This is a genomic window from Variovorax sp. YR266, assembly GCF_900107295.1.
Lineage (GTDB): Bacteria > Pseudomonadota > Gammaproteobacteria > Burkholderiales > Burkholderiaceae_C > Variovorax.
Window position 1 is genome coordinate 1 of sequence record NZ_FNPM01000008.1, and the last position, 112,246, is coordinate 112,246.

Sequence of the window (112,246 nt, forward strand, 5' to 3'; positions counted from 1 at the left end):
CGATGATAGTGCGGGTTCCCGTGTGAAAGTAGGTCATCGTCAGGCTCTTACAGCCCAGAAACCCCCAGTCAGAAATGACTGGGGGTTTTTGCTTTGGAGGACGCAATCAGGAAGCGAACTAGGTATTGCGAATACCTGAAGTGCTCATCTCAGCTGCGCCTGCGGCAACCAATTCCGCCAAGATCTCCTTAGTCAATTGATCTAAATCGACAGCGCCGAAAAAGCGTGATCGAATGGCTTCGAGATAAGCGGTACTCCGCAACCAGGTATTCCAATCCGCGGCAGAGATCGATTGCACCTCCAGCAGCTTGAACTTCATCAACACCTTGATGGCGTGCCGTGCGTGTTTCACGGGATCGCGCTGCAAGCCATCGAGCCTCCGACGCGCGATGGACAAAGCCTTATCGACGTCATCGAAAACAGCGCCATGCCCCGGAATCACCTGCTTCGGTGCGAGTTCCCCGATCAGATCCAGCGTAGCGCCCACATCTGCGAACGACGGTTCGCCGGCCAGCTCGGGAAACGCAATGCCAAATCCGTTCTCCCACAAGGCATCCGCTGAAATCAGCGTCCGTGATTCCGCGTCGAACAGAATGACCGAATGAGGATCGTGGCCCGGTGCGGCATGCACCTGCCACGGCCTGTCCCCGAGCACGCATTCCGTCCCAGGCTGCAGCAACCCCGTAAAGCCAAATCGTGGACACGTCTGCCCCGTAGCCAGGAAACTCAACCCGCGTTGATCCCAACGCTTCACCAGTGCAGCCTCGCCTGGCGGAATGTCCGTGCGAGCCAACGGATAGCGTGCCTGCAGCGCCGCGTTCCCCCCGCAATGGTCGCTATGGAGATGCGTATTCAGGATGCGATCAAGCGGCCGCTCCTTCAGTACTGATTCGACCAAGGCCAAGGTCTGATCGGCATGCGTCGCATACCCCGTATCGACCACAGCCGTCTCTTCATCGCCCACGAACAGAACATTGTTCGAAGACAACCATCCTCGCTCGAACACAATGACATTCGCTGGCAGCCCGGCGCTCGCCGACGAATGACTCATTCAGGCGACTGCAGCGGTGCGAAGCTCACGGCGCAGGATCTTCCCCACGTTGGTTTTCGGCAGCGATTCCCGGAACTCGATGTGCTTCGGCCGCTTGTAGCCCGTGAGCTGCGAGTGACAGTACTGGAGCACGGCATCTTCGGTCAGCGTCGGATCCCTGCGGACCACGAAGACCTTGATGGCCTCGCCCTGCTTCTCATCAGGCACACCCACCGCCGCGCACTCCACAACGCCAGGGCACAACGAAATCACGTTCTCGAGCTCGTTCGGGAACACGTTGAAACCGCTCACCAGAATCATGTCTTTCTTGCGGTCGACGATGCGGCTGTAGCCGTCTTCCTGCATCACGGCGATATCTCCGGTGCGCATGAAGCCGTCTGCAGTGAAGGCCGCAGCGGTCTCGGCGGGCTGGTTGTAGTAGCCCGTCATCACGTTCGGCCCCTTGATGCAGAGCTCGCCAGACTGGCCAATCGGCAGCGAATTTCCGTCATCGTCCTTGATCGCGATCTCAATGCTGGGCAACGGTAGCCCAATCGTCCCGGTGAACTTGGTGTTCGATACCGGATTGTTCGTCCCGATCGCGCAGGTCTCACTCATGCCCCAGCCTTCGATCATCGGACAGCCGGTGGCCTCGAACCACTTGCGCGCCGTACCTTCCGAGGCCGCCATGCCGCCCGCCTGCGAAACGAACAGCGTCGAGAAATCGATTGACTTGAACTCGGGATGCATCAGCAGCGCATTGAACAGCGTGTTCACCGCTGGCAGCATGTGGAACGGCCGCTTCTTCAGCACGGCGATGAACTTGTTGAAGTCCCGCGGGTTCGGGATCAGCGTCATGTGCGAGCCCTGGCGGATCACCAGCAGGCACAGCGTCAGCGCGAAGATGTGATACAGCGGCAGCGCTGCGATGCTGTTGACCTTCGCTAGATCGCCGGCGCGCGACAGCGCCGGCGTGAACCAGGCCTCGGCCTGCAGCGTTGCGGCGACGATGTTGCGATGGGTCAGCACCGCGCCCTTCGACAAGCCGGTCGTGCCGCCCGTGTACTGCAGGAATGCGATCGAATCGAGCGTGCTCTGATCGGGCCCCAGCGTGCGGCCGCGTCCTTCGGAAATGGCCTGGGTGAAGGGCGTCACCGTGCGCCCATCGCTCAACGGCAACTTGTAAGCCGGCACGAGCTTCGCCAGATGGCGCACCGCCACAGTGATCCACGCGCCGTACAACCCACCCAGCAGGTCGCCCATCGACGTCATGACCACGTGCTTCACGGGCGTACGCTCGATCACCTTTTCAAGCGTTGCCGCGAAGTTCTCGAGGATGACGATGGCCGTTGCCCCGGAGTCCTTCAGCTGGTGCTCCAGCTCCCGCGCCGTGTACAGCGGATTGACGTTGACGCAGGTGTAGCCCGCACGAAGCACTCCGCACATGGTGACCGCGAACTGCGGAATGTTGGGCAGCATGATCGCCACGCGCGCCCCAGGCTCGAGCCCGCGCGACTGAAGCCAGGCGCCCATTGCCTTCGACAGCGTGTCGAGCTCCCCGTAGGACATCCAGCGCTCCATGCAGACCGAGAACGGTCGATCGGCATAACGACCGAAGGCCTCGTCGAACATGTGAGGCAACGACCGGTACTGCTCGGGATGAATCTCGTGCGGTACGCCGGCCGGATAGTTTTGTTGCGCGGATGTTGTCTGCATGCAAGCTCCTTTGGCGCGGATTGTGGGAGGCAGTGCGCCTCCGCCGCCAGCGGGCTTGTCCTAGGGGGCGGGTGTGTGCTGTCGCGCGCGCGATAGCTGCGCGGCGCGACTCACAACCCTTCAGGAATTCAGGCCTTGCCCGATTCGCCCGGTAGCAGCACCCCGGCTTCGATATCGGATGCGACCTTCAGTGACTCGTACAACGGCGTGAAGTCGGGTGCCGTGAAGTCGAACAGCTGCGCAAAGCTGTCGATCACGAAGTAGTTGGCCTGGTAGGTGTCGATCTTGTAGCGCGTGCGCATGGTGCGCAGCAGATCCAGCGGCAGCCGGCGCGGCTCGTCGCTGAGCACCGCGTGCTTCAGTTCGCCCACCGAGCTCAGGATGCCGGCGCCGTAAGCGCGCAGGCCGTCTGGCTGGCGGATCAGCCCGAACTCCACCGTGTACCAGTAGAGCCGCGCGAGCTTCTCGCCAGCGCCCAGTTCGTGCGCCTTGATGCCGCCTGCGCCGTAGCGCTGCACGTAGTCGGCGAAGGTCGGGTCGAACAGCATCGGCACGTGGCCGAACAGGTCATGGAACACGTCGGGCTCGACGATGTAGTCGAACTCTTCGGGCTTGCGGATCCAGTCGGTCACCGGAAACTTGCGGTTCGCGAGCAGCGTGAAGAACGGCAGCTCCGGAATCAGCCCCGGCACCGCCACGATCTCCCAGCCCGTTGCGCGGTGCAGCCGTTCGTTGAGTTCCTCGAAGCGCGGGATGCGGTCCTTCACGCCGAGCGAAGGCAGTGCCTTGATGAAGGCGTCGCAGGCCAGCCCCGGCAACTGCGCTGCCTGGCGCTCATAGAGCCGGCGGTACGTGTCGTGATCGGCTTCCGTATAGCTGGCCCAGTCCTGCGGGCAGGTGTAGTCGGCCAGCACCGCGCCGCCGCGCGAGTAGTCGCCGCGGGGCGGGCGGTCCGAGGCGCCGTAGACGGCAGGGGTGACAACAGCGGCAGGGGTTTCCATGAGATCGGTCTTGAGTTACTTGAGCCAGCGGTCCATCGTGCGCTGGAAGTCGCCGCCGGCTTGCTGTAGGTGCAGCCATTGGTCGACATACGACTTGAAGGCCACGTCGTCTCGCGGCAGCATCCAGGCCATTTCGCCGTACTGCAGCGGCTTGTCGGGGTTGATCGCGCACAGGCCCGGCTTGAGCTTTTGCTGCGTGATGGCCTCGGCCGCTTCGGTCACGAAGACGTCCGCACGGTTGGCGAGGATCTCGTCGAAGATCGTCACGTTTTCGCCGTGCAGCGTGAGCTTGGCCTGCTTGAAATTGGTCCGGGCGAAGCGTTCGTTGCTGCCGCCCGGGTTGAAGATGACGCGCACCGACGGCTTGTCGATGGCGGCCACGCTCTGGTACTTGGACACGTCGGCGCAGCGCGCAATGGGCGTCTTGCCGTTGACCATGTAGGGGGCGCTGAAGAAGGCGCGCTTCTGCCTGTCGGTGGTGACCGACACGCCGCCCACGGCGATGTCGCACTTGCCGGCGCTCAGGTCGGGCAGCAGGTTGGCCCAGGTGGTCTTGACCCACTCGGGCTTCGCGCCGAGGCTGGCGCTGAAGCCAGTCATCAGGTCGACGTCGATGCCCTCGAAGGCGCCGTCCGTCTTCTGGAAGCTGAAGGGCTTGTAATCGCCCGGCGTGCAGATGCGCAGCACCGCGGCCTTCTGCACCGCATCGAGGTGCGAGCCGGCCACCGGCGCGGCCGCCGGTGCCATGGCACAACCCGAAAGAACGGCGGCAGCTGCCGCGATGAAGGTCAAACCGATTGAAGACGTAAAGCTGCGCATGCGGGCTCCAGAAGCAATAAGGGAAGGGGCCCTTATTTTGCGGCGCTCAGCACGCCGCGGCGCATCTGGTCGAGCTCGATGCTTTCGAACAGCGCCTTGAAGTTGCCGTTGCCGAAGCCGTCGTCGCCCTTGCGCTGGATGAACTCGAAGAAGATCGGGCCCAGTTGGTTCTCGCTGAAGATCTGCAGCAGCAGCGCGTCCTTCTTGCCGTCGATCAGAATCTTGCGCTTTTGCAGCTCTTCCACGCTCTCGCCGTGGCCGGGGATGCGCTTGTCGACCAGCTCGTAGTACGTGTCGATGGTGTCGAGCAGCGTCACGCCGTTGGTGCGCAGCGCGTCGACCGTGCCGTAGAGGTCATCCGAGCCCATCGCGATGTGTTGGATGCCTTCGCCTCGGTACATGTCCAGATACTCCTGGATCTGGCCAGCCTGTTCCTTGCCCTCTTCGTTGATCGGGATGCGGATCTTGCCGCAGGGGCTGGTCATGGCCTTGCTCTTCACGCCCGTCACCTGGCCTTCGATGTCGAAGTATTTGATCTCGCGGAAGTTGAAGAGCTTCTCGTAGAAGCCGGCCCAGACGTTCATGCGGCCGCGATACACGTTGTGCGTCAGGTGGTCGATGTAGGTCAGGCCGTTGCCGAATGGCGAAAGCGCCTGTTCCGGCGCAACGCCTGGCAACGCCTCGAAGTCGACGTCGTAGAAGCCGATGTTGCCGATGTCGCCGGGCTTCGCGCCGTTCTTGCCGGGCCAGCGGTCCACCAGGTAGATCAGGCTGTCGCCGATGCCCTTGATGGCGGGAATGTTCAGTTCGCCGGGACCGGCCTTGTCGGCAAAACCCCATGCGCCGAGTGCCGTGGCGCGTTCGTAGGCTTGCTTGGCATCCTGCACGCGGAAGGCGATGGCGCACACGCTCGGGCCGTGCTCGCGAGCGAACTTCTGCGCGAAGGAATCGGGCTCCGCGTTCAGGATGAAGTTGATCGTGCCCTGGCGGTACAGCAGCACGTTCTTGTGGCGGTGCTTGGCCACGGCCTTGAAGCCCATGCGTTCGAACACCTTGCCCATGGCGACCGGATCGGGTGCCGCGTACTCGATGAATTCGAAGCCGTCGGTGCCCATGGGGTTCTCCCAGGGCGTGAAGGCGGGTGCGTCGGCTTGGCTCATGTGCGGTCTCCGGTGGGGTGGAAATTGAATGAATAAGGCGCTAAATCGGCCGGTCATGCAATGTAGGGTGGATGCCTCTCAGGTTTTCTGCGTTTCCGGGCGCTCATGGTGGCTCTTGCGCAGTAAAACTGCAAAAATGCTGAAATGGAAGCTCTGGACAAGATTGATAGGATGATTTTGCGCACGCTGCAAGCAGACGGGCGCGCAACCTACGACCAGATCGCGGAGCAGGTGAGCCTGTCGCCCAGCGCCGTGCTGCGGCGGGTCAAGCGCCTGGAAGAACACCGCGTGATCGACCGCTACGTGGCCCTGGTCCAGCCCGAAGCCATCGGCCTGGGGCTGACCGCCTACCTCAACGTGCGGCTCGAAAAGCACACCGAGACTCACAAGCGCAACCCGATGGACCTGTTCCGCGCCAGCGTGCAGACCTGGCCGGAGGTGGTTGAGTGCGCCGCGCTCACCGGCGACATGGACTACCTGCTGCGCGTCGTGGTGGCCGACATGGCCCACTACAGCCGCTTCATCATGGACACCCTGCTCAAGCACCCCAGCGTGGAAGATTGCAAGACCAGCTTCGTGCTGGACCGTGTCAAAGCCACAACAGCTGTTCCGGTTTAGCTACATCTGGTTGCGTGAGCGCCACGTCCCTCGGTACTGGTTCACGAATGTGTCCCGCGATTGACCCTGTAGACTTGTTGTTTAAGGGAAAACCCTTACATTTGAGCCATGCTTACCGCCAAGACCCTTCTCAAAGCGTCTCTCGGCCTCGGCTCTTTCCTGAAAGCGCCGATGGTTGAAGCGCAACCACGCGCCGTCAGCGCGCCTCAACCCGTCATGGTGCCGATCCGCTCGATCGGCCCGCGCGAACGGGAGCGCATCGCCCGCCACCTGCTCGAACTCACCCCGCATGACCGCTACCTGCGTTTCGGCTACGCCGCGGCCGACGAACAGGTCCAGCGCTACGTCGACAGCCTCGATTTCGAGCGCGACGAGCTCTTCGGCATCTACAACCGCCGCCTCGACCTGATCGCGATGGCGCACCTGGCCTTCGCGCCCGGCGATGAGCACAGCGACTGCGCCGAATTCGGCGTGTCGGTTTCGGCGCACGCTCGCGGCCGGGGCTACGGCGCCCGCCTGTTCGAGCGCGCCGTGGTCGTGGCCCGCAACGAAGGCGTGGGCATGCTCTTCATCCATGCGCTGAGCGAAAACGCCGCCATGCTGAAGATCGCCCGCAACGCCGGCGCCACCGTGGTGCGCAGCGGCTCCGAAGCCGAAGCTCACCTGGAGCTGCCCAGCGCCACCTTCGACAGCCGCATGAGCGAAATCGCCCTGGAGCATTACGCCGCGGTCGACTTCGCGCTCAAGAGCCGCGCCAAGCAGTTCTGGGCCTTCCTGGCCAGCCTGCAGGAAGTGCGCAGCGGCATGCGCGACGCCCGAAAAAAATCGGCTCCCTGAGGGAACGCGGCGCCTCCAACCGGCTTATGCCGGCCGTGGGGTAGAGCGTGTCACACGCAATCCGGTATCCTTGTCCCTCCTCAACTAAGCCCTCCCGCAGTGGCCGACCCTCACCCTGAACGCGCTCCCGTTGAACGGGAAGACAAGCGCGGCTTTCTCCAGAAGCTCGCCGAATTCATCCACCCCGGTCCCGACTCGCGCGACGAGCTGATCGAAACCCTGGCGGACGCCGAGGACAACGAGGTGATCGGCGCAGAGTCGCGCGTGATGCTCGAAGGCGTGCTGCGCATGGCCGACATGACCGCCGGCGACGTCATGGTCGCCGCGCCGCGCATGGACCTGGTGAACATCGACGCGCCGTTCGATGCACTGCTGCACCTCATCATCGACACCGCGCACTCGCGCTTCCCGGTGTACGAGGGCGAAAAAGAAAACATCATCGGCATCCTGCTGGCGAAAGACCTGCTCAAGCTGCAGCGCGCGCCGGGCCTGAACATCCGCGCGCTGCTGCGCCCGGCCACCTTCGTGCCCGAGAGCAAGGGCCTGAACGACCTGCTGCGCGAGTTCCGCGGCAACCGCAACCACTTGGCCATCGTCATCGACGAGTTCGGCCGCGTGGCCGGGCTCATCACCATCGAGGACGTGCTCGAGCAGATCGTCGGCGAGATCGAAGACGAGTTCGACATTGCGGAAGACGAGGGCGACATCTTCGGCCTTGCCGACCACACCTACCGTGTTTCGGGCGACACGCCCATCGAGCGCGTGGCCGAGGCCTTCGGCATCGTCTTCGACGAAGAACAGCTCAGCGAAGACTTCGACACCATCGGCGGCCTGATCGCGCACGAGATGGGCCACGTGCCCAAGCGCGGCGAGCACCATGCGATCGGCGGCTTCGACTTCGTGGTGCTGCACACCAAGGGCGGCGCGGTGCGCTGGTTCAAGGTGTCCCCGGCCCGCGGCGGCGACGCGGCCGACTGATGCGCGGCGCGCCGGCTTCCTCTTCCGCCAACCTGTTCCGCCTGCTCGGCTTCGGTGTCGCCGGGCTCGCGCAGGCGCTTTCGATGGCTTCGCCTGTGGGCGGCAAGCCGCTGTGGTGGCTGCAGCTGCTGTCGCTCGGTGCGTTCGTGTGGCTGCTTGACGGCCTGCGGGCGCAGGGCGCGGGCTGGCGTCGGGCCGGCCTGCATGGCTGGCTGTTCTCCACCGCCTGGCTCACCGGCAGCTTCTGGTGGCTCTTCATTTCGATGCACACCTACGGCGGGCTGCCGGCGCCGCTCGCGGCCATCGCCGTGCTGGCGCTGGCCGCAGCGCTCGGGCTGTACTACGCCGTGGCTGCTGCCTGGTTCGTGGTGTGCGGTCCGAAGGGGCGGGTAACGGGCGCGCTCGTCTTCGCTGCGCTGTGGACGTTGGCCGAGCTTGTGCGCGGCAGCTGGTTCACGGGCTTTCCGTGGGGCGCTGGCGGCTATGCGCATGTCGAAGGTCCGCTGGCCGCGCTCGCGCCGTGGGTCGGTGTCTACGGCATTGGTGCCGCGGCTGCGCTGGTCGTTACGCTGGTCGCGCTGCATCGACCCGTTCGCGGCCTGGAGCTTGCGCAGGGGCTGGTGCTGATCGCGCTGGTGTTCGCGGTGCCGCACTTAGTGCCACCATTGAATGGCGACGTGCAAGGCGCCAAGGGTTCGACCGGCAAGCTCCAGGTCGCGCTCCTGCAGGGCAACATCCCGCAAGACGAGAAATTCATCCCCGGCGGCGGCATCGAAACTGCGCTGCGCTGGTACGGCGAACAGTTGCGCGATGCCAAGGCCTCGCTCGTCGTGACGCCCGAAACCGCCTTGCCGCTGCTGCCGCAGCAGTTGCCGGCCGGCTACCTCGATGCGATCCAGGCGCGCTACAGCCAGGGCACGCAAGCCGCCATCGTCGGCCTGCCGATGGGCGGGCAAGGCAGCTACAGCAACTCGGTGCTCGGCTTCCAGCCCGGCGCGGCGCAGCCCTACACGTACAGCAAGCACCACCTTGTGCCTTTCGGCGAGTTCATTCCGCTGGGCTTTCGCTGGTTCATCCAGATGATGAACATCCCGCTCGGCGACTTCGAACTCGGCGGGCTCGCGCAGGCGCCTTTCGTCTGGCAGGGCCAGCGCATCGCGCCGAACATCTGCTACGAAGACTTGTTCGGCGACGAGATCGGCGCGAACTTCCGCGACGAGGTCACTGCGCCCACCATCCTGCTCAACGTGAGCAACATCGCGTGGTTCGGCGATTCGGTCGCCATCGACGAGCACCTGTCGATCTCGCGCATGCGCGCCCTCGAGTTCGCGCGGCCGATGGTGCGCTCCACCAATACCGGTGCGACCGTTGTGATCGATGCCGAAGGTCGCGTGACACACGAGCTGCCGCGCCTCACGCGCGGCGTGCTCGAAGCGAGCGTCGAAGGCCGGCGCGGGCTCACGCCCTATGCGCGCTGGGTGGCGCCATTCGGCCTCTGGCCGCTGTGGATATTGGCGATGGCCATCGTGGCAGCAGCCTTCGTGCAAGGCCGCCGCCGGCGCTGAATCTCAGGCGGCGGGCGCAGCCTTCACCGGCCAGTCGCGCAGCTTGCCCGGGTTCAGCAGGCCCATCGGGTCGAAGCGCTTCTTCACCGCGATGACTTCGGGCGGCAACGGCCCGCCGGCCTTGCCGTCTTCCACGATGTTCACGTGCGGGTTGTTGATGTGCACCTGATGCGCGCGGTGGATATCGATGATCTCGTTCAACCGCTCTTCAGTGCTGAAGCGCACCAGCTGCAGCCCGCTGCAGGTCATGAGCCCCGCCACGTTGCGCAGGAACTCGATGTGCATCATCACCTCGCCGCCTAGCAGCTTCTCCATCTCGATGACCTGTTCGACGTGCCTGCCGGGAATGAACCCGCTCTGCAGGTAGGTCAGCGTCGGGTCGACCTTCAGCGCGTGCAGCGTCGTGTGGTTCCAGGTGAACTCCATCAGCGTGCGGTTGCTCTTCTGCACCTCGTCCGCCGTCTTGCGGTAGCTCACGGTGCCGCCGTGCGCCTCCACCAGCAGCATCATTGCCGGCTCGCTCGACTCGGCCACCAGCGACAGCACCGTGTGGCAGCCCTTCGGCAGGTGCGCGGCCAGCTGCGCGAGGTGGTCGGAGATCGGCGCTGCGAAGAAGGAGATGCCGCGCTTGATGATGCCCGGCGCGTGCGCGAGCTTGTCCGCGAAGTTCAGCGCGTTCTCGAAGTCGTCGAAAGTCACCAGCGTTTCGAGCCATGGATGCGCGGGCGCCAGTGCGATCTCCAGCTCCAGCACGAGGCCGTTGGTGCCCCACAGGTGGTGCATGCGCATCGCCTCGGCGCCGCGCAGCTCGACCACCTGCGGCTCGGCCTCGATGGTCATCGCGCGAATGCCGAGCACATTGCCAGGCGCACCCAGCGGCCCATAGTTGATCGAGCCCACGCCGCCGAAGCCGCCGCCGAACAGGCCGCCCAGCGTCGCACTGCGGTAAGTCGAGGGCACGCAGCGCATCTCCTGCCCCGTGGGCTTCGTCTGCTTCTCCAGCTCGCCCAGGCGGATGCCGGCCTGCGCCCGCGCCACGCCGGGCCGCACCCACAGGCAGGTGTTGTAGCCCGTCATGTCGAGCACCACGCCGCCGGCCAGCGGCGTGGTCTGGCCGTAGTTGCCGGTGCCGCTTCCGCGGATGGTGATCGGCACGCAGCGGCGCGCACAGGCACCGACCACCGCGCGAATCTCTTCCTCGGTGCGCGGGCGCACGACCACGTCGGCGCGTTTGTCTTTCAGCTGGCGCGTGAGGACGGGGCTGAACCAGGAGAAGTCTTGCGAGAGCCGCGTGACGCGGCTTTCATCGGTGATCCAGTCGAGATCGGGCAGTTCGAGCAGCAACTGCTCGATGGCGCTGTCGAGCGTGAGGGTAGGAGCATTCATGGTCAAGGTTCAATCCTGGGAAAGTTCGCTCGCATGCCACGAGCCCAGCGCCAGCTTGGTCAGCCAGGCCATCAGCACGAAGAGCGCGACACCGGTCAGAGAAATGAGCAGCAGGGCCGCGAACATGCGCGGAATGTTCAGCTGGAAGCCCGCCTGCAAGATCTGGTACGCGAGCCCCGCGCCCGAGCCACCTGTGCCGGCCACGAACTCCGCTACCACCGCGCCGATCAGCGCAAGGCCGCTTGAAATGCGCAGCCCGCCGAAGAAGTACGGCAGTGCGCTCGGAATGCGCAGCCGCACCAGCTGCTGCCAGCGCGTCGCGCGGTTCAGCTTGAAGTAGCTCTGCAGATCGGGGTCGATGCTGCGCAGGCCGAGCGTGGTGTTGCTGATGATCGGGAACAGCGCCACCAGCGCCGCGCACACCGTCATGGCGGCCACCGGGTTCTTCACCCAGATGATGATCAGCGGCGCCACCGCCACGATGGGCGTCACCTGCAGCAGCACCGCGTACGGAAAGAGCGCGGTCTCGATGCGCTTGCTCTGCACGAACAGGAACGAGATCAGCACCCCCGCCACGGTGGCCAGCAGGAACGACAGCACCGTGATCTTCAGTGTGACCAGCAGCGCATTGCCCAGCGGCGCCCAGTCGGTCACCAGCGTCTGCATCATCAGGTAGGGCGAGGGCACGAGGTAAGGCGGCAGCTCCATCGCCACCACCATCCATTGCCACAGCGCGACCAGCACCACGCCGATCAGCACTGGGTAAAGCACGCGCTGCACGCGCGGCTGGTTCAGCAGGGGCGTGGCTTTCACTTTCGTCATCGCGAGATCTCCTCGTCGGTGCTGCTGGCGCGCAGCAGGCTGTCCTGCAGCCGCTTGGCGTAGCGCGCGAACTCGGGCGTCACCATGAAGTCGGCGCTGCGCGGATAGGGTTCGTCGATGCGGAACTCTTCCACCACGCGGCCCGGCCGCGCGGCCATCATCACCACGCGGCTCGACAAAAACACCGCCTCGTGAATCGAGTGCGTCACGAAGATCACCGTGAGCTTCTTCTTGCGCCACAGCTCCAGCAGATCGGCATCGAGCTTGTGGCGCGTGATTTCGTCGAGTGCACCGAAGGGCTCGTCCATCAACAGCAGGTCGGGCTGCGTGACGAGGCCGCGCGCAATCGACACGCGCATCTGCATGCCGCCCGAGAGCGCACGCGGCAGCGCATCGGCAAACTTCTCGAGCCCCACCAGCGCAAGCGATTCCATCACCCGCGCATCGGCCTCCTTGCGCGGCACGCCGGCCAGGTCAAGCGGCAGGCGCACGTTGGTCCGCACGCTGGCCCACGGCATCAGCGTGGGCGACTGGAACACGAACGAAAGCTTGTGCGGGCAATCGTGAAGCTGCGCCACGGGCCTGCGCCACACCAGCAGCCGGCCGTCGCTGGGTTCGAGCATGCCCGCCACCATCTTCAGCAGCGTGCTCTTGCCGCAGCCCGAGGGGCCCAGCAGCGTGACGAATTCGCCCTCGGCGATCGACAGGTCCACCGGCAGCAGCGCCTGCGTGCCGTTGGGATACGTCTTCTCGGCCGAGAGCACTTCCACCGCGGGCATGGCAGGCGCCGTTGGCGGCGCGAGGGTGTGAGGTTCGATGCGATTCATGAAAGGCTGAGGCTCGTCAGGGCAGGACCTTGGCGTCTTTCACGAACTCGGTCGTGTAGGTCTTCGCCAGTTCGACCTTGGCCGGGTCGAGCAGCTTCGCGGTCACGAGGAAGTCGTAGCTCGCCTTGGAGCGCGCATCCGTCATCACGCCGATGCCGAGCTTGGCCGCGTCTCCGCCGGTGACCATGCCCATCTCCTTGAGCTTGGCCACGCTGTAGGCCAGCTGATCGTCGGTCATGTTGGGGTTGTCTTTCTTGATGAGCGCGTTGGCGGGCGCCGGGTCGGCGAGGTAGCTCTTCCAGCCCTCGGCCGAGGCCTTCACGAACGCGGCGACCTGCTTGCTGCGCTCCTTCACCGTTTTATCCATGCACGACACGGTGGTCGCGTACGCGGGGAAGCCGTGGTCGCTGAACATCAGCACCGTGCTCTTCACGCCTGCCTTCTGGATGGCGTAGGGCTCGGAGGTCAGGTAGCCCTGCTGCGCGGTGTTCTTGTCCGCCACGAAGGGCTGGATGTTGAAGGTGTAGGGCCGCGTCTGTTCGTCGGTGAAGCCGAACTTGGCCTTCAGCCACGGCCAGTAGCCGCGCTGGGCCTGCGCGCCGATCAGCAGCGTCTTGCCCTTCAGGTCTTCGAATTTCTTCACGTCGTCGTGGGCGATCAGCACCTGCGGATCTTTCTGGAAGAAGGCCGCCACGTTGACCACCGGCACGCCGCCTTCGCGCACCTGCATCATCTGGATGTCGCTCGAACCCATGATGCAGTCGGCCTGGCCGGCGGCCATCATCTGCGTGATGTTGACCTGCGGGCCGCCCATCTTGATGGTCACGTCGAGGCCGTACTTCTTGTAGATGCCCTGCGCCACTGCCTGGTAGAAGCCGCCGTGCTCGGCCTGCGCGTACCAGTTGGTCATGTAGGTGAATTTGTCCTCGGCCTGCGCGGGCGCGGCGGCGAGGAAGGCGATGGCGGCGGCGCCGGCCAGGGACAGTGCGAAGGAGCGCATGGTGGAAACCTCTAGAGGGCAGGGAGTTGAAGGAAGAAGAAGCGAGAAAGCGAAGGGGTCGTTGCAAGAAGCGGGCTCAGGCCCACCTCAGGCCGGTTGGAAGCTCTGCTGGATGAAGCCCTGCTGATGGCCGCGCTCCCAGGTGGCCTCTTCGCGCACGACCCAGCGCAGCGCGTACAGCTCGGTCAGCGCCTGCACCCAGCTGTCGGAGAGCGTGTCGAGAATGGCTTCGCCCTGTTCGCGCGTGGCGGTGGTCGGGTCGCCGATCACGCCGCTGGGGCCGAAGTCGCGCGCGGTCCATGCGCAGGCCGGGCGGCCGTCGGCCGACAGCAGCTTGATCGGGAAGGGCGGCGGAAAGTTGGCGACCGCGCGCTCCATGTGCACCGTGTCGGGCGCGAGCGCGAGCATCAGCGCGGTTTCGGAATGGCCGGCGTGCATCGCGAGCTTTTTCTCCTGCTCGCTCACCTGTTTGCTCGCCGCACTTGGCAGGCGCGACACGCCATGCGGCACGATCACGAAGTCGCCGTGGCGCAGGCGCAGTTCGCGCGCCGCCATTTCCAGCACCTGCGGCTGCCCGCCGTGGCCGTTGGCGAACAGCAGCTTGCGAAAGCCCGAGCGGTACACCGATTCGCCGATCTCGATCACCGTCGACAGCAGCGTGGTGCCTGTGAGCGTCATGGTGCCGGGGAAGTGCAGGTGCTCTTCCGACTTGCCATACGTGATGGTCGGCAGCGCGAAGGCGCGCACCTCGGCGGGCAGCTTCTCCAGTGCCTTGCCCATCACGCCCGAGCAGATCACGCTGTCGACCGAGCACGGCAGGTGCGGCCCGTGCTGCTCGATGGCACCGCAGGGCAGCACGATGACGGTGTTCTCGCGGTCGGGCAGCGCGGCGATTTCAGTCCAGCTCAGATAGGGCAGGAAGCGGTGGGGCGGGATGTAGCCGTGGAGCATGGGGAATCCTTGTGCGTTCGTTCGTTACCGGGGAAGGAAGGGCGTTGCGTCGCCGTGCGTCACGCGGCCATCGCGCAGCACCACGCGGGTGGCGGTGCGCGAAGGCCAGCCATGGCGGTCGGCCTGCGTGAACAGCACCAGGTCGGCGGCGCGGCCCACCAGCGCGGGCGTGGCGGGCGCGGGGGCGCGCTGCAGCCAGTCGCTGCGGCACAGCGCCTGCGACCAGGTGTCGAAGGGCTCGTCGAGCTGTGCCACCAGCGCGGCCGTGCCCAGCGCTTCGACAGGGTCGAAGCTGCCGAGCCGGCAGAAGGGGTCTTGCACGTTGTCGCTGGCAAACAGCAGCGGAATGCCGCGCTCGCGGGCTTCCTTCACCAGCGTGATGCCGCGCTGGCGCGGCGTGCGGCCGGTAACGGCGTCCTGCAGCAGCAGATTGGTGGCGGGCAGCGAGACGACCGTGATCGGCGCACGCGCCACCGCGTCGAGCGTGGCGAAGGCCTGCGCCTCGGGCTGGGCAGCGAGAGCGCAGATGTGTCCGCAGACCACGCGGCCTTCGTAGCCGATCTCGCGCAGGATGCGCGCCGTGGTCTGCAGGCCGACCGCCGAGGCGTTGAGTTCTTCGTCGACATGCAGATCGATGTCGAGATCGCAGGCCTGCGCCGACACCAGCAGGTTGCGCAGCGCGTTCTCGCTCCAGTTGGTGGAGTGAACGAAGCCGCCGAGCAACGCATGCGGCCCTGTGGCCTTCACCTGCTTTGCGAGGCGCATCGCCTGCGCCGCGTCTTCGAACAGCGGCAGCTTGATGAGGCTCACCTGTTCGAGCCGCACCCTGCCGGCCCATTCCTGCGCCAGTTCGGCCATCACGGGCCAGGCCATCGGCACCGAGTCGGGCTCCCACCAGTCGACGTGCGTGCGCACGTGCGTGGTGCCGCACTCCCATGCCCACTGCAGCCCGCGCGCGGCGCGCTCGCGCACGTCGTCGGGCGTCCAGTGCACGCGGTCGCTCAGCATCGCGTCGATGGCGCCGAGCAGGCCGGGCTGCACCTGTTTCATGCGCGGCAGGGTGAAAGCCTTGTCGAGATGGGTGTGGGCGTCGACGAAGCCGGGCAGGGCCAGCGTGCCGGCAAGGTTCCAGGCTGACGGTGACGACGGCGCTGCGGACGTGGCGGGCTGCACCGATTGCACGCGGCCGGCTTCGATCGCAATGCGCGCCAGCATGGGAACGCCGTCGCGCTGCGGCCAGCCCGTGGGCAGCAGCCAGCGCGGCAGCCGCACGTTGTCGAGGAGCGAGGGCGCGTTCATGCGAAACGCGCCATGGCTTGCCCCACGCGCGCCATGAAGCGCTTGAGCTGGGGCTCGGTCGCGATGTTCATGTGGTAGTGGGCGTGGTAGTCCACCTTCGCGCGCTGCCCGGTCAGCCGCTTCATGTATCGCGTGACGATCTTGCGCGGCGGATCGCCCATGTAGATCGCCATCCAGCGCGGCCGGCCGTAGGTAACGACGGCGCTGATGCGCTTGATGTGCGTGAGCATCGGCTTCACGTTCGCCGGGTCGCTGATGTCGAAGGCCACGCCCGGCATGAAGAGCCGGTCGAAGTAGCCCTTGAGCATCGCCGGCAGGCCGAAGCACCAGGTCGGAAAGCAGAAAACGATGCCCTCGGCCCACTGCAGCCGCTCCACATAGGGCTTCAGCGGCAGCTGGTTGGCCGGCACGTCGTGGTAGCCCAGCCGCTCCTCTCGCGACAGCACCGGGTTGAAGCCCTCGGCGTAAAGGTCGCAGTCGTCCACCTCGTGCCCGGCGGCGCGCAGGTTCTTCAGCACCTCCTGGTGCAGGGCGGCGTGGAAGCTGGTTTCGACCGGATGGCAGTAGACGACGAGCACGCGCATGGTGTGTTTGACCGCTTAATCAGAGCAAGTGGTCAGGTTATGCAAGCGACGTGCCAGTGCGGGTGCACCGGTTTGGGGAGGCGTGGTTACGGAGCGACGCGGCGGTTAGAAGGCTCGCCCTGGCTCGACCGAATTTCGTAACAAAAGTCACGGAAGTCCGCAAAAACGCAACGAGCTACGAGCGACCTCTACGCTTTACGTAACACTCTCACACCCTTTCCTCTAATTGTTAACTAAAATTCACACTTCCGAAGTTGTGAACTTTGGACCTCATTTATCCTCTTCATCAACCCAATCGATTCACCGAGAGCTCATCTTGAAAAAACTACTCCTGGTTGCAGCCATCGCGGGCGCCATTCCTTTCGCTGCGCAAGCAGAGTCCAATTTCACGAGCGCGGCTTCGGGCGCGCTCAGTGCCACGGCGCGCCTCAACTTCACGGTGACGATTCCTCGCGTGATGTATCTGCAGGTCGGTACCGGTACCAACTTCAGCACCGTCAGCACGGTCGACGGTCTGACCTTCACGGTGCCGGGCGCATCGGTCGGCGCGGGTGGCGCCATCGCCGGCGCGGGCGGTGACCTGACCGGGGGCGCAGTCACGGTCCGCGTGCTGGGCAACGCCGGCAACCTGTCGCTCAACTCCGGCGTGACCGGCCAACTGAGCAACGGCACCAACACCATTCCCTGGAGCGCCATCACCGTGACGGCGGCTCCGCTCACCGCAGGCACGACCGCGGGCTTCACCAACGCCGCCATCACCCACCCGGCCTTCAGCGCCACAACCGGCGCGGGCCCGACCGCCACGGCCTTCACCGCCGTGAACACGGTGGTGCGCCAGGAAAGCAAGTGGACCTTCGCGTACGACAACACCGGCGTGTACGCGCCCGGTACGTACGGTGCCACGGTGGCCAACAACGGTGTCGTGACCTACACGCTCACCTCGCCCTGACCCTTCGTCATCGCAACGGGAAGAAGGCGGCCTGGCGCCGCCTTTTTTTCCGCCGCGGGAGAAACCACTTGAGATCGCGTCGCCCCTCCTTCGAACAGCTCCGCCTCGTGGCGTGCCTTGCGGCCGCCCTCGGCGTGCAGGTGCCCGCGCACGCCTACACGGTGGGTATCGCTTCCGCATCGCGCTCGCTGTACCTGCAGGTCGGTGTCGGCAACATGGCTCAGGCCAATCCCAATTCCGCAGGCAACAACACGACGCGAAACAACGTGACCGTGACCGTGCCCGCGGCGGCGCTGTTCACCGGTGCCGCGCAGACGATGCAGACCGACAGCACCGTCACCGTCAGCCCGATCGACGGCGCGGCCTATTGCACTCCAGTGGGGAAGGTCTACATCGGCAGCTTCTTCCGCACCACCGGCTCTTCCAACAACAGCGCCACGCTCACCGTGAGCACACCGGCGACCCTGTCCAGCGGCAGCGCCACCATTCCATTCAGCAGCATTGCGTGGACCGGCACCGGCACCGGCCAGTTCGACTCGGAGATCCCGAGTGGCTCGTTCAGCAGCACCCTGCTCACGCTGGTCTCCGTCGCCAAGAACACCTGGTCGGAAAGCTGCCTGCTGTTCACCTACACCAATCCGGGCATCATGCCGGCCGGCACCTTCACCGGCACGGCCACCTACACGCTGACGGCGCCATGAAAAACGCCTGCCGCGCGCTCGCCGCCGCCCTGCTGGCCCTGCTCGCCGTGCAGGCGAACGCCGCCACCTACCGTGTGGACGACACCGGCACCGTGGTCGGCCAGGCGGTCACGCCGATGCGCTGGCGCCAGCCCGTGCCAGGCCGCGTCGCGGACAACACCATCGAGGGACAGGTCTCCGTGGCGCTGCGCCTGAACCTGTCGCAGTGGGTGATGCGCCAGGCCCGCATCTACATGCTGCTGGCCCCGACCGAGAACGAACGTCTGGTCGCCACCTGGCGCACCCAGGGCCGGCTGCTTCCCGGCTCCATGCGCGGCGGCGACCGCGTGCTGGTCTTCGAGGGCGTGGTGCGCGAACCCTTCCTGCAGGAAACCATCCTGCTGAACCTCACAGCCGACGGCCGCGCGCTCGAGCGCGCCCAGTCGCTGCAATTCAACTTCGAGATCGAGATGACGCCATGACGCGCGCGATCAGACTTTCTTCCCGCCTTCTGCGCGCACTGGCGCTGGTGGCAATCCCCGCATGGGCGGCCCTCGCGGGCACCGGCGCACAGGCCCAGTTCGCGCTGGCCGTCTCGCCCCCGCGCATGGAACTGACCGGCAAGCCCGGCGAGCGCGTGCGCGACGTGATCGAACTCACCCACTCGGACGCACGCCAGGGCGAATACACATTCAAGACCGCCGACTGGACGCTCAAGCCCGACGGCTCGGTCGATTTCAGCGACGAGCTGGTGCCGGGCAGCTGCCGGCCCTGGGTGGCCATCGAGCGCCGCGAACTCAGCATCGCCGCCGGCAAGCCCTACCGCTACCGCTTCGAGGTGACGCCGCCACCCGACACGCCACCAATGGAATGCCGCTTCGCCGTGCTGATCGAGGGCAAGGAGCGCACCACCGCGCCAGGCACCCCGGTGGCAATGGCCGCACGCATCGGCGTCATCGCCTACGTGGCGATCGGCGACGTCCAGCCCGTGCTCGACATCGCCGGCGCCACCGTGAAGACGGTGAACGGCCAGAACCTGCCGGTGCTGCGCATCCGCAATACCGGTACGGCGCACGGCCGGCTCGCGGGCTTCCTGAATGGCACCGACGCCAGCGGCGCGCGGCTCGAGTTCCAGCCCGCCACCACCCCGATCATGCCGGGCGAGACGCGCGACATCGCGCTTACGGCGACCAAGCCCGGCGACACGGATGCGACTGTTGCGGTGCGCTTTCCGGTCACCGTGACCGGCTCGCTCGAGTGGGGCAAGAGCGGCTCCACCAAAGTCAACGAACGCTTCGCTCAATGAAGAAGCGGGCCCTGCGAACCGCGCTCGGACTCTGCAGCGCAGGCACGGCCTTGGCCGGTGCCGGCGCGTGGGCCCAGGAGCCGGCATCAGCAGGCGCCCCGCCGGCCGCCGCCGCGTATGTGGACCGCGTGCTCGAAGAGGGCGCTGTGGTGCCCGAGGCCCCGCAGATTGAAGAGGTCAGCACCGGTTGGCCGCGCGGCTGGAGCGCCGAGCTGCAGTCCAGTCGGCAGAGCAGCAGCGCCATCAAGACGCAGAGCCAGACGCTGAACTTCTCCGGTTTTCTCGACACGCCCAACTACGGCGCCTTCTCCGCCAACCTCAACCTGAACCGCAACCCTGCCCCGGTGTACGGCTACGGCGTGTTCGGCAGCAGCGGCTCGCCCTACAGCGTCGTGCCCTTCACCGCGAGCAACAACAGCACCTGGCGCATCGACCAGCGCGCGATGCCCTTCAACGGTGGCTGGTTCGGCAACAGCGCCATCGGCAACATCAACATGGCCAGCACGCCGCTCGCGCGGGGCGTCGGCCGGGTGTTCCTGCCCAGCCTGCCGATCGAAGGCGTGTCGGTGAGCGTCGAGCAGCCGGGCCGCACGCAGCTCAATGCCTCGGCCGGGCGGCTCGGCTACTTCGACGGACTGGCCTTCGAGGGCTTCTCGGCCGGCCGCGGCACGGCCGCCAGCGTGGGCGCGCAGACGCAGATCGCCGGCGGCGACGGCCCGCTGGCGCTGGGCCGCACCGACGCCGCGGTGCAGTTCGTCGAGGCGCGCAACGTCAATACCAACGGCCTGACCGGCTACGCGCGCGACACCCGCACGCTGTGGGGCGCCGTCTCGTGGCAGGGCCTCGCGCCCTGGGCCGATGCGCTCGGCAGCGGCACTGGCAGCATCGGCGACCGCGTCGGTGGCATGCGCGTGCAGGCCAACCTCGTGCACAGCGCGGGGCAGCCATCGGACGCGACCTCGCAAGCGCCCTCCGACTCGGCCACCGGCGGTTGGCTCGACGCGGCGTGGCGCACCGACTGGCTGCAGCAGAACGCTTCAGTGTTCTATTTCCAGCCTTCGCTGCGCTGGGGCTCGGACACGCTGCCCAACAACCTGCGCGGCGCCTCGTGGCGCGGCGACATTTCCACCCGCCAGTGGCAGCTGGGCGGCAACGTCGAGCTGAGCGACAGCGTGAGCGGCCCGCAACGCCGCTCGCTCTATGCCAACGTGTTCGGCCGCTACCGCTTCGATTCGCGCGACGCGGTCTCGGGCAACGTGGCCGTGCGCAGCGGCAGCTATGCCGCGCAATCGGCCCAGGTGACGTGGGAGCACCAGTCCGACTGGGGCTACACCCAATGGCGCACAGACGCGGCCCACGGCGTCGACCTGCGCGTGCTGCGCACCGGCCTCGACCACGCCTGGCGCGTAGGCGAGGCACAGACGCTCTCGACCTCGCTGGCCATCGAGCAATCGGACCGCTCGGGCAGCAGCCAGCGCACCGTGTACTGGGGCGTGCTCGGCACGACACCGCTCGTGGCTGGAGCCCGACTCGACCTGAGCCTGCGCGGCAGCAACGGCATCGGCGGCAACAGCTCGCGCTTTCTCAGCGCCAATGCGCGGCTGGCTTGGCCGCTGGGCAGCGGCTGGTCGTTCATCACACAACTCACAGCTTCGCGTGGGCAGGAGGCGCTCGACCCCACCGTGGTGTCGGCCCTCACGACCGCCACGCTGCAGCCGACGCTGATCGTGCCTTCCACCCGCTCGTTCATGCTGGTGCTGCGCTACGAAGGCCGTGCTGGCTCGGCCAGCGCGCCCATTGGCGGCGCGCCGGGCATGGGCGACGGCCGGCTCGAAGGCCATGTGTTCTTCGACCAGAACAACAACGGCCGGCGCGAAGCCAGCGAGGGCGGGGTCGGCGGCGTCACCGTGCGCATCGACCGCCGCTACGTGACCCAGACCGACGCGCAGGGCTTCTACAGCTTCCCGTCGGTGGCTGGCGGCAGCCACGAGGTTGAGGTGGTCCAGGACACCCTGCCACTGCCCTGGAGCAGCAGCCCGGGCTCGTCCACCCAGCGCGTCGACATCCGTGTGCGCGGCACCGCCGTGTCCGACTTCGGGGTCCAGAAGGACCGCTAAACAAAAAAGCGCCAGCAGCCTAAACTTCCCGCCGTTGTCGCCGATATCCGGAAGTCGGGTGCCGCCCATGCAGCGCCCGAACCTCATGTTCTTACGACGGATCGGGCCTTATGACGGGAAGTTGGCTTCAATCGGGGCGCGGCGCGCTGGTCGTGTTGCTGCTCACGCCGATGCTGTGCGTGGCGGAGAACGGCTTCGGCAGCAACGCCGCCACGGCGCGGCTGCGCATCACCGTGATCGTCCCGCCCGTGTTCCGCGTGCTTCAGGTCACGCCGACCGCGGAGGGGTACGACTACCGCATCTGGACCAACATGAAGTCGATCATGCTCGGCGGGCGCGAATACCGCTTCACGCGCCTGGGCGAAAACACGCTGACCCTGCGCATCCCGCCGGAAGGCGTATGGATCGTTCACGGGCTGTAGGCCGCTTGCGCCATGAAAGAGGCCCGCGCGTGGCGGGCCCGCAGCTTAGTTCTGGTTGCTGGTCTCGGTCCGGTCCGGCGACAGGCACAGCGGGCCCGTGCAGGCCGACGATCTGAAGAAAATCGGCGAGTCGGGTTCGCCGAAGTAGCGCAGCCCGTTGGCCGTCTGCGCATTCGCCTGCGCTGCATTGGCCTCCTGCAGGCCGAATACGGGGTCCGGGTTGTCCAGGAACTCGTACTCGAAGCTGCTCGACTGCGTCGTGTCCTTGACGTAGTAGATGTAGTCCTTGGACTCACCGTTCTCGTCCTTCAGGAAGCGGTCCTTCAGCAGGCGATAGCCTTGCGCGCCCTGTTCGCGGATCTGCGCCTTGACGTCCTTCACCTCGCCGCCGACGACGCTCAGCGGGCTGATCACCGCCTTGAAGCTGTAGCGTGCCGGGCTGCTCAAGTCTTTCAGGAAGAACTGGTAGCCGCCCTGGTTGACCAGGAAGGGCGTGGCCCACGGCCGGTAGCCGTTCGCGCCCTGCGCGTTCGCGCGATTCACGTAGTCGGCGACGTTCTCTGCATACAGCTCGGCCGTCACGTCATAGGTGGCAGACGAGCCTAGATCCTTGCGGTAGAGCACGGCGAACTCGGGGTCGAGGTTGCTGTTGAGGTCGATGGGCGCCAGGATCTTGAGCAGCACCATGCCCCTGGCTCCCTGTTCCTTCGCCTGCTGCAGCAGCGCCTGCAGCGCGGTGGTCTGCAGGATGTCGTAGGTCAGGCGCTTGTACTCGTAGCTGTAGGTGGTCTCGGTGTCCTTGACCATCATGAAGGTGTCCTGCAGCCGCACGATGGAGCCCCCGGCCTCGCCCTCGAGGTAGCGGTAGCCGGCGGCGCCTTCCCGGTTCAGCAGGGCAATGTAGTCGGTGAAGCGTTTTTCGGCCGTTTCGGTATCCGGGTCGCGGTCCTGCTCGAATTTCAGGAACTTGTAGCTGGCCGCGATCGGCGTGGGGGCCGGGTTGGTTCCGGGGCCGGGTTCGGGCGGCGGCTCGGGGCTGGGGCCGCCCGGTCCGGGCGCCGGAGGCACCCAGCCGACCGGGAGACTCCCGAAGTTGCCGCCACCACCACCACCGCCGCCGCAAGCGACCAGTGCCGCCGTGGCCAGCGCGACGAAAAGCAATCTTGTCCTCATGATCCTCAACCTCCTGTTTTCGGTATTCGCCATGCCGGAAGAGCCCGGCAGCGAAGGGTGCGAAGGTAGAGGCGTGGCGCCGGCGTCACCAGTGCCAAAAGTCACATGGCGAAACAGGTGCGCGCACTGAGTGCGGGCAAGCAGGACGGAAAACTAGGCCTTGATGCCGCAGCCGTTGAGCACGAAGGCTACGAGCTCGCGCGCGATCGGTTCGCGATCGATGGGCGCGTCAGGCGGCAGGCCGAGCATCACGCGCGTCTGGATCGCGTAGTCGGCATAGCTCTGGGTCATGGCCCAGATGTGCATCAGCAGGATGCGCGCGTCGAGCGGGCGCATCAGCCCGCGCGCGATCCAGCCGTTGATGATGTCCACCTTCTTCTGCGTCCAGGCCCGTGCGTTGGGCCAATAGCGGTCGAGGTTGCGGCCGCCGTCGAGGATCTCGCGCGTGAAGATGCGCGACATCTCGGGGCTGTCGATGGCGTGGTCGAGCTTCTTGCGGATGTAGTCGCCGAGCACCGTTGCAGGGTCGTTCGCGTCCTCGAACGAGAACACCACCTTCCACGCATGCAGCACCTGCATCAGCAACTCTTCGTAGAGCTCTTCCTTGCCGGCGATGTAGTAATGAAGCTGGGGCTTGGTGAGGCCCGCGCGCGCCGCGATGGCCTGGGTCGAGGTGCCCTTCAGGCCGTGCAGGCTGAACTCGGCGACCGCCGCGGTGCGGATCGCCGCCATGATGCGTTCGCGCCCGGGCCGCGCGCGCGACAGCGGGCCGTCGGGGGCGGGCATTTCCTGGGCGGTCGAGACGGGGAGGGCGGCGGGATCGGCGTTCATGATGGCGGTGGGCGGCAGGGCGCGCGGTCGATGGTAATACCTCGCCCTTGTCCGGGCCGTCCTTGGCCCTCGTGCATGACCGCATGCCATGCCGGCATGGGCAGGCAGGGCATGCGGGCACGGTTCATGTATCTTCCTCGCCGCCCCGAAAAATTCCACCTCAACACAGGAGTTCTCCATGTACCTCTCTCCCCGTTTCCGTGCCTTCGCGGCCGGCGCCGCTTTGCTGGCTGCCAGCGCGCTCGCGCAGGCGCAGCAGGCACTGCCCAACGTGGTGATCCTCGCCACTGGCGGCACCATCGCCGGGGCCGGTGCCTCGGCCGTCAACAGCGCCACGTACGCGGCCGCCAAGGTCGGCGTCGAGAAGCTGATCGCAGGCCTGCCGGAGCTCTCCAAGGTGGCCAACGTGCGCGGCGAACAGGTGTTCCAGGTCGCATCGGAAAGCCTGACCAACGACAACCTGCTGACGCTGGCCAAGCGCGTATCGGCACTGTCGAAGCAAGCGGACGTGGACGGCATCGTCATCACCCACGGCACCGACACGCTTGAAGAAACCGCCTACTTCCTGACCCTGACCGTGCACACCAACAAGCCGATCGTCGTGGTCGGCTCGATGCGTCCGGGCACTGCGCTGTCGGCCGACGGCGCGCTCAACCTGTACGACGCCGTGAACGTGGCGGGCAGCAAGGACGCGATGGGCAAGGGCGTGCTGGTGACGATGAACGACAACATCGACAGCGGCCGCGACGTGAGCAAGAACGTCAACATCAAGACCAATGCGTTCTCCAGCCAGTGGGGCCCGCTGGGCATGATCGTCGAGGGCAAGAACTACTGGTTCCGCGCACCGGTCAAGCGCCACACCATGAACTCGGAATTCGACATCGACAGCATCACCGCGCTGCCGCCGGTCGAGATCGCGATGGGCTACGAGGGCGTGTCGTCGGTGGCCATCGACGCCATCGCCAAGAGCGGTGCCAAGGCGCTGATCCACGGCGGCACGGGCAATGGCTCGGTGGCCGACCGCATCGTTCCGAACCTGCAGAAGGCGCGCTCCGACGGCGTGATCGTGATTCGCAGCGCGCGCGTGCCCGACGGCTTCGTCATTCGCAACGCCGAGCAGCCCGACGACAAGTACGACTGGGTGGTTGCGCACGACCTGCGCCCGCAGAAGGCGCGCATCCTGGCCATGGTTGCCCTGACCAAGACCAACAACACCAAGGAACTGCAGCGCATCTTCTGGGAGTACTGATCTCCCCTCGGGTGCATTCGGCACCCTTCCCGGATCGGGCCGCAGCGGTGCAAGCCGCTGCGGCCTTTTTCATGTGCGTGTGCCGCGATGGTGCCGTGCGTACTCGATGCTCGCGATGCAGATCGCCAGCCAGGCACCGCCCGAGCACAGTCCCGCGAGCACGTCGCTAGGAAAGTGCGCCCGCACGAAGATGCGGCTGCAGGCCACGGTGACGACCACCGCCGTTGCTGCCATCACCGACGGCACCCGCCAGCGCGGCGGCAGCATGCGCAGCCCCAAGTAGCCCAGCATGCCGTAGAGCACCATCGAGCCCGAGCTGTGGCCGCTCGGAAAGGAATAGCCCGACACCTGCGCGAAGCCGAAGTCGTGCACCGGCCGGGCGCGCTCGAAGATGAGCTTGAGCACGTGGTTCAGCACCCCGTTGCCGGCGATGGCTGCGACCCAGCCAGCCGCGAAACCGCGGTGCCCGCGAAGCCACAGCGCCACCGCCACGCCAGCGCACACCAGCACAGCGGCGATCGGGTCGGCCATGTGGGTGAGCCATGAGAACGCCTCCCTCACGACCGGCGGCGTGTGCGCGCCCACGGCACGGCTGATCGTCTCGTCCAGCAGGCCCATGGGCCGACCGTCGCCGAGGCCTTCCGCCACTTCGGCGAACAGCCAGGCCAGCGCGACCACCGACGCAGCACCGATGGCCAGTCCGCCGAACAGCAGTCCGGCGCCCGGCTCGGGCTGCGCCGCATGCCGGCGCCGCAGGTGCTCGAAGCCCCAGGCTGCGAGGCCGGCGGCGGCGGTCAGCGCGACGAGAAGAATCAGGAATCCGGGCCAGGCCTGGGCGCCGAGGCGCTCTCCCAGGGCGATCAATGCGGCATCTTCAACGGGCATGGGCGAGGCGGGCGGACGGCAGGGGCAGGCGAATCACGGCGTGTCGGCAGGAGTTCCAAAAGGGGAGGCCGAGCATAGCGGCCCGTTCCTGACCGCCCGCTGCCTCGTAAAATAGCCGGTTCGTTGCGCCGCGGGTTCTTCTCCCACCGGGCGGCCGCCTTCACGCAGAGCCATGCTGACCTTCCAACAAATCATTCTCAAACTGCAGTCGTACTGGGCCGACAAGGGCTGCGCGCTGCTGCAACCGTACGACATGGAAGTGGGCGCGGGCACCTCGCACACCGCCACCTTCCTGCGCGCGCTCGGCCCCGAACCCTGGAAAGCCGCCTACGTGCAGCCCAGCCGCCGGCCCAAGGACGGCCGCTATGGCGAGAACCCCAATCGTGGCCAGCACTACTACCAGTACCAGGTGGTGCTGAAGCCGGCGCCCTCGAACATCCTTGAGCTCTACCTCGGCAGCCTCGAAGCCCTGGGCTTCGACCTGAAGAAGAACGACATCCGCTTCGTGGAAGATGACTGGGAGAACCCCACGCTCGGCGCCTGGGGCCTGGGCTGGGAGGTCTGGCTCAATGGCATGGAAGTGACCCAGTTCACCTACTTCCAGCAGGTCGGCGGCCTCGATTGCAAGCCGATCACCGGCGAAATCACCTACGGTCTCGAGCGGCTGGCCATGTACCTGCAGGGCGTGGAAAACATGTACGACCTGGTGTGGACCGAAGGCCACGGTGGCAACAAGCTCACCTACGGTGACGTGTTCAAGCAGAACGAAGTCGAACAGTCGGCCTACAACTTCGAGCACAGCGACGCCGAGTTCCTGTTTACCGCCTTCAACGCGCACGAAAAGCAGGCCAAGCACCTCATGACCGAGCAGCTCGCGCTGCCGGCCTACGAGCAGGTGCTGAAGGCCGCGCACAGCTTCAACCTGCTGGACGCGCGCGGCGCAATCAGCGTGACCGAGCGCGCGGCCTACATCGGCCGCATCCGCAATCTCGCGCGCAGCGTGGCGCAGAGCTACTACGACAGCCGCGAGCGCCTGGGCTTCCCGATGGCGCCGCGCGAATGGGTCGCGCAGATCCCCCCGAAGAAGGCCGCCTGAGCGATGACGACCCCCATGAACAAGAACTCCCTGCTGGTCGAACTGTTTATCGAAGAACTGCCGCCGAAGGCACTGAAGAAGCTCGGCGATGCTTTCGCGGGCGTGCTGCGCGAACAACTGGTGGCGCAAGGCCTGGCCGAAGCCGGCTCCGTGCTCACCGCCTATGCCTCGCCGCGCCGCCTGGCCGCGCACCTCACGCACGTGGCCGAGCGCGCCGCCGACAAGGCCGTGTCGCAAAAGCTCATGCCCGTGGCCGTGGGCATCGACGCCTCGGGCCAGCCCACGCCCGCGCTGCTCAAGCGCCTGGGTGCGCTCGGCGCTGACGCCTCGGCCGTGCCTGGCCTGAAGCGCGCGATGGACGGCAAGGCCGAAGCCCTGTTCTACGAAAGCACCGCCAAGGGCGCCACGCTGGCCGAAGGCCTGCAGAAGGCGCTGGCCGAGGCGATTGCCAAGCTGCCCATTCCCAAGGTCATGAGCTACCAGCTCGAAAGCGGCTGCGAAATGCCGGGCTGGAGCAGCGTGAGCTTCGTGCGCCCCGCGCACGGCCTCGTGGCGCTGTATGGCGACGCCGTGGTGCCCATCGAAGCGCTGGGCCTGAAGGCCGGCCGCGAAACGCACGGCCATCGCTTCGAGGCGGCGGTCGATCCGGTCGTGCTGCGCGACGCCAACAGCTATGCGCTGCAGATGCAGGAAGACGGCGCCGTCATCGCGAGCTTCGAAGCCCGCCGCGCCGAAATCGCGCGCCAGCTTGCAGCGGCTGCGGTGAAGGTCGGCGGCGGCTCGGTGCCCATCCACGACGACGCGCTGCTCGACGAAGTGACCGCGCTGGTCGAGCGCCCCAACGTGCTGGTCTGCAGCTTCGAGCGCGAGTTCCTCGAAGTGCCGCAAGAGTGCCTGATCCTCACGATGAAGGCCAACCAGAAGTACTTTCCGCTGCTCGACGCATCGAGCAGGCTCACCAACAGGTTCCTGGTCGTCAGCAACATCAGCCCCGACGATGCGAGCGCGGTCATCGGAGGCAACGAGCGCGTGGTGCGTCCGCGCCTGGCGGATGCCAAGTTCTTCTTCGACCAGGACCGCAAGAAGTCGCTGGCCTCGCGCGTCGAGTCGCTGGGCAAGGTGGTCTATCACAACAAGCTGGGCACGCAGGGCGAGCGCGTGGAGCGCGTGATGCGCATCGCGCGCGGCATTGCAGAGAAGATCGGCGACACCGCGCTGGCCGCGCAAGCCACGCAGGCCGCCCAACTCGCCAAGGCCGACCTCGTGACCGACATGGTCGGCGAGTTCCCCGAGCTGCAGGGCACCATGGGCCGCTACTACGCGCTGCACGACGGGCTCGACGCATCGGTGGCCGACGCCATCGAAGACCACTACAAGCCGCGTTTTGCCGGCGACGAGCTGCCGCGCAACAGCGTGGGCCTCGTGGTCGCGCTGGCCGACAAGCTCGAAACGCTGGTCGGCATGTTCGGCATCGGCAACCTGCCCACCGGCGACCGCGACCCGTTCGCGCTGCGTCGCCACGCGCTGGGCGTGATCCGCATGCTGATCGAGAAAGACCTGCCGCTGGGCCTCGACGCCTTGCTGCAGGACACGGCCGCGCAATTCAGCGGTATCGCCGGTTTCGAAAGCAGCCGCGCCACGGGCGAGCTGCAGGACTTCATCCTCGATCGCCTCGCCGGCAGCCTGCGCGAGCAGGGCGCCAGCGCGCAGGAAGTCGATGCCGTGCTGGCTCCGCGCCCGCAGCGCCTGGGCGAAGTGCCCAAGCTGCTGGCCGCGGTGCGTGCCTTTGCCGCCTTGCCCGCCGCCGCCGCACTGGCAGCTGCGAACAAGCGCATCGGCAACATCCTCAAGAAGGCTCCCGAAGCCGACGCGCACGTCAGCGAGCTGCTGCTGCAGGAGCCGGCCGAAAAGGCGCTGCACGCGGCCATGGCGCAGGTCGTGCCCGCTGCCAACGCACAGTTCGAAGCTGGCGACTACACCGCCTCGCTGCAGACGCTGGCCGCGCTGCGCGAGCCGGTCGACGCCTTCTTCGACGGCGTCATGGTCAATGCCGAACAGGCCGACCTGCGGCTCAACCGCCTGGGCTTGCTGATGTCGCTGCACACCGCGATGAACCGCGTGGCGCAGCTCGAACGGCTGGCTGTCTGAGCTCATTCACGACGCCTCCCCCAGGAGTGGCACCACCATGAAACTCGTCATCCTCGACCGCAACGGCACGATCAACGTGCACCGCGAAGACTTCGTGAAGAGCGACATCGAGTGGACGCCGCTGCCCGGTGCGCTCGAGGCCGTGGCGCGGCTCAACCATGCGGGCTGGCACGTGGTGATTGCATCCAACCAGTCGGGGCTGGGCCGGGGGCTGTTCGACATGGCTTCGCTCAACGCGATGCACGCCAAGATGCACAAGATGCTCGCGGCCGTGGGCGGCAAGGTCGATGCGGTGTTCTATTGCCCGCACAGCCCCGACGAGGGCTGCGAGTGCCGCAAGCCCAGGCCCGGCCTGTTCCTGCAGATTGGCGACCGCTACGGCATCGACCTCAAGGGCACCCCGACCTGCGGCGACAGCCTGCGCGACCTGCAGGCGGGTGCGGCTGCCGGCTGCGAGCCGCACCTGCTGCTCACGGGCATGGGCGCGGCCTGCCGCGGCGTCGATCCGCTGCCTTCCGAATACCCGGCGAACACGTTGGTCCACGACGATCTCGCCGCCTTTGTCGACTTTCTGCTCGCGCGCGAAGCGCGGGCCGCACTGCAGGTGGCTGTCTGATGGCGTTTTTCCGTTCCGTTCTCCACGCGCTGTGGATGCTCGTCACCGTGATCCCCTGGGGCATCATCATGTGCGTCAGCTCGCTCTGGAAGCGCGGCATTCCGCTCTACTGGATGGCCGAGCAATGGCTCAGCTGGGCGATCGGAGGCGCGCGCGTGCTGCTGGGCATCAAGGCCCGCGTGAGCGGCATGGAGAACCTGCCGACCGACAAGCTCGCCGGCGCGGTCCTGCTGGTGAAGCACCAGTCCACGCTCGAGACCTTCCTGATGCCCACGCTGATGCCGCACCCGCTGGCCTACGTGTTCAAGAAGGAGCTGATCTACATCCCCTTCTTCGGCTGGGCGATGGCGCGGCTGGACATGATCCACATCGACCGCAGCCAGCGTGCGCAGGCCTTCAACAAGGTGGTGAACCAGGGCCGCAAGCTGCTCGCGCAGGGCATCTGGATCATCATGTTCCCCGAGGGCACGCGCATTCCGCGCGGGCAGAAGGGCACCTACAAGAGCGGCGGCACGAGGCTCGCCTGCGAGACCGGCGTGCCGGTGATCCCCATTGCCGTGACTTCGGCCAAGGTGTGGCCGCGCAAGGCCTTCATCAAGCGCCCGGGCGTGGTCGACGTGTCCATCGGCCCGGCGATTCCGAGCGTGGGCCGCAAGCCTGATGAGTTGATGCGTGAGGTCGAGGCCTGGATCGAGGCCGAGATGCGCCGCCTCGACCCCGAGGCGTATGTCGACAGCCCTCTGCAGCCCACGCAAGAAGCGGTGAGCTGAAGAGGAAAAGAGAGCCCGTCATGGGATTGCTTCGGTTCACGATGGATCTTTTCGAGGGGCTGGGCAGCGAGTTTGCGCCCCCAGCGCCCGCACCGGCGCGGCCGCGCCGGGTGAAGAAGCCGAAGCTGGTGGCACCGCCGGCCGTGCCTTTGGCTCCGCCCGCACCCCTGGACCCGCATGCGCCACCCGCGGTGCCGCTGGCCGACACGTTGGCGCTTGCGAACTTCGCGCATCCGCAGGCCACGCGCGAAGTGGTGCTCGGCTCCGCGCGCGTGGCCTATGAATTCAAGCGCGGCAAGCGCAAGACGATCGGCTTTCTCGTCGGGGCCGAAGGGCTGTCGGTGCGCGCGCCGCGCTGGGTAGCGCTGCGCGATGTCGATGCGGCCATTCATGAGAAGTCGGACTGGATCCTGCGCAAGCTGACGGAAACGCAGCAGCGCCATGCGCGCGTCGAGGCCACTCGCATCGAGTGGAAGGATGGGGCCGGGTTTCCGTTCCTGGGCGAGCCGGTTGTGATGCGGCTTGATCCGAAGCATGGCTTTGCGAGTGTTGGCGGCACGCTTGACGACGCTGTTGAAGAAGGTGGGCCGCGGGTGCTGCGGCTGGCTGTGGCGCAGAACGCCGAGCCTTCGCAGATTCGTGATGCGGCGCAGGCCTGGCTGATGCGGCAGGCGCGCAAGTTGTTCATCGAGCGGCTGGATCACTTTGCGCCGCTGCTTGGGGTGCAGTGGCAGAAGCTGTCGCTGTCGAATGCTTCGACGCGCTGGGGTAGTGCCAGTGCGGATGGGTCGATTCGGCTGAACTGGCGGTTGATTCACTTTCGGCTGCCGGTGATCGACTATGTCGTGGCGCATGAGCTGGCGCATCTGCGGGTTATGGATCACTCGCATCGGTTTTGGGAAACCGTTGAGAGTGTTGTGCCTGACTACGACTTGCTGCGGCGGCAACTGAAGGATGAAGCGGTTCCTCGCTGGGGCTGAATTTGTCGTTGGTATGGGTTTGCTTCCCGGGGCCGGGACTCGCCCCGGCGGGCGACCTACTTTTCTTTGCTTCGCCAAAGAAAAGTAGGCAAAAGAAAGGAGACCCCACTGTCTGCGACCCCTTCGCTTTGCGAAGGGGCAACCTGCGGTGCTCGCGTTTCGCGGGGTCTCGCCCAAACTCGCTTCGCTCAGACAAGGGCGAGCCCTGATCCGCGAAACGCTGCGCTCCTCGGCGCAGCCAGAGGGGAGGGGAGACGGAACGGGCCTTTGCTTCGCTCGGCCCCGGTGCCACTGCAGGCGCGCAGCGCCTGCAGTGGTTGGTATTGGATATTCGGCCGAGCGAAGCGAAGGCCTGTTGGGTTCCCCATCCCTTCTGGCTGCGCCGAGGAGCGCAGACGTAGACGGGATCAGGGCCGCAGCTGTTTGAGCGAAGCGAGTTCTGCGGACCCCCGTCTACGTCGAGCACCGCAGGTTGCCCGTAGCGAAGCGGAGGGACGCAGACAGCAGGGTCGCCTTTTCTTTGCTTACTTTCTTTTGGCGAAGCAAAAGAAAGTGAGTCGGCCGCCGGGCCGAGACCCGGCCCCGGAAAGAAAAAACTCAACGAGCGTGAGTAACCCCCCCATCCACAACCAACGTAGACCCCATCACATAGTCCCCTGCACGCGAGGCCAAGTAGATAGCCGCCCCAGCCATATCTTCAGGCACCCCGATGCGCCCAGCCGGAATCCGCCCCTTCACCTCATCCCCATGGTCCCGCGCCAACTTGTTCATGTCAGAAGCAAATGCACCAGGCGCAATAGCACTAACCACGATCCGATCCTGCGCCAACCGAAGCGCCATCCGCCGAGTCAACTGAATGAGCCCAGCCTTGCTCGCCGCATACGAATAAGTCTCCTGCGGATTGACCGAAATCCCGTCGATAGAAGCGATGTTGATCACCTTCGCCAGGTGGTCCGTCGCAGCCTTCTTCAGCATCGGCGTCAACGCCTTGGTCAGAAAGAATGGCGTCTTCAGGTTCAGGTCCACCACCTTGTCCCATCCACTCTCGGGAAACTCTTCATAAGGCGCGCCCCAGGCCGCACCGGCGTTGTTCACGAGGATGTCCAGCGAGCCTTCGTGCTTCGAATAGGCATCGACCAGCGCCTGCGCACCTTCGAGCGTCGACACGTCCGCAGGCAGCGACACGCAATGCCCAAAGGCCGACAGCTCCTTCGCGGTTTCGTCGCAGGCTGCGGCCTTGCGAGCCGAGATGTACACGCGCGCGCCTTGGGCCAGGAAGCCCTCGGCGATCATGCGGCCGATGCCGCGCGAGCCGCCGGTGATCAGCGCCGTGCGGCCCTTCAGCGAGAAGAGTTGGGTGGTGTCCATGGTGCGGGTGTCTCCTGAATGAAAGATCGGCAATGCAAGTTCAGGAAACGAGCTTAGTGCGCGCCGCGCCGCGCGCGCGTCACCTCGGTGTCAGCGACAGGCTCCGGGGGCTCGTGAAGCTGCGTAGGTCGCCAGTCACCGGATCGAGGAAGGCCAGCGACCGGGCCAGCAGCTGCAAGGGCTTGCCGAAGTCGTCCGCGCCCTCGGGCAGCAGCACGGGGTAGATCGGGTCGTTCACGATCGGCATGCCCAGTGCCATGCAGTGCACGCGCAGCTGGTGCTTGCGGCCCGTCACCGGCGAGAGCTTCAGCAGCGCATGGCCGTCGCGCACCTCCTGTACCTCGATGCGGGTTTCGGAGTTGGGCTCACCGGGCTCTTCCCGCACGCGCATGAAATGTTCGTCGTCGACCAGACGGCTGCGATAGACCTCGGGCACAGACGACACGCCCTCGCGCCACGGCACGACGGCCTCGTAGTGCTTGGCGATGCGGCGCTCGGGAAACATCGCCTGGTAGGCGCCGCGCGTGGCGTGCCGCACCGAGAACAGCACCAGCCCCGAGGTGCTGCGATCGATGCGGTGCATCGGCACGAGGTCGTCGAGCTTCAGCTTGCGCTTGAGGCGCACCAGCAGGCTTTCCTGCAGGTACTTGCCGGTGGGCGTGACGGGCACGAAGGGGGGCTTGTCCACGACCAGCAGATCGTCGTCCTGGAACACGATCTGCTCTTCGAATGGGATGGGCACCTCGTCGTCGAGCGTGCGGTAGTAGTACACGCGCAGCGGCGACTGGTAGCGGCGCATGGCGGTCACGGGCATGCCATGCTCGTCGATGACGTCGTTCGCTTCGATGCGCTCGAGCCAGGCCTGGCGCGTGATCGCGGGAAAACGCTCGATCAGGAATTCGGCAATGGTCGGCCAGGGGCCGGAAGACAGGCCGACGCAGCTCGGGCCAACGCCGTCGCGCGTGGGTAGCGGCAGCTGCGGCGGTCGGCGCCGGGTCATGGCGATGAAGATGCCTGCTGCAGCAACGACAGCGCTTGGGCGAAGGTCGGGCGCGCGGCGGCGTCGGGCTGCAGGCAGCGGTCTTTCAGCGTGGTCACCGATGCGGGCACCGCGTCGGTGCAGCGTTCGAGCAGTTCTTCCAGCAGGCAGCCGAAGGCGCGCATTTCCAGCGCCTGGAACGCGCGCGTCTGTGCCGCGTCGAGCGCGCCGGTCATCCAGGCCGCGCCGAAGTCGCCGAGCCGGCCGCCGCGCTGTGCGTGCCACAGGATGTTGTGCGCGTAGAGGTCGCCGTGAAGAATCCCTCGCGCATGCAGGTGCTGCATGGCCGAGGCGATGTCGCGTGCGATGCGCAGCGCCACGCCGGACGTCCAACGCGCTTCCTCGGCATAGACGTCGCGCGTGCATGAAGCAAGGCTCGGTGGCCCCGCGAGGGTGACGAATGACGGATCGACCAGCCCCATCACCAGGCCTTCCGTGCCTTCGGGGTGCCCGTCGATGCGGCTCTGCGCAGCGATCAGCGTGGGGTGCACGCCGGCCGCAATGCAGGCGGCCATTTCACTGTGCGGCCAGCCGTCGCTGGTGACTGCGCCCTTGAAGAGCTTGACCGCCACCTGCTGTGCTTTGCCGAGCGTGGCTTGATGGATCACACCCGACGCGCCTTCGCCGAGCTTCCTGCCCAGCGCCAGTTCGCGCCAGTCGATGTGCGGCACCGACTGCGCGGTGATCGCCGCGTCCTCGGCCTGCGTGTCGAAGGGGTTGCCCGCGCAGGCGAGCCATGACAGGCGCGGCAGCGAGGGCAGCCATGCGGGCAGTGTCTCGAAGCGGTTGGCCGAGATGCGCAGCAGTTCGAGCTGCTCGAGCGCGGTCATCGACTGCGGCAGTGCGCGCAGGCGGTTGCCCGCCAGCATCAGCTTCTGCATCCGCGTGCATTCGCCGAGGGAGTCGGGCAGTTCTTCGATCTGGTTGTCGGTGAGGATCAGCCAGCGCAACGAGGCCGGCAACGCCGCGGCCGGCACCGTGCGGATCTGGTTGGCCTTGAAGCCGACGATGTCGAGGTCGTGGCACCGGCCGATCGACTCGGGCAGCGTGGTGAAGCGGTTGTCCGAGCAGAACAGCACGCGCAGCCTGTGCAGGCGGTTCAGGTCGTCGGGCAGCGTGTCGAGTGCATTGCCCGACAGGTTCAGCACCTCGAGCGAATCCGCGAGGTCGAAAAGCTCGCGCGGAAACTCGGTGAGTCCGCACGAGAGATCGATTCTTTTTGCGCCTGCCAGCCGGCCCGCGCGCAGCTGAGCCAGCATGTCGTCCATCCGGGGGAGTTTAGGCGGCCTTCGCGCCGAAGCGGTAGATGCCGTCCTTGCCCAGTTCGCGCTTCACCTGGCCGGAGAACCACAGTAGGTGCAGGTGGGCCACCGTTTCGCCCATGGCGAAGGTCATCTGGTGCAGGTCGAGCTCGCGCTTGAACAGAATCGGCAGGCCTTCGGCCGCCGTCAGCGCGCGTGCCGTGCAGGCTTCGAGCAGCTCTGCCAGCCGGTCGCGGTGGTGCTCCTGCAACTGGTCGACGCGTCGGTGGATGCCCCGGAAGGGCTTGCCGTGCGAGGGCAGGCCCAGCGTGTCGGCCGGCAGCGCCTTGAACTTGTCGATGCTGTCGAGAAAAAGGCGCAGCGAGTTCGCCTCGGGTTCGCCCGCATGCACGCTCACGTTGGTGGAAATGCGCGGCAGCATCATGTCGCCACCCAGCAGCAGCTTCAGGTCGTCGCAATACAGCGCGATGTGCTCGGGTGCGTGGCCGTAGCCGCTGATGCAGCGCCAGTCGTGGCCGCCGATGGTGACGATGTCGCCATCGAGCATGCGCACGTAGCTCTCGGGCACCGAGGGCACCATGTTCGCGTAGTAGTTGGTGCGCGCGCGGATCTTGGCGATGGATTCGGGGTCGGTCAGGCCGTGCGAGGCAAAGAAGCGCGCCGCCGGTTCGCCGCCCGCCAGGGTGTCGCCGGCAGTGCTGAGCACGCGGGCCACGTGGTAGTCGGTCGAGCTGATCCACAGCGGTGCGTTCCAGCGCGTGCAGAGCCAGTCGGCCAGGCCGATGTGGTCGGGATGCATGTGCGTGACGATGACGCGCAGGATCGGCATGCCCTGCAGCTGCGTCTCGAACACCTGCTCCCACTGCGCGCGCGCCTCGTCGCGGGCGATGCAGCAGTCGACCACCGTCCAGCCCTCGACGCCGTCGAGGGTGTCGCGCAGCAGCCAGAGGTTGATGTGGTCGAGCGCAAAGGGCAGCCGCATTCGAATCCAGCGCACGCCGGGCGCCACTTCCAGGGTTTCACCGGGCTCGGGGAGCGTGTCGCCGAGGGGGTAGTGGAGTTCGCGTTCGAGGAGGTTCATGTAAGATTGACGTTTACGTAAACGTCATGGACGTAGTGGCGCCATTGTAGGGATCGCGGCACAAACCTGCTGTCGCGCCCGTAACGCCCCTTCTCCAGACCCCCGCCATGCCTGCGCAAACCTTCACCATCAGCCAGCTCGCGAAGGAATTCGACCTCACGACGCGGGCCATCCGCTTCTACGAGGACATGGGCCTGCTCACGCCCGAGCGGGCCGGCCTGCAGCGCATCTACAGCGCGCGCGACCGCGCCCGGCTCACGCTCACGCTGCGCGCCAAGCGCCTCGGCCTGAGCCTGACGGAGGCAAAAGACATCCTCGACATGTACGACAGCCCGCGCGACACCGTGCCGCAGCTGGAAAAATTCCTCGGCGTGCTGGGTGCCCACCGGGCCCAGCTCGAGGCGCAGTTGGCCGAGCTGCAAGCCAATCTCGCGGAGGTGCGGGAGCACGAAAAGAAGGGGCGGGCCACCCTTGCCAAGGCGCAAAAAGCGAAAGAGACGAACAAGACGCGCAAGCCCGCCGAAGCCAGAGCCTGAAAAACACGACTCATCGACAATAGCCGCCTATGCCCGACAACACCGATAACCTCGACGACCTCTTTGCCCACAACCGCGCCTGGTCTGCCCAGATGGAGCGCGACCGGCCCGGTTTCTTCACCAGCCTGGTGAAGCAGCAGACGCCGCGCTACATGTGGATCGGCTGTTCCGACAGCCGCGTGCCCGCCAACCAGATCACCGGCCTGGAGCCGGGCGAAGTGTTCGTGCACCGCAACGTCGCCAACATCGTGGTGCACTCCGACCTCAATGCGCTCTCGGCGATCCAGTTCGCGGTGGAGCACCTGAAGGTCGAGCACATCATGGTGGTCGGCCACTACGGCTGCGCCGGCGTCAAGGCCGCGCTCAGCGGCAAGCGCATCGGCCTGGCAGACAACTGGATCCGCCACATCCAGGACGTGCGCGACCGCCACAGCGTGATGCTCGAAAGCCTGCCCGAAGAAGCGCGCGTCGATGCGCTGTGCGAACTCAACGTGGCCGAGCAGGTGGTCAACGTGGCCGTCAGCACCGTCATGGTCGACGCCTGGGCGCGCGGCCAGAAGGTGCGCATCCACGGCTGGACCTTCGGCGTGCACGACGGCCTGCTGCAGGACCTGGGCCTGAGCGTCGACGGCGCCAAGCCGCTCGACGCGGTGTACAAGGCTGCGGTGCAGCGCATCCGCTACAAGTGGAGCAAGCCCGGCGAGGTGATCCAGTCGCTGACGCTGCAGGGCACGCAGGTGAACCAGTCGGTGCAGGAGGCGCAGGCCATGACGCCGCAGCCCGAGGCCGACGGCACGACAGACGCCGCCGCTGCCTGAGCGGCCCGGGCGCCTCCAACTGCCTGCCCGCCCATGTTCCCGCAGCGCCTCGATTCGCCGCTGGCCTACGACATCGCGAAGGCGATGATGGACGGCTTCAACCGGCACTACCGGTTGTTCCGCGCCGAATCGGCGCGCGCCAAGCACCGTTTCGAAACCGCTGACTGGCACGGCCAGCAGCGGGCGCAGCGCGAGCGCATCGAGTTCTACGACCTGCGCGTGAGCGAGGCCGTGGCCCGGCTCGAAAAAGAGTTCAAGGCCGGCGACCAGCCCATGGACGTGTGGCACCAGATCAAGCTGCACTACATAGGCCTGCTGGTGGACCACCACCAGCCCGAGCTGGCCGAGAGCTTCTTCAACTCGGTGACCACGAAGATCCTGCACCGCGCGTACTTCCAGAACGACTTCATCTTCGTGCGCCCGGCCATCAGCACCGAGTACATCGAGCCGCGCGGCGCGCCCACCTACCGGCCGTACTACCCGGAGCCCGACACGCTGGCCGACACCCTCGAGCAGATGCTCGACGACTTCGCTCTGCTCGGCAGCTTTGCCAACAAGCGGCGCGATGCGGAGCGCGTGGCGCACGTCATCTTGAACCGCTTCCACCAGGTCAAGCTGCGCGCCAACTTCCAGCTGCAGGTGCTGTCGGGCCTGTTCTTTCGCAACAAGGGCGCGTACGTGGTCGGCAAGATCATGAACGGCTTCACCGAGATTCCGTTCTCGCTGCCGATCCTGCACGACAGCCACGGCAAGTTCTACATCGACGCGGCGCTGTTCGGCGAAGACGACCTGCAGATGCTGTTCAGCTTTGCGCGCGCGTACTTCATGGTCGACATGGAGGTGCCCTCGGCCTGGGTGCAGTTTTTACGCTCGCTCATGCCGCGCAAGCCGCGCGCCGAGATCTACAACGCGCTCGGCCTTGCCAAGCAGGGCAAGACGCTGTTCTACCGGGACTTCCTCTCGCACCTGAACTATTCGAGCGACCGCTTTCGCATCGCGCCTGGCATCAAGGGCATGGTGATGCTGGTGTTCGACCTGCCGTCGTTCCCCTTCGTGTTCAAGGTCATCAAGGACTTCTATCCGCCGCAGAAAGACACCACGCGCGAGCAGATCAAGGGCAAGTACATGCTCGTGAAGCAGCACGACCGCGTGGGCCGCATGGCCGACACGCTGGAGTACAGCGACGTGGGTTTTCCGCTCGATCGCTTCGAGCCCGAGCTGATCGAGGAAATCCGCAAGTTCGCGCCCAGCCAGCTCGAGATCGGCGACCGCGACGGCAACGGGGAAATGGAAGTCGTGGTCAAGCACGTCTACATCGAGCGGCGGATGATCCCGCTCAACATCTACCTGCAGGAAGCCTTCGACACGCTGGCCCACCCCGAGAGCCCGGCGCATGCCAGGCGCGCGAAAGACCAGCTGGAGCACGCGGTGATCGAGTACGGCAATGCCATCAAGGACATGGTCGCAGCCAACATCTTCCCTGGCGACATGCTGTGGAAGAACTTCGGCGTCACGCGCGGCGGCAAGGTCGTGTTCTACGACTACGACGAAATCGAATACGTCACCGACTGCAAGTTCCGCAAGGTGCCCACGCCGCGCAACGAAGAAGACGAGATGAGCGGCGAGGTCTGGTACTCGGTGGGTCCGAAGGACGTGTTCCCCGAAACCTTCGAGCCCTTTTTGCTAGGCAACAAGGACGTGCGCGAAGCCTTCATGGCGCACCACGCCGACCTGCTCGACGCCGCCTTCTGGCAGCACCACAAGGAACGCATCCAGGCCGGGCAGATGCTCGATGTGTTCCCGTACGAAGAATCGCAGCGCTTCCAGCACGAAGGGCACGCGACGCATTTCTGACCGATCGCTTCTTGATTCCGCTTTCACACTTCTGAAGGAGACCTCCATGTCCGAATCCATCGTCATCGTCGGCGCCGCCCGCACCCCCATGGGTGGCTTCCAGGGCGACTTCTCGTCCCTCTCCGCGCACGACCTCGGCGGCGCAGCCATCAAGGCCGCCGTCGAGCGCGCCGGCATCGCGCCCGAGAGCGTGGGCGAAGTGCTGTTCGGCAACTGCCTGATGGCAGGCCAGGGCCAGGCCCCGGCGCGCCAGGCGGCCTACAAGGGCGGCCTGCCCGACAGCGCCGGCGCGGTCACGCTCAGCAAGATGTGCGGCTCGGCCATGAAGGCCGCGATGCTCGCGCACGACCTGCTGCTGGCCGGCACGCACGACGTGATGGTCGCTGGCGGCATGGAAAGCATGACCAACGCGCCCTACCTCATGCTCAAGGGCCGCGGCGGCTACCGCATGGGCCACGACCGCATCTTCGACCACATGATGCTCGACGGCCTCGAAGACGCTTACCAGCCGGGCCGCTCGATGGGTACCTTCGGCGAAGACTGCGCGGCCAAGTACAAGTTCACGCGCGAGCAACAGGATGCGTTTGCCATCGCCAGTGTCGAGCGCGCCAAGAAGGCCACCGACACCGGCCTCTTCAAGGATGAGATCGTGCCCGTCACGGTCAAGGGCCGCGGCGGCGACACCGTCATTTCGATCGACGAAGGCCCGGGCAAGGTCAAGCTCGACAAGATTCCCACGCTGAAGCCCGCGTTCAAGAAAGAAAACGGCACCATCACCGCCGCATCGAGCTCGTCGATCAACGACGGTGCGGCCGCGCTGATCATGATGACCGAGTCGCACGCGAAGAAGATCGGCGCCAGGCCCATCGCCCGCATCGTCGGCCACGCCACGCACGCGCAGCAGCCCGAGTGGTTCTCGACCGCGCCCGTCGGTGCCGTCGCCAAGCTGTTCCAGAAGACCGGCTGGAAGGTGAAAGACATCGATCTGTGGGAAGTGAACGAAGCCTTCGCCGTGGTGCCGATGGCACTGATGCACGAGCTCGACGTGTCGCACGAGATCGTCAACGTGCACGGCGGCGCCTGCGCGCTGGGCCACCCGATCGGCGCCAGCGGCGCTCGAATCATGGTCACGCTGATCCATGCGCTGAAGGCGCGCGGCAAGAAGCGCGGCGTGGCGACGCTTTGCATCGGTGGGGGCGAAGGCACCGCGGTGGCACTCGAATTGATCTAATCAGCATTTATTGTCATTTTTTGACATTTACTGGCATTTAAATTTATTAACAATAATTGCCAAATTCGAAAGTGTGTGAATTTATTTCTTTGCCTCTGATTCTCTGATACCATCCGCGCGCCGATGATCGTCAAGGCGTCGCGAAAGTCGTGCGCGGGATGGAATTTCAGGGAAGAGAATGAATAAGCAGCGAGGGGTGGAGTGCACATTGGTCGTAGATCAATGGATAGCCTTTGGGGAGTTTTTACGGCAATTGATCATTGCCTTGAAATTCCCGGCGCTCGCATTGCTTGCGGTAGCAGCGCTGGCATATTTTTCGGCCTCGAAATCCCCTGCTGGCCTTGCAATCGCCGAAACCGATGAGTTGCTTTTAAAGCTGACGACATTGGGTCGCAAAGGCGCCGCCGTTTTATGCAACCCTGAAAGTATCGAAGAACATCTCTCCGTTCGGATTGAAAAGGGTCATTTAAATAAGGCAGGCGGCAGCAATTTCCCGGTTGCCGTGAATACGCCGGGCCAATCCGTTTTCGGGAGCTATTCGAAACTTCAATCGGGCACGGGCACTATCTGCAGGCTTCAGTTGCAAGTCGTTGGCCACCGATTCTGTGACACGGATTCCGCGCGTGCGCAGCGTTTGATTGGTCGTCGTGTTCAAACTCGATTGGCCGTGCCGGGTGAAGCCGGCTTCTACGATCACGGGTATGAACTGATGCGCGATGCCAGGGAAAGATCGGTCATCGGATGGCGGGAACCTGGCCGGTCGTGTCCGGCCGACGTCGAAATCGTCGCTGCAATCCGTTGAATGGCGAAGGGGGGCCGTCACTCGCTGCCGTGGCCTTCGCTGTTTGCAGGAGCCGTCTTTTTCGCCGCATGCGCCATGCTGTTGTACGAGTCGGCGCGCGAATACTTCCCCCGCAGCGACTTGTCCGCTTTCGACACGCAACGTGCCGGGCTGTTAAGTGCCGAACTGCGTGCCGCTTACGAGCAGGAACTGTTCAGCGAGTTGTCTCAATGGAATCGCCCCAGCCGTCGCTATCCGACGGAGGCTGGTGTCGGTCAACGCGAAGAGCGATGGAGGCAACTGGCCGGTGAAGGGCTCGAGCTGGCGCATATCGCCGTGCAGGTACTTCAGCCCGATGGCGGCTTCGTCTACCCGCTCGAGAAGCCGATGGATCGGTTGCAAGCGCTCGCAGAGCAGGGTGACTCCGGTGCGATGTGCCTGATGACCGGGCTCGTCGGTCAAGTCAAGAGGTCGCGCTTGTCCATCGAGCATTCCGAGATTGCAAGGAAATGGCTGCTTCGGGGTCTAGAGCGCGGTCATGCAGAGTGCCAACTGCAGCTGGGACGTCGCCTGATCCTTGGCATCGATGGGGTGGCCAAGGATGCGAAGCGCGGACTGGCCTTGGAAATTTCCGCTCGTCGTGCCGGATACGCTCACGACGTGGATGGACTGACGGCATATTTTCAGCAGCGATGGTCAACCGAATCTGCTGATCTCACCAGGCTGTATTGCTGGCTGTCCATCGATGCCCAATCGCGCTTGACGGATGGGCCGCAGAACATGCTGAGACTCTTGCGTGCCGAGGCGCGACGTATCGATTCCGAAGGGCTGATGGGGCTCGCAAGCCGGCTCGAGAACTCGCGTTTCTCCTTGCAGGCATGTGTCGACTTGGGCACAGGCTGAACTCGTCCTTGGCAACGCGGACGATGCCTAGAATGGTAGTTTCGCCCCCATCTGGAGACCTTGTTCATGTATTCGGCCATTCCCCGCAACACCGTCGCCGCGCTGGTTGCTTTGGTTTTTTTGGCGCCTGTCACCTGGGCCCAGAAGCGCGACAACGTGCTGTTCCAGGCTGCCACCGACGAGCAGCCCGCGGTGATCAAGACGCTGGAAAAGCTGGTCAACATCGAGACCGGTACCGGTGACGCCGAAGGCATCGCCGCCGCCGGCAGCTACCTCGAGGGCGAACTCAAGAACCTGGGCTTCACCGTCACGCGCAGCAAGTCGGCCGGCATCGTGGTGGGCGACAACATCGTGGGCAAGATCAAGGGCCGCGGCGGCAAGAACCTGCTGCTGCTCTCGCACATGGACACCGTGTACCTGAAGGGCATCCTCGCGAAGGCGCCGTTCAAGATCGAAGGCGACAAGGCCTACGGCCCCGGCATCGCCGACGACAAGGGCGGCAACGCCGTCATCCTGCACACGCTCAAGCTGCTGAAGGACTACGGCGTGCGCGACTACGGCACCATCACCGTGCTGTTCAACACTGATGAAGAAAAAGGCTCCTTCGGCTCGCGCGACCTGATCCAGGAAGAAGCCAAGCTGGCCGACTACGTGCTCTCCTTCGAGCCCACCAGCGCCGGCGACGAGAAGCTCTCGCTCGGTACCTCGGGCATCGCCTATGTGCAGGTCAACATCACCGGCAAGGCCTCGCATGCGGGCGCGGCGCCCGAGCTGGGCGTGAACGCGCTGGTCGAGGCCTCCGACCTCGTGCTGCGCACCATGAGCATCGACGACAAGTCGAAGAACCTGCGCTTCAACTGGACCATTGCCAAGGCCGGCAACGTGTCGAACATCATCCCCGCCAGCGCCACGCTGAATGCCGACGTGCGCTATGCGCGCAACGAAGACTTCGATGCCGCGATGAAGACGCTGGAAGAACGCGCGCAGCAGAAGAAACTGCCCGAGGCCGACGTCAAGGTGATCGTCACGCGCGGCCGCCCGGCCTTCAATGCCGGCGAAGGCGGCAAGAAGCTGGTCGACAAGGCCGTGGGCTACTACAAGGAAGCCGGCGGCACGCTGGGCGTGGAAGAGCGCACCGGCGGCGGCACCGACGCAGCCTATGCGGCGCTCTCGGGCAAGCCCGTGATCGAGAGCCTGGGCCTGCCGGGCTTCGGCTACCACAGCGACAAGGCCGAGTACGTGGACATCAGCGCCATTCCGCGCCGCCTGTACATGGCCGCTCGCCTGATCATGGATCTGGGCGCCGGCAAGTAAGCACGAACAGAAGAAAAGACAGGAGACAACGCCATGCTGCTCAGCACCGACCAGGAAGCCATCCGCGACGCGGTGCGCGATTTCTCGCAAGCCGAACTCTGGCCCAACGCGCCCAAGTGGGACCGCGAGCACAGCTTTCCGAAAGAAGCCCACCAGGGCCTCGCGGCGCTGGGCGCCTACGGCATCTGCGTGCCCGAAGAGAATGGCGGCGCCGGCCTCGACTACCTTACGCTCGCGCTGGTGCTGGAAGAAATCGCGGCCGGCGACGGCGGCACCAGCACCGCCATCAGCGTGACCAACTGCCCGGTCAACGCCATCCTCATGCGCTACGGCAACGCGCAGCAGAAGAAGCAGTGGCTCGAACCGCTGGCGCAGGGCCAGATGCTCGGCGCCTTCTGTCTCACCGAGCCGCAGGCAGGCAGCGATGCCTCGAGCCTGCGCACCACGGCGCGCAAGGACGGCGACGCCTACGTGATCGACGGCGTGAAGCAGTTCATCACCAGCGGCAAGAACGGCCAGGTGGCCATCGTCATCGCGGTAACGGACAAGGGCGCAGGCAAGCGCGGCATGAGCGCGTTCATCGTGCCGACCGATGCGCCGGGCTACAACGTGGCGCGCCTCGAAGACAAGCTGGGCCAGCACAGCAGCGACACAGCGCAGATCAACTTCGACGGCTGCCGCATCCCGCGCGAGAACCTGATCGGCGCGGAAGGCGAGGGCTACAAGATCGCGCTCGGCGCGCTCGAAGGCGGCCGCATCGGCATTGCCGCGCAGAGCGTGGGCATGGCACGCAGCGCCTTCGACGTGGCGCTGGCCTATGCCAAGGAACGCCAGGCTTTCGGCGGCTCGATCTTCGACCAGCAGGCCGTGGGCTTTCGCCTGGCCGAATGCGCGACGCAGCTCGAAGCCGCGCGCCAGCTGATCTGGCATGCCGCGAGCCTGCGCGACGCCGGCTTGCCCTGCCTGAAGGAAGCCGCCATGGCCAAGCTGTTCGCCAGCGAGATGGCCGAGCGCGTGTGCAGCGCGGCCATCCAGACGCTGGGCGGCTACGGCTACGTGAACGACTTTCCGCTGGAGCGCATCTACCGCGACGTGCGCGTGTGCCAGATCTATGAAGGCACTTCGGACATCCAGAAGCTGTTGATCCAACGCGCGCTGGCGTGAGCGACATGCGGCCGGGGCGGGTGATGTTCCGGTAGCGCCGCAACCCCCACCCGTCTGTCATCGGTTTGGATGACAGACAGATACGCGCAGCAGGCGCAGCATGGTGGCCTCTTTGTCGGAGGTCTTTGTCATGTCCATCTTCAGAACCGCTTCCCCCGCATTGGCACTCCTGTGCATCGGTGCCGTGGCCCTGCCGGCGCGCGCGCAGCTCGCAGCCCCTGGTATTTCCACGCTGACCGCGACCGAAGCCGTGCAGCAGCTGTGCGCCGGCACCGTCACCAGCGAGCAGTTGGTAACGGCCTACCTCGCCCAAGCCAGGGCCAAGGCGAATCTCAACGCCTTCATCACGCTCGACGAAGCCGGCGCACTGAAGGCCGCGCGCGCCGCCGATGCACTGCGCAAGCGCGGTGGCGCCTGCAAGCCGCTGGCCGGCCTGCCGGTGGCCATCAAGGACAACATCCAGGTGCAGGGCCTGCCCGCGACGGCCGGCACACCCGCGCTCAAGGGCTTCGTGCCCTCCGCCGACGCCCCGGTGGTGGCCAGGCTGCGCGCGGCCGGCGCGGTGGTGCTCGGCAAGACGAACATGCACGAACTGGCCTTCGGCGTCACCGGCTACAACCCCGCGTTCCAGACCGGCCCCGAGGTGGGCGTGCGCAATGCCTACGACGCGACTCGCATCGCGGGCGGCTCGTCGTCGGGCAACGGCACCGCGCTGGGTGCGCGCATGGCGCCGGCCGCGCTGGGCACCGACACGGGCGGGTCGGTGCGCATTCCGTGTGCGTTCAACGGCTGTGCATCGCTGCGTCCCACTGTGGGGCGCTATCCGCAGCAGGGCATTGCGCCGATCTCGCACACGCGCGACACGGCGGGGCCGATGGCGCAATCGATGGCCGACGTGGCGCTGCTCGACAGCGTCATCGCGGGCGGCAAGCCGCTCAAGCCCGCCGACCTGAAGCGCGTGCGGCTCGGCGTGGTGCCGGCCATGCAGGCCAATCTCGACGCCGACACGCGCGCCGCCACCGATGCCGCGTTTGCGAAACTGCGCGCTGCCGGCGTCACGCTGGTCGATGTGGAGATGCCGAAGCTGATGGAGCTCAACGGCGCGGTCGGCTTTCCGCTGGCGCTCTACGAGGCGCACGACGACATGGTGACCTACCTCGCGAAGTACCGAACGGGCATCGACATTGCGCAGCTCACGGCCGGCATTGCCAGCCCCGACGTCAAGGGCACCTTCGAGACCTTCGTCATCCCGCGCAAGCTGCCTGCGGCCAGCGGCGTGGTCGATGCGAAGCCGGTCTACGAGAACGCGATGCGCGTCGCGCGCCCGGCGCTGCAGAAGCTCTACCGCGACACCTTCGCGAAGAACAGGCTCGATGCGCTGGTGTTCCCGACGGTGCCGCGCGTGGCACTGGCCGCGGGGGCCGAAGCCAGCAGCCCCGAGAACTTCGGCTCGTTGATCCAGAACACCGACCCGGGCAGCAACGCCGGCATACCGGGCGTGCAGTTGCCATCGGGCCTCGGCGCAACCAGCGGCCTGCCCGTGGGCCTGGAGCTGGACGGCCCTGCCGGCAGCGACCGCAAGCTGCTGGCCGTGGGCATGGCGGTGGAGCAGGTGCTCGGCCGGCTGCCGGCGCCTAAGTGAGCGCGAGCGGCATGGCCCAGCCTGCGAGCGCCGAGCGGCGCTCGATGCCCAGCTTGTCGAAGATGCGACGCAGGTAGGTGCGCACGGTGGGCACGCCCACCGCGAGGCGTCGCGCGATCTCCTTGTCGGTGAGCCCTTCGCGCACGCAGCGGGCCACTTCCTGCTCGCGCACGCTCAGCAAGGCCCACGCGGCTTCGCGCGCCCCGGACGCCGGAGCAGTCGCGCGCTGCGCCCGTTGCAGGGCGCCCGCGAACGCCGGCTCGATCAGGTCGAGCAACGCCTTCTCGTGATCGCCGAAATCGCTGCGCCCCTTGCGGCGCCAGATGCGCAGGTCTCCCAGCGCGCGTTCGCCCTCGAAGGCATGCAGGTTCATGCCCCAGTGCAGCCCGTCGCGCGCGAGAAAGTCGTTGAAGAACGCGGTGCGCATCAACTCGCGCTGCGGCATCACTTCGGTCACGCGCGTGGCGCGGCGGCGCGACTGCAGCACGAAGGTGATCGGGTCGTGGTGCTGGTGCCACTGCGCATAGCTGTCGAGATTCGCGGGGTCCATGTGTAGCGCCACGCGCGCGCCGAAGCTGCTGCTCGCGGCGTCCCACACGAAGGAGGCGAACTGGTCCGCATGCAGCAGGTCGAGCAGCGCCCAGCCCAGGCGCTCGCGGATCTCCTGCTCGCCGCGGTCTTCCGCCAGCAGCGTGAAAACGCCGCGCAGTGCGTGCTGTTCAGAGCCTGTGAGGTACATACATCGCCGACTTTCTCGAGGGAGCCGTTGTAACGCTAACGTTTAGCAAGCGCCGCGCCAAGGGTGGATGCCCGCGAATGCATGCGCCGCGCGGTCATGCATATCGCGCAGAATCGACGGCAGCCCGGCCATGCCATCGACAACTCCCATCACCGAACACGCATCCAGGCCGCTGCTGAAGCGGTTCCGTGACTATTGGATCGAGGCGCCCAACGCCAATCCGCTGGTGGACCAGAGCCTGGCGCGCGCCTATGTGATCGACACGCGGGACACGCCGCTGTCAGCCGCCGTCACGGCCGCGGTGTTCTGGATGCTGTTCCTCGTTCTCACCGGCAATCGCGGCACGCTCGTGTGGGCCGTGCTGGTGCACGCGATGCAATGGAACATGCACCGCCATCTGCACCGGCTGGATCCGGCCGCCATCGATGCAGCCACTGCCGCGCGCACGCGCCGGCGGCTGGAGTTGCGCATGCTGTTCCCGGGGCTGGTGTGGGCGTTGGCGCCGTGGCTGTTCTTCCCGCATGGCGACCTTGCCCACATCCTGCTCATGTACTTCTTCGTGAGCGGCACGACCAGCGTGATCATTGCCGCGCTTGCCCAGTGGTGGCTGGCCGCCCTGTGCTTCGGCGTCCCGGTGTTCCTGAGCCTGGCGCTGCGGCTGGTGCTGGAGCCGGGCAGCGTGACGGTCATCATGGGGTGCCTTGCGGTGTCGCAGCTCGTGGCGGCTCTGCACTATGCGCGCAAGCAAAACCGGTTGATCGTCGGCTCCATCGAGAACGGCTTCGAGAACGCGCGCCTGGCCGAAGCGCTGTCGCGCCAGCTCGACCACGTGGCACAGCTTGCCGCGCAGCGCGCCCGCATCTTTGCGGCCGCCAACCACGACCTGCGCCAGCCCATGCATGCGCTGGCAATCTTCGTCGACGCGCTGGACACGCGCAATCCGCCCACGGCCGAGAACCTGCGCTTCATGCGCGACAGCGTAGATGCCCTGCGCGGCTCCATCGATGCGCTGCTGGACATCGCGCAGCTCGACGGCGGCGTGGCGCCCGTTCGCCCCGAGCCGATGCGCCTGCAGCCGCTGTTCGATGCGCTGCACGGGCGCTTTGCGGCGCTGGCCGCGGCCAAGGGGCTGCACCTGCGCGTGCGCCCCACGCGCGCCGCGGTGCAGGCGGACGCGCGCATGCTCGCGCGGCTGCTCGGCAACCTGGTGGACAACGCGATCAAGTACACCCCCTCGGGCACCGTGCTGGTCTGCGCCAGGCATGTGACGCCGGGCGCCTGGCGCATCGAGGTGCGCGATTCCGGCGTGGGCATCGACGCGCGGCACCAGGCGCAGGTGTTCGAGGAGTTTTTCCAGATCGACAACCCCGGACGCGACCGCAGCCGCGGGCTCGGGCTGGGCCTGTCGCTGGTGGCGAGCATGGCGCAGGTGATGGGTTCGCGCATCCAGGTGCGCACCGCACCGGGCCGCGGCAGCACCTTCTCGCTGGTGCTCGATAAGACGGCCGCGCCACCGGCAGATGACGACCTGGCCGTGCCGGCCGGGCCAACGGAAGAAGCGGCCGCCCTTCGCATCCTGGTGCTCGACGACGAGCAACCCGTGCGCGAGGCCATGCGTTCGCTTCTGTCCGCCTGGGGCCACGAGGTGGTGCTGGCGGCCAACCCGCGCGAAGCCTTGCAGCACGGCGGCGTGTTCGACCTGATGCTGAGCGACCTGCGCCTGGGCAGCGGCCTCTCGGGCCTGGCCGCCGCGCAGGCCTTGCAGGCGGTCGGCAAGGCGCGCAACGTCGTCATCCTCACCGGCGAAACCGCGCATGCGACGCGGGCCGAGGTCGAGCGCGCGGGCTATGCGCTGATCTACAAGCCGGCGGGTGCGCAGGCCCTGCAGGAAGCCATTGCCGCAAGCCGGCCTGCCTAGCCTCGGGGCTTGCCCTGTCCGCGCCCGGCCCGCAAGGTGTTCCAATAGCGGTCTTCATGAGCGCCAACGATCCCACCACCGGACCTTGCCCCTGCGGCCGTACAGACCGCCGCGACAAGCCCATCGGCTACGCCCTGTGCTGTGGCCGCTATCTCGACGATTTCGGGAACACGCCCGCGCCCGACGCCGAATCGCTGATGCGTTCGCGCTATTCGGCCTTCGTGCTGGAGCGCGGCGAATACCTGCTCGCCACCTGGCATGCGTCGAAGCGGCCGGCCTCGATCGAGTTCGAGCCGGGCGTCAAGTGGCTGGGGCTGGACATCCGCTCGCGCTCGGTGCTCGACGCGGACCATGCCGAGATCGAGTTCGTCGCGCGCCAGCGCAGCGCGGCCACGGGTGCCGCCACGCGCCTGCACGAGCGCAGCCGCTTCGTGCGCGAAGGCGACCGCTGGTACTACCTGGACGGCGACCTGCAAGTACCCCTGGGTTGACGCACCGGGCCGAGGCCCGCACAATCGGCCCCGCTCCGGGGTGCACGCATGTGGCGTGCTGAGATGGCAAAGCAGCCGACCCGCGAACTTGATCCGGGTCATACCGGCGTAAGAAGAGCTGCACTCCCTGACTTCGGTCCGTCACTCCCCCTTCCGTGACGGGCTTCCCGAAGCCCACCGAGCGATTGCGGAGCACCCTTTCCTCAACAAGGAGTGCCTCCGATGAATGCCCCCGACAAGTTCACCACGCTGCTTTCGCTGACGCGCGAGCCTTTTCCCGCGTCGCACAAGTGCGTCATTCCGGGCAGCCGGCCCGACCTGTTCGTGCCCGTGCGCGACGTTGCGCTGACCAACGGCGAGACCGTGTCGCTCTACGACACCTCCGGCCCGTACACAGACCCGAAGGTCGAGATCGACGTGCGCCGCGGCCTGCCCGACGTGCGCGGCGCCTGGGTGCTGGAGCGCAACGACACCGAAAGTTACGAAGGCCGCTCGCATCACGCGCTGGACGACGGCGCCAAGAACGAAGACCGCGACGCGCAACGCCTGGCCGAACTGCGCGCCGGCGCCTCGGCACTGCAGCGCACGCCGCGCCGCGCGAAGTCGGGCGCCAACGTCACGCAGATGCACTACGCGCGCCGCGGCATCGTCACGCCCGAAATGGAGTACGTGGCCTTGCGCGAGAACGGCAAGCGCGAGTGGATGGCCGAATACCTTGCCAACGAAGAGCGCGCCAGGCGCGTGATGGGCAACCCGATGGGCGCGACCATTCCGCGCATCATCACGCCCGAGTTCGTGCGCGACGAAGTGGCCCGCGGCCGCGCCATCATTCCCGCGAACATCAACCACCCCGAAGTCGAGCCGATGGCCATCGGCCGCAACTTCAAGGTGAAGATCAACGCCAACATCGGCAACTCGGCTGTCACGTCGAGCATCGAGGAAGAGGTCGAGAAGCTGGTGTGGGCCATTCGCTGGGGCGCCGACAACGTGATGGACCTGTCCACCGGCAAGAACATCCACACCACGCGCGACTGGATCGTGCGCAACTCGCCGGTGCCCATCGGCACGGTGCCCATCTACCAGGCGCTCGAGAAGGTGGGCGGCGTGGCCGAAGACCTGACCTGGGAGATCTACCGCGACACGCTGATCGAGCAGGCCGAGCAGGGCGTCGACTACTTCACCATCCACGCCGGCCTGCGCCTGCCGTTCATCCACCTCACGGCCGACCGCATGACGGGCATCGTGTCGCGCGGCGGATCGATCATGGCCAAGTGGTGCATCGCGCACCACAAGGAGAGCTTTCTCTACACGCACTTCGAAGACATCTGCGACATCATGAAGGCCTACGACGTGAGCTTCTCGCTCGGCGACGGCCTGCGTCCCGGCTCGGGCGCCGATGCCAACGACGAAGCGCAGTTCGCCGAGCTGCGCACGCTGGGCGAGCTCACGCAGATCGCATGGAAGCACGACGTGCAGACCATGATCGAAGGGCCGGGCCATGTGCCGATGCACATGATCCAGTCGAACATGGACGAGCAGCTCAAGCACTGCCACGAGGCGCCGTTCTACACGCTCGGGCCGCTGACGATCGACATCGCGCCGGGCTACGACCACATTGCCAGCGCCATCGGCGCGGCCATGATCGGCTGGGCCGGCACCGCGATGCTTTGCTACGTGACTCCGAAGGAACACCTGGGGCTGCCGGACCGCGACGACGTGAAGCAGGGGATCATTGCCTACAAGATCGCCGCGCATGCGGCGGATGTGGCAAAGGGGCACCCTGGGGCTCGCTCGCGCGACGATGCGCTGAGCAAGGCGCGCTTCGAATTCCGCTGGCAAGACCAGTTCAACCTGGGCCTCGACCCCGACACCGCGCGCGAATTCCATGACGAGACGCTGCCGAAGGATTCGAGCAAGGTGGCGCATTTCTGTTCGATGTGCGGGCCCAAGTTCTGCTCGATGAAGATCACGCAGGAAGTGCGCGAATACGCAGCGAAGAAGGGCGTGGCCGAGGCAGCCGCCATGGCCGAGGGCATGGAAGAGAAGTCGAAGGAATTCATGGCCGGTGGCGGCGAGATGTACATCCCGATCCGTCCGATAGCCTGAGCTTCCTCCTGCGAAAAGGGGGCGTTGCTACCATGGGGCCAATCACCGAACTCCGGCACCGCAATGACCCCCTTTCCTTTTTCCGCCGTTCTCTTCGACTGCGACGGCGTGCTCGTCGATTCCGAACCCATCACCAACCGCGTGCTCGCCGAAATGCTCGGCGAGCTTGGCTGGCACATCACGACCGAGGAATCGATGAACACCTTCACCGGCAAGGCGGTGAAGGACGAGGCCGCGCTCATCGAGACGAAGACCGGCGTCAGGATCACCGACGACTGGCTCAAGACCTTCCGCGCCCGCCGCAATGAGGCGCTGGAGCGCGACCTCGTCGCCATTCCCCACGCGCCCGCCGCCATCCGCGAAATCCATTCAAGGCTCAAGGGCCGTATCGCCTGCGCTTCCGGTGCCGACCGCCACAAGGTCGAACTGCAGCTTGCGAAGGTCGGCATGCTCGACTATTTCCAGGGCCGCATCTTCAGCGGACACGAGATGCCGCGCTCCAAGCCGCACCCCGACGTGTATCTCGCTGCGGCGGAAGCCCTCGGCGTCGACCCGAAGCGCTGCGCCATCGTCGAAGACACCGTCACCGGCGCAATGGCCGGCGTGGCTGCAGGAGCCACTGTGTTCGGCTACAGCACCGGCGAATCGGGCCACAGCGGCCCCGGCCCTCTGCTCAGCGTGGGCGCGGTGAAGGTGTTCAGCGACATGGCCGAACTGCCGGCGCTGCTTTCGGGCTACGGGCTGCAGGCGGCCTGAGTTTCTGGTGGAATGCAGGGCGCAACTCCCGAGCAGCAGGAACCACTTCCCATGACTTCCGAATACAAAACCGAGCAGCCCGACCGCAGCGAGATCGACGCGCTCACCGGCCCTGCCGTGGTCGAGTTCGGCACCAACTGGTGCGGCATCTGCAAGGCCGCCCAGCCGAACATCGCCGAGGCCTTTACCAAGTACCCGGACATTCGCCGCATCAAGGTCGAAGACGGCAGCGGGCGTCCGCTGGGGCGTTCGTTCAACGTGCGGCTGTGGCCCACGCTGGTGTTCATGCGTGACGGCAAGCAGGTCGCGAAGCTGGTGCGGCCTGAGGACAGTCAGTCGATTGCCGACGCGCTTGCGTTGATCGCACAGCCTAGCTGACGCGTCATTCCCGGAGGGAAGTACCCGGTGTCATTCGCACGCACCCCGAACGTGCCCCGAACGCCCTCCGCTACAGCCCCTGCTGCCGAAAGTCGCGAGGCGCATGCCCCGTCCACTGCAGGAACGCCCGCGAAAAACTCTTCTCGTTGCGAAACCCCACGGCCAGCGCCACCTGCTTGACAGGCCGCGTGGTGCGGCGCAACAGGTCGACAGCCATCTCGTGGCGCACCTCGTTCTTCAGCACCTGCAGCGAAGTGCCTTCCTCGTGCAGCTGCCGGTGCAGCGTGCGGCTCGACACGTTGAGCAGCCCGGCCAGCGCCTCGGCGGTGGTGGCCTCGCTGGCGCGTGAACGCAGCAGCTCGCGCACGCGCTGGCCCAGCAGGCGGTCGCGCCGGTACTGCAGGATTGTGAGCGGCAGTGCGCGCCTGAGCATGGTGCGCAGCGCGCGTTCGTCTCGCTGCAAGGGCAGGGCGAGATAGCGCTCGTCGAAACTGATGCCCGCCTGCGGCGCGTCGAAGCGCACGTCTGGCGTGAACATCAGCGGATAGGCGTCGCTGTGCGGCGGCGCGGCAAACGGAAAGCTCGCGTGTCGCAGCGAGATGCGCGAGTCGATGGCCCAGCACATGTAGCCGTGCACGAAGCGCAGGGTGGTCACCAGGCAGAACTCGCGGAAGGCGTCGTCCAGCGGGACGTTCTCGGCGATGCGCAGCGTGGCCATGCCGCCGGCCACTTCGAGCGACAGGCCGATGTCCTCGGTCAGCAGCCGGTGGTGGCGGCACCAGCGCTTGATGGCCACGCCCAGGTCGGGCGAGCTCAGGGAGGCGCGGCACAGCAGGCCGTAGGTGCCCCAGGGCAGGCGCCGCGAGAACCAGCCGAGTGTTTCGTCGTCGAGCTCCTGCATGGCGTGGCCCGACAGCACCTCGAACTGCGCGGCCGTCACCCGCGCGCCCGGCCGGGCCAGTTCGCGCGGCGTGATCTGTGCCGCCTTCAGGGCCTCGGCAGGGTCCATGCCGTAGCGCTCGTAGCCCTGCACGATAGCTCTCACGAAGGCCATCGGCGTTACGGCGCGGGCGGGTCTGAGGAACGACGGGGGCGACATGGTGCAGCGGATCGGTCATGGCGTGATTTGCAACCATTGTGGCGCCAATTGCGGCACGGCGAGGCGTAAGCTGCGATCTTTCGCAAGCGCCATCCAGCGCGGGTGGCATTGCGCGCAGACCCCTTCAGAGGAGACAAACCCCATGCACGATCCCGGCCTGAACTTCGACCTGGGCGACACCATCGACTCGCTGCGCAGCGCCATCCAGGACTTCGCCGCCAACGAAATCGCGCCGCGCGCCGCCGACATCGACCGCGACAACCTGTTCCCGCACGACCTGTGGAAGAAGCTTGGCGACCTCGGCCTGCACGGCATGACGGTGAAAGAGGAATTCGGCGGCACCGAGCTGGGCTACCTGGCGCACATCGTGGCCATGGAAGAAGTCTCGCGCGCCTCGGCCTCGGTGGGCCTGTCTTACGGTGCGCACTCCAACCTGTGCGTGAACCAGATCCATCGCAACGGCAGCGACGCACAGAAGAAGAAATACCTGCCCAAGCTGGTGAGCGGCGAGCACGTCGGCGCGCTGGCCATGAGCGAGCCCAACGCCGGCTCCGACGTGGTGAGCATGAAGCTCAAGGCCGAGAAGAAGAACGGCTACTACGTGCTCAACGGCGGCAAGATGTGGATCACCAACGGCGGCGACGCCGACACGCTGGTCATCTACGCCAAGACCGAGCCCGAGATGGGCGCGCGCGGCATGACGGCCTTCATCGTCGAGAAGAACTTCAAGGGCTTTTCCGCCGGTACCAAGCTCGACAAGCTCGGCATGCGCGGCTCCAACACCTTCCCGCTGTTCTTCGACAACTGCGAAGTGCCGGAAGAGAACGTGCTCGGCGGAGAAGGCCAGGGCGCAAGGGTGCTGATGAGCGGCCTCGACTACGAACGCGCAGTGCTCTCGGGTGGCCCGCTCGGAATCATGGCTGCGTGCATGGACGCGGTGCTGCCCTTCATCCACGAGCGCAAGCAGTTCGGCCAGAGCATCGGCGAGTTCCAGCTCATGCAGGGCAAGCTGGCGGACATGTATTCGACGTGGCAGGCGACGCGTGCGTACGTGTATGCCGTGGGCAAGGCCTGCGACCGCAACGACCATGCGCGCACCTTCCGCAAGGATGCGGCGGGTGCCATCCTGTATTCCGCAGAGAAGGCGACGTGGATGGCCGGCGAGGCAATCCAGGCGCTGGGCGGCGTTGGCTACACGAAGGACTTTCCGGTCGAGCGGCTGTGGCGCGATGCCAAGCTGTACGAGATCGGCGCGGGCACCAGCGAAATCCGCCGCATGCTGATCGGCCGCGAGCTGTTCTCCGAAACCGCCTGAAGGAAGGACGCATCGCCATGGCGCTCTTGACCCAAAGCATGGCGCAAGGCGCCACCGATGTCCCCCTCATCGAACAACCCATCGGCGACTTCTTCGACGACATGGTCGGCAAGCAGCCCGACCGCGAGGCGCTCGTCAGTCGCCACGAAGGCCAGCGCTACACCTACCGCGAGCTGCAGGCCGAATCGAACAAACTCGCCAGCGCACTGCTGAACCTCGGCCTTGCGCCCGGCGACCGCGTGGGCATCTGGTCGCACAACAACGTGGCGTGGGTGCTGATGCAGATCGCCACCGCCAAGGTCGGCCTGATCCTCGTCAACATCAATCCCGCTTACCGCACTTCAGAGCTCGAGTACGCGCTCAACAAGGTCGGCTGCAAGGCGCTGGTGACGATGGCGCAGTTCAAGACCAGCGACTACCTCGGCATGCTGCGCGAACTGGGCCCGAAGCGTGTGCCGCAACTGGCCCACACCTTCTGGATCGACAAGGCCGGGCAGGGTGACGAGCAGCCTGGCATGAAGCGCTTCTCGCAACTGCTCGCAAGCGGCGATGCCAGCGACCCGCGCATCGAACAGGTGCAGAAGACGCTGAAAGCCACCGACCCGATCAACATCCAGTTCACCAGCGGCACCACAGGCTTTCCCAAGGGCGCGACGCTCACGCACCGCAACATTCTGAACAACGGCTTCTTCATCGGCGAGTGCATGAAGCTCTCGCCCGCCGACAGGCTGTGCATTCCGGTGCCGCTGTATCACTGCTTCGGCATGGTGCTGGGCAACCTGGCCTGCCTCACGCACGGCTCGGCCATCGTGTACCCGAACGACGGCTTCGACCCGCTCACCGTGCTCGAGACCGTGCAGGCAGAGAAGTGCACCGGCCTGCACGGCGTGCCCACCATGTTCATCGCCGAGCTCGACCATCCGCGCTTCAAGGAGTTCGACCTGTCGACGCTGCGCACCGGCATCATGGCCGGCTCGCCTTGCCCCATCGAGGTGATGAAGCGCGTGGTCAGCGAGATGCACCTGAGCGAGATCACCATCGCCTACGGCATGACCGAGACCAGCCCCGTGAGCTGCCAGAGCAGCACCGACACGCCGCTGGACCGCCGCGTGTCGACCGTGGGCACGGTGCAGCCGCACCTCGAAGTGAAGATCGTCGACCCCGAGACCGGTGCCGTCATGCCGGCCGGCCAGTCGGGCGAGCTGTGCACGCGCGGCTACTCCGTCATGCACGGCTACTGGGACGACGAGGCCAAGACCCGCGAGGCCATCGACACCGAGCACTGGATGCACACCGGCGACCTCGCGACCATGGACGGCGAGGGCTACGTCAACATCGTCGGCCGCATCAAGGACATGGTGATCCGCGGCGGCGAGAACATCTACCCGCGCGAGATCGAAGAATTTCTGTACCGCCACCCGAAGGTGCAGGACGTGCAGGTCGTCGGCCTGCCCGACAAGAAATACGGTGAGGAGCTGTGCGCCTGGATCATCGTCAAGCCCGGCCAGAGCGCCACCGAAGAAGAAGTGCGCGAGTTCTGCAAGGGCCAGATCGCGCACTACAAGGTGCCCAAGTACATCCGCTTCGTCAGCGAGTTCCCGATGACGGTGACCGGCAAGATCCAGAAATTCAAGATCCGCGATGCCATGACAGAGCAACTCGGCCTTAGCCAAGAAAAAACAGCATGAGCCAACTCGAAACCAAACTCAACGCCCGCTCGGCGGACTTCCAGGCCAATGCAGCAGCCATGCGCGCGCTGGTCGATGACTTGCGCACGCAGTTCGCGAAGGTAGAGCAGGGCGGCGGCGAGGCAGCGCGTGCCAAGCACACCGCGCGCGGCAAGCTGCTGCCGCGCGACCGCGTGGCCGAGCTGCTCGACCCGGGCACGCCCTTCCTCGAGATCGCGCCGCTGGCCGCACATGCGATGTACCTCGATGCCAAGGGGGCCGAGTCGGCACCGGGCGCCGGCATCATCGCGGGCATCGGCCGCGTGAATGGCGTCGACTGCATGATCGTGTGCAACGATGCGACGGTGAAGGGCGGCACCTACTATCCGATGACGGTGAAGAAGCACCTGCGCGCGCAGGAGATCGCCGAGCAGAACCGCCTGCCCTGCATCTACCTCGTCGACTCGGGCGGCGCCAACCTGCCGAACCAGGACGAGGTGTTTCCCGACCGCGAGCACTTCGGCCGCATCTTCTACAACCAGGCCAACATGAGCGCCCAGGGCATTCCGCAGATCGCGGTGGTCATGGGCTCGTGCACGGCCGGCGGCGCGTACGTGCCGGCGATGAGCGACGAATCGATCATCGTGAAAAACCAGGGCACCATCTTCCTGGGCGGTCCGCCGCTCGTGAAGGCGGCCACGGGCGAGGTTGTGACGGCTGAAGACCTGGGCGGTGGCGACGTGCACACGCGCCTGTCGGGCGTGGTCGACCACCTCGCGCAGAACGACCTGCATGCGCTGGCGCTCGCGCGCTCGGCGGTGGCCAACCTCAATGCGAAGGCGGCCGAGGCCCCGGCCAAGGCCGAGGTGCGCGCGCCGGCGTTCCCACGCGAGGAGCTCTACGGCGTGATCCCCACCGACACGCGCAAGCCCTTCGACGTGCGCGAGATCATCGCGCGCGTCGTCGACGGCAGCGAGTTCCACGAGTTCAAGGCGCGCTTCGGCGCCACGCTGGTCTGCGGTTTTGCCGAGATCGAGGGCATGCCGGTGGGCATCGTCGCCAACAACGGCATCCTGTTCAGCGAATCGGCGCAGAAGGGCGCGCACTTCATCGAGCTGTGCTGCCAGCGCAAGATTCCGCTGGTGTTCCTGCAGAACATCACCGGTTTCATGGTGGGCCGCAAGTACGAGAACGAAGGCATCGCGCGCCACGGCGCCAAGATGGTGACGGCAGTGGCCACCGCGAACGTACCCAAGTTCACCATCATCATCGGCGGCAGCTTCGGCGCCGGCAACTACGGCATGTGCGGCCGCGCGTACAGCCCGCGCTTCCTCTGGATGTGGCCCAACGCACGCATAAGCGTGATGGGCGGCGAGCAGGCCGCGAGCGTGCTGGCCACCGTGAAGCGCGACGGCATCGAACTGAAGGGCGGAAGCTGGAGCAAGGAAGAGGAAGAAGCCTTCAAGGCGCCGATCCGCCAGCAGTACGAAGACCAGGGGCACCCTTACTACGCCACCGCGCGGATCTGGGACGACGGGATCATCGATCCGGCGGATACGCGGCGCGTGCTGGCGCTGGGCCTTGCGGCTGCGCGCAATGCGCCGATTCCCGAGCCGAAGTTCGGCATCTTCCGGATGTGATGGCGATGCGGCTTGCGCACATCCTCAGCTCGCGCCTCAGGCAGGCGGCGGCAGCCCTCGGGCTGGGCGCGCTGGCGGTTTGCGCGCAGGCCTTTGCGGCCACGCTGCCCGAATCGGTGGTCATGGTGCCGAAGAAGGGCGGGCTGTTCACGACCGAGCTCGAGACCACGCTCTACGTGCCCGAGGGCACCGGCCCGTTTCCCATTGCGGTAATCAACCACGGCAAGGCGAACGGTGACCCCCGGTTCCAGGCGCGCTACAGGCCGCTGGGTGCGGTGCGCTTCTTCATGGCGCGCGGCTATGCGGTGGTCGTGCCGATGCGGCAAGGCTTTTCCAAGTCCACCGGCAGTTATATCGGCGGCGGCTGCAACATCGAGAGCAACGGTCGCGAGCAGGCCGGCGACGTGGCGGCGGTGCTGGACTACGCGAGTGCGCAACCCTGGGCGGACAAGTCACGCATTGTGGTCGTGGGCCAGTCGCACGGCGGCTGGACCACGCTGGCCTTCGGCACGCTCCACTATCCCGGCGTCAAGGGGCTGATCGACTTCGCCGGCGGCCTGCGTCAAGAGAATTGCGTGGGATGGCAGAACGGCCTGATCGGTGCGGCCGGCACCTACGGGAAGGAAACGCGCACGCCCTCGCTCTGGTTCTATGGCGACAACGACAGCTACTTTCCGCCCTTCGCTTGGAAGGGCATGCACGAGAGCTATGTGGCGGCCGGCGGACAGGCGAGGCTGGTGGCCTTCGGAACTTTCGGCGGCGACTCCCATGCCATGTTCGGCTCTCCCGCCGGTGCACCTATCTGGCAGCCGGAAGTTGCTAACTTCCTGCGTGAGATCGGCCTGCCTGACCAGCCCCTGACCGAGTTCGCGCGCTATGCGGTGGCCGCAACGCCATCGGCCAGCGGCTTCGCGCCACTCGACGCGATCGACCGCGTGCCCGACCAGAGCCCGGCCTCGCTGAGCGGCTACCGCGTATTTCTCACCAAGACATCGCCGCGGGCCTTCGCCGCTAATGCACAGGGAGGCTGGGGCTCCGCATGGGGCGGCGACGACCCCATGGGCCGGGCGATGGAGAGTTGCCAGAAAAAGACTACCGCAGGCGAGTGCCAGTTGTACGCTGTGGACGACAAAGTTGTCTGGAAATCCACACCGTGAAAAGTTGCACCCCACAAAACTCCCACTGCGCCGGGCGACTGGCCGTAAGCCTTCTGGCGCTCTGCCTCGTGTCGCAGGCCATGCCCGTGTTCGCACGCGACACGCGGCTTGTGCTGCCCATCTATCCGGTGATGCAGCAGCCCGCCACGCGCGATGCGATCGGCAACGACGTGCAGCTTCGCTTTGCGACCGCGCCGCAGCCCAAGGCACCGCAGGCGCAGATGCTCGTGGCGCAGAGCTATGCGCGGCCTTACTCCAGTACGCAACGTTACCCCGACGGGCGGCCGGTGATCCGCAGCGACGAGGAAACCTGCCGCGAGGCGATGCGCAATACGCTGGTTGAGTTGGTCGGGGCGGCACGGGCACGCGGCGTGCGCGTGGTGACGCAGGTCGAGAGCTTCTACGAGGGCAACCCGCTTTCGACGCCCGGTGCCTATGAGTGCCATGCCGGTAGCGGCAGTGCCGAAGTCCATTTGCGAGGCAGGCCGGGCGCCGATGGCGACGCAGCCTCCGCGGCGGCAAATACCGTCGGCATCGAGGATGTCAACGCCGTTCCCGGGTTGGATGCGCAGGGCCGCGCGGAGTATCAGAAATTTCTTCAGAGTAAGCCGCCGCGTGCCTTCGTCATCCGGCAGGATGCCGACCGTACCTGGTTCGGGTTTGCCGACGGACTGGTTCCCCGCGACATCAACCGGCCCTCGGACCCGACGCAGCGGGCCCTGGAATACTGCCGGGAGCGCAGCCGGAGCGAATGCAGCGTCTATGCAGTCGACTACACGGTGGTTTATCAGCAGCCGCAGGCCAGCGCGCCCGTGCAGAGCGCGGCGGCTGCCGGGCCCGCCACCAGCATCTACAGGTTGCCGGCAGACAGCCGTTTTGGCGACGTCAACGATTCCTCCCTGGTGCCTGTGCGCGAAAGGAGCAGGGACCAGTACCTCCGGTTTCTTGCCCTGCCCATGCCGCGAGCCTTTGCGATTGCCGCCGATGGCAGCGCGGCCTTCGCTTCCGGCGGTGGGGCGATGGCCGATGTCCTGAACACCTGCGAACGTGCGGGAAAGACCTGCTGGCTCTACGCCGTGGATGATCGCGTGGTGTGGCAGTCCGACCCTCACCAACGCATTAGTCGTGTCAACCAACTCTCCAGAGTCCAGCAGGACGCACGTACTCCATGAGCGATTTCGAAAAACTCGATCTCCGGATAGAAGGCACCATCGCCCGCATCTGGCTCGACCAGCCTGACGCACGCAACGCCTTCGACGACATCGTCATCGCCGAGCTGACACAAGCCTTCACCGAAGCCGGCGCCGCGTCGCAGGTCAAGGCCATCGTGCTCGGTGCCAACGGCCCGGCCTTCTGCGCGGGCGCGAATCTCAACTGGATGCGCCGCATGGCCGACTACACGCGCGACGAGAACGTCGCCGACGCGGGCAAGCTGGCCGCCATGCTGCGCACGATTGCCGAGTGCCCCAAGCCCACCATCGCGCGCGTGCAGGGCGATGTGTATGCGGGCGGCATGGGGCTGGTGGCCGCGTGCGACATGGCCGTGAGCGTGGACACCGCGTGGTACTGCCTGAGCGAAGTGAAGATCGGCCTGGTGCCCGCGACCATCAGCCCGTACGTGTTGCGCGCGATGGGCACGCGCGCCTCGCAGCGCTACTTCCTCACGGCCGAGCGTTTCACGGCCGCCGAGGCGCACCGCATCGGCTTCGTGCATGAAGTGGTCGCAGCCGATGCGCTCGATGCCAAGGTCGACGAGCTCTTGAAGGCGCTGACCGGCGCAAGCCCTGCTGCTGTGCGCGCCTGCAAGCAACTGATTGCCGACGTGGCCGGCCGCGAGATCGACGACGCGCTGATCGCGAAGACCGTCGAGGGCATCGCCGACATTCGTGCGAGCGACGAAGGCCGCGAGGGCGTGCAGGCCTTCCTGCAGAAGCGCAAGCCCTCGTGGCTGGAAACGAACAAGGCCTGAGCACCATGACGCACGACGCACTCATCGAACGCATGGACGCGTGGCTGGCTGCCCATCGCGCGGACTACCACGCGGTGCTGCAGCCCGGCGTGAGCGACGCTGACCTCGATGCCTTCGAGGCGAAGTTCTCGCTGAAGCTGCCGGAGGCCTTTCGCGCGCTCTACCGATGGCGCAACGGCCAGCCGAACAGCAGCTTCGACAGCCTGCAGGACAACCGCATGTTCAGCGCGCTCGAGGACATCGCCGACACCAAGGAGATGCTCGACGACATGATCGGCTCCGACTTCGAAGACCCGTCCACGTGGCGGCGCGGCTGGGTGCCGTTTCTGTCGAACGGCGGCGGCAGCCACTTGTGCGTGGACATCGATGCCGAGGGCGGCGGCGAGCCGGGCCAGCTGATCGCCTTCTGGAAGGCGGACGAAGACCGCCCCGTCGAGCATGCGTCCGTCGAGGCATGGCTCGCGGACCTCGTGGCTTCCATGGAAGCCGGCACCATCGAATTCGACTGAGGACTGATCGCCATGAACACCAGCCTCGACATGCCCCAGCTGATCGCACTGGCCGCCGCCATCGGCTGGGCCAGCGGCGTGCGCCTTTACCTGGTCGTGCTGCTGACCGGCGTGGTGGGCTATTTCGGCTGGGTGCCGCTGCCGAGCGGGCTGCAACTGCTGGCGCATCCGGTCGTGATCGCGGCCAGCGGCTTCATGGTGTTCATCGAATTCTTCGCGGACAAGATTCCCGGCCTCGATTCGCTGTGGGACGTGGTGCACACGGCCATCCGCATCCCGGCCGGCGCGGCGCTCGCGGCCAGCGTGTTCGGCGCTGACCATGGCGCGATGGCCGTCGTCGCGGCGCTGGTGGGCGGCAGCTTCGCGGCCACGGCGCATGCGGCCAAGGCCACGACGCGCGCGGCCATCAACACATCGCCCGAGCCGTTTTCTAACGTGGGCGCTTCGCTGGTCGAAGACACGATGGTGCCGGCGGGCCTGTGGCTCGCGGTGGCGCATCCCTTCGTCTTTCTCGTGCTGTTCGTGCTGGTGCTTGTGCTGAGCGTGTGGCTCATCCGCAAGAGCTGGCGTTTCCTCAAGGCGCTGTTCGCCCGCGTGGCCCGCATCTTCAGCGGCCGACCCGATCCGGGCGTGGTGCCCGCGTTCCAACTGAAAAAGAATCCTCCGGGAGACACTCCGAATGTTTAAGAAGATCCTGATCGCCAATCGCGGCGAAATCGCTTGCCGGGTTGCCGCGACGGCGCGCCGCATGGCCATTCGCACGGTCGCCGTGTACTCCGATGCCGACGCGCATGCCAACCACGTTCGCGCCTGCGACGAGTCTGTGCACCTCGGCGGCAGCGCCCCGAAGGACAGCTACCTGCGCTGGGAAAAGATCCTCGAAGCCGCCAAGGCCACGGGCGCCGAGGCCGTGCATCCGGGCTACGGTTTCCTCAGCGAGAACGAAGAGTTCGCGCAGGCCTGCGCCGACGCGGGCCTGGTCTTCATCGGCCCGCCGCCTTCGGCCATCAAGGCCATGGGCCTGAAGGCCGAGTCGAAGCAGCTGATGGAAAAGGCCGGCGTGCCGCTGGTGCCGGGCTACCACGGCCACGACCAGAACCCGCAGCTGCTGCAGCGCGAGGCCGATCGCATCGGCTACCCGGTGCTCATCAAGGCCAGCGCGGGTGGCGGCGGCAAGGGCATGCGCGCGGTCGACAAGGCCGAAGACTTCGCCGCCGCGTTGGCCTCGTGCCAGCGCGAGGCCATCAACAGCTTCGGCGACGATGCGGTGCTGATCGAAAAGTACGTGCAGCGCCCGCGCCACATCGAGATCCAGGTGTTCGGCGACACGCACGGCAACTACGTCTACCTGTTCGAGCGCGACTGCTCGGTGCAGCGGCGCCACCAGAAGGTGCTCGAAGAAGCGCCCGCGCCCGGCATGACCGAGGCGATGCGCAAGCAGATGGGCGAAGCCGCCGTGGCTGCGGCGCGCGCCGTGAACTACGTGGGCGCTGGCACGGTGGAGTTCATCGTCGAGCAGCGCGAGGGCGGCGAGATGAACTTCTTCTTCATGGAGATGAATACGCGCTTGCAGGTGGAGCATCCGGTGACGGAGGCAATCACCGGCCTCGACCTCGTCGAATGGCAACTGCGCGTGGCATCGGGCGAGACGCTGCCCGCGAAGCAGCAAGAGCTGCAGATCCACGGCCATGCCATCGAGGCACGCATCTGCGCCGAGAACCCCGACAACAACTTCCTGCCCGCCACCGGCACTTTGCGCGTGTACCGCAAGCCGCAAGCGACGGCCTTCCAGCGCAGTCGCGTGCGCATCGACGATGGCGTGCGCGAGGGCGGCGAGATATCGCCCTTCTACGACTCGATGATCGCCAAGCTCATCGTGCACGGCACCACACGCGAAGAGGCGCTGGCCCGGCTCGACGCCGCGCTGGCGCAGGTGCAGATCGTGGGCGTGTCGACCAACGTGCAGTTCCTGCGCGGCATTCTGGCGACGGAGTCGTTCTCGAAGGCCAACCTCGACACCGCGCTGATCGAGCGCGAGCGCGCCGTGCTGTTCGACCGCGAAGCGCTGGGCCTGCCACTGGCGGCCGCTGCCGCGATCACGCGTACGCTGGTCACCGAACGGCCGGTTGGCGTGCCCGACCCGTTCGAACGCCGCGACGGCTGGCGCTCGCACGGCGAATATCTGCGCCGCTTCGACTTCGAATTTCGCGGCGCCGAACAGATCGCCCTGCTGACCTACAAGCGCGACGGCAGCCTGTGGCTCGAAGCCGGCGGCGCCGAAGGCCCGCTGGTGGTCGGGCAGTTCCCGTCGGGTGAGTTCGAGGTCGAGTTCGCGGGCAACCGCCAGACGCTCGACGTGCACGTCGATGGCGCCACCGCCCACATCTTCGCCTCGAAGGGCGCCACGAGGATCACCGCCATCGACCGCCTCGCCCACGCTGGCGACACGCAGGCCGAAGGCGGCCGGCTCACTGCGCCTATGCCGGGCAAGGTCGTGTCCTTCGCGGTCAAGGCCGGCGACAAGGTCAGCCGCGGCCAGCCGCTGGCGGTAATGGAGGCCATGAAAATGGAGCACACCATCGCAGCGCCGGCCGACGGCACGGTGGAAGAGCTGATGTTCGCGCCGGGCGAGCAGGTGGCCGAAGGCGACGAGTTGTTGCGAATGGGTGCTGCGGCCGCCTGAAAAAACTTAACCCCGTTCCGGGCGCCTGCCCGTATCAGCTGCGGTAGTCATCATTCAAGGGAACTCTCCATGACCTATCGCACGCCTTCCGGTTCGCCCCGTTTCCTCTCTGCCCGCCACCGCGCGGGCATCGTCTTGCTGGCCCTGGCGGCCGCGCTGTCGCTCGCCGGTTGCGACCGCAGGAACAACGAGACTGCCACGCTCGCCGAGCCGGCCTCGCCGCCGCCCGCGCCCATGCAGGCTGCAGCTGGCTATGCCGGTGGCATGGCCATGAGGAAGGAGGCGCGAATGCGTTCCGCGGCACCGGCCTCCGCACCGTCGGCCACCGACCAGTCGCAGGACAACACGCCGCTGCAGCGCTTCCTGGCCGTGCGGCAGGACTTGAACGTCGAAGTGCCGGCCGAGCAGCTGGCCGACGCCTGGGGCAAGGTACGCGACCTGTGCGGTTCGCTGAAGTGCGAGCTGCTGTCTTCTTCCCTGTTGCGCGAGACGCCGCAACAGCCCGGCAGCGCCATGCTCGAGATGCGCGTGGAACCCGCCGATGTCGACAAGCTGCTCGGCGGCCTGGCCGGCGTGGCGAACGTGGTCTCGCACACCACCACCAGCGAGGACAAGACCGCCGAGGTGATCGACGTCGAGGCCCGCATCAAGAACCGCACCGAGTTCCGCGACAGCCTGCGCACGATGCTGCGCGACACCGTCACCAAGCGCACCATGGCCGACCTGCTGGCCATCCAGCGCACGCTGTCGGACACGCAGGCCGAACTCGACGCCATCGCCACGCAGCGCAAGGTGCTGGCGCAGCAGACCAGCAAGCAGCACATCCAGATCCAGTTCACGCCCAGGCGCGCGCTGGTGAGTGGCAGCGATGGGTACAGCCCGATGGGACATGCGCTGCGCAACGCGGGCTCGGTGCTGGCGGAAAGCGTGGGCTCGCTGATCACCTTCGTCGCGGCGGTGCTGCCGTGGCTGGTGCTGGTGGTGCTGCCGATGGGATGGCTGGTGCGCGTGCTGTGGCGTCGTCGCCGCGCCACAGCCAGGGAAGCCAAGTAAGTAAGATCGCGGGAGGGTCGGTTTGAGGCCCTTTTTCTTACGCAGGAGCCTTTCTCGATGCCGGATCCGCTACGTCTCTACGTGGATGCCCAGTTCACCAGCCCCTATGCCATGTCGGTGTTCGTGGCGCTGCATGAAAAGCAGCTGGACTTCGACTTGTCCCCCGTCGACCTTGGGGCGCTGGAGCACAGGGCGGCCGGCTTCTCGCAGCTCTCGCTGACGCAGCGCGTGCCGACGCTGGTGCACGGCGACTTCTCCCTGTCGGAGTCGTCCGCGATCACCGAGTACATCGACGAGGCCTTCGCGCAGGGAACGGCGCTGTACCCGGCCGAGCCGCGTGCCCGAGCCCGCGCGCGCCAGCTGCAGGCCTGGCTTCGCAGCGACCTGATGCCGATCCGCCAGGAGCGCTCGACCGAGGTGATCTTCTACGGCCCGGCGAGCGCGCCGCTGTCGGCGGTGGCGCACCAGTCGGCGAAGACGCTCTTCCAGGTGGCGCAGGCGCTGCTTCCCGATGACGCGGAGAACCTGTTCGGCGAGTGGTCCATCGCCGACGTCGACCTGGCGCTGATGCTGAATCGCCTGGTCATGAACGGAGACGCCGTGCCGCAGCGGCTGGCGTCGTACGCGGACCGGCAGTGGCAGCGGCCGTCCGTCCAGAGCTGGGTGGCGCTGGAGCGGCCGCTGCGCTGAGGGCGAGGCGGCCCGTCAGCCCACCACCACTTCGCTGATCTGTATCACCGGCGCGATGTCGGTGTAGTTCTTCACGTCGCCCCTGATCTCCTTCGCGTGCGGACCGAAGGCATTCTGGAAGGCCTCGACCGATTCGGCGAACACGTGGCACATGGCGACGTAGGTGGGCGCGGAGTCCGGTGCGCCGCCGGTAAGGCCCTTGTCGATGGTGTACGAGAGGCATGCGTCGCCCATGCGGGCCTTGATCAGGGGCATGTGCTTTTCGCGGTAGTAGTCGTGATCGAACCGTGCGCCGGGGGCGTGGGGATACATCACGCTGAATTTGATCATTTAGGGGTCTCCTGAGGTGAGCGTTCGAGGATAGGAGATGGCCAGTGCCCGCACAAGCCGAGGGCGACGCGGGCGCGACCTAAGATGCGTGCCCATGCGAATCACCGTCTACCTCACCGACAACCGCCCAGACCCCTGGATCGAAGGCCTGAAGGCCGAACTCCCCGACGCCGTCATCGAAGCATGGAAGCCCGGCGCGCCGCAGGCCGACCATGCCGTGGTCTGGGCGCCGCCGCAGGAGTTTTTCGATGAGCAGCCCAAGCTGCGCGGCATCTTCAACATCGGCGCGGGCGTCGACGCGCTGCTCAAGCTCAAGGTGCCGGCGCACACGCGCATCGTGCGGCTCGACGACGCGGGCATGTCGGTGCAGATGGCCGAGTACGTCTGCCACACGCTCATTCGCCATTTCCGCGAGTTCGACGCCTACGAGGCCGATGCACGCGAAGGCAAGTGGAGCTACCGCAAGCCGAAGCTGCGGCGCGACTTCCCGGTCGGCATCATGGGCCTGGGCGTGCTCGGCGAGCGCGTGGCCAAGGCCGTGGCGCAGTTCGAGTTTCCGGTGCTGGGCTGGAGCCGTTCGCCAAAAGAGATCGACGGCGTGCGCGTGTTCAGCGGCGAGGCGCAGTTCGACGAGTTCCTGTCGTCCACGCGCGTGCTGGTCAACCTGCTGCCGCTGACCGAGGCGACGCGCGGCATCCTCAATCGCAACACGCTGGGCAAGCTGCGGCCCGAGGGCTATCTCATCAGCATCGCGCGCGGTGGCCATCTGGTCGAAGACGACCTCATTCCGATGCTCGACGCGGGCCAACTCGCGGGCGCGACGCTCGATGTGTTCCGGGTCGAGCCGCTGCCGGCCGAGCACGCCTTCTGGCGCCACCCGAAGATCACCGTGACGCCGCACGGCTCGGCGCGCACGCTGCGCGAGGAGTCCATCACCCAGATCGCCGGGAAGATCCGCGCGATGGAGCAGGGCCTGCCGGTTGCCGGCGTGGTCGATCCCGCGCGCGGCTACTGACGGCACAAGCTACGTCGGGCCCGCCGGAATAGGGTGCGGGCAGGGGAAACCCCGAAGCGCAAGTTTTTCACAAGTATGAAAATCTTTTCATGACTGTGAAAACCGCGTTTCGGGTGATCGAGATCGTCGAGCTCTTCGCCCGCGAGAAGCAGCCGTTGGCGTTGTCCGAGATGGCGCGCCTGCTCGACATGCCGGTGTCGAGCTGCCTGGGCCTGATCCGCACGCTCGAAGAGCAGGGCTACATGTACGAAACCGGCCGCCGCCAGGGCTACTACCCGACCGGCCGCCTGCTTGCGATGGCGCAGGTCATCGCCGCCCACGACCCGGTGCTCGACCGGGTGAAGGCCACGCTCGAAGAGCTGCGCGACGCGGCGCGCGAGACGGTGGTCTTCGCCAAGTTCCGCGATGCGGGCCTGGTGGTCTACCTGGAGGTGCTGAGCGCGCCGCAGAGCATCCGCTACACGGCCGAATCGGGCGAAACGCGCCCGGCCTACGCCAATTCGCTGGGCCGCGCGCTGCTGTCCACGCTCGACGCCGAAGCGCGCCGCAAGCTGCTGGGCGGCATGACGCTCGCGCCGCTGACCGAGGCCACGCTCACCACCGCCGACGCCATCGAGGCCGAGCTGCAGCGCTCCGCCGCGCGCGGCTGGTACGGCAACCTCGGCGAAAGCATTCCCGACCTGATCGGCCTGGCCTGGCCGCTGCGCATCGGCGGCGAGGCCTATGCCATCTCGGTTGCAGGCCCGCGCTACCGCATGGAGGCGCGCATCGAGGAGATCGCCGCAATGCTGCGCTCGGCCTGCCTCGCCATCGAACCCAAGACAGAAAGCCCCCGATGACTGCAACGACCGCTGCCCCACGCTACTTCGTCCGCGAGGACGAGATCGCCGGCTACCACCCCGCCAACCACACCGGCACGCTGAACAAGCGCCTGATCGGCCCAGAGACCGTGGGCGCCAGGCAGCTCGAAGTGCTGGTCGGCCACATCCAGAAGGGCAAGGGCGCGCTGCCGCATGCGCACCCGGGCATCGAGCAGGTCTGCTACATGCTCGAAGGCCGCGCGGTCGCCGAGGTGGGCGGCCAGCGGCAGGAGCTGCACCCCGGTGACAGCTGCTTTTTCCCGGCCGACGCGATGCACACCTTCACGGTGGTGAGCGACGAGCCGGTGCGCGTGCTGGTGATCTACAGCCCGCCGTACGAGGAATCGCCGGAGCGCGTGATCCGGCCCTGAACCGACACAACAACCGGAGACAAACCACATGCAGACGACGAAGAACGCGACAGGTCAAACGGTCGCGGTGGCGAACCGCCGCCGTTTCATTTCCATCGGCGCGGCCGCGGGGCTTGCCGGCACCGTGCCGTGGGCCTTCGCGCAGGACGGCTACCCGAAGCAGCCGATCAGGCTCGTCGTACCCTTCGCGGCCGGCAGCGGCACCGATGCCGTGGCGCGCATCACCGGGCAGATGCTCGGCGAGGCGCTCAAGGCTTCGGTCATCGTCGACAACAAGGCCGGCGCCAACGGCGTCATCGCGGCCGAGTTCGTCGCCAAGGCGCCGCCCGACGGCTACACGCTGTTCATGACGACCAACACCACGCACTCGGCCAACCCGAGCCTGATGAAGTCGCTGCCCTACGACCCGGTGAAAGACTTCGCGCCCGTCAGCCGCATGGGCAACCTGCCGTTCATGCTGGTGGTGAACAACGAACTGCCCGTCAAAAGCGTGGCCGAGCTGCTGGCCTGGGGCCGCGCGCACCCCGGCAAGCTGACCTATGCGAGCGGCAACAGCACCGGCATCGTGAGCGGCGCCACGCTGTCGCGCATGAGCGGCGTGCCGATGCTGCATGTGCCCTACAAGAGCACGCCGCCTGCAATTGCCGACCTGATCGGCGGGCAGGTGTCGATGATGGTGGTCGACCTCGCCGCGGGCCTTGCCACGGTGAAGGCCGGCAAGATGCGCGCGATTGCCGTCACCACGCAGGAGCGCACCAAGCTCTTTCCCGAGCTGCCGCCGCTGGCCGACACGCCCGAGCTGAAAGGCTTCGACATCACTTCGTGGAACGGCGTGTTCGCGCCGGCCGGCACGCCGCGAGACATCGTGCTGAAGCTCAACAAGGCGCTGTCCGAGATGGCCAACGGCGCGGCCTTCCGGGAGCGTGTGGCGAAGCTGGGCTTCGATGCCTTCGGCAGCACGCCGGAAGAGCTGGGCGCGTTCACCGTGTCGGAGCTTGCGAAGTGGAAGAAGCTGATCCAGGCCGCGGGGATCCAGCCCGAATGAGTGCGACCGGACCTCTGGAGGGCATCCGCATCCTCGACCTCACGGCCGTGGTGATGGGGCCGTATGCGACGCAGACGCTCGGCGACCTTGGCGCCGACATCATCAAGGTCGAGCCGCCCGGCGGCGACAACCTGCGTGCCGTCGGCCCGATGCGCCACCCGGGTATGGGCGCGATGGCGATGCACCTCAACCGCAACAAGCGCTCCATCGTGCTCGACCTCAAGCAGCCCGAGGGGCGCGAGGCCTGCCTGAAGCTGGCGGCGGGGTGCGATGCGCTGATCTACAACACGCGGCCGCAGGCGATGGCGCGGCTCGGGCTGGGCTACGAAGCCGTGGCTGCGGTCAACCCGAAGATCGTCTACCTCGGCGCCTTTGGCTACGGCGAGCAGGGGCCCTATGCCGGCAAGCCCGCCTACGACGACCTCATCCAAGGTGCAGCAGGCGTTGCCTCGCTGTTCGCGCAGCAAAGCGGCGGCGCGCCGCGCTACGCACCCGTCACGCTGGCCGACCGCGCCGTCGGCCTGCAAGCCGCCATCGCATTGCTCGCCGCCGTGCTGCACGCCCAACGCACCGGCAAGGGCCAGGCCGTCGAGGTGCCCATGTTCGAAGCCCTGTCGCAGTTCGTCATGGGCGACCATCTCGGCGGCCACAGCTTCGAGCCGCCGCTCGGTCCCACCGGCTATGCGCGCCTGCTCGCACCGCATCGCAAGCCCTACGCCACGGCCGACGGCTACCTCAGCGTGCTCATCTACAACGACAAGCACTGGCAGGCCTTCTTCGATGTGATCGGCCGGCCCGAGCTGCGCAGCTCGCCGATGTTCGGCACCCATACGGCGCGCGCCGCGAACATCGGCGCGGTCTATGCCTTCGTGGCCGAGGTGATGGCCACGCGCACCAGCGACGAATGGTTTGCCGCGCTCGATGTCGCGGACATTCCCGTCGCGCGGCTGCACAGCACCGACAGCCTGCTCGACGACCCGCACCTGCGCGCCGTCGGTTTCTACCCCGAGCTCGACCATCCGACGGAGGGCCGCATCCGCACCCTCGCGCCGGTCGGCCGCTACAGCGCCACGCCCACCGCCATCCGCCGCCCCACGCCGCGCATCGGCGAGCAGAGCGTGGAGCTGCTGCGCGAAGCGGGCTACGGCGACGAGGCCATCGAACGCATGCTCGAAAGCGGCGTCACGCTGCAACCGGACCCATTGAAGAAAGACGGCGAAGAATGAATTTCTCCCTGAACGAAGACCAGCGCTCGCTGGTCGCGGCCATCGAACGCCTTTGCGAAGACTTTCCCGCCGACTACTGGCGCGACCACGACGACCGCGCCGTGTTCCCGCACGAGTTCCACCGCGCCGTGGCCGAGAGCGGCTGGCTCGGCATCGCCATGCCCGAGGCGCAGGGCGGCGCGGGGCTCGGCATCACCGAGGCGGCGCTGATGATGCGCGCCATCAGTGCATCGGGCGCGGGTATGTCGGGCGCGTCGTCGGTGCACATGAACATCTTCGGGCTCAACCCGGTGGTGGTGTTCGGCAGCGAGGAGCAGCGCCAGCGCTTCCTGCCGCCGCTGATCGCCGGCAAGGAGAAAGCCTGCTTCGCCGTGACCGAGCCCGACGCGGGGCTCGACACCACCAGCCTCAAGACGCAGGCGGTGCGACAGCCGGATGGCGGCTACCTGCTGCACGGCCGCAAGATCTGGATATCGACCGCGCAGGTGGCCGACCGCATGCTGATCCTCACGCGCACCACGCCGCTGGACCAGGTGAAAAAGCCCACGCAGGGCCTCACGCTGTTCTACACGCCGCTGGACCGCAGCAAGGTCGAGGTGCGCGAGATCCACAAACTGGGCCGTGCGGCAGTCGACTCGAACATGCTCTTCATCGACGGGCTCGCAGTGCCGGAAGAAGACCGCATCGGCGAGGAAGGGCGCGGCTTCGAATACATCCTGCACGGCCTCAACCCCGAGCGCATATTGATCGCGGCGGAAGCCATCGGCATCGGCCGCGCGGCGCTGCGCATCGCTTCGCAGTACGCACAGGAGCGTGTCGTGTTCGGCCGGCCCATCGGCCAGAACCAGGGCGTGGCGCATCCGCTGGCGCGGGCCTGGGCCAACCTGGAGGCCGCAGATCTGATGATGCTCAAGGCCGCCACGCTGTACGACGCGGGTGAGCCCTGCGGCATCGAGGCCAACGCCGCCAAGTACCTCGCGGCAGAAGCGGCGCACGATGCCTGCCAGAACGCCGTGCTCACGCTGGGTGGCATGGGCTATGCGAAGGAATACCACGTGGAGCGGCTGCTGCGCGAGAGCTACATTCCGCGTATCGCACCCGTGAGCCCGCAGATGATCCTGAACTTCATCGCCGAAAAAGCGCTGGGGCTGCCCAAGTCGTACTGATCTGCACCACCACGCCATGAACAACGACGCCATCGTCACCCGCCACCTCGCCATCCGCGGCCGCGTGCAGGGCGTGGGTTACCGCTGGTCGATGGTGCAGGCGGCGAAGCGGCTCGGCGTGCGCGGCTGGGTGCGCAACCGGCGCGACGGGAGCGTGGAGGCGCTTGCAGCCGGCGGGGCCGACGCGGTGGAAGAGTTGATCCGCTGGGCGCGCCAGGGGCCGGACGGTGCGCGCGTGGATGCAGTCGACGTGAGCGATGCGGCTACGCACGGCGTGCCCGAGGGCTTCGAGCAGCGCGAAACCGCCTAGTACCCGCCGGCTGGCGCCATTTGCAACCCCGCAGGCGGGCATTGCTACCTTCCGCGGCTTGTGTACCAAGCAGGGCAATTGCATGTGTCGGACAATCGAAGGCGGTTTCTCATCCTCCCGCGACACAAGAGACATCCCATGAAACTCCCCACCAAAGTCAAGATCGTCGACGTCGGCCCGCGCGACGGCCTGCAGAACGAAAAGCAGCCGGTCTCAGCCGAAGTGAAGATCGGCCTCGTGCACCGCCTGCAGGATGCGGGGCTCAAGGAGATCGAGGTCACCAGCTTCGTGAGCCCCAAGTGGGTGCCGCAGATGGCCGACAACGCCGAGGTGATGCACGGCATCAGGCGCGAGCCCGGCGTGCGCTATTCGGTGCTCACGCCCAACATGAAAGGCTTCGAGGCCGCCATCGCCGCGCCGCGCGAAGAGTGGCCCGACGAGATCGTGGTGTTCGGCGCCGCGAGCGAAGCCTTCAGCCAGAAGAACATCAACTGCTCCATTGCCGAGAGCATCGAGCGCTTTGCGCCCGTGGTGGCCGCGGCGCTCGAGAAGGGCATCCGTGTGCGCGGCGCCATGTCGTGCACCGTGGGCTGCCCCTATGAAGGCGAGATCGCGCCGGCCAAGGTCGGCTACCTCGCGCAGCTGATGAAGGGCATCGGCGTGCAGCGCGTGGACGTGGCCGACACCATCGGCGTGGGCACGCCGCGCAAGGTGCAGGCGGCGATGGAGGCCACGCTGGCGCACTTCGATGTCGACGCCATTTCCGGCCACTTTCACGACACCTACGGGCAGGCGCTGGTCAACACGCTGGCGGCGCTCGAGATGGGCGTGTGGAACTTCCAATCGTCCTCGGCCGGCCTGGGCGGCTGCCCGTACGCCAAGGGCGCGACCGGCAACGTGGCGACCGAAGACGTGGTCTACATGCTGCACGGCATGGGCATCGAGACCGGCATCGACCTCGACAGGCTGATCGACGCGGGCGTGTACATCAGCGAGGCGCTGGGCCGCGAGCCGAACTCGCGCGCCTCGAAGGCCATTCGCACCAAGCGGGCGGGTTGAAGCATGGACCTGCAAGTCTGGCTCGCATTCCTGGTGGCGAGTTGCGTCATCGCCGTGTCGCCCGGTTCGGGCGCGGTGCTCAGCATGAGCCATGGGCTCAGCTACGGCGTGCGGCGCACCACGGCGACCATCGTCGGGCTCCAGCTGGGGCTCGCCGTGATCCTGCTGGTGGCCGGGCTCGGCGTGGGCGCGGTGCTCACCGCCTCGGCCACCGCGTTCACGGTCATCAAAGTGGTCGGCGCTTGCTACCTTCTGTGGCTGGGCTGGCGCCAGTGGCGCGCGCCCGTTGCGAAGATCGACGGCAACGCGCAGGAGGCGGCCTCCGAGCCCGACCTCACGGCGCCGCAGCGCGTGCTGCGCGGCTTCCTGACCAACGTGACCAACCCCAAGGGCATCGTCTTCATGGCGGCCGTGCTGCCGCAGTTCATCCAGCCGACGCGGCCGCTGTGGCTGCAGCTGCTGGTGCTGCTGGCCACGACGGTGATGGTCGACGTGACTGTGATGCACGGTTACGCATGGCTGGCCGCGCGGCTGCAGGGCGTGCTTCGCAGCGTGCGCGCCCGGCGTGCGCAGAACCGCGTCTTCGGCGGCGTGCTGATGGCGATGGGCGCATTCCTGTTTGCATTCAAGCGCAGCGCGTAGAGGCTGCGGACCCGTTTCCTCATTCCCCCGGCACCACGGTGCCTGATAGATTCGAATCCATGTCCATGTGCGGCTCTGAACTCCACTCCCTCCCCGAAGGCGTCCAGCGTGTCTCCCGCGTGCTGCAGGACGCCGGCCACCCCCATTCGCCACGCATGCTCGACGACGCCTGCCGCACCGCGCAGCAGGCGGCCGATGCGCTCGGCATCTCCGTCGGGCAGATCGCCAAGAGCATCATCTTCCGCCGCAAGAGCGACGAAGTGGCGGTGCTGGTCATCACCTCGGGCGACAAGCGCGTGGACGAGAAGAAGGTCGATGCGCTGGTCGGCAAGACCGGCCGTGCCGATGCCGACTTCGTGAAGGCGCGCACCGGCTTCACCATCGGCGGCGTCTCGCCCGTGGGCCATGTGACCAAGCCCGTGGTGTTGATCGACCGCGAGCTGTTCCGCTTCGAGGAAATCTGGGCGGCCGCGGGCCATCCGCATGCGGTGTTCCAGCTGCGCCCGCATGACCTCGAGAAGCTCACCGGCGCGCCGGTGGCGGACGTGGTGTGAATTTCGACGAGGCGGAAACGCTCGCCGAACGCGCCGTGGCCGTGCAGGCCATGGCGCAAGACGTGCCCTCGCCGTGCTCCTCGGTGTGCCGCATGGACCGCCTCAGCGGCTTCTGCGAAGGCTGCCTGCGCACCATTCCCGAGATCGCGGGCTGGAGCAAGATGGAAGACGAAACGCGGCGCCATGTGTGGCGAGCGATAGAGTTGCGGGCCAAGGCCGGCATCTGGCGGGCTCCAGCCGACACAGGAGACAGGCACGCATGAAGCACATCGACTTCTATCTCGACTTCATCTCGCCCTACGCGCATCTCGCGTTCGAACACCTGCCCGAGGCGCTCGAAGGCCTGAACTACAGCGTGGCGTACAAGCCGGTGCTGCTGGGCGCGCTGCTCAAGCAGCACGGGCAACTCGGCCCGGCAGAGATTCCGTCGAAGCGCAGCTGGACGTATCGCCACGTGCTCTGGCTGGGCCATGCGAACGGCATCGAGATCGAGATGCCGGCCTCGCATCCTTACAACCCGCTGGCCCACCTGCGGCTCGCGCTGTCGACCAGTGACGACGGCAGCATCAGCCGCCTTGTGGCAGAGACCGTCTTCCGCCACGTGTGGCGCGGCGGTGAAGAGCCTGGCGACGCCACGCGCCTTGCTGCGCTCACTGCACAGCTGAAGCCGAAGCGCGAAGCGAGCAGCGACGAGAGCAAGGCCCTGCTCAAGCGGAACACCGACGAGGCCCTGCAGCTCGGCGTGTTCGGCACGCCGGCCTATGTGGTCGACGGCCGCCTGTTCTGGGGCTTCGACGGCCTCCAGATGCTGCGTGCCTATCTGATGGGCGACGCATGGTTCGACGGCCCGCAATGGACCTTGGCCGACCAGCGCCCATCCCTGCTGCGCAGCAGCAAGAACCAGGCACCTAGGTAAAACCCGGTAAGGGCCGAATTTCTTACAGGCTGAAACGCGCTGCGCGGGTTTCACCCTAATCCGTAAGCGTCGGTTCAGTTTCGCGCAAGGCTCGGGTCAGTCGCGCCTCCAAGAATGCCTCACGGTCCCGAATGCCGGGAACCGCAACGAACGCATACACAGGAGATGACCAATGGCAGCCACACTAGATTCGAGGGGAGTGCCGCATCCGGCCCCCCGGCCCATGTCAGCGGAGGAGAAGAAAGTCATCTTCGCCTCCTCGCTCGGCACCGTGTTCGAGTGGTACGACTTCTACCTCTACGGTTCGCTGGCCGCGATCATCGCGAAGCAGTTCTTCAGTGGCCTGGATGCGGGCGCGGCCTTCATCTTCGCGCTGCTGGCGTTCGCCGCCGGCTTCCTGGTGCGTCCGTTCGGCGCCATCGTGTTCGGCCGCCTGGGCGACATGATCGGGCGCAAGTACACCTTCCTGGTGACGATCCTGATCATGGGCCTGTCGACCTTCATCGTCGGCCTGCTGCCCAGCTACGCGACCATCGGCGTCGCGGCGCCGGTGATCCTGATCGCGCTGCGCATGCTGCAGGGCCTGGCGCTCGGCGGTGAATACGGCGGTGCCGCCACTTACGTGGCCGAGCACTCGCCGCACGGCAAGCGCGGCGCCTACACCTCGTGGATCCAGACCACGGCAACGCTCGGCCTGTTCCTGAGCCTGCTGGTGATCCTGGGCGTGCGCGAATGGCTCGGCGAAGCGGTGTTCAACGACTGGGGCTGGCGCATTCCGTTCCTGGTGTCGATCCTGCTGCTGGGCATCTCGGTGTGGATCCGCCTGTCGCTGAGCGAATCGCCGGCCTTCCAGAAGATGAAGGCCGAGGGCAAGACCTCGAAGGCGCCGCTGTCCGAGTCGTTCGGCGAGTGGAAGAACCTGAAGATCGTCATCCTGGCGCTGGTCGGCCTCACGGCAGGCCAGGCGGTGGTCTGGTATTCGGGCCAGTTCTACGCGCTCTTCTTCCTGACTGCGCAGCTGAAGGTCGATGCGACCACGGCCAACCTGATGATCGCCGCCGCGCTGCTGCTCGGTACGCCGTTCTTCGTGGTGTTCGGCACGCTGTCGGACAAGATCGGCCGCAAGCCGATCATCATGGCCGGCTGCCTGCTGGCCGTGGTCACCTACTTCCCGGTCTTCAAGATGCTGACCGAAGCCGCCAACCCCGACCTGGCCCGCGCACAGGCCACGGCCGCCGTCACGGTGACGGCCGACCCGGCGACCTGCTCGTTCCAGGGCAATCCGGTGGCCCGCGAGATCGACTTCCGCAGCTCGTGCGACATCGCCAAGCGCTACCTCGTGCAGAACTCGGTGAGCTATGAGAACGTGGCCGGCGCGCCGGGTTCGAAGGCCATCGTGAAGATCGGCGACAAGTCGGTCGAGGCGCCGGTCGGCAACGTCGCGAACTCCAAGTTCGACGAGAACTCCGCCAAGGAAATCGCTGCCTTCAAGAAGGGCGTGGCCGAAGACCTGAAGGTTGCGGGCTACCCGGCCAAGGCCGACCCAGCCAAGATCAACAAGGTGATGACGGTGCTGCTGCTGTTCTGGCTGGTGCTGCTGGTGACCATGGTCTACGGCCCGATCGCGGCGATGCTGGTCGAGCTGTTCCCCACGCGCATCCGCTACACCTCGATGAGCCTGCCGTACCACATCGGCAACGGCTGGTTCGGCGGCCTGCTGCCGACCACTGCCTTCGCCATCGTGGCCTCCACCGGCAACATGTACAACGGGCTTTGGTATCCGATCATCATTGCCGGCATCACGCTGGTGGTGGGCACGATCTTCATCCGCGAAACCAAGAACGTGGACATCTACGCGAACGACTGAGCGTCGCTCGCACAGGAGGGCGCCATGCCCTCCGTTCAACAAAGAGGCTTCATGCCAACCGCATGAGGCCTTTTTCTTGAACCCCTCGAATCAATCAACCTCGTCAGGAGACAACACCCATGTGGAAACTCGTCGTCGGCTTCGTCATCTTTGCCGCCATTGCTCTGTACGTGATCTCCAAGGCCGGCGACAAGGTCGACATGTCGGGCGAGAAGCACGGTGGCGATACCACCACGCACGAGCCTGCGCCCGCCGCTGCGGCCAAGTAAGGCGCAGCCTTATCTCTTGAATTTGCCGTCGCTGACGATCGACAGGTCTACGAAGTCGATGCCTGTGTGATCGGTCGGCGAGTAGCTCACGTCGAGCCCGCCGCCCACGTCGTACTGGAAGTTGTTGAGCGTGGCGATGAGCTTTGCGCGCGTGGGCTTCGGGCCCGTGCGGCGCAGCGCCTCCACCATCACCTTGGTGGCGACGAAGCCTTCGAGCAGCGCGGGCGACAGGTCGTTCTGGCCCTTGGCCTTGGCCAGCGCCAGCGCTTCCTTGATGAGCGGGTGGCCGAAGGAGCGCTCGTAGGGCAGCACCTGCGTGATGATCACGCCGGCACTCGCCGAGCCCAGTTCCTTGATGAAGCCCGAGGCCGCGTTGTTCGACAGCGTGATGATCTGCGCCGCCGAGCCCGCGGCGCGCAGCGCCTTGATGCCGTCGGTCACGGCAGTGCCCGAGCCGATCCACAGCACCGCCTGCGCGTTGGCCTTGGTCAGCTGCGGAACGATCGCCGCGAAGTCGGGCTTGTTGCGGTCGGCCAGCGCGACCACGGCCGGCTTCAGGTTCGCTTTCTCGAAGCCCTTGTTCGCGCCTTCCATCGCGTCCTTGCCGAAGGAGTCGTCGGCCTGCACCACGGCGATGCGCTGGATGCCGGTGGTCTGCAGGTGCTGCACGGCCTTCTCGGCCTCGCGCTGGTAGGTCGAGCGCACGTTGAAGATGTTCTTCTGCAGCGGCTTGTGCAGCGCCATCGCACCCGTCGAAGGGCCGACCAACGCCACGCCGTACTTGTCGAGCAGCGGAATCACCGCGAGCGTGTTGGGCGTGCCGCGGTTGAGCAGCAGCGCGACGACCTTCTTGTCTTCGATGAGCACGCGCGTGTTCTCCAGCGAGCGCTTGGCGTCGAGGCCGTCGTCCATACGGATCACCTCGATCTGCTCGCCGTTGATGCCGCCCTGGGCGTTGACCTGGTCGATGACCAGTTGCGAGCCCATGATGGTTTCCTTGACGCTGGCCGCCACCGGCCCCGAAAGATCGGCCGACTGGCCGATCAGGATCTGGGCCGATGCGCCCGGGGCCGCCATGGCCAGGAGCAGCGCCACGGCGCAGGACGTGAACGTCTTTTTCATCGAGCAAAGCCTTTCCACGAAGCGGAGTGCTTCTGTCAGCAGGTGTGTAATGTGTTGCTGAACGTCACTTGCCGCCAGTTCGCGGAAACCCTGTCAAACCAAGGTTTGCAGAATGCCCAGAGCCAACGGCCCGCCGGTTTTGCCGGCGGGCCGTTGGTTCGAAAGGCGTAGTCGAGGGGCGGGGCTCAGCGCTTGAAGCGCCCGTCGCTGATGATCGAAAGGTCCGCGAAGTCGATGCCGCTGTGGTCCTGCGGCGAATAGCTCACTTCAAGCCCGCCGCCCAGGTCGTAGCCCTTGAGGCCTTCGAGCGCAGCGACCATCTTCGCGCGCGTGGGCTTGGGGCCCGCGCGGCGCAGCGCCTCCACCAGCACCTTGGCCGAGGCGAAGCCTTCGAGCATGGCCGGCGACAGCTCCGCCTGGCCCTTGGCCTGTGCGAGTGCCTGGGCTTCCTTCACCATCGGCTGGCCGAGCGAGCGCTCGTTCGGGAACACCTGCGTCACGATCACGCCCTTGCTCGCGTCGCCCAGCTGCTTGATGAAGCCCGAGGAGGCGTTGTTCGACAGCGTGACCACCTGCGCCGCCGAGCCGCCCGCGCGCAGCGCCTTGATGCCGTCGACCACGGCAACGCCCGAGCCGATCCACACCACGGCCTGCGCATTGGCGTCCTTGATGGCCGGCACGATGACCTTGTAGTCGGGCTTGTCGCGGTCGGCCGGAATGGTCACGACCGGCTTGGCCTTGCCCTTGGCGAAGCCGGTCATCGCGCCTTCGAGTGCGTCCGTGCCGAACGAGTCGGTCACGTGCACCACCGCGATCCGCGTGAGGCCGATGGTCAGCAGGTGCTGCACCGCCTTCTCGGCCTCGCGCTGGTAGGTGGCGCGCACGTTGAACACGTGCTTCTGCAGCGGCTTGTGCAGCACCATCGCGCCGGTGGAGGGGCCGATGAGCGCCACGTCGTACTTGTCGAGCCACGGGATGATGGCCTGCGAGTGCGGCGTGCCGCGGCTCATGAACAGCGCCAGCACTTTCTTGTCTTCGATCAGCACGCGAGCGTTTTCGCTGGCGCGCTTCACGTCGAAGCCGTCGTCCATGCGCAGTATTTCGATCTTCTCGCCGTGGATGCCGCCCTGGGCGTTGACCGAGTCGATCAGCAGCTGCGCGCCGCCGATGGTCTCGTTCACGCTCGCGGCCACCGAGCCGGTCACGCCGGTGGTCTGGCCGATCAGGATCTGGGCCGACGTACCCACGGCGCTGAGGGCCAGCAGGGCGGCGGCGCAAAGCATGCGCGTCTTTGTCATGGAAGTCTTTCGAGGGAATGCAGGAATTGGCGCGGGAGCATGTGAAAACAAATGTCGTATTTGTTTCTGAAAGTGTCTGAAACTCCATCCGGACAAACCCCTGCGCGGCCACCGACCTTGTGACGCAATGCGCAAACCCGTCATGGAGCACTCCCTAGAATGTTTGCCCCACCCCCCAAGGCACTCATGACACAGGGCTCCATCCGGATTCGCGGCGCGCGCCAGCACAACCTCCAGAACCTCGACCTCGACATCCGCACCGGCGAGATGACGGTGGTCACCGGGCCCAGCGGCTCGGGCAAGTCCAGCCTCGTTTTCGACACCCTCTACGCCGAAGGCCAGCGGCGCTACGTGGAGACCTTCTCCGCCTACGCCCGCCAGTTCCTGGACCGCATGGACAAGCCGGCCGTCGACAAGGTGGAGGGCGTGCCGCCCGCCATCGCCATCGACCAGACCAACCCGGTGCGCTCCTCGCGCTCCACGGTCGGCACGATGACCGAGCTGAACGACCACCTGAAGCTGCTCTTCGCGCGCGCGGCCAATCTGTTCGACCGCGAAACCGCGCTGCCGGTGCGCCACGATTCGCCCGACAGCATCTACGCGCAGATCGTCGAGCGCGCGGCCGCGGCGGGCGATCCGCGCCTCGTGGTCACCTTTCCGGTCGAGCTGCCCGCGAGCACCACGGCCGAGGAAGTCACGCAGTGGCTGTCGGCCAGCGGCTTCACGCGCGTGCAGGCCGAGCGCGAGGTGGCCACGCCCACCGGGCCGCGCAAGGTGCTCGACGTGGTGGCCGACCGCTTCCGCGCCTCGAGCGCCGAGCGCTCGCGGGTGGTCGAGGCCATCGAGGTGGCGCTCAAGCGCGGCAGCGGGCGCGTCACGGTGCATGCCACGGGCGCCGAAGAAAACGCGCCGACGGACGTCTGGAAGTTCTCCACCGGCCTGCACTGCCCCGAGAGCGACATCCGCTACGCCGACCCGATCCCGTCGATGTTCTCGTTCAACTCGGCCGTGGGCGCCTGCGAGACCTGCCGCGGTTTTGGCCGCGTGATCGGCGTCGACCTGGGCCTGGTGATTCCGAACGACAAGCTCACGCTGCGAGCCGGCGCCATCAAGACCATCCAGACGCCCGCCTGGAAGGAAGCGCAGGACGACCTCATGCGCCATGCCGAAACCGCCGGCATTCCGCGCGACACCCCCTGGAACAAGCTCACCGACGAGCAGAAGCACTGGGTGATCGAAGGCACGCCCAACTACAAGGAAGGCAACTGGAACAAGCAGTGGTACGGCGTGCGGCGCTTCTTCGGCTACCTGGAGAGCAAGGCCTACAAGATGCACATCCGCGTGCTCTTGTCCAAATACCGCAGCTACACGCCATGCCCCACCTGCAGCGGCGCGCGCCTGAAGCTCGACAGCCTGCTGTGGCGCATCGGCAGCAAGGAAGACGCCGACGCCGTGCTGCCGCCCGAAAAGCGCTTCATGCCCACCGGCGCCAAGTGGACGCGCGCGCAACTCGAAGCCCTGCCGGGCCTGTGCCTGCACGACCTGATGCTGCTGCCCATCGAGCGGCTGCGCAGGCTCTTCGACCGCGTCGAGCACCACGGCAACGGCCACACGGTGAGCGAAGGCGAAACCCAGGCGCTGAAACTGCTGTTCGAAGAAATCACCACGCGCCTGCGCTACCTGCACGACGTCGGCATCGGCTACCTCACGCTCGACCGCCAGAGCCGCACGCTGAGCGGCGGCGAAGTGCAGCGCATCAACCTCACGACCGCGCTCGGCACCTCGCTGGTCAATACGCTCTTCGTGCTCGACGAGCCCAGCATCGGCCTGCACCCGCGCGACATGAACCGCATCACCGAGGCCATGCTGCGCCTGCGCGATGCCGGCAACACGCTGGTGGTGGTCGAGCACGACCCGGCCGTGATGCTCGCCGCCGACCGCGTGATCGACATGGGCCCCGGCCCCGGCGCGCGCGGCGGGCAGATCGTGTTCGACGGCACCACCGACCAGTTGCGCGACGCCGACACGCTCACCGGCCAGTACCTGGGCGGGCGCAAGAAGATCGGCATGGGCTTCAAGCGGCTCGTGAGCGAGAACACGCACCGCCTCATTCTCGAAGGCGTGCGCGAGCACAACCTGAAGAACATCGCGGTGGAGTTCCCGCTGGCGCGCCTGGTGTGCGTTACCGGCGTCAGCGGCTCGGGCAAGTCCACGCTGATACAGGACGTGCTGGCGCCCGCGCTGATGCGCCACTTCGGCAAGGCCACCGAAACGCCCGGCGCGCACGACCGCATGCTCGGCGCCGACCACCTGGGCGACGTGGTGTTCGTCGACCAGTCGCCCATCGGCAAGACAGCGCGTTCCAACCCCGCGAGCTACGTGGGCGCGTGGGACGCCATCCGCGAGATCTTCGCCACCGCGGCGCTGTCGCGCCAGCGCGGCTACACCGCGAGCAAGTTCAGCTTCAACTCCGGCGACGGGCGCTGCCCGACCTGCGGCGGCTCGGGTTTCGAGCACGTCGAGATGCAGTTCCTGTCCGACGTGTACCTTCGCTGCCCCGATTGCGACGGCAAGCGCTACCGCCCCGAAATCCTCGAAGTACGCGTGGAGCGCAAGGGCAAGAGCTACAACGTGGCCGACGTGCTCGACCTCACCGTGGCCGAAGCGGCCACCGTGTTCGAGGCCGACCGCGACGTGCTGCGCGTGCTGCAGCCGATTTCCGACGTGGGTCTGGACTACGTCAAGCTCGGCCAGCCCGTGCCCACGCTGAGCGGCGGCGAGGCGCAGCGCCTGAAGCTCGCGGGTTTCCTGGCCGAGGCCGCCAAGAACGCGACCTCGAGCAAGCAGTCGGTGGCGCGCAAGGGCACGCTCTTCCTGTTCGACGAGCCGACCACCGGCCTGCACTTCGACGACATCGCGCGGCTGATGCGCGCGCTGCGCAAGCTGCTCGACGCCGGCCATTCGCTGATCGTCATCGAGCACAACCTCGACGTGATCCGCGCGAGCGACTGGCTCATCGACCTCGGCCCCGAAGGCGGCGAGGGCGGTGGCCAGGTGGTGGCAGAAGGCACGCCGGAGCAGCTGCGCGAGAACCGCGCTTCGCTCACCGGCGCCGCGCTGGCCGACTATGAATTGGCCATCGGCCCCGACGCCTACAAGGTGGCCGAGCGCGCCGCGCGCCGCTACATCGCCAATGCGAAGACGGCGCCGGGCAGCAACGCGATCGAGATCGTCAACGCGCGCGAGCACAACCTGAAGAACCTCAGCGTCGACATTCCGCGCGGCAAGTTCAGCGTGGTGACCGGCGTGAGCGGCTCGGGCAAGTCGACGCTGGCCTTCGACATTCTTTTCAACGAAGGTCAGCGCCGATACCTCGAATCGCTCAACGCCTATGCGCGCAGCATCGTGCAGCCGGCGGGCCGGCCCGAGGTGGACGCGGTGTACGGCATTCCGCCGACCGTGGCCATCGAGCAGCGCCTGTCGCGCGGCGGCCGCAAGAGCACGGTGGGCACCACCACCGAGGTGTGGCACTTCCTGCGGCTGCTGTACGTGAAGCTGGGCATCCAGCATTGCATTCACGACGGCGCCGCTGTGCAGCCGCAGACGCCCGACAGCATCGCCGCGCAGCTCATGCGCAACTTCAAGGGCCAGCACATCGGCCTGCTCGCGCCGCTGGTGAGCAACCGCAAGGGCGTGTACACCGAGCTGGCCGACTGGGCGCGCCCGCGCGGCTTCACGCACCTGCGCGTGGACGGCGACTTCCTGCCGACCGCCGGCTTCCCGCGCATCGACCGCTTCAAGGAGCACAGCATCGAGCTGCCCGTGGCCAGCCTCGACGTGCTGCCATCGAAGGAGACCGAGCTGCGCGAGGCGCTGACCAAGGCGCTCGAACACGGCAAGGGCGTTGTGCACGTGCTGAGCCAGCTCGACGGCCTGCGCGCCGCGATGATGGCGGGCGTGTCCGCCGCCGGCATCGGCCGCGTGAACGTGTTCTCCACGCTGCGCGCCTGCCCGGTGTGCAGCACCAGCTACGCCGAGCTCGACCCGCGCCTGTTCAGCTACAACAGCAAGCACGGCTGGTGCCCCGATTGCGTGGGCACGGGCGTCAAGCTCAGCAAGGACCAGCGCAAGGTGTTCGACGACTCCGTGCTGGCCGACGACAACAAGGGCCGCGAGCAGACCTTTGCCGAACCCGAGGTCGAGGACCTGGCCGACGTGGTCTGCCCGACCTGCGAAGGCACGCGCCTGAACGCCACGGCCCGCGCCGTGGGCTTCGGCACCGCGGCCGACGGCTCGGGCGGCATCGGCATCACCGAACTCGCGCGCATGAGCGTGACCGAGGTGCGCCAGTGGTTCGAGGGTCTGACGCTCACGGGCCGCGAAGCGGAGATCGCGCGCGATCTCGTGCCCGAGATCAAGAGCCGGCTCGAGTTCCTCGAAGAAGTGGGCCTGGGCTACCTCACGCTCGACCGTGGCGCGCCTACGCTTTCAGGCGGCGAGGCGCAGCGCATTCGCCTGGCGGCGCAGCTCGGCAGCAACCTGCAGGGCGTGTGCTACGTGCTCGACGAGCCGACCATCGGCCTGCACGCGCGTGACAACCAGATCCTGCTCGACGCGCTGCACAAGCTCGGCGACAAGGGCAACACGCTGGTGGTGGTGGAGCACGACGAAGACACAATCCGCCGCGCCGACCACATCATCGACATCGGCCCGAGCGCGGGCAAGCGTGGCGGCCGGCTGGTGGCCGAGGGCTCGGTGGCCGACATCCAGAACGCCGGCGATTCGCAGACCGGCCGCTACCTGCGCGATGCCATCAAGCACCCGCTGCAGGCGCGCCGCCTGGTGCCTTCGCCCAACCCCAAGGCCACGGACAACGGCGAATGGCTCACCGTGCACGGCGCCGACCTGCACAACCTGCAGGACGTGACCGCCACGCTGCCGCTGCACCGCCTGGTGGTGGTCACGGGCGTCAGCGGCTCGGGCAAGTCGACGCTCGCGCGCGACGTGCTGCTGGCCAACGTGCACGGCATCGTGGTGCAGCGCATGACCAAGGCGGGCCGCGACGCCGACGCCGCCGGCAAGCGCCCGGCCTGGGCCGGCTGCAGCAAGGTCGAGGGCTACGAGACCATCGACCGCGTGCTCGAAGTCGACCAGACGCCCATCGGCAAGACGCCGCGCAGCTGCCCGGCCACCTACATCGGCTTCTGGGACACCATCCGCAAGCTCTTCGCCGACACGCTCGAAGCCAAGGCGCGCGGCTACGGCCCGGCGCGCTTCAGCTTCAACACCGGCGAAGGTCGCTGCCCCGGTTGCGACGGTGCGGGCGTGCGCACCATCGAGATGAGCTTCCTGCCCGACGTGAAGGTGCCCTGCGAGGTGTGCCACGGCGCGCGCTTCAACCCCGAGACGCTGGCCGTGAGCTGGCGCGGCAAGAGCATCGGCGACGTGCTGAAGATGGAAGTCGACGAGGCCGTCGAGTTCTTCGCCAGCATGCCCAACATCGCCCACCCGCTGCAGCTGCTGAAGGACGTGGGGCTCGGCTACCTCACGCTGGGGCAACCCTCGCCCACGCTGTCGGGCGGCGAAGCGCAGCGCATCAAGCTGGTGACCGAGCTGAGCAAGGTGCGCGACGACATCACCCGCCGCGGCCAGAAGGCGCCGCACACGCTGTACGTGCTCGATGAGCCGACCGTGGGCCTGCACATGGCCGACGTCGAGAAGCTGATCCACGTGCTGCACCGGCTGGTGAACGGCGGCCACAGCGTGGTGGTGATCGAGCACGACCTCGACCTGATCGCCGAGGCCGACTGGATCCTCGACCTCGGGCCCGAGGGCGGCAACGCCGGTGGGCGCATCGTCGCGGCGGCGCCGCCGGAAGAGGTGGTGCGGCTCGGCACGCACACCGGCGTGGCCTTGGCGCCGGTGCTGGCTCGATAGGTAGGGCAGGGCGGGGCTTGCCCCGCCTTCTTCCTCCTCTTATTTCTGGATATCGCCCAGGCAGAGGTACTTGATCTCCACGTAGTCGTCCATGCCGTGGTGCGAGCCTTCGCGCCCCAGGCCCGACTGCTTCACGCCGCCGAAGGGCACGTGCTCGGTGGCGATCACGCCGGCGTTGATGCCGACCATGCCGTATTCCAGCGCTTCCGCCACGCGAAAGATCCGGCCCACGTCGCGTGTGTAGAAGTAGCTCGCGAGGCCGAACTCGGTGTTGTTTGCCGCGTCGATGCCGTCCTGCTCGGTCTTGAAGCGGAACACGGGCGCGAAGGGGCCGAAGGTTTCTTCGCGCGCGCACAGCATGTCGGGGGTGGCTTCGGCAATCACGGTCGGCTCGAAGAACTGGCCCTGCATCCTGTGGCCGCCCGCCAGCACCTTGCCGCCCTTGGCGATGGCGTCGGCTACATGGCGCTGCACCTTGTCGATGGCCGCATCCTCGATCAGCGGGCCCTGCGTCACGCCGTCCTCGAAGCCGTTGCCGACCTTGAGCGCCCTGACCTTGGCCGCGAACTTCTCGACGAAGGCGTCATAGATGCCTTCCTGCACATACAGCCGGTTCGCGCACACGCAGGTCTGGCCGGCGTTGCGGTATTTGCTCGCGATGGCGCCTTCGACAGCCGAATCCACATCCGCATCGTCGAACACCAGAAAAGGCGCGTTGCCGCCCAGCTCCAGCGACAGCTTCTTGACCGTCGGCGCGCACTGGCTCATCAGGATGCGGCCCACTTCGGTGGAGCCCGTGAAGCTCAGGTGGCGCACGACGTCGCTCTCGCACAGCTCCTTGCCGATCGCGATGCTGTTCTGGCTGTCGGCCGTGAGCACGTTGAGCACGCCCGCCGGAATGCCGGCCCGCACGGCCAGCTCCGCAGCGGCCAGCGCGGTCAGCGGCGTGAGTTCGGCCGGCTTGATGACGACCGTGCAGCCCGCGGCCAGTGCCGGCGCCACCTTGCGGGTGATCATGGCCAGCGGAAAATTCCACGGCGTGATCGCCGCGCACACGCCGATGGGCTGCTTCATCACCAGCAGGCGGCGGTTGTTGTCGAACTGCGGCAGCACCTCGCCGTTCACGCGCTTGGCTTCCTCGGCAAACCACTCGATGAAGCTCGCGCCGTAGGCAACCTCGCCCTTGGCCTCGGCAAAAGGCTTGCCCTGCTCGGCGGTCATCAGGCGGCCAATGTCCTCGGTGTTGGCGATCAGCAGGTCGAACCACTTGCGCAGCACGATGCTCCGCTCCTTGCCGGTCTTGCCGCGCCAGGCGGCAAGCGCCTTGTTGGCGGCGGCGATGGCGTGCGCGGCATCCGTACGCGTGAGGTTGGCCACGTCGACCAGCTTCCGGCCGGTGGCCGGGTCGTTCACGTCGAAGCGGCTCGCGCCCGCAATCCACTCGCCTGCGATCAGCGCATCGGTCTTGAGCAGGGTCGGGTCGTTCAGCAGTGCCAGGGGAGATGTCTTCGTGTCCATGGTGTCGTGTTGTCTCTAAAGAAATGAGTAGCCGGTGCAAGCACCCGGTGTCAGCGGAAAGGTACGCCCGGAAGCACGCAGAGCATTTCGTAAAGCAGATTGGCCCCGAGCAGCGCAGTGTTTCCGCTCGTGTCGTACGGCGGGCTGACCTCTACCAGGTCGGCGCCCACCACGTTCAGCCCGCGGCAGCCGCGCACGATCTCCAGCGCCTGCGGCACGGTGAGCCCACCGATCTCCGGCGTGCCGGTGCCACCGGCGAACGAGGGATCGATGCCGTCGATGTCGAAGCTGATGTACACCGGATGCGTCGGCCCGATGCGCTCGCGCACCTGCGCCATCAGCGGCGCCAGCGACTGGTACCAGACCTCGTGCGCCTGCACCACTGTGAAGCCCTGTTCACGCGGCCAGTCGAAATCGTCCGCCGCATAGCCGGTGCCGCGCAGGCCGATCTGCCAGACCTTGTCGCAGGCCAGCAGGCCCTCTTCGACGGCGCGCCGGAACGGTGTGCCGTGCGCAATGCGCTCGCCGAACATGTCGTCGTTCACGTCCGCATGCGCATCCACATGCACCAGCGCCACCGGGCCGTGCCTCCGCGCCAATGCGCGCAGGATCGGCAGCGCGATGGTGTGGTCGCCGCCCAGCGTCAGCGGCGCGCAGCCGGCGGCCAGCACCGTGTCGTAGAAGTCCGAGATGATGTCGATCGATTTTTCGAGCGAATAGGTATTGATCGGTACGTCGCCCAGGTCGGCCACGTTCAGCTTGTCGAAAGGCGCGGCGCCGGTGGCCATGTTGTAGGGCCGCAGCAATGCCGACTCGGCGCGGATCTGGCGCGGTCCGAAGCGCGCACCCGGCCGGTTGGAAGTGCCGATGTCCAGCGGCACGCCGATGAACGCCGCATCCAGCCCTGCTGGAGACGTTGCAGCGGGCAGCCGCATCATCGTGCCGGGGCCGGCGAAGCGCGGCATCGTGTTGCCGCCCAGCGGCTGGTTCGGTGTTGTGGTGGTGGGCATCGTGCGTGTGCGGGTTCAACGCCGCCGGCCGCGCAGCCATTCGAGCGCAAGCAGCAGCGTGGTGGTGAAGATGATCAGCAGCGTCGCCACGGCGGCGATGGTGGGCGAGATGTTCTCGCGGATGCCGGTGAACATCTGGCGCGGCAGCGTGACCTGGTCCGGCCCCGCTAGGAACAGCGTGACCACCACCTCGTCGAACGAAGTGGCAAAGGCGAACAGCGCGCCCGAGATCACGCCCGGCGCAATCACCGGCAGCGTGACGCGCATGAAGGTCCTGAACGGTGTCTCGCCCAGGCTCAGCGATGCGCGCACCAGGTTCTGGTTGAAGCCGGCCAGCGTGGCGAGCACGGTGGTCAGCACGAAGGGCGCGCCCAGCGCCGCATGCACCACGATCAGCCCGAAGTAGGTGTCGGCCAGTCCGATGGGCGCGAAGTAGAGATACGTGGCGACGCCCACCACCACGATCGGCACCACCATCGGCGAGATCAGCACGCTCATGAGCAGGCCCTTGAAGGCGAAGCTCGTGCGCGACAACCCCACCGCCGCCAGCGTGCCCAGCACGGTGGCCAGCACCGTGGCGGCCGGCGCGACGATGAAGCTGTTGCGCGCCGCGCGTGCCCACTCGGGCGATTCGAAGAGGTTGCGATACCACCGTAGCGACCAGCCGGGAATCGGGTAGGCCAGGAACGAACTGTCGGAGAACGACAGCGGAATCACCACCAGGATCGGCGCCAGCAGGAAGGCCAGCACCGCGACACAGCCGCCGCGCACCAGCCACCAGCCGAGCTTGTCGGCGAAGGTGGCATAGGCCGGGAATTGGGGAAGCTTCAACATGCTTGTCTGTCTTTCATGCGGCTTTTCGTGCTGCTCAACCGAGGCTCAGCTCGGCCTTGCCGATGCGGCGGTACACGGCATACAGAATCAGCGTGGCGACCAGCAGCACGGTGCCCAGCGCGCATGCCATGCCCCAGTTGATTTCGACGTTGGTGTAGCGCGCGATGTAGTAGCTCAGCATCTGGTCGTCCGCGCCGCCGAGCAGCGCCGGCGTCACGTAGTAGCCGATCGCCAGGATGAAGACCAGCAGCGCGCCGGCGCCGATGCCCGGGTAGGTCTGCGGCACGTACACGCGGAAGAAGGCCGCCAGCGGCGAGCTGCCCAGCGAGACGGCCGCGCGCAGGTAGGTGGGCGGCACGCTCTTCATGACGCTGTACAGCGGCAGGATCATGAAGGGCAGCAGGATGTGCACCATCGCGATGATCACGCCGGTGCGGTTGAACAGCAGCGCCAGCGGATGGTCGATCAGGCCGATGCCCATGAGGCCCCGGTTGACCAGCCCCTCGGACTGCAGCAGCACGATCCAGGCCGCTACGCGCACCAGGATGGAAGTCCAGAACGGCACCAGCACCAGGATCATCAGCACGTTGGCCTTGCGCGCGGGCAGCGTCGACAGCCACCACGCCAGCGGATAGGCCAGCAGCAGGCAGAAGAAGGTGACGACGGCGCTGATCTGGAAGGTGCGCAGCAGGATGCCGGCAAAGGCGCGCTGGTCGGCGGGCATGCGCTCGACCTCGCCGGCCACGTCGCGCCGCAGGTCGACCGAGGCGAGCAGGTAGTCGGGCGTCCAGCGCGAGCCGTTCTTGGCAATCGCCTGCCAGTACGGCGCCTCGCCCCAGCGCGGGTCGAGCTCCAGCATGCGCGCCTTGACCTCTTCCGGCGTGCCGGCGATCGGCAGCGCACGGAAGGTGCCCATCACCAGCGAGCGGGCGCCGGCGATCTCGGTGTTGAGGCGGCGCGCCAGGGCGCCGGCGTCGGAGCTGTCGGGCAGCTGGGCGAGATCGGCCGCGATGGCTGCAAAGGCCGCCGACGCGGGCGCCTCCTTGCGGTTCCAGCCGTCGAGCGCACGTACGGTACGCGGCAGCGCGTTGGCCACCTCGGGGTTTTCTACCGCACGCTGCAGCAGCGCCACGATGGGCACCAGCAGCGTCAGCAGCAGAAACACCAGCAGCGGCACCGTGAGCGCAAACGCGCGCCACTTTCGGCGGGCTTCGGCGCGCGCCAGCGCACGCCGCAGTTCGCCGGGCGGCGCTTCTGCTGGAACCAGGGGGACAGACGTTGCCGCGTGCATGGACTCTTTCGCGCTCGCTCGTTTGCCCGTTTACTGCGTGGCCCAGGATGCGAAGCGCTTCTCGAGCGCCTCGCCCTGGTCGGCCCAGAAGCCGACGTTGAACTGCAGCGCATCCTTGGCGTTGGTCGACGAGGTCGGCAGGTCGGCCAGCACCTTGCTGCTCAGCGAAGTCAGCGCCTTGGTGTTGGTGGGGCCGTAGGCGATGTTCTGGGCATAGACCGCCTGGTTGGCCGGTTGCATCGCGAACTGGATGTACTTCAGCGAGGCTTCCTTGTTCGGTGCGCCCTTCGGGATCACCAGGTAGTCGAGGTCGTAGATGCCGCCCGGCCAGTAGATCTTGAGGTCGCGGCCTTCGCGGTTGGCGGCGTCGATGCGGCCGTTGTAGACCGTGGTCAGCACCACGTCGCCGGCCACCAGGAACTGCGGCGGCTGCGCGCCGGCTTCCCACCACTGGATGTTCGGCTTGAGTTCGGTGAGCTTCTTGAATGCGCGGTCGGCGCCTTCCTTGGTGCCGAGCACCTTGTAGACATCGGCCGGCTTCACGCCGTCGGCCATGAGCGCGAACTCGAGGTTGTAGCGCGCGCCCTTGCGCATGCCGCGCTTGCCGGGGATCTTCTTCACGTCCCAGAAATCGGCCCAGCTGCTGGGCGCGGTCTTGAGCTTCTCGCCGTTGTAGGCCATGACGGTCGACCACACGAAGAGGCCCACGCCGCAGTCGGTGACGGCGGCTGGCAGGAAGTCTGCCTTGCTGCCGATCTTGGAATAGTCGAGCTTCTCGAACAGGCCCTCGTCGCAGCCGCGCGCCGCGTCGGGCGATTCGACCTCGACCACGTCCCAGGTGACCTTCTTCGTCTCGACCATGGCCTTGATCTTGGCCTGCTCGCCGTTGTATTCGACCGGGATGATCTTGGTGCCGGTCTTCTCGAAGGGCTCGTAGTAGGCCTTCTTCTGGGCATTGGCGTTGGCGCCGCCGAAGTTGACCACGGTGAGCTGCTGCTGGGCAAAGGCCGGCAGTGCGAAGCTGGCGGCGACGGTGCAGGCGAGGAGAGTCTTTTTCATGGTGGAAGTCTTCCTGGGTGATGAAAGCAAAGAAAGGAAACGAGGGAACAACAAGCCGGATTCAGGAGGCATAGATGCGCGCATGCGCCGTCGGAAATTCGAGCACCACCGCTTCGCCGGCCTGCGGCGCGGCGGCACCTTCGAGGCCGTTCAGCGGCAGCTTCACGGTGGCTTCGGCCTGGTCGCCGCCGACGCTGCACAGCAGCCGCAGGTGGTCGCCGAAGTAGATGACGCGCGCCACTTGGGCGGCGAGCATGTTGGCGCGCGGCGCGGGCGGACTGCGGTGCAGCACCACCCGCTCGGGGCGGATGCAGGCCTCGACGGTCGCGCCCGCGGCAGCGCCGCTGACGTTGAGCCCGTGCAGCACGCGGCCGTCGGGCAGCTTCATTTCTGCATGCTCGCCACTGCGGCTCAGTTGGCCCAGCTGGCCCTTGAGCACCGTGTTGTCGCCGACGAAGCCGGCCACGAAGCGGTTGGAAGGCGTCTCGTAGAGCCGGTCGACCGTGTCCAGCTGCTGGATCACGCCTTCGTTGAACACCGCCACGCGGTCGCTCATGGTGAGCGCCTCGCCCTGGTCGTGCGTCACGTAGACGAAGGTCACGCCCAGCTGGCGGTGCAGGTCCTTGAGCTCGATCTGCATGTGCTCGCGCAGTTGCTTGTCGAGCGCGCCGAGCGGCTCGTCCATCAGCACCAGCTGGGGCTCGAACACCAGCGCGCGCGCCAGCGCCACGCGCTGCTGCTGGCCGCCAGAGAGCTGGCCGGGCAGGCGGTCGGTCATGCCGCGCAGCTGCACCATGTCGAGCGCACGCTGCACGCGGCGCTGCTGCTCGTCCTTGGGCACCTTGCGCACGGTGAGCGGATAGGCCACGTTCTGGCCCACGCTCAGGTGCGGGAACAGCGCGTAGTTCTGGAAGACCATGCCGAAGTTCCGCTTGTGCGGCGGCGTGCCGGTGATCTGCTTGCCGTCGAGCAGGATCTCGCCCGAGGTCGGCGATTCGAAGCCCGCCAGCATCATCAGCGTGGTGGTCTTGCCCGACCCCGAAGGCCCGAGCAGGCTCAGGAACTCGCCACGGTGAATGTCCAGATCGAGCTGGCGCACCACCAGGTGTTCGCCGTCGTAGGTCTTCTGGACGCGCTGGAAGCGCACCAAGGGTTCTGCTGTCATGGAGGAGGAATTAAGGAAAGGATCTGTCGATCAGCGCAGTGCGGCGAAGCTGTCCGCGAGAAGCGCCAGGCCTTCGTCCACAAGCAAGTCGGATGCCGTGAGCGGCACCAGTACGCGAATTACATTGCCGTAGGTGCCGCATGACAGCAGGATTAACCCGCGCCGTGCCGCCTCTGCGACCACCTTGCGGGTCAGCGCGGCATCGGGGCGCGACGTGTCGCCCTGCTCGAACAGCTCGACGGCCACCATGGCGCCGAGCCCGCGCACGTCGCCGATGGCAGGCACGTCGGCCGCGATGCGGCGCAGGCCGGCCGTGAGCCGCTCGCCCAGCGCCCGGCTGCGCGCCAGCAGTTGCTCGTCGTCGAAAACTTTCAGCACCGCGAGCGCCGCGGCGCAGCCGATGGGGCTGCCGGCATAGGTGCCGCCCAGGCCGCCGGGCGCGGGGGCGTCCATCACCTCGGCGCGGCCCACCACGCCGGAGATGGGGAAGCCGCCCGCCATCGACTTGGCGGTGGTGATCAGGTCGGGCGCCACGGGCCACTGCTCGCTGGCGAACCAGGTGCCGGTGCGGCCCGCGCCGGTCTGCACCTCGTCGGCAATGATCAGGATGCCGTGGCGGTCCGCCAGCGCGCGCAGGCCTTCGACGAAGTCGTTGGGCGCCACGTAGAAGCCGCCCTCGCCCTGCACCGGCTCCAGGATGAAGGCCGCCACGCGTTCGGGCTCGATGTCGTTCTTGAACAGCAGCTCGACCGAATGCAGTGCATCGTCCACGCTCACGCCGTGCAGCGCATTTGGGTACAGCGCATGGAACACCTCGCCCGGGAACGGGCCGAAGCCGATCTTGTAGGGAGCCACCTTGCCGGTGAGGCCGAGCGTCATCATCGTGCGGCCGTGGTAGCCGCCGGTGAAGGCAATGACGCCGGGGCGCCGGGTGTGGGCGCGAGCGATCTTGACGGCGTTCTCCACCGCCTCGGCGCCGGTGCTCAGGAAGATCGACTTCTTCGTGAACGCGCCCGGTGCCAGTGCATTCAGGCGCTCGGCCAGCTCCACATAGGGCTCGTAGGCCACCACCTGGAAGCAGGTGTGCGAATAAAGGTCTACCTGCGCCTTGACGGCGGCGCTGATCTCCGGGTGGCAGTGGCCGGTGTTGAGCACCGCGATGCCGCCGGCGAAGTCGATGTAGCGGCGGCCCTCGACGTCCCACAGTTCGGCGTTGGCAGCCCGGCTGACGAAGATTTCATGGGCCTGGCCGACGCCGCGGGCGACGGCCGCGTTGCGGCGGGCCATGAGGGCGGCGTTGCTGAGGTGGGGTTCGCGTTGCATGGTACGACCTGTGCTTTGGTGCTGTGAAGAAGGAATCCCGGCACTCTAGGTCGCGCGATTCGATCCAGCCATGTACACCGGAAGTGATCGCCCGGAAGACTGTACTGGTCTTGTATCCTGTACATACTTTCCTCAATATGGTGCAGGCCGGACTGCCGGAGACACCCCCGATGCTCATTCTTCGCCCCGAACAGCCGACGCCGCTGGTAAGCCAGATCGTGGAAGGGCTGCGCGGACTGATAGGCGCCCAGAAGCTCAAGGCCGACAGCAAGCTGCCGTCGATCCGCGCCTTTGCCGCGGCCCACGGCGTCAGTGTCTTCACGGTGGTCGAGGCCTACGACCGGCTGGTGGCGCAGGGCCTGCTGGTATCGCGCGCCAACGCGGGCTTCTTCGTCAAGCGGCGCAGCGAAGACAGCGCCGCCGGTGCGTCCAGCGTGCCCCGCCCGGACCCCCGCTTCGACGCCCGCTGGTATCTGCAGCAGATCTTCGAGAACCGCAACCTCCCGCTCAAGCCCGGCTGCGGCTGGCTGCCGCACGACTGGCTGTTCGAGGACGGCATGCGCCGCAGCCTGCGTCACCTGGCCTCCGAAGGCACCGACATCGGCGGCTACGGCCTGCCCTTCGGCCACATGGCGCTGCGCATGGCAACGGCCGAGGCGCTGTCGGAGCAGCAGATCGTGGTCGAGGCCGCGCAGGTCCTGCTGACCCAGGGTTCCAGCCAGGCGCTGGACCTGGTCGCGCGCCGCCTGCTCAAGCCGGGCGATTCGGTGCTGGTGGACGACCCGGGCTATCCGAACCTGATGTTCATGCTGCGCTTCCTGGGCGTGGAGATCATCGGCGTGCCGCGCACCCCAACGGGCTACGACATGCCCGCGCTCGAGGCGCTGCTCGCGGTGCACCGGCCCAAGGCCTTCTTCACCCAGCCCCGGCTGCAGAGCCCGACCTGCTCGATGGCTTCGCTGCCGCAACTGGTGCAACTGCTCCAGCTGGCCCAGACGCACGACTTCACGCTGGTAGAGAACGACATCTACGCCGAGATGGACGCATCGATGCGCCCCTCGCTCGCCAGCCTGGGGCAGCTGCGTCGCGTGGTCTACGTGGGCAGCTACTCGAAGACCATCTCGCCGAACATCCGCGTCGGCTACGTCGTTGCCCAGCCGGAGCTGCTCGAAGAACTGGCGCAGCTCAAGATGGTCTCTGGCCTCACTTCATCCGACATCACCGAGCGCCTGGCCTTCGGCACCGTGACCGACGGCCGCTGGCGCAAGCATCTCAAGGCCCTGCGCGACAGGCTCGCGCAGGCGCAAGGCAGTGTCGCGAGGCGGCTGGATGGACTGGGCTTCGAGCTGTTCCATGAAGCCGCGGCCGGCATGTACCTGTGGGCCCGGCACCCGGACATTGCCGACAGCGCCGAGCTCTCGCGGCGCGCCGCGGCGGAGGGAATCATGCTCGGCCCGGGCCAGCTGTTCCTGGTCAACCCGCATCCCACCGGCTGGCTCCGATTCAACGTGGCCTTCAGCGAAGACGAGCGGCTGTGGCGCTTTCTTGAGCGCAACATCGAAGAGCACAGGCACGACTGACGGTTGGCAGGACCGGGGCTCGCAAAGGCCAGCAAGCAGGCGCACAATGGCTCGAACCCTTGGCGCAGGCGCATCCTGAATCAGCCATGGTGGAGTGAACATGTGAGGGGATGAAGCGCCGTGCCGGGGGCTACGCAAGGAGCCGCGCCATGACCCGCTTCATCGATGTTCACAGCCTGGTCCGCCTGGTGGACGAGACAGGCATTCCCCAGTTCCTCACCGCGCTGGCCGACGCGCTGCGCGACGACTTCCTGCGGTGGCGCGAGTTCGACAAGAAGGCGCGCGTGGCCAGCCATTCGCATCTGGGCGTGATCGAGTTGATGCCCGTGGCCGACGACGGCGCCTATGCCTTCAAGTACGTCAACGGGCATCCGCACAACACGCAGGTCGGGCTGCCGACAGTCATGGCTTTCGGCGTGCTGGCGGAAGTCGATACGGGCTATCCGGTGCTGCTGTCGGAGCTCACGCTCACCACCGCGTTGCGCACGGCTGCTACCTCGGCGATGGCGGCGCAGGCCTTGGCGCGGCCCGATTCGCGCAGCCTCGCGCTGATCGGCAACGGCTCGCAGAGCGAATTCCAGGCGCTGGCCTTCCATGCGCTGCTCGGCATCGAGGAAGTGCGCGTGTTCGACACCGACCCGCACGCCACCGACAAGCTGGTGCGCCACCTGTCGGCCTGCACGTCGCTGGACATCGTGCGCGCGCACTCCGTGGCCGAGGCGGTGCGCGGCGCCGACATCGTCACCACCGTCACCGCCTGCCAGGGGCGTGCGACCGTGCTCACGCCCGACATGATCGAGCCCGGCATGCACATCAACGCCGTGGGTGGCGATTCGCCCGGCAAGACCGAACTGCACCCCGACGTGCTGCGCAGGGCGCGCGTGTTCGTCGAGTACGAGCCGCAGACCCGCGTCGAGGGCGAGATCCAGCAGATGCCCGCCGACTTCCCGGTGCACGAACTGTGGCGCGTGCTGCTAGGCGAAGTGCCCGGCCGCGAGACCCCCGCACAGGTCACGCTGTTCGATTCGGTGGGCTTCGCGCTGGAGGACTACACGGCGCTGCGCTACATCCAGCGCCTTGCCACGGAGCGCGGCATCGGCCAGCAGATTGCGCTGGTGCCTGAGCTCGACGACCCGAAGGACTTGTTCGGCCTCACGGCCTCGGGCCGGCGACGGGCAGTGCTGCGGCGTGCGGCATGATGGGCGGCTTCATCACCGCCGATCCTGCTTTTCTCCATGCTCACCATCTACAACGACCAGCACGTTCTTCATCAGGGCAAAGTCGAGATGTTCCGCGGCGAACTCGTGCCGTGCTTCGAGGTGCCCGCCCGCGTCGATCATGTGAAGCATGAGCTGGAGCGCAGGGGCTTCGGCACGCTGCAGGCACCCGATGCATTCGACGAGGCGCTGCTGGCCAAGGTGCATGCACCGCGCTACCTGGACTTCATCGCGCATGCATGGGAAGAATGGGTCGCGCTGGACCCGACCAACGTCTCGCGTGATGCGCTGCCTTCGTACTGGCCCACGCGCGGCATGCGCACCGATGTGTTGCCGAAGAGCTTTCCGGCGCGCATGGGGCTGTTCTCTTTCGACGCGGGCACGCCGCTGATGGCCGGCAGCTGGGCGGCGGCGCGGCATGGCGCGGCCTGTGCGTGGACCGCGGCGCAGCGCGTCATTGGCGGCGAGCGCGCGGCCTTCTCGCTCTCGCGGCCGCCGGGCCACCATGCCGGCGCCGACTTCTTCGGCGGCTATTGCTTCATCAACAACGCCGCCGTCGCGGCGCAGGCGCTGCGTGACGCGGGCGTCGAACGCGTGGCCGTGCTCGACGTCGACTACCACCACGGCAATGGCACGCAGGCCATCTTCTACGAGCGCAGCGACGTGCACTTCGCGAGCCTGCACGGCGACCCGCTGACCGATTACCCGTACTACCTGGGCCACGCCGACGAGCGCGGCGCGGGGCAGGGCGAAGGCTTCAACCACAACCTGCCGCTGCCGCGCGGCACGGACTTCGCGGCCTGGCGCGCGGCGCTGAAGACCGCGCTCGAGCGCATCGCGGCGGTGAAGGCCGGCGCGCTCGTGGTCTCGCTCGGCGTCGACACCTTCGAGGGCGATCCGATCTCGGGCTTCAAGCTCAAGAGCGACGACTACCTGCGCATGGGCGAAGACCTGGCGCGCGCGGGACTGCCGACGGTGTTCGTCTTCGAGGGCGGCTATGCGGTGGCCGAAGTGGGCGTGAATGCGGTGAACGTGCTCGAAGGCTTCGGGCAGGCGTAGCCAGCACGTGCCGCGCTGACGCGCAGGCGACTCGGATGCCGCGAATGGCCCTGTTTTCCCCGGGAAATCAGGGGAGCCCCGATTGCCTTCCCCAACGGGGCGGGGCCCAATCGGCGCTTTCAAAGTCAGGATCCAGTCAGCCATGCTCCGCCGCACCACATTTCTCCGCGCCGCCGTCGCGCTTGCCGCTTGCGGCCTTGTTTCTCCCATGGCGGCGTTCGCGCAGAGCTTTCCCGCCAAGCCCATCAAGCTGGTGATCGCCTTCCCGGCCGGCGGCCCGACCGACATCACCATGCGCCAGCTCGCCGAGAACGCGAGCAAGATCCTCGGCCAGCCGGTGATCATCGACAACAAGCCCGGCGCCGGCGGCACGCTGCCCGCGCAGGCGCTGCAGACCTCGCAGCCCGATGGCTACACCGTCGCGCAGATCCCGCTCGGCGTGTTCCGCCTGGGCTACACCACCAAGATCAACTGGGACCCGCTGAAGGACATCACGTACGTCATCAACGTCACGGGCTATGCCTTCGGCATCGTCGTGCCGGCCAACAGCCCCTTCAAGACCTGGGCCGACTTCGTTGCCTACGCCAAGGCCAACCCCGGCAAGCTCACCTACGGCTCCACCGGCACGCTGACCAGCCCGCACCTGACGACCGAGATCGTCGCGCAGAAGGCTGGCATCGAGCTGCAGCACGTGCCCTACAAGGGCAGCGCCGACCTGATGCTCGCGGTGGTCAGCGGCCAGCTGATGGCCGCCGCCGACAGCACCGGCTTCGCGCCGCAGGTCGAGGCGGGCAAGCTGCGCGTGCTGAACACCTGGGGCGAGAAGCGCCTGGCCAAGTTTCCCGACGCGCCCACGCTGAAGGAGCTGGGCTACGACGTGGTGCAGAACTCGCCCTTCGGCATCGGCGCGCCCAAGGGCACGCCGCCCGAGGTGGTGAAGAAGCTGCACGACGCGTTCAAGCAGGCGATGGAAGAGCCGAGCTACGTGACCGCGCTGGGGCGCTACGACATGCTGCCGAACTACATGAGCTCGGCGACGTACACCAAGTTTGCGCAGGAGACGGTGGTGAGGGAGAAGGTGATCATCGACAAGCTGGGGCTGGCGAAGGAAGTCAAGACGAACTGAGCACGAACAGTTCGTCCACCAGCCGCGCCGCCAACTCCGGCTTCACCGGGTCCGCTCCAAACACAAGGCGAAACACGATCGGCGCAATCAGGTGATCGATCACCTGCTGCGGCTCCGGCGCGTGCTCTCCGCGGGCGCGTGCCTGCTCGACCAGCGTCAGCGCCTCCTTGCGGCGGTTGCGCAGGCAGTCGGTGTCCGAATCGCCGTTGGCCAGCGCGGCCGCGGCTTTCAGCAGCGAGGTGTTGCACGGCTTGGCCAGGTGCTCGATGAGTTCGCGCGCCCAGGCTTCGAGGTCGGCCCGTAGCGCGCCGGTGTCTGGCAGTGGGCGGTTCGGGTCCAGCCGGTGGGTGGCCGTCTCCGCCAATAACCCCTGCAGATCGCCCCAGCGCCGGTAGATGCTGGAGGCGCTGACGCCCGCGCGCTCGGCCACTGCCGGCACCGTCACACGCTCCCGCCCTTGTTCGGCCACGAGTTCTTCAAGGGCGGTGCGCACCAGCGCCTGCACCTGCGCGCTGCGGCCGCCGGGGCGTTTGTGGGGAAGGGCGATGTCGTTCATGTTCGGACTTTAACGCAAAGATATTTGCTTTAGTTGATTCTCAGATCTAGAATCACAAAAGCAAAAAAAGTTGCGTTAAGGATTCGCCATGCCATCCACCTGCCCCGACCTCGCGGTCAGCACCTCCGACCTCGCCGCCCGCGCCAAGCCCTGGCGCTTGCCGGCACGCGCGGCTTTTCCGTTGCTGGCCGCCGTGCTGTTCGCCTTCTTCTTCGCGGCGGCTGCACCGTCGCCGCTGTTCGTGGTGTTCCAGCACGCCTGGCACTTTTCGTCATCGCTGCTCACGGTGGCTTTTGCGATCTACGCGATTGCGTTGCTGATCTCGCTGCTGGTGGCGGGTTCGCTGTCTGACCACATCGGCCGGCGGCCCGTGGTGCTGGCGGCGCTGGTGCTGCAGGCGGTGGCGATGGGGCTCTTCCTGCTGGCGCACGGCATCGGCGGGCTGATCGTCGCTCGCGTGGTGCAGGGCGTGGCCACGGGCATCGCTAGCGGCGCGCTGAGCGCGGCGGTGGTCGAGGCTGCGCCGGCTTCGCGCAAGCGGCTGGGGGCGCTGATCACGAGCGTGTCTCCGCTGGCCGGCCTGGCGTTGGGCGCGTTGCTGACGGGTGTGGCGGTGAAGTTCTCGGTTCAGCCGGTGATGCTGGTTTTCGGCGTACTGGCCGCGGTGTTCGCGCTGGGCGCGGCGGTGGTGCTGTGGATGCCCGAAACCGTCACGCCGCGCGCCGGTGCGCTGGCCTCGCTGGTGCCGCGCGTGTCGATTCCCGTGCGCGCACGGGCCGAGTTCGTGCGCGGGCTGCCGGTGTTCGTCGTGGTGTGGGCGCTCGGCGGGTTGTATCTGTCGCTCGCGCCGTCGTTGATGCTGCATGTTTTCGGCATCGACAACGGCGTGGTCAACGGACTCACGGTGGCGGTGCTCTCCGGTATGGGCGCGATCGCGCCTACCTTGCTCGGCCGCTTCGCTGCACCTCGCCCAGCCATCCTCGGCATGGCCAGCATCGCGGTCGGGCTGGGGCTGCTGCTCGCTTCGCTTGCCACTCGTTCGCTCGCGCTGTTCTTCGTTGGCACCGCGGTGGCGGGCATCGGCTTCGGCGGTGCGTTCTCGGCGCTGGTGCAAACGCTGGCGCCACTGGCGCAATCGCACGAGCGCGGCGAACTGTTCGCGGCGATCTTCGTCGTGAGCTATCTCGCGTTCAGCCTGCCCGCGATGCTGGCGGGCTTCCTGGTGGCGCCGCTGGGGTTGCTGAACACGACGGAAGGCTATGCGGCGGTGCTGCTGCTGATCGCTGCTTTCGGCGTCTGGAGCCAGTGGTCGGTGTTGCACCGTGGCGCGCATTGACGCGCAATGGCGCGCAGCTCACACATGTCAAGTGCGGTATCCCTTCGTCAATTAAGCGTTAACCCTATGTAATTCATTCGTCTTCTAACGAAGAAACACTCGGATGCAGTCCTGTGGCGCAAAGGCCCGGACTTCTTAACTGTCGCCCGATACGGAGCGACGAATTCCCCATCCTGGAGTGATACGAATGAAAAAATCCCTGCTTGTTCTGGCCACCCTTGCGGCTTGTGGTGCCGCGTCGGCGCAATCGACCGTAACGCTGTTCGGCGTGGTCGACGCCGCCTACCGCAACGTATCGAACAAGAGCGAGTCGACGAACCCCTTCGGCCCCTTCTACAGCGTGAAGGCCAGCCGCACCGAACTGGCCAATTCGGGCCTGAGCTCCAGCCGCCTCGGCTTCCGCGGCGTGGAGGACCTGGGCGGCGGCCTGTCGGCCAGCTTCTGGCTCGAGTCCCCGATCACCAACGACGACGGCGCCACTGGCCTCAGCAATTTCAGCCGCCGCTCGACGGTGAGCCTTGCCGGCAGCTTCGGCGAAATCCGCCTCGGCCGTGACAAGACCGCCACCGTGCTGAACGAAGAGCAGTTCGATCCGTTCGCCGACACCGGCATCGGCGGCTCGCTGATCATCGACGCCAACGAAACCAGCGTGTCGGGCACCGGCTACGGCAGCAACAGCACGTACAAGCGCGCCGGCAACATGGTGCAGTACTTCCTGCCGCGCAACCTGGGCGGCTTCTACGGCAACGTGGGCTACAGCCTGCATGAGCTCACCCGCACCTCGCCGGACTCCGTGGCCGGCGCCGACAAGACCAACACCGGTCGCCACATCGGCGGGCGCGTCGGCTATGCAGCCGGCCCGCTCGACGTGGCCGCCAGCTATGCGCAGAACGACACGAGCTTCACGACTGGCTCCGGCGCCGCGGCCGTGGCGCGCCCGGGCAAGATCAAGACCTTCAACCTCGGCGCAACCTACGACTTCGGCGTGGCCAAGCTGTTCGGTGAGTACTCGCGTTCGAAGGACCAGCGCGACCCGCTGAATGTCTTCACCCGTGTGCCGGACGTGGACCTGACCGGCTACCTGATCGGCGTGACCGTGCCGATCGGCCCGGGCCAGATCCGTGCTTCGTACTCGCAGGTCAAGTACGACTTCAACCGCGTGCCGGTTCTCGGCGTCGTGAACGCCCCCGATCCGAAGTCCAACAAGCTCGCACTGGGCTACGTGCACAACCTGTCGAAGCGCACCGCGCTCTACGGCACGATCGCGCGCGTCAGCAACAAGAACGGCGCGGGCAACACGGTCGGCGCCGGCCCGTCGTATGTCGTCGCGTTCAACCGGGCCGCGCTGCAGCCCAAGTCGTCGATGGGCTACGAGTTCGGCATTCGCCACGCGTTCTGAGCCGGGTAGTCAGTCCTCTCGAGTTTTCTCCAAGGGTCTCCAGGCCGATCCTTTTAGCCCGCCTCGTGCGGGCTTTTTTTATTTCCTTGTTGCATTCGTGCCGACAGCACGGCGCGCGCCGCCTCGGCAAACCCCGAGCCGCGCTCGCCCTGCGTCACGTAGCGCGGCAGGTGCTCCAGCTGCGGCACGAAGCGCGCGACGTTCGCCACGCCGATGCTGTGCGCGAAGGTGCGAAACATCAGCTGGTCGTTGGTGGAGTCGCCCACGTAGGCCCAGCGGTCCATTTCGTCGTCGAGCGTGCGGCCCCACAGCTCGCGCACGATCCAGCGCGCGCCTTCGAGCTTGTCGTTGTCGCCGTACCAGCCGTTGATGTGGATGCTGCTCACGGTTGCGTGCATGCCCTCGCCGCGCATCAGCGCCACCACCTGCGCGATGGTGGCGTCGCTGAGTTGCACGAACTCGCTGTGGTCGATGGCGATGTCGGTCTCGCGCCCCGACGAATCGGTGGCGCGCCCGACGCCCGGAAATTCGCGCTCGATGCGCGCCAGCACGGTCTGCATGCGCGCGAAGTTGGCGGCGCGGGTGGTCGCATCCTGCTGGTAGCGCTTCCAGACCCGGCCGCCGGCCGCGGGCAGCAGCGCAACTGCACCGTTCTCCGCCACGATGGCATCGACGGGCCAGGCGTTGACGAAGGGCAGGCTCCAGCCCACCGGCCGGCCGGTGATTGCCACCACCGACAGCCCTGCGGCCTTGAGATCGCCCAGCGCCTGCAGCGCATCGGGCGTGATCGCGCCGTCGTGGGTCAGCGTGTCGTCGATGTCGGTGAAGACGCCGACGAGCGCGCTGCGTGCCGTCGCCTCCCAGCGGGTCAGCGGCAACAGGTGGTGGGGCGAGGCGGGCAGCGAGGGCATGGCGAGGAATGTTGGGGAGAGTCGGTGATCGTACTTGTGCCTTCTTCGTGTAGCATCCCGCCCCCGCCGCGCCATCGAGGCCGGCGCGGCGCCCTTCATGCCTCACATCCTCGTCGACCACCTCCGCAAGACCTACCGAATCTCCGAGCGCGACCCTGGCGTGATGGGCGCGCTGCGCGGGCTCGTGCAGCGCCGCCATCGCACGGTGGAGGCGCTGTCGGGCGTCTCGTTCTCGCTCGAGCGCGGCGAGTTGCTCGGCTTCATCGGGCCGAACGGCGCGGGCAAGTCGACCACCATCAAGATCCTCTCGGGCATCCTGCGGCCCGACGGCGGGCGCGTGGAAATCGACGGGCGCGACCCGTTTGCAGACCGCGAGCGGCACGTGGCGCGCATCGGAGTGGTCTTCGGCCAGCGCACGCAGCTGTGGTGGGACCTGCCCGTGGGCGACGGCTTCGACCTGCTGCGCGACATCTACCGCGTGGACCCGGTGCGCTATCGCCATACACGCGACGAGCTGGTCGCGCTGCTGCATCTGGAGCGTGTGCTCGACCAGCCGGTGCGCCAGCTCTCGCTGGGCCAGCGCATGCGCGCAGAAATTGCTGCGGCGCTGTTGCACGAACCCGACATTCTTTTTCTCGACGAGCCGACCATCGGTCTCGATGCGCCGTCGAAACTCGCCGTGCGCGACTTCGTGCGCCGCGCCAACCGCGAGCGCGGCACCACCGTGCTGCTGACCACGCACGACATGCATGACATCGAGGCGCTGGCCCGCCGCGTGATCGTCATCGGCCACGGCCGCGTGCTGGCCGACAGCCCGGTGGAGGCGCTGCGCGCGCAGGTGATGGCCGAGCGCCGGCTGGTGGTCGACTTTGCGCAGGACGCCGAGTTGCCCGTGGAAGTGGCCGGCGCACGCGTGCATTCGCGCGACGGACAGACACTGGTGCTCGACTTCGACCCGGCGCAGACCGCCGCGCCCGCGCTGATCGCGCGCATCGCCGCCGCGCATGCGGTGGAAGACATTCGCCTCGAAGGGCTGGCGATCGAAGCCGTTATCGCGCGCTTCTATGCCATGCATGGAGCGGCCGAGGCATGACGGCGACCAGCCCGCGCGATCTTGCGAGGCCCTACTTCGCGGCCTTCGCGTCGCGCTTCCTGCAGATGCTGCAGTACCGCACCGCCGCGCTCGCCGGCTTCGCCACGCAGTGCTGGTGGGGCGGCATCAAGGTGATGGTGTTCGCGGCCTTCTACGGCCACGCGGCCACCACGGGCGCGAGCAGCTCGATGTCGCTCGCGCAGGCCATCACATACACGTGGCTCGCGCAGGGGCTGCTCGTGCTGCTGCCCTGGCTGGGCGACCCGGAGGTGGGGCAGGCGGTGCGGACCGGCGCCGTCGCCTACGACCGGCTGCGGCCCGTCGATGCCTATGCGCTGTGGTTCGCGCGCAGCGCCGGCTGGATCGCCGCGCGCGTGCTGCCGCGCGTGGCGCTGATGGCTGCGTTCGCGATGGTCGTGCTGCCGCTGGCCGGCCTCGGCGAGTGGGCCTGGCAACTGCCGGCGGGCGTGGCGGCGGGACTCGCATTCATGCTGTCGGCCGTGCTCGCGTTGCTGCTTTCGACGTCGATGGTGATGCTTCTGAATGTGGCCGCCACCGCCGCGCTCAACGAACGCGGCATCAGCGCGGTGGCCACGCCGGTGGTCATCGTGCTCTCGGGCAACCTGTTGCCGCTAGCGATGCTGCCCGATGGCTGGCAGACCGCGCTGCTGATCCAGCCGCTGGCCGGTTTGATGGACATTCCGGCTCGCCTGTACTTCGGGCAGTTGCAGGGTTGGCAGGCCGTCGGCGGCTTGGGGCTGCAGGCTTTCTGGATCGCGGTGCTCGTGGCCTTCGGCCATTTCGCCATGGGCCGCACCATGCGCGGCCTGCAGGTGCAGGGCGGGTGAACGCGATGGGATCGCTTCCGCTTTTCTTCCGCTTGGTCGGCGCCTCCCTCGGCGGACAGGCGCGCTATCCGGCCTCGGCGCTGATGCTGACCGTCGGCCAGTTCCTCGGCTCCGGCATCGAGGTGGTCGCCGTCTGGGCGCTGTTCCATCGCTTCGGCGACATGCAGGGCTGGCGCATCGGCGAGGTGGCGCTGTTCTACGGGCTGGTGAACTGCATGTTCGCGCTCGCCGATGCGCTGGGCCGCGGCTTCGACGTGCTCGGCACGGAGTTCCTGCGCACAGGTGCCTTCGACCGCCTGCTGCTGCGCCCGCGTTCGCTCGCGCTGCAGTTGATGGGCAATGACTTCCGCATCAGCCGCGCAGGGCGCTTGTTGCAGGGTGTGGCGGTGATCGTGTTCGCCACGCATCAGGCGGCCATCGCATGGACTCCGGCCACGGTGGCGATCGCCCTGTTCGCCGTTGCCGGCGGCGTCGCGCTGTTCCTCGGCATCCTGGTGCTGCAGGGCACGCTGTCGTTCTGGACCGTCGAGAGCCTGGAGATCGCCAATGTGCTGACTTACGGCGGCGTGCAGGCGGCGCAGTATCCGTTGGCGCTGTATGCGCAGTGGTTCCGCCGCGTGCTGACCTTCATCGTGCCGCTGGCCTGCGTGGCTTATTACCCGGTGCTGGCAATTCTGGGCAAGGCCGATCCGCTGGGGGCGCCCGGGTGGGTGGGCATGGTGTCGCCGCTCGCGGGATTCGTGTTTCTCGCGGCGGCGTTCGGGGCTTGGCGCTTCGGGTTGCGCCACTACGCCTCGACGGGCAGCTAGCGCGCCATCAACCGGCGCTCTGCAGCGCCAACCCCGCATGCTCCCGCAGCGGATGAAAGTGGATCTTCGGAAACCGCTCCTGCGCCAGCCGCACGTCGTACGGCGAGGTGCACAGGAAGGCCAGCGTATCGGCCGCGTCCTTGGCCATGCGCACCGGGTACGCGTTGACGAACTCGCGCAGCTCGGCCGGCGTGTCGGCCGTGATCCAGCGTGCGCCGGTGTACTGGCAACCTTCGAGCCGCACGTCGGCGTCGTACTCGGCCTTCAGGCGGTGCTGCACCACTTCAAACTGCAGTTGGCCGACCGCGCCCAGCAGCATCGGGCCGCCGACCTCGGGGCGGAACACCTGGATCGCGCCTTCTTCGCCCAACTGGGCCAGGCCCTGCTGCAGCTGCTTGGTGCGCAGCGGGTTCTTCAGGATCACGGTCATGAACAGCTCGGGCGCGAAGAAGGGCAGGCCGGTGAACTGCAGGCTCGCGCCGTCGGTGATGGTGTCGCCCAGCTGCACGCCGCCGTGCGTGGTAAAGCCCACGATGTCGCCCGCGTAGGCCTCTTCCACCGCCTCGCGGCGCTGGCTCATGAAGGTCACCACGCTGGTGGGGCGCAGTTCCTTCGAGGTGCGCTGCACCTTGAGCTTCATGCCCGGCGTGTACTTGCCCGAGGCCATGCGCACGAAGGCGATGCGGTCGCGGTGGTTGGCGTCCATGTTGGCCTGCACCTTGAAGACCACGCCCGCGAAGTCCTTGTCCTCGGGCTGGATCTCCTTCACTACCGGCTGGCGGTTGACCATGGTAGTGCTGGTGCGTGACTGCGGCGATGGCGCAAGGTCGACCAGTGCATCGAGCACTTCCATCACGCCGAAGTTGTTCACGCCGGAGCCGAAGAACACGGGCGTCTGCTTGCCGGCAAGGAAGGCTTCGCGGTCCCAGGTGGGCGATGCGCCGGTGGCCAGCTCCATGCTGTCCATGGCGGTCTCGAAGTCGGCGCCGAAGCGCTTGGTGAGCGTGTCGCGCTCGCTCAGCGGGATGGTCTCGAAGTCCTGCGGCAGACGTTCGCTGCCCGACTCGAACACCGTCATCGCCTGCGTGCGCAGGTTCATGATCCCTCGGAAGGTCTTGCCCTGGCCCACGGGCCAGGTCATGGGCACGCAGGGCATGCCGAGCTCGCGCTCCACCTCGTCGAGGATGTCCAGCGGCTCGCGCACTTCGCGGTCCATCTTGTTGACGAAAGTGATGATGGGCGTGTCGCGCTGGCGGCAGACTTCGATCAGCCGCCGCGTCTGCGCTTCCACGCCGTTGGCCGCGTCGATCACCATCAGCGCCGAGTCGACGGCGGTGAGCACGCGATACGTGTCTTCCGAGAAGTCCTTGTGGCCGGGCGTGTCGAGCAGGTTGATGACGTGGTCGCGATACAGCATCTGCATGACCGACGAGGCCACCGAGATGCCGCGCTGCTTTTCGATTTCCATCCAGTCGGAAGTGGCATGGCGCGAGGCCTTGCGCGCCTTCACCGAGCCGGCGATCTGGATCGCGCCGGAGAAAAGCAGCAGCTTTTCGGTCAGCGTGGTCTTGCCGGCGTCAGGGTGGGAAATGATCGCGAAGGTGCGGCGGCGGCGGGTTTCGGCAACAAAAGACAAGGTGGGCAATCTGCGGGGGAATGCCGCGATTTTAGAAGGGCGGCGGTTTGCGCCCCGTCCGGCCCTGGCAAGGCACCCCCGCAGACGCCTGCTTCTTTCAGGCTCCGAGCGCTTCGTTCATCCCATAAGCCCGCATCTGCGCCTCGAACCGCGCCACGTCGTGGCTCAGCACCACGAGGTCGTGCGTCACGCCCTGCCAGTCCTTCACGTGCTTGCTCAGCAGCGCCTCGGGGCGGAAGCCCAGGGCCTGGAAGACGGCGATGGCGCTGCGCTGGTCGACGGTCATGCGGGCGACGAGTTTTTCCGCCCCGCGCTCGATGGCCAGCGAGCAGGCCTCGCGCGCGAGCCGCTGGCCCAGGCCGCTGCCGCGCTGCTCGGGCGCGGCCAGCACGCGCAACTCGGCGACGTGACTGGACCACGAGTGCGGATCGCGGATCACCGCCGCGCAGCCAAGTACCGCGGCTTCGCGCACCGCGAGCACGCTGTCGATGTCGCCGCGCTCGATGGCACGCACCCAGGCGTTCATCACCTTGGGCTGGGTGATGTCGCGCGGCAAAAAGAGCAGGTCGTGCGCGGGCAGTGCCTGCGCGAAGGCCAGCACGGCCGCAGCGTCGTCCGCGGTCATCAGGCGCAGGACGATGTTGCCTTCGCTGCTCGTCACGGTGCGCGGATAGGTCCGCGAAAAGGAATCGGAAACGGCGGTGATGGTCATGTCGATCGCATTCCAAGCCATTCGTCGAGTTTGGGCCACAGCCTGCGCACTGCGTTGGGGCCGGCGGCAAGGCTGACGTGGCCGCCCTTGAGCACCACTTCTTCCTTGTCGGCCGAGCCGATGCCGGCAATCAGCGGCTGCCCCGCTTCATACGGAACGATGTGGTCGTGCTGCGCGAGCGCGTGCAGCACCGGCACCTTGATGTTCTTCAGCAGCACCTTGCGCCCGCCGAGCGTCAGTTCGCCCTTGTGCAGCTTGTTGCCCCACATGAGTTCCTTAACGGTCTGGCGGAAATACTCGCCGGCCAGCGGAAGCATCTCGGTGCCCCAGCGATCGAACATGCGGTACGACTTGACGAACTCGTCGTTGTCCATGTTGTCCCACAGTTGCACCACGCCTGCGCTGCGGCCCGCCGGGCGCAGCATGTCGAAGGAGGCGAACAGCATCTCGGGCGGCACGTTGCCTACGGTGTCGACCAGCCGGTCGACGTCGAAGTAGCGCTTGTCCGACCACGCATGGAACATCTTCATGTGGCTGAAGTCGATCGGCGTGGTGAAGAGCGCAAGGTTCTTCATTGGCCCGCCGGGGTGCAGCGCCGCATAGAGCGTGGAGAGCACGCCGCCCATGCAGTAGCCGATGAGTGTGACGTCTTCCTCGCCCGAGCGTTCCTGCACGCGCCGCAGCGAATCGGGGATGAAGTCGAGCACGTAGTCTTCGATGCGCAGGCGCTTCTCGTCGGGGCGCGGCGCGTTCCAGTCCATCATGTAGACGTCGTAGCCCTGCAGCAGCAGGTGCTCGACCATGCTCTGGCCCGGAGCGAGGTCGAGGATGTAGCCGCGGTTGGTGGTTGCCATGACGATCAGCACCGGCACGCGGTAGATCTCGTCGACCATCGGGTGGTAGTGGTACAGGCTCAGCGTGCCGCGCCGGTGGATCTCGTCCTTCGGCGTCTGGCCGACGGTGGGCGTGGCCGAGGTGAGGAAGTCCAGGCCCTTGATGTTGCGCTGGATCGCGCGCTCGATCTCAGCGCCGATGTCGGGCAGGGCGAAGGCATCGAGGGCGGGGGTCATGTGGGGCGCTTTCCTGCTGGCTTGCGCGTGCGGGCCGGCTTCGCTGTTGCGGCCGGCGGCGGGCTCGGCGGCTGGCGCGTGCGGCGCGGCTTCGGTGCGGCAGCTTGCGCAGTCGGCGCGGGGCCGGAGCCGCCTTCCACCGCACGGGCGATGCGCGCAAGGTGATCGTCGATGCGCTGCAGTTGCTCGCCCAGCACCTGGAGGTCGGCGCGCGTGGGCAGGTTCAGCAGCGTCAGGTAGCGCGCCATCAGGTCGCCCAGCGCCTTCTGCGCGGTGAGCGAGGCGTTCATGCCGCCGTGCATGCCCTGGCGGAAAGGGTCGGAGGCCATGGCTTCGTTGGCGAACTCGTTGGTGCTCTTTTCCCACTGGGCGGTGAGCTCGCGCCACATCGCCATCGGGTCGAGCGGGGAGAACTGGTTCATGGCAGGTGCTCCCTTGTCTGTCGTTCTTGTCTCAGGTGTTCGGGTGCCGCGCCGTGTGCGCCGTGTGCGCGGCAATGGCGTCGACGATCTGCGGCCACATCGGAATGGGCAGCGCGTGGCCCATGCGCGAAATGCGCAGCAGCTGCGCGCCCGGGATGGCATCGGCCACGTCCACCCCGCAGGCCACCGGCACCAGCGGATCGGCGTCGCCGTGGATCACCAGCGTTGGCACGCGCGCGTCGCGCAGCGCGGGCTTGCGGTTGCCCGAGGCCAGGATGGCCGCGAGCTGCCGTGCCACGCCGGCCGGGTTGAGGCCGCGCAGGAACACGAGCTGGGCCTTTTCGGCGTCGCGCGCCTCGTCGAGCGGAAAGTCAGACGGGCCGCGCAGCACGCGCCACACCCTGGCGTAGTGCGGCAGGTAGGCCTCGAAGGTCGTCGGCGAAGGCGTGAACAGTACGGCCATCGCCTCGGGCGTGGGCGGCGGCAGGCCCGGAGCGCCGGTGGTCGACATGATGCTGGTGAACGACAGCATGCGGTGCGGGTGGTGGATGCACAGCTCCTGCCCGATGGCGCCGCCCATCGAGGCGCCCACGATGTGGGCACGCGCGATGCCCAGCGCGTCGAGCAGCCCGACGCAGTCGGCGGCCATGTCGCGCAGGTTGTAGGGCGTTCGCAGCGGCTGGCCCGCCATCGCCTGCGCCATCAGTGCCTGGATGTCGGGCACGCCGAGGTGCGAGAGATGCGTCGAATGGCCGATGTCGCGGTTGTCGAAGCGGATCACGCGGTGCCCGCCGGCTTCGGCGAGCCGGGCGCAGAACGCGTCGTCCCACGCCACCATCTGCGCGCCGAGGCCCATGACCAGCAGCAGCGGCGGTGCACCGGCGTCGCCGAAGCTGTCCCAGGCGAGCTCGATGCCGTTGGCGCGCGTGCGCTGCTCGACGCGGGGCGGGACTGCGGTCATGGCTGCGGCCCGGCTTACTTGCGCTGCAGCAGCTTCGTCACTTCGTCCACGTTGGCCTGGATGCGCTGGCGCACCACGTCGAAGGCATCGGCCTGCGATTTGGCGGCGAGGTTGGCCAGCTCCTTGATGTCGTCGATGGCGCGCTGGAAAGACTGGCGGCCGAGTTCGTCGAGCTTGGCCAGGTTTTCCTTCGGGTCCTTGCCCGGCATTTCCTTGGCGGCGGTCTGCCATTCGGCAATCGCGCTCTTGATCATTTCGGTCTGCCGCTGCACGACGGTCTGCAGGCCCTGGTAGGACTTCTCGTTGGCCTGCATCAGCGCCGCCAGGTCCTTGCGGCCGCTCTCCA

At 66.8% G+C, this 112,246-nt stretch carries 104 protein-coding genes and 1 riboswitch (1 of these 105 cut by a window edge); of the genes, 65 read left to right on the forward strand and 39 right to left on the reverse strand.

The features are described from left to right. Window positions 1–118 precede the first annotated feature (118 nt). From BLW48_RS20625 to hppD, 5 genes are all read right to left on the reverse strand, one after another. Window positions 119–1,051, reverse strand: a complete 933-nt coding sequence (locus tag BLW48_RS20625; RefSeq protein ID WP_093177219.1) for an MBL fold metallo-hydrolase — start codon at window positions 1,049–1,051, stop codon at window positions 119–121. Beyond that, complete coding sequence (locus BLW48_RS20630) at window positions 1,052–2,746, reverse strand: AMP-binding protein (protein ID WP_093177220.1); 1,695 nt, start codon at window positions 2,744–2,746, stop codon at window positions 1,052–1,054. Window positions 2,747–2,874: 128 nt separating this feature from the next. Next, window positions 2,875–3,747, reverse strand: a complete 873-nt coding sequence (gene phhA / locus BLW48_RS20635) for a phenylalanine 4-monooxygenase (protein WP_093177222.1) — start codon at window positions 3,745–3,747, stop codon at window positions 2,875–2,877. A gap of 15 nt (window positions 3,748–3,762) precedes the next feature. Then, window positions 3,763–4,566, reverse strand: coding sequence for a transporter substrate-binding domain-containing protein (locus tag BLW48_RS20640; protein ID WP_093059824.1), 804 nt, complete (start codon window positions 4,564–4,566; stop codon window positions 3,763–3,765). A gap of 32 nt (window positions 4,567–4,598) precedes the next feature. Then, window positions 4,599–5,726, reverse strand: coding sequence for a 4-hydroxyphenylpyruvate dioxygenase (gene hppD, locus BLW48_RS20645; RefSeq protein ID WP_093177223.1), 1,128 nt, complete (start codon window positions 5,724–5,726; stop codon window positions 4,599–4,601). 144 nt (window positions 5,727–5,870) lie between these two features. Here hppD and BLW48_RS20650 point away from each other — a divergent pair, with 144 nt between their 5' ends. The 4 genes from BLW48_RS20650 (at window position 5,871) to lnt (ending at window position 9,724) form a co-directional block, all read left to right on the forward strand. Next, complete coding sequence (locus tag BLW48_RS20650) at window positions 5,871–6,344, forward strand: Lrp/AsnC family transcriptional regulator (protein WP_093059828.1); 474 nt, start codon at window positions 5,871–5,873, stop codon at window positions 6,342–6,344. A 108-nt stretch (window positions 6,345–6,452) separates the two neighbouring features. Next, window positions 6,453–7,181, forward strand: a complete 729-nt coding sequence (locus BLW48_RS20655) for a GNAT family N-acetyltransferase (protein ID WP_093059830.1) — start codon at window positions 6,453–6,455, stop codon at window positions 7,179–7,181. Between the two features lie 99 nt (window positions 7,182–7,280). Next, window positions 7,281–8,159: an HlyC/CorC family transporter gene (locus BLW48_RS20660; protein ID WP_007836122.1), complete on the forward strand. Its 879-nt coding sequence runs from the start codon at window positions 7,281–7,283 to the stop codon at window positions 8,157–8,159. Then, window positions 8,159–9,724, forward strand: coding sequence for an apolipoprotein N-acyltransferase (gene lnt, locus BLW48_RS20665; RefSeq protein ID WP_093177225.1), 1,566 nt, complete (start codon window positions 8,159–8,161; stop codon window positions 9,722–9,724). The genes BLW48_RS20660 and lnt overlap by 1 nt, the downstream gene beginning before the upstream one ends. A 3-nt stretch (window positions 9,725–9,727) precedes the next feature. Here the strand turns inward: lnt and BLW48_RS20670 are convergent, their stop codons facing one another. The 7 genes from BLW48_RS20670 to BLW48_RS20700 form a co-directional block, all read right to left on the reverse strand. Then, window positions 9,728–11,110, reverse strand: coding sequence for an FAD-binding oxidoreductase (locus tag BLW48_RS20670; protein ID WP_093177226.1), 1,383 nt, complete (start codon window positions 11,108–11,110; stop codon window positions 9,728–9,730). Window positions 11,111–11,119: 9 nt separating this feature from the next. Continuing rightward, entirely contained in the window at window positions 11,120–11,932 is an 813-nt protein-coding gene (locus BLW48_RS20675; RefSeq protein ID WP_177142370.1) for an ABC transporter permease, read from the reverse strand. Next, the gene (locus BLW48_RS20680) at window positions 11,929–12,759 is read right to left on the reverse strand and encodes an ABC transporter ATP-binding protein (RefSeq protein WP_093177228.1); all 831 of its coding nucleotides are present in this window, start codon (window positions 12,757–12,759) and stop codon (window positions 11,929–11,931) included. Before BLW48_RS20680 ends, BLW48_RS20675 begins: the two co-directional genes overlap by 4 nt. A 16-nt stretch (window positions 12,760–12,775) precedes the next feature. Then, window positions 12,776–13,759 carry an ABC transporter substrate-binding protein gene (locus BLW48_RS20685; protein ID WP_093059838.1) on the reverse strand — a complete coding sequence of 328 codons (984 nt, stop codon included), beginning with the start codon at window positions 13,757–13,759 and terminating at the stop codon, window positions 12,776–12,778. Between the two features lie 87 nt (window positions 13,760–13,846). Next, window positions 13,847–14,710, reverse strand: coding sequence for a creatininase family protein (locus BLW48_RS20690; protein WP_093059840.1), 864 nt, complete (start codon window positions 14,708–14,710; stop codon window positions 13,847–13,849). 24 nt (window positions 14,711–14,734) lie between these two features. Next, on the reverse strand, window positions 14,735–16,009 hold the full coding sequence (locus BLW48_RS20695; protein ID WP_093177230.1) for an amidohydrolase family protein: 1,275 nt from the start codon (window positions 16,007–16,009) through the stop codon (window positions 14,735–14,737). After that, window positions 16,006–16,593, reverse strand: a complete 588-nt coding sequence (locus BLW48_RS20700) for an NAD(P)H-dependent oxidoreductase (protein ID WP_093059844.1) — start codon at window positions 16,591–16,593, stop codon at window positions 16,006–16,008. The genes BLW48_RS20695 and BLW48_RS20700 overlap by 4 nt, the downstream gene beginning before the upstream one ends. 316 nt (window positions 16,594–16,909) lie before the next feature. Between BLW48_RS20700 and BLW48_RS20705 the strand changes: the two genes are divergently transcribed. The 6 genes from BLW48_RS20705 (at window position 16,910) to BLW48_RS20725 (ending at window position 22,067) form a co-directional block, all read left to right on the forward strand. Then, a complete protein-coding gene (locus BLW48_RS20705) occupies window positions 16,910–17,542 on the forward strand; it encodes a hypothetical protein (protein ID WP_093177231.1) in 633 nt (210 codons plus the stop codon). 68 nt (window positions 17,543–17,610) lie between these two features. Continuing rightward, window positions 17,611–18,243 carry a hypothetical protein gene (locus BLW48_RS20710; RefSeq protein WP_143047759.1) on the forward strand — a complete coding sequence of 211 codons (633 nt, stop codon included), beginning with the start codon at window positions 17,611–17,613 and terminating at the stop codon, window positions 18,241–18,243. Next, the gene (locus BLW48_RS20715; RefSeq protein ID WP_093177234.1) at window positions 18,240–18,704 is read left to right on the forward strand and encodes a hypothetical protein; all 465 of its coding nucleotides are present in this window, start codon (window positions 18,240–18,242) and stop codon (window positions 18,702–18,704) included. The genes BLW48_RS20710 and BLW48_RS20715 overlap by 4 nt, the downstream gene beginning before the upstream one ends. Further along, window positions 18,701–19,528, forward strand: coding sequence for a COG1470 family protein (locus tag BLW48_RS35430; RefSeq protein ID WP_177142371.1), 828 nt, complete (start codon window positions 18,701–18,703; stop codon window positions 19,526–19,528). The genes BLW48_RS20715 and BLW48_RS35430 overlap by 4 nt, the downstream gene beginning before the upstream one ends. Beyond that, window positions 19,525–21,645: an SdrD B-like domain-containing protein gene (locus BLW48_RS20720; RefSeq protein WP_177142372.1), complete on the forward strand. Its 2,121-nt coding sequence runs from the start codon at window positions 19,525–19,527 to the stop codon at window positions 21,643–21,645. The genes BLW48_RS35430 and BLW48_RS20720 overlap by 4 nt, the downstream gene beginning before the upstream one ends. A gap of 110 nt (window positions 21,646–21,755) precedes the next feature. Next, window positions 21,756–22,067, forward strand: coding sequence for a hypothetical protein (locus tag BLW48_RS20725; protein ID WP_093177237.1), 312 nt, complete (start codon window positions 21,756–21,758; stop codon window positions 22,065–22,067). Between the two features lie 45 nt (window positions 22,068–22,112). On the opposite strand, the gene BLW48_RS20730 is transcribed toward BLW48_RS20725, so the two are convergent. Continuing rightward, window positions 22,113–23,240 carry a hypothetical protein gene (locus tag BLW48_RS20730; RefSeq protein ID WP_143047760.1) on the reverse strand — a complete coding sequence of 376 codons (1,128 nt, stop codon included), beginning with the start codon at window positions 23,238–23,240 and terminating at the stop codon, window positions 22,113–22,115. 153 nt (window positions 23,241–23,393) lie between these two features. After that, entirely contained in the window at window positions 23,394–24,071 is a 678-nt protein-coding gene (locus BLW48_RS20735; RefSeq protein WP_176929073.1) for a TetR/AcrR family transcriptional regulator, read from the reverse strand. A gap of 178 nt (window positions 24,072–24,249) precedes the next feature. Between BLW48_RS20735 and BLW48_RS20740 the strand changes: the two genes are divergently transcribed. Then, window positions 24,250–25,320 (forward strand): asparaginase, encoded by a 1,071-nt coding sequence (locus tag BLW48_RS20740; RefSeq protein ID WP_093059858.1) that lies wholly within the window; start codon window positions 24,250–24,252, stop codon window positions 25,318–25,320. Window positions 25,321–25,389: 69 nt separating this feature from the next. Here the strand turns inward: BLW48_RS20740 and BLW48_RS20745 are convergent, their stop codons facing one another. After that, window positions 25,390–26,205 carry a phosphatase PAP2 family protein gene (locus BLW48_RS20745; RefSeq protein ID WP_093177239.1) on the reverse strand — a complete coding sequence of 272 codons (816 nt, stop codon included), beginning with the start codon at window positions 26,203–26,205 and terminating at the stop codon, window positions 25,390–25,392. 172 nt (window positions 26,206–26,377) lie between these two features. Between BLW48_RS20745 and glyQ the strand changes: the two genes are divergently transcribed. From glyQ to BLW48_RS20770, 5 genes are read left to right on the forward strand one after another with little or no spacing between them, the layout of a single operon-like run. After that, window positions 26,378–27,301, forward strand: a complete 924-nt coding sequence (gene glyQ / locus BLW48_RS20750) for a glycine--tRNA ligase subunit alpha (RefSeq protein ID WP_093059862.1) — start codon at window positions 26,378–26,380, stop codon at window positions 27,299–27,301. A gap of 15 nt (window positions 27,302–27,316) precedes the next feature. Continuing rightward, window positions 27,317–29,449: a glycine--tRNA ligase subunit beta gene (gene glyS / locus BLW48_RS20755; RefSeq protein ID WP_093177240.1), complete on the forward strand. Its 2,133-nt coding sequence runs from the start codon at window positions 27,317–27,319 to the stop codon at window positions 29,447–29,449. 37 nt (window positions 29,450–29,486) lie between these two features. After that, window positions 29,487–30,065 carry a D-glycero-beta-D-manno-heptose 1,7-bisphosphate 7-phosphatase gene (gene gmhB, locus BLW48_RS20760; protein WP_093059864.1) on the forward strand — a complete coding sequence of 193 codons (579 nt, stop codon included), beginning with the start codon at window positions 29,487–29,489 and terminating at the stop codon, window positions 30,063–30,065. Further along, entirely contained in the window at window positions 30,065–30,835 is a 771-nt protein-coding gene (locus BLW48_RS20765; RefSeq protein WP_093177242.1) for a lysophospholipid acyltransferase family protein, read from the forward strand. The genes gmhB and BLW48_RS20765 overlap by 1 nt, the downstream gene beginning before the upstream one ends. 41 nt (window positions 30,836–30,876) lie before the next feature. Then, the gene (locus BLW48_RS20770; RefSeq protein ID WP_093177243.1) at window positions 30,877–31,815 is read left to right on the forward strand and encodes a M48 family metallopeptidase; all 939 of its coding nucleotides are present in this window, start codon (window positions 30,877–30,879) and stop codon (window positions 31,813–31,815) included. 597 nt (window positions 31,816–32,412) lie between these two features. Here BLW48_RS20770 and BLW48_RS20780 read toward each other — a convergent pair. From BLW48_RS20780 to BLW48_RS20795, 4 genes are all read right to left on the reverse strand, one after another. After that, complete coding sequence (locus tag BLW48_RS20780) at window positions 32,413–33,183, reverse strand: SDR family oxidoreductase (RefSeq protein WP_093056769.1); 771 nt, start codon at window positions 33,181–33,183, stop codon at window positions 32,413–32,415. A gap of 79 nt (window positions 33,184–33,262) precedes the next feature. Next, window positions 33,263–34,183, reverse strand: a complete 921-nt coding sequence (locus BLW48_RS20785) for a pseudouridine synthase (protein WP_093177245.1) — start codon at window positions 34,181–34,183, stop codon at window positions 33,263–33,265. Further along, the gene (locus BLW48_RS20790) at window positions 34,180–35,490 is read right to left on the reverse strand and encodes a leucine-rich repeat-containing protein kinase family protein (protein ID WP_093177246.1); all 1,311 of its coding nucleotides are present in this window, start codon (window positions 35,488–35,490) and stop codon (window positions 34,180–34,182) included. Before BLW48_RS20790 ends, BLW48_RS20785 begins: the two co-directional genes overlap by 4 nt. Before the next feature lie 10 nt (window positions 35,491–35,500). After that, window positions 35,501–36,565: an MBL fold metallo-hydrolase gene (locus BLW48_RS20795; RefSeq protein WP_093177248.1), complete on the reverse strand. Its 1,065-nt coding sequence runs from the start codon at window positions 36,563–36,565 to the stop codon at window positions 35,501–35,503. A gap of 107 nt (window positions 36,566–36,672) precedes the next feature. Between BLW48_RS20795 and BLW48_RS20800 the strand changes: the two genes are divergently transcribed. The 9 genes from BLW48_RS20800 to iaaH all read left to right on the forward strand — a co-directional run bounded on the left by BLW48_RS20800 (window position 36,673) and on the right by iaaH (window position 46,808). Further along, window positions 36,673–37,101: a MerR family transcriptional regulator gene (locus tag BLW48_RS20800; RefSeq protein WP_093056765.1), complete on the forward strand. Its 429-nt coding sequence runs from the start codon at window positions 36,673–36,675 to the stop codon at window positions 37,099–37,101. A 29-nt stretch (window positions 37,102–37,130) separates the two neighbouring features. Beyond that, complete coding sequence (gene can / locus BLW48_RS20805) at window positions 37,131–37,919, forward strand: carbonate dehydratase (protein WP_093056764.1); 789 nt, start codon at window positions 37,131–37,133, stop codon at window positions 37,917–37,919. A 33-nt stretch (window positions 37,920–37,952) separates the two neighbouring features. Next, window positions 37,953–39,773: a bifunctional isocitrate dehydrogenase kinase/phosphatase gene (aceK, locus tag BLW48_RS20810; protein WP_093078329.1), complete on the forward strand. Its 1,821-nt coding sequence runs from the start codon at window positions 37,953–37,955 to the stop codon at window positions 39,771–39,773. A 46-nt stretch (window positions 39,774–39,819) separates the two neighbouring features. Then, window positions 39,820–41,004, forward strand: a complete 1,185-nt coding sequence (locus BLW48_RS20815; protein WP_093177249.1) for an acetyl-CoA C-acyltransferase — start codon at window positions 39,820–39,822, stop codon at window positions 41,002–41,004. A gap of 178 nt (window positions 41,005–41,182) precedes the next feature. After that, window positions 41,183–41,806, forward strand: coding sequence for a hypothetical protein (locus tag BLW48_RS35025; protein ID WP_143047761.1), 624 nt, complete (start codon window positions 41,183–41,185; stop codon window positions 41,804–41,806). 75 nt (window positions 41,807–41,881) lie between these two features. Further along, on the forward strand, window positions 41,882–42,688 hold the full coding sequence (locus BLW48_RS20820) for an SEL1-like repeat protein (protein WP_093177251.1): 807 nt from the start codon (window positions 41,882–41,884) through the stop codon (window positions 42,686–42,688). 66 nt (window positions 42,689–42,754) lie between these two features. Beyond that, a complete protein-coding gene (locus BLW48_RS20825; protein WP_093177252.1) occupies window positions 42,755–44,002 on the forward strand; it encodes a glutamate carboxypeptidase in 1,248 nt (415 codons plus the stop codon). A 33-nt stretch (window positions 44,003–44,035) separates the two neighbouring features. After that, the gene (locus BLW48_RS20830; RefSeq protein WP_093177254.1) at window positions 44,036–45,166 is read left to right on the forward strand and encodes an acyl-CoA dehydrogenase family protein; all 1,131 of its coding nucleotides are present in this window, start codon (window positions 44,036–44,038) and stop codon (window positions 45,164–45,166) included. 130 nt (window positions 45,167–45,296) lie between these two features. Then, entirely contained in the window at window positions 45,297–46,808 is a 1,512-nt protein-coding gene (iaaH, locus tag BLW48_RS20835) for an indoleacetamide hydrolase (protein WP_218137513.1), read from the forward strand. Here iaaH and BLW48_RS20840 read toward each other — a convergent pair. Next, on the reverse strand, window positions 46,801–47,547 hold the full coding sequence (locus tag BLW48_RS20840; RefSeq protein ID WP_093177255.1) for a helix-turn-helix transcriptional regulator: 747 nt from the start codon (window positions 47,545–47,547) through the stop codon (window positions 46,801–46,803). The genes iaaH and BLW48_RS20840 overlap by 8 nt on opposite strands. Window positions 47,548–47,677: 130 nt before the next feature. Here BLW48_RS20840 and BLW48_RS20845 point away from each other — a divergent pair, with 130 nt between their 5' ends. From BLW48_RS20845 to BLW48_RS20865, 5 genes are all read left to right on the forward strand, one after another. After that, window positions 47,678–49,465: a hybrid sensor histidine kinase/response regulator gene (locus tag BLW48_RS20845; RefSeq protein ID WP_177142373.1), complete on the forward strand. Its 1,788-nt coding sequence runs from the start codon at window positions 47,678–47,680 to the stop codon at window positions 49,463–49,465. A 56-nt stretch (window positions 49,466–49,521) separates the two neighbouring features. Continuing rightward, window positions 49,522–49,956, forward strand: a complete 435-nt coding sequence (locus BLW48_RS20850; protein WP_093177258.1) for a YchJ family protein — start codon at window positions 49,522–49,524, stop codon at window positions 49,954–49,956. Window positions 49,957–49,982: 26 nt separating this feature from the next. Next, window positions 49,983–50,088, forward strand: a riboswitch (TPP riboswitch). Window positions 50,089–50,178: 90 nt separating this feature from the next. After that, window positions 50,179–52,062 (forward strand): phosphomethylpyrimidine synthase ThiC, encoded by a 1,884-nt coding sequence (gene thiC, locus BLW48_RS20855; protein WP_093056756.1) that lies wholly within the window; start codon window positions 50,179–50,181, stop codon window positions 52,060–52,062. Between the two features lie 63 nt (window positions 52,063–52,125). Next, the gene (locus BLW48_RS20860) at window positions 52,126–52,818 is read left to right on the forward strand and encodes an HAD family hydrolase (RefSeq protein ID WP_093056755.1); all 693 of its coding nucleotides are present in this window, start codon (window positions 52,126–52,128) and stop codon (window positions 52,816–52,818) included. A gap of 51 nt (window positions 52,819–52,869) precedes the next feature. Next, entirely contained in the window at window positions 52,870–53,196 is a 327-nt protein-coding gene (locus tag BLW48_RS20865) for a thioredoxin family protein (protein WP_093177260.1), read from the forward strand. A 70-nt stretch (window positions 53,197–53,266) separates the two neighbouring features. Here the strand turns inward: BLW48_RS20865 and BLW48_RS20870 are convergent, their stop codons facing one another. Further along, the gene (locus BLW48_RS20870) at window positions 53,267–54,295 is read right to left on the reverse strand and encodes an AraC family transcriptional regulator (RefSeq protein ID WP_093177261.1); all 1,029 of its coding nucleotides are present in this window, start codon (window positions 54,293–54,295) and stop codon (window positions 53,267–53,269) included. A gap of 142 nt (window positions 54,296–54,437) precedes the next feature. On the opposite strand from BLW48_RS20870, the gene BLW48_RS20875 reads away from it, so the two are divergent. The 11 genes from BLW48_RS20875 (at window position 54,438) to yfcF (ending at window position 66,978) form a co-directional block, all read left to right on the forward strand. Continuing rightward, a complete protein-coding gene (locus BLW48_RS20875; protein ID WP_093056752.1) occupies window positions 54,438–55,610 on the forward strand; it encodes an isovaleryl-CoA dehydrogenase in 1,173 nt (390 codons plus the stop codon). Window positions 55,611–55,627: 17 nt separating this feature from the next. Next, a complete protein-coding gene (locus BLW48_RS20880) occupies window positions 55,628–57,298 on the forward strand; it encodes an AMP-binding protein (RefSeq protein ID WP_093177263.1) in 1,671 nt (556 codons plus the stop codon). After that, window positions 57,295–58,917, forward strand: coding sequence for a carboxyl transferase domain-containing protein (locus tag BLW48_RS20885; RefSeq protein ID WP_093056750.1), 1,623 nt, complete (start codon window positions 57,295–57,297; stop codon window positions 58,915–58,917). The genes BLW48_RS20880 and BLW48_RS20885 overlap by 4 nt, the downstream gene beginning before the upstream one ends. Window positions 58,918–58,922: 5 nt before the next feature. Next, window positions 58,923–60,074: a dienelactone hydrolase family protein gene (locus BLW48_RS20890; protein WP_256330851.1), complete on the forward strand. Its 1,152-nt coding sequence runs from the start codon at window positions 58,923–58,925 to the stop codon at window positions 60,072–60,074. Continuing rightward, window positions 60,071–61,246: a hypothetical protein gene (locus BLW48_RS20895; protein ID WP_143047762.1), complete on the forward strand. Its 1,176-nt coding sequence runs from the start codon at window positions 60,071–60,073 to the stop codon at window positions 61,244–61,246. The genes BLW48_RS20890 and BLW48_RS20895 overlap by 4 nt, the downstream gene beginning before the upstream one ends. Continuing rightward, window positions 61,243–62,043: an enoyl-CoA hydratase/isomerase family protein gene (locus BLW48_RS20900; protein ID WP_093177267.1), complete on the forward strand. Its 801-nt coding sequence runs from the start codon at window positions 61,243–61,245 to the stop codon at window positions 62,041–62,043. The genes BLW48_RS20895 and BLW48_RS20900 overlap by 4 nt, the downstream gene beginning before the upstream one ends. A gap of 5 nt (window positions 62,044–62,048) precedes the next feature. Then, window positions 62,049–62,552 carry an SMI1/KNR4 family protein gene (locus BLW48_RS20905; protein ID WP_093177268.1) on the forward strand — a complete coding sequence of 168 codons (504 nt, stop codon included), beginning with the start codon at window positions 62,049–62,051 and terminating at the stop codon, window positions 62,550–62,552. A gap of 12 nt (window positions 62,553–62,564) precedes the next feature. Beyond that, on the forward strand, window positions 62,565–63,239 hold the full coding sequence (locus tag BLW48_RS20910; RefSeq protein ID WP_093177270.1) for a DUF4126 domain-containing protein: 675 nt from the start codon (window positions 62,565–62,567) through the stop codon (window positions 63,237–63,239). Beyond that, window positions 63,232–65,235, forward strand: a complete 2,004-nt coding sequence (locus BLW48_RS20915) for an acetyl-CoA carboxylase biotin carboxylase subunit (RefSeq protein WP_093177271.1) — start codon at window positions 63,232–63,234, stop codon at window positions 65,233–65,235. Before BLW48_RS20910 ends, BLW48_RS20915 begins: the two co-directional genes overlap by 8 nt. A gap of 69 nt (window positions 65,236–65,304) precedes the next feature. Then, entirely contained in the window at window positions 65,305–66,288 is a 984-nt protein-coding gene (locus BLW48_RS20920) for a DUF4349 domain-containing protein (protein WP_093177273.1), read from the forward strand. Between the two features lie 57 nt (window positions 66,289–66,345). Further along, window positions 66,346–66,978: a glutathione transferase gene (gene yfcF / locus BLW48_RS20925; RefSeq protein ID WP_093177274.1), complete on the forward strand. Its 633-nt coding sequence runs from the start codon at window positions 66,346–66,348 to the stop codon at window positions 66,976–66,978. Between the two features lie 15 nt (window positions 66,979–66,993). Here yfcF and BLW48_RS20930 read toward each other — a convergent pair whose 3' ends face one another. Continuing rightward, complete coding sequence (locus BLW48_RS20930; RefSeq protein WP_093056743.1) at window positions 66,994–67,308, reverse strand: EthD family reductase; 315 nt, start codon at window positions 67,306–67,308, stop codon at window positions 66,994–66,996. Between the two features lie 94 nt (window positions 67,309–67,402). Between BLW48_RS20930 and BLW48_RS20935 the strand changes: the two genes are divergently transcribed. From BLW48_RS20935 to BLW48_RS35435, 14 genes are all read left to right on the forward strand, one after another. Then, entirely contained in the window at window positions 67,403–68,323 is a 921-nt protein-coding gene (locus tag BLW48_RS20935) for a 2-hydroxyacid dehydrogenase (RefSeq protein ID WP_093177276.1), read from the forward strand. An 89-nt stretch (window positions 68,324–68,412) separates the two neighbouring features. Beyond that, window positions 68,413–69,162, forward strand: coding sequence for an IclR family transcriptional regulator (locus tag BLW48_RS20940; RefSeq protein WP_093177277.1), 750 nt, complete (start codon window positions 68,413–68,415; stop codon window positions 69,160–69,162). After that, window positions 69,159–69,554, forward strand: coding sequence for a cupin domain-containing protein (locus tag BLW48_RS20945; RefSeq protein ID WP_093177279.1), 396 nt, complete (start codon window positions 69,159–69,161; stop codon window positions 69,552–69,554). Before BLW48_RS20940 ends, BLW48_RS20945 begins: the two co-directional genes overlap by 4 nt. Before the next feature lie 28 nt (window positions 69,555–69,582). Beyond that, window positions 69,583–70,599 (forward strand): Bug family tripartite tricarboxylate transporter substrate binding protein, encoded by a 1,017-nt coding sequence (locus BLW48_RS20950; RefSeq protein WP_093177280.1) that lies wholly within the window; start codon window positions 69,583–69,585, stop codon window positions 70,597–70,599. Further along, window positions 70,596–71,825, forward strand: coding sequence for a CaiB/BaiF CoA transferase family protein (locus BLW48_RS20955; protein ID WP_093078356.1), 1,230 nt, complete (start codon window positions 70,596–70,598; stop codon window positions 71,823–71,825). The genes BLW48_RS20950 and BLW48_RS20955 overlap by 4 nt, the downstream gene beginning before the upstream one ends. Next, window positions 71,822–72,991 carry an acyl-CoA dehydrogenase family protein gene (locus BLW48_RS20960; RefSeq protein WP_093177282.1) on the forward strand — a complete coding sequence of 390 codons (1,170 nt, stop codon included), beginning with the start codon at window positions 71,822–71,824 and terminating at the stop codon, window positions 72,989–72,991. The genes BLW48_RS20955 and BLW48_RS20960 overlap by 4 nt, the downstream gene beginning before the upstream one ends. A gap of 16 nt (window positions 72,992–73,007) precedes the next feature. Beyond that, window positions 73,008–73,301 (forward strand): acylphosphatase, encoded by a 294-nt coding sequence (locus tag BLW48_RS20965; protein WP_093177283.1) that lies wholly within the window; start codon window positions 73,008–73,010, stop codon window positions 73,299–73,301. A 138-nt stretch (window positions 73,302–73,439) separates the two neighbouring features. Continuing rightward, complete coding sequence (locus BLW48_RS20970) at window positions 73,440–74,360, forward strand: hydroxymethylglutaryl-CoA lyase (protein WP_093177285.1); 921 nt, start codon at window positions 73,440–73,442, stop codon at window positions 74,358–74,360. Between the two features lie 3 nt (window positions 74,361–74,363). Continuing rightward, on the forward strand, window positions 74,364–75,002 hold the full coding sequence (gene rhtB / locus BLW48_RS20975; RefSeq protein WP_093056734.1) for a homoserine/homoserine lactone efflux protein: 639 nt from the start codon (window positions 74,364–74,366) through the stop codon (window positions 75,000–75,002). A 65-nt stretch (window positions 75,003–75,067) separates the two neighbouring features. Beyond that, window positions 75,068–75,556, forward strand: coding sequence for a YbaK/EbsC family protein (locus tag BLW48_RS20980; RefSeq protein WP_093056785.1), 489 nt, complete (start codon window positions 75,068–75,070; stop codon window positions 75,554–75,556). Continuing rightward, window positions 75,553–75,819 (forward strand): DUF1289 domain-containing protein, encoded by a 267-nt coding sequence (locus tag BLW48_RS20985; protein ID WP_093056733.1) that lies wholly within the window; start codon window positions 75,553–75,555, stop codon window positions 75,817–75,819. The genes BLW48_RS20980 and BLW48_RS20985 overlap by 4 nt, the downstream gene beginning before the upstream one ends. After that, a complete protein-coding gene (locus BLW48_RS20990) occupies window positions 75,816–76,472 on the forward strand; it encodes a 2-hydroxychromene-2-carboxylate isomerase (RefSeq protein ID WP_093177286.1) in 657 nt (218 codons plus the stop codon). Before BLW48_RS20985 ends, BLW48_RS20990 begins: the two co-directional genes overlap by 4 nt. A gap of 172 nt (window positions 76,473–76,644) precedes the next feature. After that, the gene (locus BLW48_RS20995; RefSeq protein WP_093056731.1) at window positions 76,645–78,339 is read left to right on the forward strand and encodes an MFS transporter; all 1,695 of its coding nucleotides are present in this window, start codon (window positions 76,645–76,647) and stop codon (window positions 78,337–78,339) included. 119 nt (window positions 78,340–78,458) lie between these two features. Next, window positions 78,459–78,608 (forward strand): hypothetical protein, encoded by a 150-nt coding sequence (locus BLW48_RS35435; protein ID WP_177142375.1) that lies wholly within the window; start codon window positions 78,459–78,461, stop codon window positions 78,606–78,608. Between the two features lie 9 nt (window positions 78,609–78,617). On the opposite strand, the gene BLW48_RS21000 is transcribed toward BLW48_RS35435, so the two are convergent. Both BLW48_RS21000 and BLW48_RS21005 read right to left on the reverse strand, forming a co-directional pair. Beyond that, window positions 78,618–79,730 carry an ABC transporter substrate-binding protein gene (locus BLW48_RS21000; RefSeq protein ID WP_093056730.1) on the reverse strand — a complete coding sequence of 371 codons (1,113 nt, stop codon included), beginning with the start codon at window positions 79,728–79,730 and terminating at the stop codon, window positions 78,618–78,620. A gap of 185 nt (window positions 79,731–79,915) precedes the next feature. Continuing rightward, complete coding sequence (locus BLW48_RS21005; protein ID WP_093177288.1) at window positions 79,916–81,028, reverse strand: ABC transporter substrate-binding protein; 1,113 nt, start codon at window positions 81,026–81,028, stop codon at window positions 79,916–79,918. A gap of 186 nt (window positions 81,029–81,214) precedes the next feature. Between BLW48_RS21005 and uvrA the strand changes: the two genes are divergently transcribed. Further along, on the forward strand, window positions 81,215–86,965 hold the full coding sequence (uvrA, locus tag BLW48_RS21010) for an excinuclease ABC subunit UvrA (protein ID WP_093177289.1): 5,751 nt from the start codon (window positions 81,215–81,217) through the stop codon (window positions 86,963–86,965). 39 nt (window positions 86,966–87,004) lie between these two features. On the opposite strand, the gene BLW48_RS21015 is transcribed toward uvrA, so the two are convergent. The 7 genes from BLW48_RS21015 to gabT form a co-directional block, all read right to left on the reverse strand. Beyond that, on the reverse strand, window positions 87,005–88,483 hold the full coding sequence (locus BLW48_RS21015) for an NAD-dependent succinate-semialdehyde dehydrogenase (RefSeq protein WP_093177291.1): 1,479 nt from the start codon (window positions 88,481–88,483) through the stop codon (window positions 87,005–87,007). Window positions 88,484–88,533: 50 nt separating this feature from the next. Continuing rightward, a complete protein-coding gene (gene speB, locus BLW48_RS21020; protein WP_093177292.1) occupies window positions 88,534–89,493 on the reverse strand; it encodes an agmatinase in 960 nt (319 codons plus the stop codon). A gap of 15 nt (window positions 89,494–89,508) precedes the next feature. Then, complete coding sequence (locus tag BLW48_RS21025; RefSeq protein WP_093056725.1) at window positions 89,509–90,327, reverse strand: ABC transporter permease; 819 nt, start codon at window positions 90,325–90,327, stop codon at window positions 89,509–89,511. A 34-nt stretch (window positions 90,328–90,361) separates the two neighbouring features. Continuing rightward, window positions 90,362–91,618: an ABC transporter permease gene (locus BLW48_RS21030; RefSeq protein ID WP_093177293.1), complete on the reverse strand. Its 1,257-nt coding sequence runs from the start codon at window positions 91,616–91,618 to the stop codon at window positions 90,362–90,364. A gap of 30 nt (window positions 91,619–91,648) precedes the next feature. Then, window positions 91,649–92,677 (reverse strand): ABC transporter substrate-binding protein, encoded by a 1,029-nt coding sequence (locus tag BLW48_RS21035; RefSeq protein WP_093056723.1) that lies wholly within the window; start codon window positions 92,675–92,677, stop codon window positions 91,649–91,651. Between the two features lie 61 nt (window positions 92,678–92,738). Then, complete coding sequence (locus BLW48_RS21040) at window positions 92,739–93,842, reverse strand: ABC transporter ATP-binding protein (protein ID WP_093177295.1); 1,104 nt, start codon at window positions 93,840–93,842, stop codon at window positions 92,739–92,741. A 30-nt stretch (window positions 93,843–93,872) separates the two neighbouring features. Next, window positions 93,873–95,165 carry a 4-aminobutyrate--2-oxoglutarate transaminase gene (gene gabT / locus BLW48_RS21045; protein WP_093177296.1) on the reverse strand — a complete coding sequence of 431 codons (1,293 nt, stop codon included), beginning with the start codon at window positions 95,163–95,165 and terminating at the stop codon, window positions 93,873–93,875. A 170-nt stretch (window positions 95,166–95,335) separates the two neighbouring features. Here gabT and BLW48_RS21050 point away from each other — a divergent pair, with 170 nt between their 5' ends. From BLW48_RS21050 to BLW48_RS21065, 4 genes are all read left to right on the forward strand, one after another. Then, window positions 95,336–96,745, forward strand: a complete 1,410-nt coding sequence (locus BLW48_RS21050) for an aminotransferase-like domain-containing protein (RefSeq protein ID WP_093177297.1) — start codon at window positions 95,336–95,338, stop codon at window positions 96,743–96,745. 149 nt (window positions 96,746–96,894) lie between these two features. Then, window positions 96,895–97,944 (forward strand): ornithine cyclodeaminase, encoded by a 1,050-nt coding sequence (locus BLW48_RS21055; RefSeq protein ID WP_093177299.1) that lies wholly within the window; start codon window positions 96,895–96,897, stop codon window positions 97,942–97,944. A gap of 36 nt (window positions 97,945–97,980) precedes the next feature. Next, a complete protein-coding gene (locus BLW48_RS21060) occupies window positions 97,981–99,021 on the forward strand; it encodes a histone deacetylase family protein (protein WP_177142376.1) in 1,041 nt (346 codons plus the stop codon). 142 nt (window positions 99,022–99,163) lie between these two features. Continuing rightward, complete coding sequence (locus BLW48_RS21065) at window positions 99,164–100,147, forward strand: Bug family tripartite tricarboxylate transporter substrate binding protein (protein ID WP_093056719.1); 984 nt, start codon at window positions 99,164–99,166, stop codon at window positions 100,145–100,147. Here the strand turns inward: BLW48_RS21065 and BLW48_RS21070 are convergent. Then, window positions 100,134–100,703, reverse strand: a complete 570-nt coding sequence (locus BLW48_RS21070) for a TetR/AcrR family transcriptional regulator (protein ID WP_093056718.1) — start codon at window positions 100,701–100,703, stop codon at window positions 100,134–100,136. The genes BLW48_RS21065 and BLW48_RS21070 overlap by 14 nt on opposite strands. Before the next feature lie 88 nt (window positions 100,704–100,791). Between BLW48_RS21070 and BLW48_RS21075 the strand changes: the two genes are divergently transcribed. Further along, on the forward strand, window positions 100,792–102,039 hold the full coding sequence (locus BLW48_RS21075) for an MFS transporter (protein WP_093177302.1): 1,248 nt from the start codon (window positions 100,792–100,794) through the stop codon (window positions 102,037–102,039). Between the two features lie 187 nt (window positions 102,040–102,226). Then, entirely contained in the window at window positions 102,227–103,438 is a 1,212-nt protein-coding gene (locus BLW48_RS21080) for a porin (protein WP_093177304.1), read from the forward strand. A 53-nt stretch (window positions 103,439–103,491) separates the two neighbouring features. On the opposite strand, the gene BLW48_RS21085 is transcribed toward BLW48_RS21080, so the two are convergent. Next, window positions 103,492–104,349, reverse strand: a complete 858-nt coding sequence (locus tag BLW48_RS21085) for an HAD-IIB family hydrolase (protein WP_093177306.1) — start codon at window positions 104,347–104,349, stop codon at window positions 103,492–103,494. Window positions 104,350–104,446: 97 nt separating this feature from the next. Between BLW48_RS21085 and BLW48_RS21090 the strand changes: the two genes are divergently transcribed. The 3 genes from BLW48_RS21090 to BLW48_RS21100 are packed head-to-tail and all read left to right on the forward strand — an operon-like array spanning window position 104,447 to window position 107,099. Continuing rightward, on the forward strand, window positions 104,447–105,442 hold the full coding sequence (locus tag BLW48_RS21090) for an ABC transporter ATP-binding protein (RefSeq protein WP_093177307.1): 996 nt from the start codon (window positions 104,447–104,449) through the stop codon (window positions 105,440–105,442). After that, window positions 105,439–106,290 carry an ABC transporter permease gene (locus tag BLW48_RS21095; RefSeq protein WP_093177309.1) on the forward strand — a complete coding sequence of 284 codons (852 nt, stop codon included), beginning with the start codon at window positions 105,439–105,441 and terminating at the stop codon, window positions 106,288–106,290. The genes BLW48_RS21090 and BLW48_RS21095 overlap by 4 nt, the downstream gene beginning before the upstream one ends. A 5-nt stretch (window positions 106,291–106,295) precedes the next feature. Further along, the gene (locus BLW48_RS21100) at window positions 106,296–107,099 is read left to right on the forward strand and encodes an ABC transporter permease (protein ID WP_093177311.1); all 804 of its coding nucleotides are present in this window, start codon (window positions 106,296–106,298) and stop codon (window positions 107,097–107,099) included. Window positions 107,100–107,106: 7 nt separating this feature from the next. On the opposite strand, the gene BLW48_RS21105 is transcribed toward BLW48_RS21100, so the two are convergent. The 6 genes from BLW48_RS21105 to phaP form a co-directional block, all read right to left on the reverse strand. Further along, a complete protein-coding gene (locus tag BLW48_RS21105) occupies window positions 107,107–108,735 on the reverse strand; it encodes a peptide chain release factor 3 (protein ID WP_093056711.1) in 1,629 nt (542 codons plus the stop codon). A 97-nt stretch (window positions 108,736–108,832) separates the two neighbouring features. Continuing rightward, window positions 108,833–109,447 (reverse strand): GNAT family N-acetyltransferase, encoded by a 615-nt coding sequence (locus BLW48_RS21110; protein ID WP_093056710.1) that lies wholly within the window; start codon window positions 109,445–109,447, stop codon window positions 108,833–108,835. Then, window positions 109,444–110,517: an alpha/beta fold hydrolase gene (locus BLW48_RS21115; protein WP_093177312.1), complete on the reverse strand. Its 1,074-nt coding sequence runs from the start codon at window positions 110,515–110,517 to the stop codon at window positions 109,444–109,446. The genes BLW48_RS21110 and BLW48_RS21115 overlap by 4 nt, the downstream gene beginning before the upstream one ends. Next, window positions 110,514–110,939: a hypothetical protein gene (locus tag BLW48_RS21120; RefSeq protein ID WP_093177314.1), complete on the reverse strand. Its 426-nt coding sequence runs from the start codon at window positions 110,937–110,939 to the stop codon at window positions 110,514–110,516. The genes BLW48_RS21115 and BLW48_RS21120 overlap by 4 nt, the downstream gene beginning before the upstream one ends. 31 nt (window positions 110,940–110,970) lie before the next feature. Continuing rightward, complete coding sequence (locus BLW48_RS21125) at window positions 110,971–111,900, reverse strand: alpha/beta fold hydrolase (RefSeq protein WP_093177316.1); 930 nt, start codon at window positions 111,898–111,900, stop codon at window positions 110,971–110,973. A gap of 14 nt (window positions 111,901–111,914) precedes the next feature. After that, on the reverse strand, window positions 111,915–112,246 hold the 3' portion of the coding sequence (gene phaP, locus BLW48_RS21130; protein WP_093177318.1) for a TIGR01841 family phasin. It continues 163 nt past the right edge of the window; the window shows 332 of its 495 coding nt (coding positions 164–495); its start codon lies off the right edge, out of view; its stop codon occupies window positions 111,915–111,917.

Coding starts and splice junctions, on each gene's coding strand:
- BLW48_RS20955 (WP_093078356.1), top strand. CDS start 70,596: ATGAGTGCGACCGGACCTCTGGAGGGCATCCGCATCCTCGACCTCACG.
- can (WP_093056764.1), top strand. CDS start 37,131: ATGCCCGACAACACCGATAACCTCGACGACCTCTTTGCCCACAACCGC.
- hppD (WP_093177223.1), bottom strand. CDS start 5,726: ATGAGCCAAGCCGACGCACCCGCCTTCACGCCCTGGGAGAACCCCATG.
- BLW48_RS20725 (WP_093177237.1), top strand. CDS start 21,756: ATGACGGGAAGTTGGCTTCAATCGGGGCGCGGCGCGCTGGTCGTGTTG.
- phhA (WP_093177222.1), bottom strand. CDS start 3,747: ATGGAAACCCCTGCCGCTGTTGTCACCCCTGCCGTCTACGGCGCCTCG.
- BLW48_RS21110 (WP_093056710.1), bottom strand. CDS start 109,447: ATGACCATCACCGCCGTTTCCGATTCCTTTTCGCGGACCTATCCGCGC.
- BLW48_RS20935 (WP_093177276.1), top strand. CDS start 67,403: ATGCGAATCACCGTCTACCTCACCGACAACCGCCCAGACCCCTGGATC.
- BLW48_RS20675 (WP_177142370.1), bottom strand. CDS start 11,932: ATGACGAAAGTGAAAGCCACGCCCCTGCTGAACCAGCCGCGCGTGCAG.
- BLW48_RS20845 (WP_177142373.1), top strand. CDS start 47,678: ATGCCATCGACAACTCCCATCACCGAACACGCATCCAGGCCGCTGCTG.
- uvrA (WP_093177289.1), top strand. CDS start 81,215: ATGACACAGGGCTCCATCCGGATTCGCGGCGCGCGCCAGCACAACCTC.
- BLW48_RS21005 (WP_093177288.1), bottom strand. CDS start 81,028: ATGACAAAGACGCGCATGCTTTGCGCCGCCGCCCTGCTGGCCCTCAGC.
- BLW48_RS20815 (WP_093177249.1), top strand. CDS start 39,820: ATGTCCGAATCCATCGTCATCGTCGGCGCCGCCCGCACCCCCATGGGT.
- BLW48_RS20690 (WP_093059840.1), bottom strand. CDS start 14,710: ATGCTCCACGGCTACATCCCGCCCCACCGCTTCCTGCCCTATCTGAGC.
- BLW48_RS20945 (WP_093177279.1), top strand. CDS start 69,159: ATGACTGCAACGACCGCTGCCCCACGCTACTTCGTCCGCGAGGACGAG.
- BLW48_RS21030 (WP_093177293.1), bottom strand. CDS start 91,618: ATGCACGCGGCAACGTCTGTCCCCCTGGTTCCAGCAGAAGCGCCGCCC.
- BLW48_RS20910 (WP_093177270.1), top strand. CDS start 62,565: ATGAACACCAGCCTCGACATGCCCCAGCTGATCGCACTGGCCGCCGCC.
- gmhB (WP_093059864.1), top strand. CDS start 29,487: ATGAAACTCGTCATCCTCGACCGCAACGGCACGATCAACGTGCACCGC.
- rhtB (WP_093056734.1), top strand. CDS start 74,364: ATGGACCTGCAAGTCTGGCTCGCATTCCTGGTGGCGAGTTGCGTCATC.
- BLW48_RS20965 (WP_093177283.1), top strand. CDS start 73,008: ATGAACAACGACGCCATCGTCACCCGCCACCTCGCCATCCGCGGCCGC.
- BLW48_RS20670 (WP_093177226.1), bottom strand. CDS start 11,110: ATGAATGCTCCTACCCTCACGCTCGACAGCGCCATCGAGCAGTTGCTG.
- BLW48_RS20715 (WP_093177234.1), top strand. CDS start 18,240: ATGAAAAACGCCTGCCGCGCGCTCGCCGCCGCCCTGCTGGCCCTGCTC.
- BLW48_RS20640 (WP_093059824.1), bottom strand. CDS start 4,566: ATGCGCAGCTTTACGTCTTCAATCGGTTTGACCTTCATCGCGGCAGCT.
- BLW48_RS21000 (WP_093056730.1), bottom strand. CDS start 79,730: ATGAAAAAGACGTTCACGTCCTGCGCCGTGGCGCTGCTCCTGGCCATG.
- BLW48_RS20990 (WP_093177286.1), top strand. CDS start 75,816: ATGAAGCACATCGACTTCTATCTCGACTTCATCTCGCCCTACGCGCAT.
- BLW48_RS21075 (WP_093177302.1), top strand. CDS start 100,792: ATGCCATCCACCTGCCCCGACCTCGCGGTCAGCACCTCCGACCTCGCC.
- yfcF (WP_093177274.1), top strand. CDS start 66,346: ATGCCGGATCCGCTACGTCTCTACGTGGATGCCCAGTTCACCAGCCCC.
- BLW48_RS21055 (WP_093177299.1), top strand. CDS start 96,895: ATGACCCGCTTCATCGATGTTCACAGCCTGGTCCGCCTGGTGGACGAG.
- BLW48_RS20905 (WP_093177268.1), top strand. CDS start 62,049: ATGACGCACGACGCACTCATCGAACGCATGGACGCGTGGCTGGCTGCC.
- BLW48_RS20770 (WP_093177243.1), top strand. CDS start 30,877: ATGGATCTTTTCGAGGGGCTGGGCAGCGAGTTTGCGCCCCCAGCGCCC.
- BLW48_RS20680 (WP_093177228.1), bottom strand. CDS start 12,759: ATGAATCGCATCGAACCTCACACCCTCGCGCCGCCAACGGCGCCTGCC.
- speB (WP_093177292.1), bottom strand. CDS start 89,493: ATGCCCACCACCACAACACCGAACCAGCCGCTGGGCGGCAACACGATG.
- BLW48_RS20860 (WP_093056755.1), top strand. CDS start 52,126: ATGACCCCCTTTCCTTTTTCCGCCGTTCTCTTCGACTGCGACGGCGTG.
- BLW48_RS21100 (WP_093177311.1), top strand. CDS start 106,296: ATGGGATCGCTTCCGCTTTTCTTCCGCTTGGTCGGCGCCTCCCTCGGC.
- gabT (WP_093177296.1), bottom strand. CDS start 95,165: ATGCAACGCGAACCCCACCTCAGCAACGCCGCCCTCATGGCCCGCCGC.
- lnt (WP_093177225.1), top strand. CDS start 8,159: ATGCGCGGCGCGCCGGCTTCCTCTTCCGCCAACCTGTTCCGCCTGCTC.
- BLW48_RS20920 (WP_093177273.1), top strand. CDS start 65,305: ATGACCTATCGCACGCCTTCCGGTTCGCCCCGTTTCCTCTCTGCCCGC.
- BLW48_RS20890 (WP_256330851.1), top strand. CDS start 58,923: ATGCGGCTTGCGCACATCCTCAGCTCGCGCCTCAGGCAGGCGGCGGCA.
- BLW48_RS20850 (WP_093177258.1), top strand. CDS start 49,522: ATGAGCGCCAACGATCCCACCACCGGACCTTGCCCCTGCGGCCGTACA.
- BLW48_RS21125 (WP_093177316.1), bottom strand. CDS start 111,900: ATGACCGCAGTCCCGCCCCGCGTCGAGCAGCGCACGCGCGCCAACGGC.
- BLW48_RS20880 (WP_093177263.1), top strand. CDS start 55,628: ATGGCGCTCTTGACCCAAAGCATGGCGCAAGGCGCCACCGATGTCCCC.
- BLW48_RS20915 (WP_093177271.1), top strand. CDS start 63,232: ATGTTTAAGAAGATCCTGATCGCCAATCGCGGCGAAATCGCTTGCCGG.
- BLW48_RS20870 (WP_093177261.1), bottom strand. CDS start 54,295: ATGTCGCCCCCGTCGTTCCTCAGACCCGCCCGCGCCGTAACGCCGATG.
- BLW48_RS20785 (WP_093177245.1), bottom strand. CDS start 34,183: ATGACCCGGCGCCGACCGCCGCAGCTGCCGCTACCCACGCGCGACGGC.
- BLW48_RS21040 (WP_093177295.1), bottom strand. CDS start 93,842: ATGACAGCAGAACCCTTGGTGCGCTTCCAGCGCGTCCAGAAGACCTAC.
- BLW48_RS20745 (WP_093177239.1), bottom strand. CDS start 26,205: ATGCCCGTTGAAGATGCCGCATTGATCGCCCTGGGAGAGCGCCTCGGC.
- glyQ (WP_093059862.1), top strand. CDS start 26,378: ATGCTGACCTTCCAACAAATCATTCTCAAACTGCAGTCGTACTGGGCC.
- BLW48_RS20900 (WP_093177267.1), top strand. CDS start 61,243: ATGAGCGATTTCGAAAAACTCGATCTCCGGATAGAAGGCACCATCGCC.
- BLW48_RS20820 (WP_093177251.1), top strand. CDS start 41,882: ATGCTGTTGTACGAGTCGGCGCGCGAATACTTCCCCCGCAGCGACTTG.
- BLW48_RS20655 (WP_093059830.1), top strand. CDS start 6,453: ATGCTTACCGCCAAGACCCTTCTCAAAGCGTCTCTCGGCCTCGGCTCT.
- BLW48_RS21090 (WP_093177307.1), top strand. CDS start 104,447: ATGCCTCACATCCTCGTCGACCACCTCCGCAAGACCTACCGAATCTCC.
- BLW48_RS20790 (WP_093177246.1), bottom strand. CDS start 35,490: ATGGACGACATGCTGGCTCAGCTGCGCGCGGGCCGGCTGGCAGGCGCA.
- BLW48_RS20720 (WP_177142372.1), top strand. CDS start 19,525: ATGAAGAAGCGGGCCCTGCGAACCGCGCTCGGACTCTGCAGCGCAGGC.
- BLW48_RS20940 (WP_093177277.1), top strand. CDS start 68,413: ATGACTGTGAAAACCGCGTTTCGGGTGATCGAGATCGTCGAGCTCTTC.
- BLW48_RS20980 (WP_093056785.1), top strand. CDS start 75,068: ATGTGCGGCTCTGAACTCCACTCCCTCCCCGAAGGCGTCCAGCGTGTC.
- BLW48_RS20830 (WP_093177254.1), top strand. CDS start 44,036: ATGCTGCTCAGCACCGACCAGGAAGCCATCCGCGACGCGGTGCGCGAT.
- BLW48_RS20740 (WP_093059858.1), top strand. CDS start 24,250: ATGTACCTCTCTCCCCGTTTCCGTGCCTTCGCGGCCGGCGCCGCTTTG.
- BLW48_RS20885 (WP_093056750.1), top strand. CDS start 57,295: ATGAGCCAACTCGAAACCAAACTCAACGCCCGCTCGGCGGACTTCCAG.
- thiC (WP_093056756.1), top strand. CDS start 50,179: ATGAATGCCCCCGACAAGTTCACCACGCTGCTTTCGCTGACGCGCGAG.
- BLW48_RS20685 (WP_093059838.1), bottom strand. CDS start 13,759: ATGCGCTCCTTCGCACTGTCCCTGGCCGGCGCCGCCGCCATCGCCTTC.
- BLW48_RS21095 (WP_093177309.1), top strand. CDS start 105,439: ATGACGGCGACCAGCCCGCGCGATCTTGCGAGGCCCTACTTCGCGGCC.
- BLW48_RS20840 (WP_093177255.1), bottom strand. CDS start 47,547: ATGTACCTCACAGGCTCTGAACAGCACGCACTGCGCGGCGTTTTCACG.
- BLW48_RS21065 (WP_093056719.1), top strand. CDS start 99,164: ATGCTCCGCCGCACCACATTTCTCCGCGCCGCCGTCGCGCTTGCCGCT.
- aceK (WP_093078329.1), top strand. CDS start 37,953: ATGTTCCCGCAGCGCCTCGATTCGCCGCTGGCCTACGACATCGCGAAG.
- BLW48_RS20695 (WP_093177230.1), bottom strand. CDS start 16,009: ATGAACGCGCCCTCGCTCCTCGACAACGTGCGGCTGCCGCGCTGGCTG.
- BLW48_RS21115 (WP_093177312.1), bottom strand. CDS start 110,517: ATGACCCCCGCCCTCGATGCCTTCGCCCTGCCCGACATCGGCGCTGAG.
- BLW48_RS20825 (WP_093177252.1), top strand. CDS start 42,755: ATGTATTCGGCCATTCCCCGCAACACCGTCGCCGCGCTGGTTGCTTTG.
- BLW48_RS20765 (WP_093177242.1), top strand. CDS start 30,065: ATGGCGTTTTTCCGTTCCGTTCTCCACGCGCTGTGGATGCTCGTCACC.
- BLW48_RS21050 (WP_093177297.1), top strand. CDS start 95,336: ATGCTCATTCTTCGCCCCGAACAGCCGACGCCGCTGGTAAGCCAGATC.
- BLW48_RS21085 (WP_093177306.1), bottom strand. CDS start 104,349: ATGCCCTCGCTGCCCGCCTCGCCCCACCACCTGTTGCCGCTGACCCGC.
- BLW48_RS21080 (WP_093177304.1), top strand. CDS start 102,227: ATGAAAAAATCCCTGCTTGTTCTGGCCACCCTTGCGGCTTGTGGTGCC.
- BLW48_RS21015 (WP_093177291.1), bottom strand. CDS start 88,483: ATGGACACGAAGACATCTCCCCTGGCACTGCTGAACGACCCGACCCTG.
- BLW48_RS20970 (WP_093177285.1), top strand. CDS start 73,440: ATGAAACTCCCCACCAAAGTCAAGATCGTCGACGTCGGCCCGCGCGAC.
- BLW48_RS20735 (WP_176929073.1), bottom strand. CDS start 24,071: ATGAACGCCGATCCCGCCGCCCTCCCCGTCTCGACCGCCCAGGAAATG.
- BLW48_RS20625 (WP_093177219.1), bottom strand. CDS start 1,051: ATGAGTCATTCGTCGGCGAGCGCCGGGCTGCCAGCGAATGTCATTGTG.
- BLW48_RS21120 (WP_093177314.1), bottom strand. CDS start 110,939: ATGAACCAGTTCTCCCCGCTCGACCCGATGGCGATGTGGCGCGAGCTC.
- BLW48_RS35430 (WP_177142371.1), top strand. CDS start 18,701: ATGACGCGCGCGATCAGACTTTCTTCCCGCCTTCTGCGCGCACTGGCG.
- BLW48_RS21025 (WP_093056725.1), bottom strand. CDS start 90,327: ATGTTGAAGCTTCCCCAATTCCCGGCCTATGCCACCTTCGCCGACAAG.
- iaaH (WP_218137513.1), top strand. CDS start 45,297: ATGTCCATCTTCAGAACCGCTTCCCCCGCATTGGCACTCCTGTGCATC.
- BLW48_RS20960 (WP_093177282.1), top strand. CDS start 71,822: ATGAATTTCTCCCTGAACGAAGACCAGCGCTCGCTGGTCGCGGCCATC.
- BLW48_RS20865 (WP_093177260.1), top strand. CDS start 52,870: ATGACTTCCGAATACAAAACCGAGCAGCCCGACCGCAGCGAGATCGAC.
- BLW48_RS35025 (WP_143047761.1), top strand. CDS start 41,183: ATGAATAAGCAGCGAGGGGTGGAGTGCACATTGGTCGTAGATCAATGG.
- BLW48_RS20950 (WP_093177280.1), top strand. CDS start 69,583: ATGCAGACGACGAAGAACGCGACAGGTCAAACGGTCGCGGTGGCGAAC.
- BLW48_RS20700 (WP_093059844.1), bottom strand. CDS start 16,593: ATGCGCGTGCTCGTCGTCTACTGCCATCCGGTCGAAACCAGCTTCCAC.
- BLW48_RS21070 (WP_093056718.1), bottom strand. CDS start 100,703: ATGAACGACATCGCCCTTCCCCACAAACGCCCCGGCGGCCGCAGCGCG.
- BLW48_RS20630 (WP_093177220.1), bottom strand. CDS start 2,746: ATGCAGACAACATCCGCGCAACAAAACTATCCGGCCGGCGTACCGCAC.
- BLW48_RS20730 (WP_143047760.1), bottom strand. CDS start 23,240: ATGAGGACAAGATTGCTTTTCGTCGCGCTGGCCACGGCGGCACTGGTC.
- BLW48_RS20930 (WP_093056743.1), bottom strand. CDS start 67,308: ATGATCAAATTCAGCGTGATGTATCCCCACGCCCCCGGCGCACGGTTC.
- BLW48_RS21060 (WP_177142376.1), top strand. CDS start 97,981: ATGCTCACCATCTACAACGACCAGCACGTTCTTCATCAGGGCAAAGTC.
- BLW48_RS21035 (WP_093056723.1), bottom strand. CDS start 92,677: ATGAAAAAGACTCTCCTCGCCTGCACCGTCGCCGCCAGCTTCGCACTG.
- glyS (WP_093177240.1), top strand. CDS start 27,317: ATGAACAAGAACTCCCTGCTGGTCGAACTGTTTATCGAAGAACTGCCG.
- BLW48_RS20800 (WP_093056765.1), top strand. CDS start 36,673: ATGCCTGCGCAAACCTTCACCATCAGCCAGCTCGCGAAGGAATTCGAC.
- BLW48_RS20795 (WP_093177248.1), bottom strand. CDS start 36,565: ATGAACCTCCTCGAACGCGAACTCCACTACCCCCTCGGCGACACGCTC.
- BLW48_RS20875 (WP_093056752.1), top strand. CDS start 54,438: ATGCACGATCCCGGCCTGAACTTCGACCTGGGCGACACCATCGACTCG.
- BLW48_RS35435 (WP_177142375.1), top strand. CDS start 78,459: ATGTGGAAACTCGTCGTCGGCTTCGTCATCTTTGCCGCCATTGCTCTG.
- BLW48_RS20995 (WP_093056731.1), top strand. CDS start 76,645: ATGGCAGCCACACTAGATTCGAGGGGAGTGCCGCATCCGGCCCCCCGG.
- BLW48_RS20650 (WP_093059828.1), top strand. CDS start 5,871: ATGGAAGCTCTGGACAAGATTGATAGGATGATTTTGCGCACGCTGCAA.
- BLW48_RS20780 (WP_093056769.1), bottom strand. CDS start 33,183: ATGGACACCACCCAACTCTTCTCGCTGAAGGGCCGCACGGCGCTGATC.